The organism is Falsirhodobacter deserti (assembly GCF_004015795.1).
In the GTDB taxonomy this organism is placed as follows: Bacteria; Pseudomonadota; Alphaproteobacteria; order Rhodobacterales; family Rhodobacteraceae; genus Falsirhodobacter; species Falsirhodobacter deserti.
Window position 1 is genome coordinate 711,844 of the sequence record NZ_ML137218.1, and the last position, 112,348, is coordinate 824,191.

The window sequence follows — 112,348 nt, forward strand, 5'->3', positions numbered from 1 at the left end:
TCCTGCCGGTGGCAGAGGTCCACAAGGCATGACCGCCTGAGGCATCAGCCCCGTGGAGATGACACGGGACCGGCTCGGAAAGAGCAGGACGGCCATTGGGCAAACTCGGGTTTCTCATTATGAACCCGGAGACGACACTGACGAGGAAACGTTCATGGAAATCCGCATAGCCGCCGCGGCCATCGTTCGGGAGGATGGAGCCACCCTGCTTGTCCGAAAGCGGAAAACCTTTGCCTTCATGCAGCCCGGTGGGAAGATCGATAGCAACGAAGCTTCCCTGGATGCCCTTCGCCGCGAACTTTCCGAGGAGCTCGCGCTGGATGTGCGGCCGGAGGACACGGAATATCTCGGTCGCTTTTCAGCGCCCGCTGCCAACGAGCCCGGCTGCACCGTCACGGCCGAGATGTTCCGCGTGCAGTTGAATAATGACGTCGAAGCACAAGCGGAGATCGAAGAGGCTCGTTGGGTGCTCCCCGGCGCGGAAAGCCAACTTAATCTCGCTCCTCTGACACGGGACGTGGTTCTACCTGCAATCTGGGGCTGATCTCGAACGTCTGCAAAGGGCTCTTCATGTCGAGGATGGGACAATTCGGATACTTAACGAGTGAACACCGGCATCGGAAATTTCGCTCGACATCATGCCAACCGCTTCGCCCCAGCTACACAGGCGACAATCAATAGCGTCACACCGATCATCGACCAAGCCACGGGTTCGTCCAGCACCACACCAGCCAGCAACAGCCCGAAGAACGGTTGCAGGAGCTGCAACTGGCCGACCCCCGCGATGCCACCGAGGGCAAGCCCTCGATACCAGAACACGAACCCGATCCACATGCTGAAGACGGAGACGTAGACCAAACCCAGCCAGACCGGCATCGTCACGCGGGTCCAGTTGGACGGCCACGTTGCCACTGCGAGAACGGCCATGACAGGTGCAGCCAAGACCAACGCCCACGAGATGACCTGCCAGCCACCGAGGCGACGAGAGAGGACGGCACCCTCTGCATAGCCCAGACCACAGATGAGGATCGCGGCCAGCATCAGCAGATCGCCGGTCAGGGTGCCATCCGCACTCTGCGACCAGGCATAGAGCGCGACAAGCAGGCTCCCCCCGCAGGAGAAGATCCAGAACGCTGGCCGTGGCCGCTCCCCGCCCCGGATCACGCCGCAGACGGCGGTCGCCAGCGGCAGAAGGCCGATGAACACGATGGAGCGGGCCGAGGTGATGTGCTGCAAGGCAAGAGCGGTCAGCAACGGAAAGCCGACAACGACACCGGCCGCCACGATCGCAAGCGGACCAATATCGGGCCTTGAAGGTCGGGCCTGACGCCAGAGCATCAGCGCCGCCACCGCCAGAACTGCCGCGATGACGGCGCGGGCCGAGGTAAGGAACATGGGAGAAAGACCGGATACCGCCACTCGTGTGGCCGGTAAGGATGCACTGAATATGATGACGCCGATGAGGCCACTGCCCCATCCCTTGCTTGCGAGTCCCATGACTGCCCTCGTTGTTTTTCTCTCCCCTTACGAGAAGGTCGCTGGTGGAGACAGGCACGGGAGGCATACAAAAGTGCCGAACTGTATTCCCAACCCGACCCATACGGCTGCCCTATGACGAACCGGACGACACAGGTGATGGACGCGATCCGCCGCATGATCGCGGAACAGACGCTTCTTGCGGGGGAGCGGGTGCCGTCGATCCGCAGCCTTGCAGCTAGGATGAGCGTCTCGCCTTCGACTGTCGTGGAAGCCTATGACCGGCTGGTGGCGGATGGGGTGATCCGGTCGCGGCCCGGCTCCGGCTTCTATGTCGCAGATCGCGCAGCTTTCACGAGTCTGCAGCCCCCCGCCACTGATCTGGACCGGTCGGTCGATCCGCTCTGGGTGTCGCGACAATCTCTGGATGCGGCACCCGGCGTGCTGAAGCCGGGATGCGGATGGATGCCGCCCGACTGGATGCCGCAGGCGGCAATCCGGCGGGCGCTGCGCCAGATCAGCCGCAGCGATGATGCCCTGCTGGCGGATTACGGCAGCTCGCGCGGAGAACAAGATCTCCGGCACCTTCTGGCGCGACAATGCGCGGAGGAAGGTTTGCCGGTCGATCCCGATATGGTGCTGCTGACCGGCTCGGGGTCGCAGACCCTCGACCTGATCTGCCGCCTCCTGCTGCGTCCGGGGGATGCGGTTCTGGTCGACGATCCCTGCTACTTCAACTTCCAGGCGCTGCTGCGCGTCCTCGGGGTCCGGATCGTCTCGGTGCCCTTCACCCGGGACGGCCCCGATCTGGGAGCGTTTGCCGAGGCCCTGGAGGTCCATCGTCCGCGCCTCTACCTCACGAACTCCGCATTGCACAATCCGACCGGGGCCACGCTGTCGGCACAGACCGCGCACCGTTTGCTGTTGCTGGCGGCCGAACGGGATCTGACCATCGTGGAGGACGACACGTTCGCCCCTTTGGAGCCAGACCTGTCGCCTCGCCTGGCGATCCTCGATGGCTTGCAGCGCGTCATCCGGATCGGCAGCTTCTCCAAGACTCTATCGGCTGCGGCACGCTGTGGCTACGTCATCGCACGACCGGAACTTGTCGAGGCGCTGACGGACTTGCAGGTCGCCACCAACTTTGGCGGGCCAAGTCCCGTCGCCGCCGAAATCGTCCGGATCACGCTGGCGGACGGAAGCTACCGCAAGCACATCGCCGCCACCCGAACCCGGCTCGCACGGGCGCGGCGGGAGGCTGGCCAGAGGCTGGAACGGCTCGGGATTGTGCCATGGCTGATGCCCCGCGGCGGCTTCTACCTGTGGTGTCAGTTGCCGGAGGGGAAGGACGCGCAGTCCCTTGCGAGGACTGCACTTGAAAGAGGGACAATCCTTGCCCCAGGAAACGTCTTCAGCGCCGCAGGGACGGCAGGAGACTTCATACGTCTGAATGTCAGCCAGATGGTGCCCGCTGTCTATGAGGACTTGGCAGAGGCACTACGAACGTCTGCATAAAGCTCTTCATGTAGAGGATGGGACAAAACTGCCATACCGCTTGTTGAGGTCAAGACCAGACATTGGCTTTCACGATCGGGACGTAAGCACGCGTAGACCCGCAATGCCGAAGAAGGCTGCAAGTCCTATTTCAATCCATTTGGATGCCTTCCGGTAGCCTCGAACCATCGTAGGCGTCGAGAAAACCAAAGCGTAGCCGCCGAACACAGCAATGCCGAGCAAGGCACACCCCGCGATCACCGCCTGTAGCGTCCAGGTCGGCATACCCGGCCGAAGGCCGAGTGACATGATCGCTACCCAAGCTAGGACCGCTTTGGGGTTGGCGATGTGAAGAAGGAGCCCACGCCGAAACAGAACGCGATAGCTTAATGTGACGGGTGCTGCCACCAGGTCGGCGGGATGAGCTGCAAGTGCTGAGCGTGCCGAGCGATAGGCGAGGTAGAGCAGGTAGAGACCGCCTACAATCTTGATTGCAAACAGGGCGTGCGCCCATGCGGCGAGCACCACCGAAAGGCCGGTTGCCGCCAGCACAGCCCAAGCCATGCTGCCCGCAACGACACCCGCTGCGACCGCCAAAGCGGGTTGGCGACCTTGGCTCATAGCAACGCCCATAATTGCCATATTGCTAGGTCCGGGGCTTGCCGTCGCTATAAGGTAGGCGCCGTAGACGACCAGAAGTTGGTTTAGGACTTCGGACATGAGGCTTACTTTCGGAAATGTGGTAGTAAACGCGCTTGCCGAGACCTTAACCCATGACCTCGGCAAGATGAACCATGATGCTCTCAGTCTCTACTAAAACCACCGCACAGCCGGGCAATCCGAAGCTAACGGAACGGTTGTTGCTTTTCCAACAGCTTTCCGGCTCACGTTGACACAACGCTATAAGGAAAAGAGCCATGCCTGACCTTGCCAGCCTGCTAGCCTTCGCTGCCATCTCTTTGGGCATGGTTCTGACACCCGGCCCGAACATGGTCTATCTGATTTCCCGTTCAATCTGCCAAGGCCGCGCGGCGGGGCTTGTGTCGTTGGGCGGTGTCGCACTTGGCTTCGTGTTCTACATGCTTTGTGCGGCTTTTGGGGTAACCGCCTTTGTTATGGCAGTTCCCCTTGCCTACGATACACTGCGCTTAGCCGGGGCGCTCTACTTGCTCTACCTCGCCTGGCAAGCGGTAAAGCCCGGCGGACGTTCACCCTTTCAAATCCAAGACCTTCCAAAAGATGGGCCGCGCAAGCTGTTCTTGATGGGGCTGCTGACAAACCTGCTGAATCCCAAGATTGCTGTCATGTATCTGTCGCTGCTGCCGCAGTTCATCACCCCTGAGCATGGCAACATCCTCAACCAGTCCGTCATGCTGGGCTTAACTCAGATTGTTGTCAGCGTTAGCGTCAATGCCGCGATCGTAGTTGCTTCAGGCGGCATTGCGCTTTTTCTGGCGCAGCGGCCCTTCTGGGGTGTCTTGCAGCGCTGGCTAATGGGAACGGTGCTGGCAGCACTGGCCGTGCGGATGATGACAGAAGCGCGCCGGTGATTTTAAGCACCCTCGAATGGCTGCAATGGGCTCTGAGTGCGAGGCGGGACGTTTGGTGACTTCATTCCATTTGTAGCGACCCGCCGCGGCGCCATCGTCGTCACGTGGCCAGACTGACAAAGCACCAGCCTGCGATGACCCACAGGATCTGCCTCATGCAACCACACATCCAGCCCCCTCCTGCAGGCCGCGTCGGCGTCATATCCGATACCCACGGTTTGCTCCGCCCCGAGGCGCTGGAGGCCCTCGGAGGCGTCAGACATATCCTGCACGCGGGCGACATCGGCGATCTCGACCATCTTGACGCGCTGGCGCGCATTGCCCCGGTGACGGGGATCCGCGGCAACATCGACCGCGGCCACTGGGCGGAAGTCCTGCCAGACACAGTGAGCCTCACGGTCGGAAGCCTGCGGATTCACATGATCCATGACCGCAAGGCTTTGCAGGCGGATGCGCAAGCGGAGGGGTGGGACGTCGTGATCTCCGGCCACTCCCACAGGCCGAGCATCGAGGAAACCGACAGCATCCTCTGGCTGAACCCCGGCGCAGCCGGCCCCCGCCGCTTCCGCCTGCCCATCACTCTGGCTTTCCTTTGGGAAGAGGCTGGCCGCCCCCGCGCCATGATCCACCCCTTGCCTGTCTGACCTGCTTCCGCCCGGGCATGGCCACCTGAACCGGCCGAGACCTGACGGAGGTCGCCCCTCGTCGAAGGGCTCTCGAGCTTCCGTCCCGGCGCCGCTTGAACCGTTCGGCGGTCTCCGCTGTCGGCCGTTCATGGCACGCCGCAAGACATCCTCTCGCATTCCCGGCCCGAAGATCTGGTGCTCGCTGCGGCCTTGGTCCTCGCCGGGTGGATCTTTGGCCGTGAGGGTCCACAGATGCGCGAGACGTTCTTCGACATGGCGGAGCGGCTTCTCGAAGGGCAGTCGTCCCCGCGCGACACGGTGGTCGGCGGGGCGCGCATCATCGACGGCGACACGCTGAATCTTGATGGCACGCGCATCCGCCTTTACGGCATTGACGCGCCGGAAAGCGCGCAGAGCTGCAAGCACGCTGCGCGGACTTGGGCCTGCGGAGCCGAGGCGACGCGGGCGCTGGCGGAGATGATCGGGGACCGGCCCCTGACCTGCGAGGCGCGCGACACCGACCGCTACGGCCGCACCGTGGCCACCTGTGAGGCGGGGGGTGTCAGCGTCAACACATGGATGGTCCGCAACGGCTGGGCCGTCGCCTATCGCCAATACGGCGGCGAGATCTACGGTGCCAACGAGGACGCCGCGAGGCGCGACGGGCTCGGGCTGTGGAGCAGCACGTTCGAGATGCCGTGGGACTGGCGCAAGGCGCATTGAGCGGCGGAATTACAGGCTCGGGATCCCGTCCGCGTCCACGATCTTCCAGAAGGCGTGCCTGCCGGCGTAGGTGCGTCTCAGCTGGGTGACGAAGCTCTGGTGATCCGGCACGCCCCCATGATCTGCGATCCTGCCGTCGGCGGCCGCGCAAGCCTGCAGCTGCAGGGCGGCTTCGCGATGGCGCGCGGCACGCCCATTCAGGGCGGACAGGATCAGCGCCCTTCTCAGGAGAGTTGCCGCGACAGGGAACCGGGCATCCAGGGCATCCGCCGCGTGGGCCAGATCCGGTTCGTCGCCCTCCAGCTCCGCCGCCCGCGCCAGAACCAGTCGTGCCGCCACGGGAAGATCGGGCCAGTCGATGAAGAAGCGCAGCGCGGCGTGAAGGTCGCGATGCTGCTGCGCGATTCTCCGCGCCGCGTCCTCCGCCTCGATGTCGTCGAAATCGGGAAGAAGCCGGAGGAAGCGGCGCAGCCGATCCGCATCGGGACGGCGGATGAAGCTGTCCCACAGCGCCGCTTTCAGCTCCTCCTTGCGACCCAAGGCCTCGAGGGCGGTGATGCTGAGGTCTTCGAGATCGGCACGCGTCGCGAGGGCCAGCGCTTCCTCGGCCCGTCCCGCCGCCAGCAGCCGGGTCGCGATATCGGCCGCGACGCTTCCCTCTGCCAGTTGGGCCGCGCTGAAGCGGGCGATGTAGGCGTCGAGATCCCCCTGCGCGTCAGCGATGTCGCGCAGGAGGGTCTCGAGCCATTGCGGCTGGACAGCCTGCGCCCGCCGCGCCTGCCGAGAGGCGGGCACATGGGCGGCTTCGGAGGATGTAGCCGTTGCAGCGGTCACATGTCGCTTCAGGTGCTCCAGTCCCACCGGGCCGAGGGCGCCTGCCAACGCCGCCACTCCACCCGCGAAGATGCCTTGGTCGTCATGCGCCAGCGCGTCGAACAGCATGTCGGCCAGTCCCTCGTGCGGAAGCCCTGCGCGAAGGCGCGAGACGGCAGCCATGGCGTCCCGGAACGCCTCCCTCAGGATGTCGCCGTCCCTGGTGCGGTCCAGCACGCCGGCGCCGAGGTGCAGAAGCTCCCACAAGAGCTCGAACGCGAGGACAGGCGCAGCGGGAGCCACACGCGTCTCGATCAGGGCGATCAGGCTGCGGATCTCCTTCGCGAAGGTGCGGTGGGTCTTGCGCGACAGGTAACCCCTGGCCTGCCGGATCGAGGCGTAGCGCTTGCGGATGTCGCGGGTGACGTCTTCGCTGCCCTGATGGGCGCTCAGCTCCAGCCGCAGGCGGCGCTGAAGGTCGGCGCGGCCTTTGGTGACGTCGATCAGCAGCTCCGCCAGCCGGTCGGGACCGAGCGCCAGCAGGTTCTTCGCGTTGAGCGCCTTGGCCGCCATCACCGCAACCGCGCGATGCGCAGGACCGAGGCGAGGCAGCGCCAGATCAGCGCGATCACGATCATCCGGAAAAGGAATCCGAGGATGGTCGTGATCTTCATGCCGAACAGCGTGCACAGCATCAAGATCGCGAGCAGCCCGACCGCGATCTGCTCGACGAGCGAATGACGCTCCGCAAACTCGGAGCCGAAGATCAGGAACCCGGCCGAGGCTCCCACCAGACCTGCGATCATCAAGACCCGCGACATCGTCTTTCCCTCCGTGGCCGCAACGCGGCAGCGTCAGGAGCTATAGGCCCAGCCACAGCGAAAAGCGAGAACGCGCGTGCGGCGCCGGCGATGTGACGAAGCCGAGAGGAGGCGGCCAGGTGCCGCCGTTCTCCGGCTCCTTTGGCGGTGAGATTGGGACGGAGCTGACATTCGCGAGGACTGCAAGAACTCGCCAGAGGACAATGATCCAGCACTCAGCCTGCAAACTGACCCCTACCAGGATCTAGAAGCTGTCTTGACGACCGTCGATGTAGACAAATGCCTTGCGATGATATCGAATGTTCTCTGGTCTCCAAGATGGATTTTGCAAGCCCATGTCTTCCAACCTAATTGTGCTCAAGGACGGCATCAATATCGGCCAGAACGGTGCGGAGCACGACGACGAGTATCTTTTTAGGTGTTTCGTCGATCATCCAGCCTACAGCCAGATGGTCGATTTGAACTCACCGAGCACGTTTCTACTCGGCAGCACCGGCGCAGGGAAGACAGCGATATTACGCATGGTGAACAAGCTCGAAGATCATTGTTCAGACCTCGCTGTTCATGACATGGCGATGAACCATATAGCGAGCAGCGACACAATTCTATTTTTGAAAAGCCTTGATGTTGATCTAACACTTTTCTTTCAGGCTTTATGGCGGCAGGTCTTCCTGATTGAATACATCAAGGTCGCGATCAACGCCGCCGATAAGGAGCAGTTCGACTTCAAGATAGCAAGGATTTTAAACAGCATTGCCAGGGGCCGCCAACGCGATAAGTTAGAAAAGTTTGTTGATGATCATGCTCGCAGTTTCTGGAATACGATTGACGAGAATGTAGTCGAGCTCTCGGAAAGTCTAGCGAGAGAATTCAATGCAAACTTTGGCGGAGAGCTGAAGAAATTCACTGGGAAGGCTGGATACGTTCATAGCTTAGGGTCTCAACAGAAGGTCCAGCTTCAGCAACGCGCCAGGCAATTTATCAGTTCGTCGTCACTTTCTGAGATCCCCTCGGTAGTTTCTGCTTTGTCAGACTACACTAGGGGGAGGCAAGATAAGTTCTTCATTACAGTTGATGGGCTTGACGAACATTGGGTTGACGATGATATAAAATTCCAACTTCTGCAAGCTATGTTTGAGGCACTCAAGGGCCTAAAGAAGCTCCGAAACTTTCAGGTTATTGTTGCTCTCCGGAACGATCTATACATCAAGATGGTTCGCGAGACACCCTCCTCTCAGAGGCAGATCGAAAAGTATGATGATCTCATTATACGCATAAGGTGGTCCAAAGCGCAGCTTCGCGAACTTGCCGAGAAACGCATAAGAGAGATGTTTAAGCGGAAGTATTCGTCGGAGCAAGTCTCATTCGATGACATCTTCAAGCAAAACCCAGACGGAAAAACGACGCCTTGGGACTACATCATTGAAAGGACCCTTCGTCGACCGCGGGATGTAATAAATTTTATCAATCACGCGCTACAAGCTTCCGAAGGTAAGTCAGCAGTAAGCAAGAATAACTTCCTACAAGGCGAGGCAAGTTATTCAAACTTGCGACTTGAAACTCTTGTCCACGAATGGTCTGGAACATTTCCAGCGATTAGCTCTATTTTGGAGTTGTTACGTGACAAAGTGGCATACAGGCAGGCTTCGGAATTCATGCATAGTAGATTTATCGAGGAAATGTATGATCTCCTGGGGAAGGACAGTTCCTGCTATTCAGATAGTATGTGGACAGACCTATCCAAATTTGTTAACGACGATATCCATCTAGAATCCGTCTCTTTAGCACAGCAAGTGCTCTACCGTTTGCATCTGATAGGTGCCGTTGGGCTAAAATTGCGGGAAGACCGCCCTTGGGATTGGATCTACGAAACAGCTAGGCCGGTTGCGGAACAGCAGATAGATTCATCAACTAAATTCCGTGTCCACCCTATGCTGTATGCGTCTTTGAGCATCAGGAAGTAGTCCCTGACATGATGGCCTCGATTTTCTACAGATTTTTACCTGCCTCTGGAGGTAATCTACTCAATATTGATCGAAGTTCTGGTTGTAGAGCAAAGCATGAAGATGGCAACGCAGTTAATCCGGGAGAGACAAGTCGATGACTAATGCATCAACTTGAGTATGCCCGGCCATTCTGAGAAAGCTGTCTGTCTTCGGTGCGGTCACAGCAACACACCGAATTTTTTATTGCCGCCAACACGCTGTGCCGCTCAACTAGGCTTCGATTTGGCATTTCTGGTGAGACTGGATCACGATTTCTGTATTCCGTTTGCACGTAGGATCATCGCCACGACGTCGTCCACTCGGTCGCGAAGATCCAGAACATCGAGATCAGCTTCTTCCGAGCAGATAATCGTAGCGACCCCCACTTTATCCCCGTCCTTATAGGTTACCCTTTTTCCTGGCTTCTTCGGATCTTCCCTAAAAAAGTAGAATGCATGGTCAAAGGGGCCTGTATTTCCTTTAGCGCAATAGAGCTTGGGATGCAGCACTTTAAGTGCATCCTGTATTCTGCTACCTCTGATATAGTTTTCCATTTCGCGACCTGCAGTGATCCAAACGACACCTCCGCCAGAGCGCATCTCGCGTTGCAGTCTCTCTGCATGAGGCTTCAAGCTGGACAATTCGGACTCGCGATCGCTATCAATCACAAAAGCCATGTTTCTGTTAAGGTTGCGCAGCCTTATGAAGCCATCGAGAGCGTGATCCGACGCTGTCAGATGACTTATAAGTGCTCCGCCGTAGAACATTATCGTATAATGGATGCCCTCTGCGAGCCGGTCGTCAACTGCCTTAATCCAGTGGTTGAGATAAATGCGGTCGGACGGACCTTCAACCCAAACGACCGAATTTGACTGTAAGATATCGGATGCTTGAGCACCGATATCATCAAGGATCCTTCGCTGACTCTCGCGGGTAAGGGCCGGTCTAATCCGCGTTTGCTCTCCATCATTCGAAACGTGAAAAACATGAGATGACGCAGTATCGATAAATGATGACGAATGAGTCGCAATGAAATACTGGCTCGAGGTGTTATCCATCAGGTAGTTTATGAGCTTCCGCTGGAGGAGGGGATGCAAATGAATCTCCGGCTCCTCGATGCACATTATGCTTCCATCATGGATAGTGCAAAAAGCTGCTATCAGCACCACTTCGTGAATACCTGTCCCCAGCGATGAGAGCGGTAGGACTTTATTGTCCATGTGAACGAGTAAATGCTCGCGCCCGTTAGGGACCTCGAGAGTAGCCTCAGGCTTCCCAATAACCTGTTGTAGGAATCTGTTTATCCGAAAGAACTTTTCTTTATCTGTTTGCTTATCCCAAGCAGGATTTTGCAGAGACGCCAAGTGATCTATCAGCCCTTTTCCTGAAAGATCGTCAAAAGTCTCCTCCTTCCCCCCTAGGATTCTCTTCGCGGGGATTAAATGGATATCCGGCAGCGAAACCTTCACTTTCGCTGCTAAAATTCGCAAGGTGTCTGGGATCCAGTGTTGCTGCATTCCACCGCCGGACTGATTTGTTACAGCATGCCATATCGTCGACCAATGAGGTGTCCAGTCCGCGGCTTCTGCGATGTCCACCGTTGGGAAAATCCTCGCATCTTGGTTATCTCCAGATGATGCCCACACGTGACCTTCTCTAGCCATACCTTCAAGTATCTTGCGAAGTTCGCTCTCACAGGTTTCACCAGTCCTACGACCGAACCTGTCCTGCAGATACCTATCTTTGAGTGGATATTCATCCAGAAGGTCGTGTAGCAAGGAATCTACGTCACGCCCTACCGCCAGCGCAAATTGACCAGTGGATTTACCCCTATAAGAGTCAGGGCCGTCGAACGCTATGACCGGCTGTCCGCGTTTTGGTTTCTGAAGCCGAGATGCGAGTATGTTGAGTAGTATCGACTTACCTGCATTATTTGCTCCTATGAAGAAATTCATTTTTGAGAATGGAGCAATAAATTGGATTTCGCTGCCTATGCCCCTATAGAATTGGGCAGCTACGCCATTCAAAAAGTAAGTCATAATAATGTCTTCGTATCGAGTTGGTAGAGCGGGAGCACAATTGCACCGTCCAAGCAATTAGTCATAATTTACGGGGTCACGAGGCGCGGCTGCCATAAGTAAGTGTATAATAAGCAAAGCGACGACCTCAGGGTTCGAGCTCGGGCAATCTAGTTTATAGGATAACTGATCGTGGCGCGCTCGTCGATTCTTGTAGTATGAGGGTTGAGCGCGACGGCCAGTGGTTGCGCTCCGGCCAACGTCCGGTTTGGGGCTTTCGCGACGCCTGCTGTTAATTAGTCCGGTCTGAACAACTCGGAACGCATTGATTTCGTGAGAGGAACTGGCGGTTTTATTGGCCTTGTTCCGCAAGGTTTCGTATTCTGCAGGCCAGAACCCCGCAATTTCCGGTCGCCGATGAAGCCCCGTTCCCGTGCCCCCGAACAGGATGACCTGCTGCGTCCCAGGCTGGTGGACATGATCGATCCACGCCATGAGCTGGTGAAGCTCGAGGCCCTGATTGACTGGGAGTTCTTCGAGCGGGAATGGGCCGGGTTCTTCCCCTCGGCGACAGGGCGTCCGGCGACATCGCCGCGCCTGATCGCCGGGCTGATGTATTTGCAGCACGCGTTCAATCTGTCAGACGAGGCGGTGGTCGCGCGGTGGGTCGAGAACCCGTATTACCAGCACTTCACCGGCGAGACCTTCTTTCAGCACCGCCCGCCGATCGATCCATCGTCGCTGGTGCGCTGGCGCAAGCGGATCGGTGAGGAAGGCGTGGAGTGGCTGCTGACCAAGACCATCGAGGCGGGGAGATCCTCGGGGGCGGTCACCGACAAGGCCCTGAAGCAGGTGGCGGTCGATACCACAGTCATGGAAAAGAACATCGCCCATCCGACGGACGCCCGGCTCTATGAGCGCGCCCGCACCCTTCTGGTCGGCCTGGCGAAGAAGGCCGGGATCGATCTGCGCCAGAGCTATGCCCGTTTGGCGCCGCGGCTCGCGATCCAGGTCGGCCGTTACGCCCATGCCCGCCAGTTCAAGCGCATGCGCAAGGCGCTGCGCCAGCTCAAGGGCTATGTCGGCCGGGTGCGCCGCGACCTGCGTCGGCACCTGCAGGAGATCCCGCAAGGTTCCCTGCGCGGACGGGTTCTGGACGCCCTCTGGCGGGTCGGCTCCCTTCTGGAACAGGGGCCGAAGAGCCGCAACAAGATCTATTCCCTGCACGAGCCCGAGGTCGACTGCATCTCAAAGGGCAAGGCGCGGGTGCGATACGAGTTCGGCACCAAGGTCAGCCTCGCCACCACCCTCGAAGGTGGCTTCGTCGTCGGCGCCCGCAGCTTTCCGGGCAACCCCTATGACGGCCACTCCCTGGCGCCGGCGCTGGAGCAGATCGAGATCCTGACCGACACGAGGCCCAGCCTCGCCGTCGTGGACCGTGGCTATCGCGGCCACGGCGTCGAGACGACCCGCGTCCTGATCAGCGGACAACGGCGGGGCATCACCCCGGCACTGGCGAAACTCCTCAAACGGCGAAGCGCCATCGAACCGGAGATCGGGCACATGAAAGCGGATGGGCGCTTGGCCAGATGTCCCCTGAAGGGCAGGACCGGCGATGCGCTCTTTGCCGTCCTCTGCGCCTGCGGCCATAACATCCGCAAGATCCTCGCCCATCTCAGGGCTCTTTACGTCTTCCTCATTCGATTCATCCTGAAAATCATCGCAGTCGATGACCGGCAACTTCGGATGCCAGTCGCAGCATGACGGCGTTGTTCAGACCGGACTAATTATCGTCGATCATCACGCCAATGCAGGCGTCCTTCGATTGCGCCGCAAGGGTGGACTAACGGGCAGAGGGGGAACGAAGAAGGTGTCGGCCAGATATTCGTCCCGATCCTCAGGCTCGCCGCCGTCCGCAACGATCAGGTCGTGACGGCGGGCGAAGGCCTCTGAGACGTAGCGCAGAAACGGAAGGCCAAGCGCGATGTGCTTGTATTCGCCCGCATCCATGGCGCCACGCATCTTGTCGGCCGCGGCGAACAGGATCTTTTCAATGGTCAAAGGTCGTCTCCGGCAACCATCGTCAACCGTGAGGAACGGGGTGAGGGTGGATGTCGTGCGCTAAGGTCCTGACCGCTCCGGAAATGCAAAAATTCTCACGCTAAAAGCTTCGGTCAAGCGGAGGAAAAGGCCGCGGCTGGCTTTTGGCGGAGCCGATACTGACGTGGATGTAGTTCCAAGCAATGGACCAGAGCAAGACGCGGACTGGAGTTCGCGATCATCTCCGTGTTGACCTCCGATTTTCGCATGGCAGCGGGGGGAGCTGTAAGATCAGTTCGCGAGGGGCAGCGTGCCGGCGGAAGACTTGCCGGGCCCGCGCGATCTGACCCCGAATCGGCTGCACGCCGCGGGGTGATTGAGCGCTTGAGACAAAGCGGAAATACATGTCAGCGCCAAGGCTGCACGACCTCGAGCAAGAATTTTGATCGCAGCCTTAACCGGCAGACCCGCATGCTCCTGAGGAGCAATCTGTTCTGCGTTCGCAACGGCCTGGTCAATCCGCGTGTTTGCGAAAAAATGCAGGGGCTTAGCATCGTCCAGAAGAGGCTCAAGAAGGGCTCTTGAGCCCTCGCTCCTGGCGTGGTTAGGGCCGCTCCCACCGCCGTCGCCGACCCCTCGCCGACGCCCAGATCACACCTGTTCGGAGCCACCAGTTGCAGACCGCACCCGCACCATTCGCCGATCAACCGCCCGTCCCATCCGACCGCCCTTCCGTCCCACACTGGACCCATCTTGCCCTGCGCTCGTTGCTGGACGCCACGCTGCACCGGCTCGACTACGGCGGCTATTTGCACCAGCTTGAAGATGCAAAGACTGCCGACGTCGCCGAGGCCATGCGCAAGGCGCACGAGATGTTCGGCACGGGGCCGGTTCCCGCCGGATGGCTCGGGACGGAGGATTTCAGGAGGATACCAGCCGGATCCATCATGTTCCTGTTGCAGCTGTGTCGTGCCATCGGCAATGAGGATCGCCTGAAGGCGATGGCGGGACCGCTGGCGATCTCCACGCTGCAGGGCGCCGAGGACCTCGATGAGTTGCAGTGGGCGCTGAAGGCACTGCTGCCGCTGCATGATGTCGTCAGGAGCCCATCACGTGCCTCGCGGAAGTCCGAGCTCCAGTTCCTCGTCAACGACGTGCTCTCGACCCGGCGCCCCCGCCGCTTCGATGCGGTGGAACGGATGGCAGGCACGGCGGCGGGATTGCCCATCCTCCTGATCTTGCCTGCTGGGGACGCGGCACCGCGCGCCGTCGCGTCCGTGCGCGTTGCGGCGCTGCAGATCGAACCCGTCGATGGGACCGTGGTGCGGTGGTTCTTGTCTGCGTTGCACCCTGAGGCTTCCCCGGACACCTTGGCGGCCCTCGACCTTCCGGACGATGAAGCCTTGGAAGCGATCGACATGGACGACCTGCTGACCGCCCTTCGAAATCCTGCGCCGGAAGCTGCCGCGGCTGGCCTGCGCGCACTGGCGACTCCGGTGGTGAAAGAGGCAGGGCCGCGGCTGGCGGACCTTGCGGGCTATGGCGCCGTGAAGGCGGTCGCGCTGCAGATCGTGTCCGACCTTGCCGCGTGGCAGCGTGGGGAGCTTCCGTGGGGTGATGTCACCCGTGGCCTTTTGCTCAGCGGCCCGCCCGGCACCGGGAAAACGGAGTTGGCGCGGGTGATGGCGCGTGAGGCGGGCATCACCTTCGAGTCCGGCAGCTACGGCCAATGGCAGAAGCACGGCAACATGGGCGACATGCTGCGGGAAATGGATCGCACCTTCGCCCGTGCGAAAGCCGCACCGCCCGCGATCCTCTTCATCGACGAGATCGACGGGTTTGGCAGCCGACGGACCCAGGATCAGAGCTCGAATGCGAGCTACGAAGCAAAGGTCATCACCGCACTCCTCCAGCACCTCGACGGCGTAGACGGGCGTGAAGGAGTCGTGGTCATCGGGGCGTGCAACCATGTCGAGATGCTGGATCCGGCCATCCGTCGGCCGGGCCGGTTCGACCGGGTCCTTCATATCGGACCTCCATGCCTTGAGGATCTGCCGATCATCCTGCGGCAGCACCTGGGTGATGATCTCGCGGACGCCGATCTGACGCGGATCGCGGCCATGGCGCAGGGGCGAACCGGGGCGGAATGTGCCGCCGCTGTTCGCAACGCGCGCGCCGCCGCGCGGCAGGAGAGGCGCGCGATGGCCGAGGTCGATCTTGAGGCGGTCCTGATCGGTTCGTTCGACGGCACTCCGAAGGATGTCCTATACAGAACAGCGGTTCACGAAGCCGGCCATGCCATCGTCGCCGTGGCCCTCGGGGTTGCGACGCCGGTGATCCTAGGTCTGACGTCCGGCGGCGGTCTTGCGACGATGCGCGAGCGTCCGGGTCTCGTCTGCGCCACCGATCTTCACCATCTGCGGATGGTCGACCTGGCCGGTCGTGCCGCCGAGCGGATCGTCTTCGGCCATGTCGCCATCGGATCCGGCGGTGCGGCAGACAGTGACCTCGCGCGGGCGACACGCCGCATTCTCGAAGAGGAGTTGTCCGAGGGCATCGGCGCCCTCGGCCCGATCTGGTGCGGCCCCGCTGTCAGACCCTCGGCGTTCATGGACCTGCCGCAGGACTTTCGCGATCACGTGCGCGGCTGGCTCAAGATCGCCGAAGACGACGCGGTCGAGGAACTGAAGCGGAACGAGAGCCTGCTGGTCGAGGTCGGCATGGCGTTGCTCGAGCGCAGGGTCATCGCCGGGACGGCCCTCGCGGAGTTCATGTCGCGCGTGGAGGACAGCCGAGCAGGCGTGTCCCGGATGCCGGGATGACGCTCGTTTCCACGGCGTCCGTTTGTTCTTCGGCCAAACCCGATTCACGATCCCTGTCCAGACCGTCTGGAGTCCCTGCTTGCAGAGGTCGCGCAGGAGGATCCCAGATGGGGGCAAAAATCTGCCGAGGGCCCATGTCATCGAAACTGAAGACTTGACAATGTTCCGGGCGTCTGAAGTCGTGAAATAATGTTCCTTGTGTGTTCTTGTTTGCGAAATACTTTTTCCGATTTTCGCAGCAAAGTCAGACATTTAGCGGAAGAAATTCCGCAGACTCGTCGTTTTTACTCTTTTGCTTTTCGTCATGAGTCGGAATCAATAGCGGACAGGAACAGCCAGCGAGAGAGACTTCCGGACAGACCACCCTTGAGAAAGAAAAAGCTCGGCACAAGGCCGAGCGAGAGGTGTCGGGCGAGCCCGCTATATGAACCTTGAATGTAAGCTCTCAGCATAGAAGAGCACAAGAGGTTCTCCCGACAATGAATGAAATACCCTGCGTCGCCTTCGGCGCAGGAGTAGCACCTTATTGGCGATTGGATACTTCCCATAATGAAGCCGTTGGGTTCCACCCACTTCCTGCCCGAACCTGCAAAAAGCCGCGCCGGGCGTGCCATTCCCAAGGCCTCGCAGGGCAACTTCGTCGGAGAGTTCGTCTTCGGCGTCGAGAAACCGCAGCGCGTCGGGTTCGAGAGCATGCTCGAGTTCCAGACGGCAATCTGCACGGTCTATCGCCCGGGCTTCGTCGACCTGGAAGAGCAGCTCGCACCGATCGCCTACCGCAAGCCTAACGGAGACATCGGACACCATTCCCTCGACTATCGGAGCACGTTCCGGGACTGTCTGCGCATCGGGATGGCCGTGAAGCCGTCGCATATCGCGGCCAGGCCGAAGTTCCGAGCGGAGATGCTGGCCGTGGCAAAAGCGGCGGTGCCGAGCATCGTCGACAAGCTGGTCGTCGTGACGGAGCGGAACATCCACCCCGTCGAGCTCTTCAATGCCAAGCTGTTCCATGCGGCACGGCGTCCGGTCCCGGATGAGGACGAGGCCATCGCCAATCTGCGCACAAGGCTGAGTGCGCCCGTGACAGTCGCGGATCTCATCCATCAGGGGCGCCATGACGGGGTGACGCTGTTCGGGGTGGCGCGGGCCATCCACGGGGGCGGGTTGAGGCTCATGCGGAAGGAGCGCATCGCGCACTCCTCGTTCATCGCCGCGAACGCGGCGCAGGTGGCAGCATGAGGGACAGCGTCAGCAAGCTGGCCGTCTCCACCCACGTGCCCGTGGAGAAGGGCGCCGTGTTCGAGCTGAACCGGCGCCGCGGCACGGTCGTGGAATTGCGGATCACCTCCTGCCTCGTCCTGTGGGACGAGTTCGTGGACCCAGAAAGCGGGGAGGTGCTCCCCGCGATCTCCGACACGATCTCGAACGAGGATTTCTGCCGCTACGACCTGCACGGGCGGCTGAACATCGTCACACGTCCCTCTGCCGTGGTCGCCGAAGGTCATCGCGACCGCAGCCACCGCAGCAGGGCCGAGATTGCCCGGATGAAGCTTCGCCTCTGCTTCGTATCGGCCGCACAGCAGATGATCATTGATGGGGACATGGAGGAGACCCGGGCGGGCTTTATCCTGCGCGGGAACAACCTCCTCGGCCTCGGGACGGTCTATTACAACCGGCATCTGATGAAGGAAGCCGGCGCCACTGGCAAACGGGGCGGCGCGAAGGTCGACCTCGGGCCGCAATCGGCTCTGCCGGAGTCCCCTGCGAACATCTACAAGTGGTATTGCGATCATCGTCGGGGTGGCCAGAACGCGCTCTTCGACGAATATGCCAGCTCCGGAAATCGGACCAATCGCTACACGGAGGCCGAGAGGGCCCTTGTGCATTCGGTCATCCGTCAACGCCTCGATCAGGAGCGCTGCTCGATCTCGTCCATCGTCTCCAGCGTGCAGGCGGTGTTCGATGTCCATAACGAGGACGCCGCGCGTGCGCATCCGCCCGGGGAGGTTTTCAATCGCCCCGGCTACGACTTCGTCCATGCCGCCATCGACGCGCTAGCACCTCTGGATCATGCCATCCGGACGCGGGGCCTCAAGGTCGCGTATCGTGACATGCACGCGCTCGGGGTCGGAGTGAAGACCAGCCGCGCGCTTGAGCGCGTGGAAATCGACGAATACACGTTCGACCTCATGGTGCTCCTGAACCACGCTGGGATCTGGGACTGGCTTCGTGCGGAAGAGCGCGAAAGGCTCGGCCTCGACGGATCCGCGCGTCGCGTCGTCTTGTCAGCCGCCATCGATGTCCACACGCGCTGCATCGTCGGCATGCAGATCTCCGCCAGCGAGACCACATCGCTTCTGCGCGAGACCGTGGAGATGATCTTCATGGACAAGACGCCGATCGCGGATGCGGTCGGGGCCCATGAGCCCTGGAACATGCATGGCCGCCCGGAGACGATCGTTCTGGATCGCGGTCCGAACTACATCGGCGACGAGGTCTACGATCTTCTGGCGGATCTCGGAATCACGAACCTCGGCGCACCCGCGAAGAAGCCGTGGATCCGACCATTCATCGAACGGGTCTTCAGGACGATCCATGTCGGGTTCGCGCAGCGGTTCTCCGGCCGGACCTTCAGCAATGTCGTCGAAAAGGGAGAGAATGACGCGGCGGCCCGGGCGTCACTGACGATCGACGACTTTCTCCAATGGCTTGTCCGGTGGGTGGTCGATATCTACCACAATGCGCCGCATGCAGGTCTGCTGGGCCGCACGCCTGCCGAGGCCTGGGCTCAAGCGAAGGCAGCATCGCAGCTGCAATCCGTATCGCGCGAGGAGATGCGCCGCGTCTTCGGCATCCGTCGGCATCGCAAGCTCGGACCCGGCGGCATCACGATGATGCACATCCAGTATCAGACTGACGACCTGGCCAAGCTCTACTATGCGCCGCCCACCAAGCCCAAGGTCCTCGAGGTGGCTTGGTGGCCGCACGACATCGGCACGATCTCGGTGAAGGTCGCCCCGGACCGGTGGCTGAACGTCACGGCCGCCGATCCTATGTGGATCGGAAAGTCCTTCGACGACCTAATGATGATCCGGCACAGGATGGCGGGCGAGCGCGACCGGTCGAATGCCGCCAGGGCGCGTGCCCTCGTCGAACTCGATGCGGCGGCACATCGGGGAAAGGTCCTTCGCGGCCTGCTTCCAACCGTCATCACGGACGGCACCTATGAGCGGTATGAGGCCGACTTCATGCGGTTCATGTCCACGGCCGAGCGCGACTTCGACGCGCCGGAGCATACCGATCTCTTCGACGACGTTGTCGACCTGCAGGTTGTCGGCGCCGAACCCGACATGCCTCCGCCCATGACGGCCGTCGCGCGCGCATCCCTCACCTCCGCTGCGGCTTCGGCCCTCGACGACGACCTGATGGAATAACAGTCATGACAAAGCCCGACACCACCAACATCGCCGCCGCACCCGCCGCGCAGGACTTGCAAGGCCGGATCGCCTGGCTGGAGGCACGATACCTCAAGAACGCTCGCGACGACGACTTCCAAGAATACCTGCGGGACATTCTGCAGGTCGGCCCCGACGGGGCGTTGCTGCCCGCAGCCACCCGTGATCCGCTCAACGGGGAGACCCGCGGCATGCAGGTCATCGGCGCGTCCGGCGATGGCAAATCGGTGATGATCCGGCGCAACCTGTCCGCGCTCCCCGGCTTCGTTGAAATGAAGGGAGGCGCTCCCGGCAACTACATTCATATCACCGTATCACCCGAAGCGACGATCAAGAGCCTCGCCTCCGACATCGTCGCTGCCACCGGATACGGACGTCTCGCGGAGCGAACAAAGACCCATGAAGGCTGGGCGGTCGTCCGTCACCGCTTGAAGATGCTTGGCATTGCCATGCTCTGGATCGACGAGGCACACCACCTGCTTCGGGGTGGCTCCGGTCGCGATGTTTCGGGGGCGCTCCAGGCCCTGAAGAACCTGCTTCAGGGGGAGGGGGCCGTCGCCGTCATCCTTTCCGGCGTTCCGCAGCTCGAGGATCGCATCGCCACCGATCCGGAAACCTTCCGGCGCTACCGTCTGCGCCAGCGCCTCGTTTCCGTCGCAGCAGGCGGAGCCGACATGCAGAGGATCGGTCGGTTCATAGACGCCTGCTGCCGCAAGCTCGAACTGGCGCTGCCCGAGGACCCCACCTTCGCAGAGCGGATCGTGTTCGCGCAGAAGGGCGGTCTAGGCCGGTCTATCGCCTTCGCGAAGATGACGGTGCGCCGGGCTTTGGTGAACGGTCGCACGTCGGTGACCTTCGAGGATGCGCGGCGGACCTGGATCCTGAACGGGGGTAACGAAGGCGAGCCAACTCCGTTCGATCCGGGGCATTGGCCGGAGATCCGCGCTTACCTCAAAGATCGGGGATGGTGAAGATGCTCGTGCCGCACATCCCCTACAACAGGGCCGAAACCGTGCAGTCCTACGCCGCGCGTCTCTCCCTCATCCACACCGGGCAGCGCGCGTCGCGCCTGCTGGAGGATTGCGGGGTGAAGCCCGCGCGGTTCGGTATCGGGCACGTGGAGGAGATCGCCCGGTTTGCGGAGGCGGCGGGGGTCGAGATTGGCGTCCTGCTAGGCGGCACGATCCGCGCGCTCTCCCGCCACAACAGCTTCCGGGACGAGGATGTATCCCGGCAGTTCCTGTCGCCGCGTGTTCGGCAGTTCTGCCCGCACTGCCTGCGCGAGGACGGACCTGCCTCGAAATGGCACCACCGCATTGTCTGGTGCTTCTCGTCGATCCCGATCTGCCAGCGCCACGGGGCCACCCTGGTTGAGCTGGACGACGATGCGGGTGACATCGGCGAGGCCGTGGAACACGCCGGAGGGCTCGAGGCGGCCGAAGCACTGACGCAGCGCGCCGAAGGCGGCCGACACCTCGCATGGCTGCACCGCCGCCTCGACATGGTTCCCGATACCGGCTGGCTCGACGGGCAGACTCTCGAGCAGGTGCTGAACGCATCCGAGATGCTGGGGATTGTGCTCGAACATGGTCAGGACATCCGCCCCGTGAAGTTGCCGCGCATGGAGCGGAGCCGTTCGCTGGAGATCGGCTTCCGTATCTATGAGCAGGGATCGGATGCCGTTTATGCAGCTCTTGGCGACATCCGGCGAAAGGCGTCGGCGACGGCCGTCCATGCGGGTCCCCTGGCGATGTATGGGCCGCTTTACGACTGGCTCGATCGCCGGTCGCAGCTGATCGCGCCCGGACCTATCCGCGACATCCTGCGCGAGCACATCCTCGATCATGACGCCTACATGCAGGGTGAGAAACTGCTCGGGGAGGTCGTGACGGAGCGCCGGCTGCACTCCGTGAAGAGCCTTGCCCTGACGTTGAAGGTCGATCGCAGGCGCATGTCGCGATTGCTTCAGAAACTTGGGCTGGTGCCGGAAGGGGCCACGGACGGCGAAAGCGGGCGCCTCGTGTTTCCGGTCGCGGAGGTCGAACAGCTGGTCGGCGACTACGAAACCGCCATCCCGCTTGCCGAGGTGCCGGAATATGTCGGCGGCACGCAGAGCCAGACCTTGGCGCTCTACAGGGCGGGCATCCTGCCTGCTGTCATCCCGGCCGATGCGCCCGGTGCCGTGCGCGGGGTGATTTTTGCGCGCCGTGTTCTGAACGATCTTCTGGCTCGGATCGGGGCCTTGCCGCTTCTGGAGAACGGGCATCAGGGTCGGGCCCTGACCATCGCGGAGGCGTGCCAGCGTCATGGCGGGCGCACCGATGATCTGACGCGCGCGGTGCTCCTGCGAGAAATTCCGGGCTACAGGATTTCCGGGGAGCCGAGGCTTCACGGACTCCGGGTTTTCGTATCGGATATTCTGGCCACGCGGCAGGTGGATGTCGTCGGCGGCGGTGTTCCCTAGCGTTCATCTTGCGGTCACGGTGGAGATCATGGCAAAGGGCTCGCAACTGCGGGCCCTTTTCTTTTTTCGCATGATGGTTTGCCGATATTGGGTCTTTGATCCGAATTGGAAAAAACTATGCCCCTAGGTTATACGGGGCCATTGATTTCATTGGATAAATAAACGGCTTCGGCAGTAACTTTGCCCCGATCTACATGATTTTGTAGCTCGGGGCATAGTTGCTGCCGTTCGGGGCAAAGACTTCCCGGTTCGGGGCATAGATTTTGCAAGCTGTTGATTCTGCTATGACCGCCTTCGGGCGGTCTTTGCTTGTGGAGGGGCCATGCAGTTCCAGCGCACCATCGGCATCGACTAATCCGGGGCGGAGACGGCGGAGTCCAGCCTGACGGCCTGAGGGTCTGCATGACGGAAGCAGGCGAGCCTGCGGTGGAGGTTCCGCCACCTGCGGGTCCAAAGCGTTACTGGACGCGACGCAGGCTGACGGACTGGTTGATCGCACGTCTGGCCGAGGACGTGCCGACCACCGCTGGCATCGACCATTCGTTCTCCTTCCCCAAGGTCTACTTCGCCCGCCACGACCTGCCACGCGACTGGAATACCTTCCTTGACGATTTCCACGCGCACTGGCCGACGGATGAACCCGACCTCTACGTCGACTTCGTGCGGACGGGTGTGGCGGGGCTGGCGGCGCTCCGCAGTGGAGAGCCGCGATGGCGGCGTCGGGTCGAGGAGATCTGCCGTGCGAAATCCGTGTTCCATTTCGACGTGACAGGACAGGTGGCGAAGTACACCCATGCAGGGTTGCCGTTCCTGCGCCAGACACGTCGCACACTGCCCGACTTGCATGTCTGGCCCTATGACGGCTGGCACATGCCGGCCGGTGCCTCGTGCTGGTCGAGATTTACCCGCCGCGATGGCCTGAGCCAGTTCCGACGAGGCTGGATCGGGATAGAGCCGGAGGTCATCGTTCGTGGCCGCGCGGATGGCGTCCAGCACGCGGGGCGACGGGCCGTAGGGATTCTCGTTGGTGTTGAGCTTGACGAACCGCCGGCCCATGGCTGTTCGCCAGGGACGTAGGGCACGAGAGATTGGACGAGCGGGCTCCAGAACTTGTTCACGGTCACTCTCCGATTCATCTCGCGCAATCACGGTCGGCAGGACGCTAGGCACCAGACTCATTCATTTCACAGCCAGAACGGTTGCGGCGAGAGCTATGGCTGAGAGAAAGACGATGGGGCACCTGTCGTAGCGGGTTACGACGCGCCTCCAGTCCTTGAGCCGACCGAACATGATCTCGATACGGTTACGTCGCTTGTAACGGCACTTGTCGTGTCTGACGGGTTTCTTCCGACCTTTTCGATCCGGGATGCAGGCCTTTATCCCCTTGTCCTTCAACGCATCTCTGATGCCAATCGGCATCATGGGCCCGGTCCGCAAGCATCCAGTCCGCCTTTGGCAGGCTGCTCAACAAGGCGACCGCGCCCCTGTAGTCGCTGACTTGGCCGGCTGTCATGAAAAAGCGGATAGGACGTCCCGCGGCAGCGGCATGCAACTTGGTGTTCATGCCGCCCTTGGTCCGGCCGATCGGTCGTCCGCCCCCCCATTTTTCAGCCGCAGGCTGGACGCCGTGCGGTGGGTCTTGAGATAGGTCGCATCGATCATGATCGTCTTCTCGTCTGCGGCCTCCCCCGCCAGACCGGACATGATCCGGGTGAAAACGCCCATCCGGCTCCAGCGTTTCCAACGATTGTAGAGGGTCTCGGACGGGCCATGTTCCCGAGGCGCATCGCACCACCGCAGCCCATTGCGATTGATGAAGATTATGCCACTGAGAACGCGACGGTCATTGACCCGCGGACGTGGCTCTTGGGAAGCGCCGGAGTCGCGCCATCTGCGCCTCCGTCAGCCAGAAAAGATTGCTCATCAGAAGGGTCTCCTGACGCCTTCTGAACCACGTCAACGAACCACAATAAATGGGTCCTGATTCTAGGAGCCGTGCAGCTCCTCCTTGGCCATACAAAGATGGACAGCACGGGCCGATATCTCGCGATAGAGGTCGATGATGCGCTGGCCATCTCGGAGGCCCTCGATTGTTGAAGCGCGGTGGGCGACCATCGGTTGGAAGTCCAGCTCATGGCCGGTGCCGTGCGTTACTGGGGTGGGGCATTCCGGATATTCGAAGATCTCTAACGACTGCACGAGAAAGCAATTGTGTGTTTCGCGAAACTGCGACCTGGCAGGTTCGACCATGCGCACTCATCGGTAGACAAAGGATTGGCATAGTTGGTAGAGATGCCCGCTCAATCCGTCGATTATCTATGATTCATGAAAAATCCCTCCAAAGAGACATTGGCGACCAAAATCGCCCGAAGTCTGGCCGACCGCATCATCACGGGCGTTATCCGCCCCAACACCCCGCTGCGCCAGGATCACATTGCCGAGGAGTTCGGGGCAAGCCACGTGCCCGTGCGCGAAGCCTTGCGGCAACTGGAGGCGCAAGGCCTGGCGGCCAGCGAGCCGCAACGGGGCATGCGGGTCACTTCGTTCGACGTGGAGGATCTGCACGAGGTGGCTGCCATGCGCGCATCGCTTGAGGTTCTGGCCCTGCGCCATGCGTTGCCCAATATGACCTCGTCCGTGCTGGACGCGGCAGAGCAAGCCACCCGTGCCGGTGATGCGTCACGAGAGGTGCGGGATTGGGAGGCTGCCAATCGCCGTTTTCACCGCCTGATCCTGGCGCCCTGCGCAATGCCGCGGCTGCTGTCGGCGATCGACACCCTCCACACCGCCAGCGCCCGCTTCCTGTTTGCCGCCTGGCGAACAGAATGGGAGGCGCCGACGGATCACGAGCATCGTGCCATTCTGGCTGCATTGCGGCGGGGGGAAACGGACAGGGCCTGCTCGATCCTGTCGAAGCATGTTGGGCGAACAAGGCGCCGCGATCTTCAAAAGAATGGTTTGTAGTCGGCAAATTGAGCGAAAGTACGATTATTATCTATAATCCGTATTGATGCTGAAGTTTGTGAGCTTCTAGTCATAGATATTTCCGCAAAGGACCTGTCATGACACCGCATATGCTCCTTCTTCGCCCCAATCACAGGGCTCTGCTCCACTCCATGCCCAAGGTGGTGGCCCTTGCGGCGATCATCACGCTCGGGGCAAAGATCCAGGTGCCGTTCTGGCCAGTGCCGATGACGATACACACGCTTGCGGTGATGGCGATTGCCATTCTCGCCGGACCTCGTATCGCGGCCGGAGCGGTCGCCACATACCTGGCAGCCGGCGCGGCGGGCTTGCCCGTGTTCTCGGGCTCTCCGGCCCGCGGCATCGGGCTGGCCTACATGGTCGGGCCCACAGGCGGCTACCTGCTTGGTTACCTTGTGGCGGCTGCCTTGACCGGCTGGCTTGCCACCGGCGGGGGTATCGTGAGCCGCATCCTCGCCATGCTGGCTGGCATGGGGGTGATCTATGCCTTAGGCGCGGCTTGGCTTTGTAATTTCGTGCCAGCTGCCGATGTCTGGGCTGTCGGTGTCCTCCCCTTCCTCATGGGCGACCTGCTGAAGATCGGGCTTGCCGCAGGGCTGGCGACGCTTTGGATGCGGGCCCGGGGGCTGCGGGCATGATCCGCAACGACTGGACACTGGAGGAGGCGCAGGCCATCCACGCGCTGCCATTTCCCGACCTGATGCACCGGGCGCAATCCGCCCATCGACAGAACTTCGATCCGCATGTCGTGGAACAGGCGAGCCTTCTCAGCATCAAGACGGGCGGCTGCCCGGAAGATTGCGGCTATTGCTCTCAAAGTGCCTTTCACAAGACCGGGGTGAAGGCCACGAAGTTGATGGAGGTGGACGCTGTTATGGCGGCGGCGCGCCGCGCGAAGGCGGCGGGGGCGCAGCGTTTCTGCATGGGGGCTGCATGGCGCAGCCCGAAGGACCGCGATCTCGATGCCATCTGCACCATGATCAAGGGGGTCCGGGACCTGGGCCTGGAAACCTGCATGACGCTGGGCATGCTGTCGCCCGCGCAGGTCGCGCGGCTGAAGGAAGCCGGCCTCGACTTTTACAACCACAACATCGACACCTCGCCCGAGTATTACGCGAAGATAGCCACGACCCGGACCATGGACGACCGGCTCGAAACGCTCGACCACGTTCGGCGGGGCGGCATCAAGGTCTGTTGCGGCGGCATCCTCGGCATGGGCGAGGCAGACGAGGATCGTGTCGCGATGCTGGTCGTTCTTGCGAACCTTGCCTGTCATCCCGAAAGCGTGCCGATCAACCTGTGGCAGCCCATCGGCAACACGCCGGTCGAGAAGATGGCAAAGCCGGTCGATCCCTTCGCCCTGGTGCGGGCCGTCGCGCTGGCGCGCATCCTGATGCCGCGAAGCGTTGTGCGGTTGTCGGCCGGGCGGACGGGGATGAGCGACGAGCTACAAGCCCTGTGCTTTCTCGCAGGCGCCAACTCGATCTTCGCGGGCGATGTGCTTCTGACGACGGGCAATCCCGCATCCTGGCAGGATGCGGATCTGTTCGACCGGCTCGGGATGCGCAACACGGTCGTCGAAAAGAAGCCGGTTTGCTTGGCACAGGGATCGTGAGCGTTTGCGCCCTTGGGTCATGCAGGCACTTCCACTCCGAACGATCTTAATCGGTCTGCCGCGGTGACTGAACTGGGTGCGCCTGGCGTCGGCCAAGGATGGGACGAGGCAGCCATTCAGCAGTGTCTCACACGGCGTTGGCCGCTTCATTGCGCGGGCCTGCAGTTGCTTTGGCGCGCGCACAAGGTCAGCCATAGGCAGGGCAAGCCGTGGCCGCGTCGGCAGGCGTCGCGGCCTCCGGTCAGCCATTGACACCGATCCAGTCGACCGGCAGTGTCGCGGCTCCACCAGGGGTGTTCCGACAAGGAGCTGAGATACTGCTAGGCCGCGAGGCAGCGCAGGGACCCTATGAACCTGATCCAGTTCACACTGGCGTAGGGACGGTGCGGGTGCTCTGGCGGCCGGTTTTCGGTCACGTGTTGGCAGCACTCATTCCCCCTTCCAGTTCGTGCTGGGTCTCCGACGCTTTGCAAAGCCAGGAGCCTGACATGACGTTCCAGCCCACCCCCACAGTGACCACCGGTCCGCTGCCCGCTTCAACCAAGGTGTTCAAGCCGGGCGTTCTTTATCCCGACATGCGGGTGCCAATGCGCGAGATTGCATTGCATCCGAGCGCCGCCGAGCCGCCGGTAACCGTTTACGATTGTTCCGGTCCTTATACGGATCCGGGGGCGGAGATCGCCATCGAGCGTGGCTTGCCGCGCCTTCGGGAAAGCTGGGTTTCGTCGCGCGGGGATACCGAGGTCTATGAGGGACGCCCGGTTCAACCAGCCGATAATGGGTTCGTTTCCCTTGATCGGTTGACGCCCGTGTTCCCGGCGCTGCATCGACCGATGCGTGCGAAAGGGGGCAAGGCGGTCACGCAGATCGCCTACGCGCGGGCGGGTATTGTGACGCCGGAGATGGAGTTCGTCGCGATCCGCGAGAACCTCGGCCGGGAGGCCATCCGGGAGAAGATGGCCCGTGACGGCGAAAGTTTCGGCGCATCGGTGCCCGATTACGTGACCCCGGAGTTCGTGCGTGACGAAGTGGCGCGCGGCCGTGCGGTCATTCCTGCCAACATCAACCACCCTGAACTGGAGCCGATGATCATCGGCCGGAACTTCCTTGTGAAGATCAACGCCAACATCGGCAACTCGGCCGTCACCTCCTCCATGGCGGAAGAGGTCGAGAAGATGGTCTGGGCCATCCGCTGGGGCGCCGATACGGTGATGGACCTCTCGACGGGCCGCAACATCCACAACATCCGTGAATGGATCATCCGCAACGCGCCCGTTCCGATCGGCACCGTGCCAATCTACCAGGCGCTGGAAAAGGTCGGCGGCGTGGCCGAAGATCTGACCTGGGAGATCTTCCGGGACACGCTGATCGAGCAGGCCGAGCAAGGCGTGGACTACTTCACCATCCATGCGGGGGTCCGGCTGCGGCATATCCCGCTGACGGTGGATCGTGTGACGGGCATCGTCAGCCGTGGCGGCTCGATCATGGCCAAATGGTGCCTGCACCACCACCGCGAGAGCTTCCTTTACGAGCACTTCGAGGAGATCTGCGAGATTGCGCGGGCCTATGACGTGACGTTCAGCCTCGGTGACGGGCTGCGGCCGGGCTCCATCGCTGATGCCAACGATGCCGCCCAATTCGCCGAGCTGGAGACGCTGGGGGAACTGACCCAGATCGCTTGGAAGCACGACTGCCAGGTCATGATCGAGGGTCCGGGCCACGTGCCGATGCACAAGATCAAGGAGAACATGGACAAGCAGCTGGACGTCTGCGGCGAAGCGCCCTTCTACACGCTTGGGCCGCTGACGACCGACATTGCGCCGGGTTATGATCACATAACCTCCGGCATCGGGGCCGCCATGATTGGCTGGTTCGGCACCGCGATGCTGTGCTACGTCACCCCGAAGGAACATCTGGGCCTGCCCGACCGCGACGACGTGAAAACCGGGGTCATCACCTACAAGATCGCGGCCCACGCCGCCGACCTTGCCAAAGGGCATCCCGCAGCGAAGATCCGCGACGACGCGCTGTCCCGCGCCCGCTTCGAGTTCCGGTGGGAGGACCAGTTCAACCTTTCGCTGGACCCGGACACCGCACGGTCTTTCCATGACCAGACCCTGCCGAAGGAGGCACACAAGGTCGCGCATTTCTGTTCGATGTGCGGACCCAAGTTCTGCTCCATGAAGATCAGCCACGACATCCGGGAGGAGGCCCGGGCCCAGGCGGGAATGGACCGGATGGCCGAGAAGTATCGCGACGGTGGCGATCTCTACATTCCCGTGGAAGAGGGTGCCGCGGTTCCATAGCCGCGAACAGGTGAGGCGCTGGCTTTCAAGGCAGCGCCCACGGGCCCGTGGCTCAAGCGGTCGGGATATGAAGCAACATGATTGGCCGATCAATGGCAACTTTGCCCTCCGAGGGTCGATACTGCCTCGGCCGCCTAGTGTCAGCCGTGCCGTCGAGGATGGGGCATCCACGACCTTCGCTGCACCACGGCAAAGCGCATCGCTGTTGCAACATCACCTGCGCGAAGGGCGGTTAGTGGGCGGTGCGGCATGACACCTGCTGCGAGCCCCGTGTTGGCGGACTGCTGACCTTTGCCGCCCCACGCACAAACGGCAACAAGGCGCAGGTGGCGGAACTTCACAGAGGGAACTGCCATGGACGTCACGATGCTTTCGATCCTGACCTGGGACTGACCATGCGCTGTGCCGTGGTCTGGGACCAATCAGCATCGAGTGCCGACGCATGCAAGTCGTCGTGTTGCCGAACCCAGCCGCCTACAAGGATCGCTGCCTTTCAGGATGGTACGTCCAGGCAATGAACCGGCTTGCCTTCTGCCCTTGCGCCATTTCGACGATCTTGAACTCGGCGACTCGCGCTCTTGTCAACAGGCGAGAGAGTGGCTTGAGGCTGTCTTTCCTGGATACCAGTGAGGTGAACCACAGACATTGGTCGGCAAAATCCATGCTCTGTTCGATCATTCTGGCGATGAAGCCGATTTCGCCACCCGGGCACCACAGTTCGGCATTCTGGCCGCCGAAATTCAGGTCGCCCGAGTCTCCCTTCCCCAGGTTTCGCCACTTGCGCCGGCTGCCCTTGTCCGCGTGCTCGGGGGATGCATGAAACGGCGGATTGCACAGGGTGACATGGAAGATATCATCGGGACCGATCACGCCCTTGAAGACATCCTCTGGATTGTTCTGGCGTCTGAGCGTGATGTTCAGGCCGTTTCTTTGGCAAATCTGCCGGGCCGACTTGATCGAGACCGGATCGATGTCGACGCCCGTGAAGTCCCAGCCGTATTCATGCCGACCGGTCAGCGGATACACGAGGCTGGCACCGGTCCCGATGTCCAGCGCCTTGATGTCGGGGCCGTGCGGGATCTGGTGGCCATTACACTCGGCAAGCAGATCCGCGAGGTAGTGGATGTAGTCGACGCGACCGGGTATCGGAGGGCATAGGTAAGTGGTGGGAATATCCCAGTAATCAATGTCATAATGCGTTAGCAAGAGCGCCCGGTTGAGCATGCGAACCGCGTCCGCGTCCGAGAAATCGACTGTCATCCGACCGCGCGGGTTTCTCGTTGTGAGGGACGCCAGCTCGGGTGATTTCGCCATCAGACGTTCGAAGTCATACCCGTCCCGGTGCTGGTTGCGGGGATGCAACTTGGGTTTGACAGCCATGGAAAACCTTCGTGCTACTCGGTGCATGAATTGCACCCGACAGGGCGTCGAGCTTAGATCTTCATGGCCGCCTGAGGAATAGCGGAACGGACCTTGCCGGTCATCCCGTGCGAGACAAGGCAGGAGAGCGCGCAGTCAGCCCGAACAGGACAGTCGTGCCACGCTTGATAGACGAGCTCATTCGAACGAAATTCTCCTGCCCGACATGGTGAAGAACGGTCAAGTTGACTTGCCCCCAACATCCCACCTGCAGGTAGAGAATGGGACAAAAGCGACCGCCGGTTGCGCGACTGTGCGGAGGGGATATCTTATCCCAACATATAGCGCATTCGCACAGCTGGAGATCCAATGACCCCTCAGCGCATCACCCTTGTCACCCTCGGCGTCGACAGTCTCGAGCGTGCGAAGTCCTTCTACTGCGCTCTTGGCTGGACACCCGCACCCAGCGAAACGGAAAGCATCGTCTTCTACCAGCTCAACGGTCTTGTTCTCGGTCTTTTCGGACGGAACGCACTTGCAAAAGACCAGGAACGTCCCGCCTCTGAACTTGGCACCGGTGCCATGACGCTGGCTTTGAACATGCCTGACAGGAAGGGGGTCGACGCCGCCTACCAGCGCGCCCTCGATGCGGACGCCGTCCCGATCAAGGCACCCCGAGAAGTTTTTTGGGGCGGCTACTCGGGCTATTATGCCGATCCCGACGGCCATGTCTGGGAGGTTGCCTACAATCCCTTCTGGCCCTTGAACGAGGACGGTTCCCTCACCCTACCGGCCCCTACATGAGGGGCTCTTGTCATCGTTTGCCCAGCATCGACACCATCAGCAGCAGGCCAGCGCCTGCGCCCACGGCTGATGCGACGCGGATCACGGTCTGGAAGTCATAGGCCTGTGCGATGAGGCCGGTTGCGGGGCCCGCGAGGATGCCACTGACCTTCAGAGCATTCCAGTAGAGCGCTGTCGCCTGTGCTGGACGATCAGGGGAGAAGGATTGCACAAACGTAAGGCCGATGCTTGCATAGAGACCGTAATAAAGCCCTTCCAGAGCAGCCCCTGCCAACATCTGCGGGTAGGTCCGCACTTCGGACAGAAGCAGGATCGTCACCGCCGCCAGAAGCGCGACACCGATCAGTGGGCCCTTCAGCCCGAACCGCGCGACGATCACGGGCGTCGTGAAGATTGCGAAGATCTCCACCAGCGTCTTCACGCTGAAGGCTGTGCCTGGCGCGTATCCGGGGAGGCCCACCTCCTGCACATAAAAGAGCGGCAGGGCGCTGAAGGTCAGCGAGTGTGCGGAGGACAGGCAGAAGACGAACGCTGCCGCCATCATAGGACACGGTTCTGACCGGCACTTGCCGAAGCGGGCGGCCCTTTCGGACGGAGCGTCATGTCTCGCGGGATGATCGTCCACCACAGCGCCGCCCAGCATAGGGCGAGAGCAAGCGCGAGCCGGAAAACAGATGCTTCGCCGAATCGTTCGGCGCAGAGGAAAGCAATAGCCGGACCCGCCATCCAGGCGGTCGAGGTCGTCGCGCGCATGAAGGCGTTGGAACGGCCCCGCACCATGTCCCGCCGCTCCGCCACCACGAGGCCCAGGCTGAACATCGTTGATATGGCGCTGCCGCTGAGACCAAAGCCGAGCACGCCGAAGGTGAGCACTGTCCAAAACGTGGGCAGACCGACAAAGCAAGGGTTGCCACGATGAACCCTGCCAACGCTACCCCAATCAGAGGGAACGGGGCGGCGCCCTCGTCAAGCCATCGTCCAAAGGTGCGGTTGCAGACGATGCCAACCGCGATCACCGCGCCAGCATAAACGCTGATGGCCCAAGGAGCGCGTCCCAATCCCTCCACGAGATAGTAAGCCATGAACGGCACGATCATCGAACTGCACAGGGTTCCTACGAACAGCACCAGCAAGAACGCTGGCAGTGACAGCGGGCGGGCTTGTGTCAGTGCCATCATGGAGAATCCCGTCGACGTGGTGCAGCAGGCGAGGTCGATGCTTGAACAGGCTGTAGTTGGAAGTTCGGCGTGACAGATGCGTAACAGGACTGACGCTGGCAGGTCGCGAAGGTCAGGTTTGGACTCATAGCACCGATGCTGCACAGCCGCGCCCGGCGCCGGCCGTTCGGTCGGGGGTGGGACGAAGCGTACATTCCTTTGCTCGTCGACGCAGCGCAACGGACCTCAGCGGCCTAGCGTCATTCGCAACCGGACTAGGTGACCCACGGACGCTATTTCCTAGCTTGCCACCGCCAGAGAGAGGATCCGCCAAAGCGCATCGCGGCGCGCGGCCATGGCCTTTGGGTTGCCATAAGTCAGTTCGACGAACAGGCTCTCCACGATCCCGACATAGGCCTCCGCGAAGCAGTCCCGATCGGCTTTCGCCAACCCCGGCCGGTTGACATCAAGCTGATCGAGATAGTGCTGACGAAGCAGGGCAAGGAAGCCCTCGTAGCCTGCCCCTACTTGCGTTGCGATGCTCTTGGGAAGCAGGTAGGCGGCGCGGAGCAGGAAGCGGAGGTGGGGCGATGCGGGATAGCGCTCCTCGATCGCCAGCACATAGGCCGACCCGGCCCCGTCGGAAACCGGTTGCGCAAAGGCGCCCGCGACGAACGTCTGCTCCACCTCCAGCGCCACCGACAGGGCGGCAAGGAACAACTCGTCCTTCCCGCGAAAGTGGGAGTAGAGCGAGGCCTTGCGGATCCCGACATTCGTCGCGATTTCGTTGAGCGACCCGCCCTCATACCCGACCTCGGCAAAATGCCTGATGGCGGCGTTGCAGAGACGTTCGGCGGTCGGTGACAGGCTGCTCATCCTCGCCCTCCTCGGAATCAGTGGTTCATCGCGACGACCCGGCCGCTCCGCGCGCTTCTATAGGCGCAGGCTGCGGTCAGCACCACCACGACCAGCGAAATGCTCATGAGCAGGGTGAGCCAGACGCCGGCACCGTTCGCCACCATCTGCCCAGCGATCGGCGTCGCCAACCCCGCGACGCCCAACTGGAAGGCGCCCAGGACGGCCACGCTGGCCCCGACCGCCGTGTCACGAGCCGACATGGCGATGGACATGAGCGTGGCTTCGGCGATCCCGAGGCCCAGCATCGCAATGGCCATGCCGGTGACCACCCGTGAGGCCGGCGCCTGCCGATCCCGCGATAAGTGCCACGAAGGACCCCAGGCACATCAGGCTAACACCCGCGACGGCCAGCGTTTGGATCCTGATCCGGGCCACGAGCCGACCCGCAAGCATGGCACCGAGCAGGACCGCGACGCCGGTGCCGCCGAACACGAAGCCGAAGGCTTCAACGCTCAGGCCAAAGTCGCTCTGGTAGGCGTATCCGGCACCACCGACATAGGCGAAGAGGAAGAAGAACGCGCCCGTCAGCGCGATGCCCGGCAGCACGAAGTCGACATCGCGGATGATCTCGCCATAGGTCCGTAGTGCCGACCGCAGGCTAAGCGGGGCACGGGCCGACCGGGGCAGCGTTTCCGAGAAGTTGACCGCCGCGTTCAGCAACACCAGAACTCCAAGAAGGCCTAGGGCCAGAAGCACGCCGCGCCAGCCGAAGCTGCCACCGATCATTCCGCCTGCGACGGGCGCAAGAATGGGGGCCAGCCCCTCGATCGTCATCGGCATCGCGAAGATCTGCGCGGCACGCACGCCTTCGGCGATATCGCGCACGCTGCTCATCGCGACAACCAGCAGAAGTGCGGCCGCGACGCCCTGCGCCACGCGTGCGTCGATCAGCATCTCGAGCGAAGGCGCAGCGGCGGCCCCACCTGCCATGAGCACATAGAGGACAAGGCCGGCCAGCAATGGCCTGCGGCGTCCGACGGCATCGATGAGCGGTCCGAACAGCAGCTGTCCCGCGCCCATGGCCAGGAGGAAGACCGTCAGCGACAGCTGCATCTGCGAATAGCTCGTCTCCAGATCCGCAGCCATCTCGATGATTGACGGCAGATACATGTCGATGGCCAGCGGCCCCAGGGCAGCGATGGCCCCTATGGTGATGACGAACCCCGCGCCTGCGTGCCGGGAGGTAGTCTGCTGTAGCATCTTCGACTCCTGCTTGGCCGCCTGTTCGGCCTCGAAGGTGTGCTTCCGACCAATAGGTTGGTACATGTCAAGCGGTGAGCCTGATCCTGCGGGAAAGGGAGGACTCTTCCACCAGCGCCGCGATGAAGTTGCTCCGGACGCTCGCGACATGCCTGTTGCCATGAACGACTGCTTCGAAGATCTCGGGGGCGTCGTTCCGCACCATGGCGAGGCCCTCCATGATCAGATCGAAGCTGCGCGTGCGGATGACCGGGGTGGTGCCCAATCCATTAATCGCCCGTGCCAGAAGATGGGTCAGCCCCTGCGTCAGGGCCGCCTGACGATCATGCTCCTCGGGTGTCGCGATGATGACGCGCAGGCCCAACCTTTGCCGAAGAAACCGGACGATGCAGCGCCAGTGCCGCCCCCGGACCGGACATGTGACTATCTGGTGGCCGTTGATGCCATCATTCGCGCTTTGCGGACCGAACATCGGATGCGTGGCGAGTATCTCGACGCCTTCCGGAAGAAGGGCCTGCATCATGCGGACAGGCTCCTCCTTGATCGAACATACGTCGAGCACGACCTGATGACTGCGAAGGAACGGAGACAGTTGCCGCAGGCACGACTCCAACGCCGGAACGGGCATGGCGAGGATCACGATTTCCGCCCGCCCGACCTCTTCGATGCCGATCGTCTGCAGGCCCGCGTCCTGCGCGCAGCGTCGTGCGTCCGGCGAGGGATCACAGACAAGGACCTCGGCATGCGAGGAAAGAGATCTGGCGGCCAGACGCCCGAATGCGCCGAAGCCGATGATGACGACAATGGTGGATGACATGGTTCCTGTCCTTGTAGGGAAGCCAGGGTCATCTCCTCGATCCGACCGCTGGCAAAAGCAGCGGTCGGGCACCCGAGGGCCTTACCGCTCCGACGGCGGGGGATAATACGCAGGTTCGATGCGGCTCTTGCGATGTCCGACGGAGAAAGGGTCGAGGTGGCCACCTCGCAGAGAAGCGGTTGAAACAGGTGATCGTTGCGCCGATCGACCAGCGTGATCTGCAGCTCCGCTGCTCTTCAGGGCATGGACGGCTTCAAGTCCGGCAAAACCGGTCCCAATCATGACCACATGGTGCGCCTTCTCTTGCAACGTCATCAACATCATTCCACGGCGACTGCAGGCAACCTATCGATAGGTAGTAAGGTGGTCAAGGTTAAAGCGGCTGCCCAAGAAATGCTGCGCGAAGGTCCGCAACGGGCCCGCAGCAACGTTCACCTCGTTCCAATGCGGCGCTTCAAGCACTTACGGGCGGTGCGGGTTCATGGGCCCGTGCAGATCGGAGCTCGCTCTGTCGGGCGTTGTCCGACTTCAGCCCCGAAGGCGCGGAACCCCAAGTCGTCGATGAACAGGATGCGGTAGCAGGGATTGCCTCCGGTCCACCAGGGATCGGCCACGTTCAGGTTCGTGATGAAGCGGTGCGTGCAGGACTGGCCGGAGCTGTAGGCGATCCCTTCGGGGCTTGTTCCCGCCAGCGGGATGTGGATGTGGCCGAAGACGATGTGGCGTACGCCGCCCGGATGCGCCGCGAGACGGGCCAGCATTGCGCCGTCGTCATGCAGGCTGATGTCGCGGAAATGGCGGATGCCGTCGCGGATAGGGGGGTGGTGCAGGAAGACCGTCACCGGCTTCTCGTCTGCGCCCTTCAAGGCTTCGTCAAGCCATGCCATCCGGTCAGGCCCGTAAATGCCACCGATGACATCCGCCTCGTGGGTGTCGAGGAACAGAAGGCGCCCCCATTCGGTGTCCATCACCGACTGGACGTGACCATTGGTATCCCGCGGATGATCGGGGAAGGCCGCAATGAATTCAGGACGGCGGTCGTGGTTGCCCAGCATCAGCCGCGCCGGGAAGGGCACAGGGGCCAGGATTTCGCGCAAAAGCTCGTAGGCCTCGGGATCGCCGTGGTTGCAAAGGTCGCCCGTTATCACGAGGAGGTCGGCATCGTCGTGGTTGGCCAGAATATCGGCGACGGCGGCGCGCAGCTGCGCCTCGGGATCGACACCGTTCGCCGGGACGCCGGGGGGCATCAGGTGGGTATCGGTCAGCTGGATGATCTTCATGTCTTTCTCCGGAAACGCGGATGCGGGGGACAATGCCCCCGCATCCTTTCAGAACCGCCTGGGCCTCAGTTCATCAGGCCGTTCGTCGCCTCGACGATCTGCGCCAGACCGTCCTCGGGCGAGACCTCGCCGCGCATGACGGTGCCGATGATGTCGCGCTGCGTCCGCCAGATGCGGACCGAGTCGCCGCCCGGGTAGCCTGCCCAGGGAAGCGAGCGGTCCATCTGCTTGGCCGCGGTCGCGACGTTCGGATGCTCGGCGTAATAGGGCGCGAGATAGTCCTCGCCCGTGGCGCGGATGTTGGTCGGCAGGTAGCCGGTGATGCGCACGATAACGTTCTGCGCTTCAGGTCCGGTGATCCACTTGATGTAGTTCCAGGCCGCCTGCTGCTTGGCCGCGTCCTGCGTCAGCATCACGGCCGAGTTGCCGCCCGTCGGCACGCCGCCGCGTTCCTTGTCCTGGAGGGGGAAGGTCGTGGTCATCAGCGGGAAGCGGTCGCCGACAAGGCCCTCGATCGTCTGCACATGGGCCGGGGTCGTGAACATGAAGCCGGTCAGGCCCGCGCCGAACTGCTGGCGCGCCTGATCCCAGTCCATGGTCGGGGCGCCGGCCTCGGCCGTCATCTGGCGGATCAGGCGCAGCGCGTTCAGGCCGATCTCGTTGTCGAAGGCGACCTTGCCCGTTGCCTCGTCCACCAGCGTTCCGCCCTGCTGGGTGATCATAGCCTGCCAAAGCCAGTCGTCGGCCCAGCCGGCGATGTCATAGGCCATGCCTGCGACCTTGGGATCCGCCTCGTGGATCTTCTTCGCCAGCTCGATCAGCTCGGGGAAGGTGGTTGGCATGTTTTCCGGGTCAGCTCCGACCGAACGGACCAGATCGGCGTTGATGAACATGATCGGCGAAGAGGCGTTGACCGGCAGGCCGTATTGCGTGCCGTCGATGTTGCCCAAGGCCACCATGTTCGGCGTGAAGTTCGCGTCCAGGAATGCCTGCCCGCCCTCGCCCTCGATGAAGGGGCCGAGGTCGGTGATCTGGCCGCGCGGGGCCAGCGTGTGCACCAGCTCGCCAGTGAGGTTGTAGCCCGAGAAGTAGACGTCCGGCAGATCACCCGTGACGGCCGAGCGCAGGACCTGCTGCTGGCCCTCGTTGTAGCCGGCGGCGGGGGCGAGGAAGTTGATCTTCACATCCGGGTTGTTCTTCATGAATTCATCCGCCAGCGGCTGGTGGAATTTCGTGAAGCCCGGCAGGTTGTAGAGCACGTTCAGCGTGACATCCTGGGCCAGCGCGAAGCCGGGCAGGGTCAGGCCAAGCGCGAGCGCGCCCAGGGTGAGGCGTCGGGTCAGTTTCATGTTCGTCTCCGCAAGTGGGTCACTTGACCCCGGTCATGGTGATGCCCGCGACGAAGTGGCGCCGTGCCAGAAGGAAGCAGACGACCATCGGGGCGGTGATCATGGCGGCCCCTGCCATCAGCGCGCCATAGTTCGCTCCCGTCTCGACATCCGAGAAGAAGAGCATCCCCAATGGCGGCGGGGCGAGCGCGGTGTCGTTCACCACGATCATGGGCCAGTAGAGGTCGTTCCAGTGCGCCACGACCGAGAAGACCGAGAAGGCCGCGAGGGAGGGGAACGAGCCGCGCAGCACGAGGCCCCAGCAGATCTCCATCTCGGAAAAGCCGTCCATGCGGGCGGCCTCGATGATCTCGTCCGGGTAGGAACGGAACGACTGGTGGAACAGGAAGATGGCGAATACCGACAGGAAGAAGGGCGCCATCTGGGCGAAATAGGTGTTGAGAAGACCGGCCTTGGCAAGGCCCACGAATAGCGGCAGCGCCAGCGCCTGCATCGGCACGCAGAGCGCCGCGATCACGAGGATCATCAGCAGGCGCCGCCCCGGAAAGCGCAGCTTGGCCAGCGCGTAGGCGGCCGGCACTGCCGTCAGCACCTGCACGAGGAGGATGCCCGTGCAGACGATCACGCCGTTCAGCATGAAACGCGCCATGGGCACCGTCGTCGCGGCCTGAGTGTAGTTCTGGACGCCCGTGAACTCCTTCGGGACCGGCCAGAGCGAGATGTCGAAGATCTCGGCCGGGGAGCGGATGGAGGTCAGCGCCATCCAGTAGAACGGCATCAGCATGACGAAAGCGCCGAGCGCCAGCACGAGATGGGGAATGAAGCGCCGCATCAGTAGTGAATCTTTCGTTCCATGCGCAGGGTCTGGCCGATCGACAGGATCAGCACGATGCCGAGGAAGATCAGCGTCAGGGCAGCAGCGTATCCGGTGTTGGAATACTCGAACCCCTCCAGATAAAGGGCGTAGAGCAGCGTCTCGGAGCCCGCGCGGCCCTTGGTCAGCACCGCCACCGTCTCGAACACCTTGAACGCGCTGATGGAGGTGGTGACTACGACAAACATCGTCGTCGGCCCCAGCATCGGCCAGGTAACGGTCAGGAAGCGGTCGATCGGGTGCTTGGCGCCGTCGATCCGGGCGGCCTCGTGCAGATCCTTGGGGATCGCCGTCAGGCCGGCGAGGAACAGCACCATGTTGAAGCCCAGCACCTGCCATATGCCAATCAGCGCCATGGTCGGGATCAGAAGCGCCGGGTTGCCGAGGAACGACACCGGGTCGAAGCCGAGCGCCGTGATCGCGGCATTGACGGGGCCGAGGGAAGGGTGCAGCAGGAACTGCCACACCGTCGCCATCGCCACCAGCGTCGCCGTCACGGGAAGGAAATAAGCCGTTTCCCAGAAGGCGCGGGAGCGTGTGCGCCCATGCACCAGCAGCGCCACGCCCAAGGCAAGGAAGACGCCAGCCGGAATGACGATGACGGCATAAAGCGCGGTGTTGGCCAGCGCCCGCATGAACACGGGATCGGAAAAGGCGTCCGCGAAGTTCTTCAGCCCGACGAAGTCCCAGTTCAGCGCACCGAGCTGGTAGTCGGTGACCGAGAAGCCCGCAAGCACCAGTATGGGCACGATGTAGATCGCGAGCAGCAGCAGGATGGCCGGCGCCGCGAAGCCGAGCCCCTTGAGGGCAGTGCGCCGCAGCGGGCGCCCCCGCGGCATGGTCATGACTGCGGCGGTCATGCCGCAACCTTTTCCGTCAGACGCATCTCGCGGCGCAGGCCATCCGCACCAAAAAGGTGCGCGCGATCCTCGACGAAGCCGAGACACAGCTTGCCGTTTTCATCCGCTCCGGTCGGCTCGGACGCCTTCTGGCGCAGGACGATCGTCTCGCCTTCGTCCAGCTCGCAGGTCAGGAAGCGGTCGGGACCGTGCTTTTCCTCGCGCAGGATCCGCGCGGGCATGCCGCTGGCGGTCACGCGCACATCCTCGGCCCGGATACCCAACGTTGCCGGACCCGGCACCGATGCCAACCCGGTCGCCCTGCCATGCACGTGCACCACGCCGCAGGGGGCCACCTCGGCCGGCAGAAGATTGATCGTGGGCGAGCCGATGAATTTTGCCACCGCCAGCGTGGCGGGGCTGTGGTAAAGTTCGTCGGGCGCGCCGAGCTGCTCGATCCGGCCTTCGATCATCAGGGCGATGCGGTCCGACATGGTCATCGCCTCCACCTGGTCATGCGTGACGTAGACGAACGTCGACCCCAACCGGCGGCGCAGGGCGACCAGTTCGTCGCGCATGTGGGCGCGCAGCTTGGCGTCGAGGTTCGACAACGGCTCGTCCATGAGAAAGGCCGCCGGCTGGCGCACCAGTGCCCGCGCGAGGGCAACTCGTTGGCGCTGGCCGCCCGAAAGCTGCGCCGGTTTGCGGTCCAGAAGATGGGTGATCTGCAGCGTGTCCGCCGCCTGGGCCACAGCGGCGTCTATCTCGGCCAGCGTGCGGCGCGAGGCCGTGATCCGCCCCAGCAGCGGCAGGCGCGCGGCAAGGCCCAGCTTGCGCATCCTGAGCGGCGTCGCGATGTTATGGCGCACGGTCATATGCGGATAAAGCGCGTAAGACTGGAAAACCATCGCAAGGTTCCGGTCCGACGGATCGCTGTCCGTCACGTCCCGCCCGCCAATATGCACAGTGCCATGATCCGGCGCCTCCAGCCCCGCGATGATGCGCAGCAGCGTGGATTTTCCGCAGCCCGACATGCCGACAAGGGACAGGAATTCTCCCTCCCGCACCAAAAGGCTGATGTCCTTGAGGACCTGAGTTTGACCGAACCCCTTGCGGATGCCCGAGAGGTTGAGGGACTGACGCGACATGTATGCTCCTGTTCGAGCCGAGCGTTTGCCGGCAGAAGGAGACAGTTGCGTGTCGGATCCGTGAAGATTTGGCGACGGTCGCGGCCAAGGTTCAGTGGAGCCCTCCCAGCCGCAGAGAGGGCAGGAAGGGAGAGAATGGACCAAGCCGTGTCTTCCGTCTCGACCGTATGGCCCGTCCGATGCTTCGCGTGTCGAAGATGGGAGATCGCGATCAATCGCGGCGAGGGCGCAAATGACGGCTTGCAGGACGTCGAGTTCGTCGCGCGGTAAGGGGCAGCTCAGTCTTCGTCATGCGAAGACGCTTAGCTTACCATGCCACAAGATGGTGAAGCGCAGCTTCACCGTCACGTAATTCTGCTTGAATGACTGCACCCATATCCTTCCGCTAGCCTGACTCGACCGGCAGGAGGGCCGATGGGAGGATCTGATGATTGAAGAGAGCCGCATGGCTCCCGTCTCCAACGTATCGTTGGAGCGCAGGGCGTGGAACATTCGCCGCAAAGCGCTGCTGATGGGCGAGGTTCAGGGGCAGGGGTATATCGGGCAGGCGCTTGGCATCGCCGACGTGCTCGCCGCCTCCTATTTCCACGCAATGGACTACCGCCCCGCCGATCCGGAATGGGAGGGGCGTGACCGCTTCCTTCTGTCGATCGGGCATTACGCCATCGCGCTTTATGCAGTGCTGATGGAGGCGGGCATTCTGCCCGAAGAGGAACTCGAGACTTACGGGATGGATGACAGCCGGATGCCGATGTCCGGAATGGCGTCCTATACCCCGGGAATGGAAATTACCGGCGGATCCCTGGGCCACGGACTTGGCATCGCTGTCGGCATGGCAATGGGGCTGAAGCGCAAGAACAACAATGCCTTCGTTTACAACCTCATGTCGGACGGCGAACTGGGCGAGGGTTCAACTTGGGAAGCCGCGATGTCGGCCAGCCACCACAAGCTGGGCAACCTGATCTGCCTTGTCGACTTCAACGACCAGCAGGCCGACGGCAAGTCGACCGAGATGCTGAGCGCGGAACCCGTCGTTCCGAAGTTCGAAGCGTTCGGCTGGCATGCCCAGCGGGTGAACGGCAACGATCTGGCGGCCGTGGTTGCCGCTTTCGACGCCGCGCGTGCCGTGACGGATGACCGCCCCCGCGTGATCGTGTTCGACACCACCATGTGCAAGGGCGTCCCGTTCCTGGAGCAGCGGGACATCACCCACTTCGTCCGTGTCGAGGCTGACGAGTGGTCAAAGGCGCTGAATGTTCTGGAAGAGGGGAAACCGGCATGACCCACGATTCGCATGCACGCCGCTACGAACAGCGCAAGGTCACGCCGAAGGAGAACCGCGTCGCCACCTCGGCCATGATCGCGTCGCTGGCGGCCGAAGGCTATGACACTGAACCGGCGCCCTTTGGTCATGCGCTGGTGGAACTGGCCAAGACGCGTGAAGACATTGTCGGTCTTTCGGCTGACCTTGCAAAATACACCGACCTGCACATCTTCGCCAATGCCTATCCCGACCGCTTCTACCAGATGGGTATGGCCGAGCAGGTGCTGGTTTCGGCTGCCGCCGGGCTGGCGCGCGAAGGCTTCACGCCCTTCGCCACCACCTACGCCGTCTTCGCCTCGCGCCGCGCCTATGACTTCATCGCCATGGCGATCGCGGAGGAGAACCTGCCGGTCAAGATCGTTTGCGCGCTTCCAGGCTTGACCACGGGTTATGGCCCGAGCCACCAGGCGACCGAGGATCTGGCGATCTTCCGCGGCTTGCCGAACATGACCATCGTTGATCCGTGCGACGCGGTGGATATCCGCCAGATGGTTCCCGTGCTGGCCGACCACAAAGGCCCGGTCTATTCCCGCCTGCTGCGCGGCAAGGTACCCAGCGTGCTGACCCGCTACAAGCCGGACTACCAGTTCCAGCTGGGCCGCGCGCAGTTGATCCGTGAAGGCAAGGACGTCCTGATGGTCACGTCCGGCTTCATGACGATGCGGGCGCTGGATGCGGCCGAAAGGCTTTCGAAGGACGGGGTGGACGTGGCCGTGCTGCACAACCCGACCATCAAGCCGCTGGATCGCGCGACCATTCTGGCCGAGGCGGGCAGGGGCGGACGGCTGGTCGTCACGGCGGAAAACCACACGATCGTCGGCGGGTTGGGGGAGGCTGTGGCCACGACCCTGCTGACCAATGGCGTGACACCGACCTTCCGCATGATCGGCTTGCCGGATGAATTCCTTGAGGCCGGCGCATTGCCGACCTTGCATGACATGTATGGTATTTCGGTCGACGGCATCGTCCGTCAGATCAAGGGATGGATTTGATGGGACTTCTTGACGGTAAATTCGCGGTCATCACAGGTGCGGCCTCGGCACGTGGATTGGGCAAGGCGACGGCGAAGCTGTTTGCCGAACACGGCGCGACTGTGGCAATCCTTGATCTGGATGCCGGGCAGGCGCAGGCCGCCGCCGCCGATCTGGGCGCGCAGCATGTCGGCCTTGCCTGCAACGTCACCGACAAAGCTGCCTGCGATGCCGCCGTGGCAAAGCTTGTGGCCGAATGGGGCCGCGTGGACATCCTGGTAAACAATGCGGGCATTACGCAGCCGCTGAAGATCATGGACATCGGCCCCGCAAACTATGACGCGGTTCTGGACGTGAACCTGCGTGGCACGCTCTACATGAGCCAGGCGGTCATCCCCGCCATGCGTGAGCAGAAGTCGGGCAGCATCGTCAACCTGTCCTCGGTGTCGGCGCAGCGTGGCGGCGGCATTTTCGGCGGACCGCATTATTCGGCGGCGAAGGCGGGCGTTCTTGGTCTGACGAAGGCGATGGCGCGCGAGCTGGCGCCTGCCAACGTCCGCGTCAACGCGATTTGCCCCGGTTTCATCGCCACCGACATCACGGCAGGCAAGCTGACGCCGGAACAGGACAAGATGATCCTTGAAGGCATCCCGATGGGCCGCGCGGGCGAGGCGTCGGATGTCGCGGGCTGTGCGCTGTTCCTTGCTTCGTCCTTATCGGCCTATGTGACCGGTTCGGAAGTGGATGTGAACGGGGGCTCCTTGATACACTGATGAAGTGCAGCCTGCCGCGAGGAGGCGGCTGGCCTTGTTCTTATGGGAGGAAAACATGAAGAAACTTCTTGCGACGACCCTGCTGGTTTCCGTGGCCCTTTCGGGCGCGGCCTCGGCCGAGACGATCATCCTGGCCCACGCGCAGCCCCCCGGCAACCCGCGCGCGCTTGCCGCGAACTTCTTCGCCGAGCATCTGGACCAGTGCACCGAAGGCCGCATCACGGTGAACGTGGCGGACTCGGCCACGATGGGCGACGACGTGGAGGCGCTGACTTCGGTGGCGGCCGGCGTCATCCAGATCACCGCCAACAGTCAGGGCGCGACTGCGCAGATCGTGCCGGAACTGAACGTGATCGGCCTGCCGTTCCTGTTCGCCGATGCGCCAAGTGCGTGGAAGGTCATGGATGGCGAGTACAAGGATGAGATTGACGAAAAGGCGCAGGCAGCCGGCCTGAAGCTGCTGGGCTTCTGGGACAACGGCATCCGGCACGTCACGCACCTGTCGAAAGCCATTGAATCCCCTGCCGATCTGCAGGGCGTGAAAATCCGCACCCCTCCGGACGACATGACGATCGCGATCTTCAAGGCACTGGGCGCAAATCCGGCTCCGCTGACCTTCGCGGAACTGCCGACGGCCCTGCAATCGGGCGTGTTCGAGGCGCAGGAAAATCCGCTGACGAACATCTATTCGTCCAAGCTGCACGAGATCACGAAACATGTTTCGCTTACCGGGCACCAGTATCAAGTCGCGCCCCTGCTGGCGAGCCTGGCATGGTGGTCGCAGCTGGACGAGGCCGATCAGGCCTGCGTGCAAAGCGCGGCCGACGAAAGCACCGCCTATCAACGCGACACGGCGGAGAAGCTGAACACCGAAATGCGCCAGAAGATGGAGGACGAGGGCGCGATCATCACCGAGATCGCCGACCGGGAAGCCTTCATTGATGCGACAAAAGGCGTCTATGACGAATATGCAAAGCGTTATCCCGACCTGGTGGCGCGAATGGTGTCCGAGGCCGGAAAATGACGACCCCCGGCATTCCGGAACCAAGTCAGGGGCGTCCAGCCCCTGCAGTCCTGCGCTGGATCATGGCGGTTCTGGCGATGTCCGGTCGGCTGGTCTGCGTGGTCACGCTGATGGTGCTGTTCGTGGGCCTGCTGGCCAACGTCATCCTCCGCTACATCTATGGGACGGGGCTGGACTGGGCGTATGACATCCACTCCATCCTCCTGCCGTGGATGATCGCGGGCGGCCTCATTCTTGGCACCGTCTACAATCGCAACATCGCGATCACGATCCTTCCGAACCTGATGGTCCCGCGCAATCGGGAGCGGCTGTTTCTGCTCGTGTCGTTGCTGACGCTGGCCGTGTCGGTCTTCGTCGTATGGTCGGCCATTCCCATCATTCGTGCAGCGCAATACCAGCGCATCACGGCTTTGGGCGGGATCAGCCAGCTTTGGGGCTACGCAAGCTTGGTCTACGGCTTCGGAGGCGTCGCGATCATCTGTTTGTGCGACATCATCGCCGGGCTGACCGGGCGGTCGCTGCGCGGCACTGCCGTTGCGTCGAGCCTTAGCTGAGGAGCGCGTATCATGACGCCTGTTCTTATCCTGGTGTTCTTTGCCCTCATGGCGGTTTCCGTGCCTGTCGCCCATGCGATGCTTGGAGGCACGGCCATTGCGCTGCTGATGGATGGCAAGCCGCTGGCCGTTATCGCCCAACGCCTTTATGCGCCCACGCAAAGTTTCCCCATGCTGGCGATCCCTTACTTCATCCTTGCCGGGTCGCTGATGATGCACGGCAAGTTCGGGGAATATCTTGTCAACATCGCGCGGCTTCTGGTGGGACGCTTCAAGGGCGGCCTTGGGCAGGTCAGCGTCATCGGGTCCGTGATGTTCGGCGGAGTGTCAGGTTCTGCGGTCGCCGACGCGTCGGCAATGGGTAACGCACTCATTCCCGTTCAGGTGCGCGAAGGATATCCCGCACCGTTCGCTGCGGCCATCAACTCCGTCTCGTCCACCATCGCGGTGCTGATTCCGCCCTCGGTCCCGCTGATCCTGTATGGCCTTGTTGCCAACGTTTCCATTGTGGACCTTTTCGTGGCGGGGGTGCTGCCGGGGCTCCTGCTGGCGACTGGTATCATGACGGCGGTCTGGTGGGTGGCTCGCAGACGCAACCTTCCACGCTCGCCCTTGTCGGGTGGTTTCCGCGCCTTCCGCAGCCAGATCCTCTTCGCTTTGCCCGCCTTGCTGATGCCGATCTTCATCATCGGAACCTTGCGGTTCGGCGTTGCCACCCCGACCGAGGTCAGCGTGCTGTCCGTAGCCTATGCCCTTCTGATCGGCATCTTCGTTTATCGCGATATAACGCCCCGGCTGATCTGGGATGCCCTTGTGGAAACCGGCATGATGACGGGTGCGGTGATGCTGATCATCATGGCGTCAGGAACCATTCAGTGGATCCTCACGGCAGAGCAGGTGCCCCAGACGCTTGCGACCTTCGTGTCAAGCCACCTGTCCGAGCCCTGGATGGTCGTGCTGGCGCTGAACGTCGTGATGCTGATCGTCGGCGCCTTTCTGGATCTGCCCGCTGCCGTGCTGTTGCTGGCGCCGTTGTTCGTCACCATCGGAAAGACGATCGGGCTGGACCCGGTCCAGTTGGGATTGATGATGGTGGTGAACCTGTCGATCGGCCTTTACACTCCGCCCGTGGGCACGACACTGTTCATCTCGTCCTCTGTCGCGAAGACCGGGATCTTCCAGACCACCCGGGCCCTGGTCCCGTTCTATCTGGTGGCGTTGGCCGTGCTGGCCGCAATCTCCTACATTCCGGCTCTGACAATCTACTGATCTCCGGTGAACTGGGCTTTCCTTTCGAACCGCGACGTCAGCCCAAAGCTGTTGATCAAGGCCCGCGCCTCCTCGGTGTGGGCCTTGGTCTGTTCCGTTACCCATTCCGAGAACAGGCGCACGGCCCGTCGGTTCATGTGGCGCGCCGGACAAACAAGCCAGTAAGCGGGGAATTCGATCGCTTCGAAAGCGTCCGTCAGCGGGACAAGCGCCCCGGACTTCAATTCATCCATGGCCAGCGTCGTGCTGTCCAGGATCACTCCGGCGTTGCCGCAGGCCATACGTATCGCCATTGACGACCGGTCCACCCGGAAGGGATATGTCTGGCGTGCCCCGGATATGCCGTGGCGCGCCAGCCAGTAATCCCAGCGGAAATATGCCTTCACACTGTCGATAAGACGCGCCTGCCGAAGCTGTTCGGCCGGATCCGCCGAAAGGGCTCGCAGCGTTTCGCGATACGCTGGCGAACACATCGGCAGGATAAGATCATGCTGCACGCATTCGGCATAAAGGCCCGGCCACGCGCCTTCGCCATAGCGAAGATCCAGATCGACAGCCTCCGTCTCGAATTCGGTGAAGTTCGGGGTCGCATCGACACGGATGTCCCATTCGGGGTGCTGGATGCTGAAGTTCACGATACGAGACGACAGCCACCGCTCACCGAAAGAGGGGCTGACACGCATTGTCAGGTTGAAGCTTTCTCGCTGGCGGACGATCGCGGACCGAACTTCGCGCAACGATCCGAACGCTTGGTTGGCAGTCTGATACAAACGTTCGCCATCGATGGTGAGTGCCACGCCACGCTTTTCACGGACGAAAAGCTTCACTCCAAGATGTTGTTCCAATGCACGAATCTGCTGGCTGACGGCGGAAGTCGATACCCCCAGTTCTTCAGCCGCCTTTGATACGCCCCCAAGCCGGGCCACCGCCTCGAACTGGGCCATGGCATTCAGGTTCAAATCGCGCATCATCCATCCTTAAGCCCAGCTTCACGAATGTAACGGATAAATTGAATTGTGCGGCTTCGCAACGCCGTGCATCGATGGTCTTCCGGCGGATCGTGATGGAGGCACGCGACACGCAAGGGAGGAGGACCGTATTGATCGACTTGCGTATTATCGACGCACATCATCATCTTTGGGATCTTGATCTGCATTATTATCCTTGGCTGTCCGATGGCGTTCAGCCGGCGGCTTTCGGCGATTACACGCCCTTGCTGCGGAATTACCGGATTGACGACTACCTGAACGACGCAAAGCGCGTGAACGTCGTGAAGTCGGTGCACCTGGACGTGAAATACGATCCCACCGATCCCGTGGGGGAAACCCGGTGGCTTCAGGGCGTCGCTGACCGGCACGGCTTTCCGCATGGAATCGTGGGCTATGCTGACTTGTCGGCGCCGGACGTGGTGGACCTGCTTGACGAGCATCTGGAATACGCGAACTTCCGGGGCATCCGCCAGTCTATGAATTGGCACCCGGACCCTGCGAAGACCTATCTGGACCGCCCCGAAGTAAGCCGCACGGCCGCCTGGCGTCGCGGCTTTGCACAACTCGCTCCGCGCGGGCTCAGCTTCGACCTGCAGCTCTACTATTGGCAGGCGGAGGAGTTCCTGGAGCTTGCCCGCCTTTTTCCCGATACGCAGATCATCCTGAACCATGCCGGGATGCAAGTGGACGGGCCTGAGCATTTCGAGAGGTGGCGCCGCGCGATGCACCGGCTGGCCGAGGCACCGAACATGGCCTGCAAAATCTCGGGTCTTGGGATGGGCGACCACCGCTGGACGGTCGAGTCGATCCGGCCTTACGTCGAGGCGACGATCGAGGCCTTCGGGATCGACCGTTGCATGTTCGCGTCCAATTTCCCGGTCGACAGCCTGTTCTCGACCTATGACGCTATCTTCAACGCATTTGACACTATCACGCGCGGCTTTGACGAGGCAGGGCGGCAAGCCCTGTTTCACGACAATGCCGAACGCTTCTACCGTCTTTGAGGGGGAATGACGTGACTGTTTTCAAGAAGCTACTTGTAGCGAACCGTGGTGAGATTGCGATCCGTGTTTTGCGTGCGGCGAACGAGCTTGGGAAGCGGACGGTTGCTGTTTACGCCGAGGAGGACAAGCTTGGCCTTCACCGTTTTAAGGCGGACGAGGCGTATCGGATCGGCGAGGGGCTGAGCCCTGTTGGCGCGTATCTATCGATCCCCGAGATCATCCGCGTGGCGAAGATGTGCGGGGCGGATGCGATTCATCCCGGTTATGGCCTTTTGTCGGAGAACCCTGACTTCGTGGAGGCGTGCGATGCGGCGGGCATCGCCTTTATCGGGCCGAAGGCGGACACCATGCGTGCCCTGGGCGACAAGGCCAGCGCGCGCCGGGTGGCGATCGAGGCGGGGGTGCCCGTGATTCCGGCCACGGGGGTCCTGGGCGAGGATTGGGACGCGATCCGGGCCGAGGCGGCGCAGATCGGCTATCCGCTGATGCTGAAGGCCAGCTGGGGCGGGGGCGGTCGCGGGATGCGGCCCATCCATTCCGAGGCGGAGCTGGTGGAAAAGGTGCGCGAGGGCCGGCGCGAGGCGGAGGCGGCCTTTGGCAATGGCGAGGGGTATCTGGAAAAGATGATCCAGCGCGCCCGCCACGTGGAGGTGCAGATCCTTGGCGACAGCCATGGCAACATCTATCACCTGTTCGAGCGGGACTGCACGGTGCAGCGGCGCAACCAGAAGGTCGTGGAACGCGCGCCCGCGCCTTATCTGACCGATGCGCAGCGGGCCGAGGTGTGCGATCTGGGCCGCCGCATCTGCGCCCATGTCGGCTATGAATGCGCAGGAACGGTGGAGTTCCTGATGGACATGGACACGGGGCGGTTCTTCTTCATCGAGGTGAACCCCCGCGTTCAGGTTGAACACACCGTCACGGAAGAGGTGACGGGCATCGACATCGTGCAGGCGCAGATCCGCATCGCGGAAGGCGCGACGCTGGCCGAGGCGACGGGCGCCGCCTCGCAGGACGACATCCACCTGTCGGGCCATGCCGTTCAGTGCCGCGTGACCACGGAAGATCCGCAGAACAACTTCATCCCCGATTACGGCCGCATCACCGCCTATCGCAGTGCCACGGGCATGGGCATCCGGCTGGATGGGGGCACGGCCTATTCCGGATCGGTGGTGACGCGGTTTTACGATTCGCTTCTGGGGAAGGTGACGGCATGGGCCCAGACGCCCGAGGCCGCCATTGCCCGCATGGATCGCGCCTTGCGCGAATTCCGCATCCGGGGCGTTTCCACCAATATCGACTTTGTCATCAACCTGCTGAAGCACCAGACCTTCCTGTCGAACGAATACACAACGAAGTTCATCGACACCTCGCCTGAGTTGTTCCGGTTCAGCCGGCGCAAGGACAGTGCGACCAGGATCCTGACCTATATCGCCGACATCACGGTGAACGGGCATCCCGAAACCGCCGGCCGCCCCAAACCGGCCGAGGCGAAGGCGCCGCGCCCGCCGCAGCCCGGGGGGCCGCCCCCGCCCGGCACCCGCACCCTGCTGGAGGCGAAGGGGCCCAAGGCCGTGGCCGACTGGATGCTGGCGCAGGACCGGCTGCTGGTGACCGACACGACCATGCGCGACGGGCACCAGTCGCTGCTGGCCACGCGCATGCGGTCGGTGGACATGATCCGGGCCGCGCCCGCTTATGCTGCGCACATGGGCGGGCTCTTCAGTGTGGAATGCTGGGGCGGGGCGACGTTCGATGTCGCCTATCGCTTCCTGCCGGAAGATCCCTGGCAGCGCCTGCGCGACATCCGCGAACGCTTGCCCAACGTGATGACGCAGATGCTGCTGCGCAGCGCGAACGGGGTGGGTTACACCAATTATCCCGACAACGTGGTGCAGGGCTTCGTGGCGCAGGCGGCGGCCTCGGGCGTGGATGTGTTCCGCGTGTTCGACAGCCTGAACTGGGTGGAGAACATGCGCGTGGCGATGGATGCCGTGGTTCAAAGCGGCAAGATCTGCGAAGGCACGCTCTGCTATACCGGCGATATCCAGAACCCCGACCGGGCAAAGTATGACCTGGGCTATTACGTGGCGCTGGCGCGCGATCTGCGCGATGCGGGTGCGCATGTTCTGGGGGTGAAGGACATGGCGGGCGTTCTGAAGCCGGCCGCCGCCCGCATCCTGATCCGCACCCTGAAAGAGGAGGTGGGCCTGCCGATCCACTTGCACACCCATGACACCGGCGGGCTTGGCGGGGCCACGATCCTTGCCGCGGCCGAGGCGGGGGTGGATGCGGTCGATGCCGCGATGGACGCCTTCTCGGGCGGGACGTCCCAGCCGCCGCTGGGGTCGATCGTGGAGGCCCTGCGCGGCACGCCGCGCGATACCGGCCTGGATATCGCCGCGATCCGTGCGATCTCGAACTATTGGGAACAGGTGCGCGGGCAATATGCGGCCTTTGAAAGCGGGCTTCAGGCCCCCGCCTCCGAGGTGTGGCTGCACGAGATGCCGGGGGGCCAGTTCACCAACCTCAAGGCGCAGGCGCGCAGCATAGGGCTGGAGGATCGCTGGCACGAGGTGGCGCAGGCCTATGCCGATGTGAACGCCATGTTCGGCGATATCGTGAAGGTCACGCCGTCCTCCAAGGTGGTGGGGGACATGGCGCTGATGATGGTGGCCCAGGGGCTGACCCGCGCGCAGGTGGAGGATCCCGCCGTGGAGGTCAGCTTCCCCGACAGCGTGGTGGACATGCTGAAGGGCAATCTTGGCCAGCCGCACGGGGGCTGGCCCGAAGGGATCATGAAGAAGGTGCTGAAGGGGGCGCAGCCCTCCACCGCCCGTCCCGGCGCGCATCTGCCGCCCGTGGACATGAACGCCATGCGCGCCAGGCTTGCCGCCGAGATCGGCACCGAGGAGGAGCCCTTCGTTCCCACGGACGAGGATCTGCAGGGCTATCTGATGTATCCCAAGGTGTTCGCCGATTATGCGCGCCGCCACCGCCAATATGGCCCCGTGCGCGTTCTGCCCACCCGCACCTTCCTTTACGGGATGGCCCCGGGAGAAGAGATCGAGGCCGCGCTGGACGAAGGCAAGACGCTGGAAATCCGCCTGCAAACCGTGGGCGAAACCACCGATGAAGGCGATGTGCGCGTGTTCTTCGAGCTGAACGGCCAGCCGCGCGTGATCCGCGTGCCCAACCGCGCCGCCGCCGCCCGCACCGCCCGCCCCCGTGCCGCGGCCGGCAATCCCGACCATATCGGCGCGCCCATGCCCGGCGTCGTCGCCACCATCGCCGTGCAGCCGGGCCAGAAGGTCAAGGCCGGAGATCTGCTTCTGACGATCGAGGCGATGAAAATGGAAACCGCCCTGCACGCCGAACGCGACGCAACCGTGAAAACCATCCACGTCACGCAAGGCGCACAGATCGACGCAAAAGACCTGCTCGTGGAACTGAAATGAGAGTTACGTTCAGGCCAGAGTTCGCGATGATATCCTTGCCCTGATCCACGTTTTTCCTGATTTGATGATTGCAGGCGACAGTGTTGCCTCAATCCGAAGCTTCATCTGCCGCTCGTCCTGATCCGGCCTTGGATCAAAGAGGTGGATGGCGAGCATTACGTGCCGGCCGGCGCTTCGGGCCATGCCTTCATGGAAATGGACGCGGGAACGAGATCGTCGGCTGCAAGCTGAAGAAGTAGGGGAAAGGCGGGCCGGTCGGCCTGCCTTTCTTATCTGTTGCGGGCCATGAAGTCGGCGGCCCCGCCATCCCCCGCATCAACGAAGGTGATGTCGTCGGGTGCGCGACGGGGGCTGTCGATAGAGAGGAATACCACCGGTTCCTCCAGGATTTTCGGCAGGGCGTGGATCACCTTGCGCTGAAAGAACAGCAGGTGGCCGGGGCCGAACTCGGCCTCGGTTGCGGGGTCTTCCATCCAGAAGGTGCCGCGTCCCGACAAGACATAAAGATACTCGTCGCACCCATCATGCCAATGCGGCTTCACCCCTTTGTAGGCGCGGAAGACGCGGCAGCTCGCCTCCTCGCGGTCCACAAGATATTCATCGGCCAGCATCGACTCGGAGGTTTCGGGCAGAAGCCTTGCAATCTCGGCGGGGATGAAACGTGCAGATTTCTGGTTCATTACATCGCCTGTTCAAATAGAAGCGGCACGCGGCCCTTGGCCGAAAGCACTTCGGCATAGGCGCGGACCGGGGTGGGGAAGGGCAGGTCCTTCACGATGGAAAGCGACCGCAGGATTGGCCAAAGCTTGATGTCGCTGATGCCGATCTCGGTCCGGCCATCAACAAGCGGAGCCAGTGCCTCCATCTTCGGCGCGATCGCGGCAAGAAGGGCAGGAGTGTCGGACATCAGCGCCTCCAGATCACCGAAGGCCTTTTCTTCGCGCCTGCGATAGGCCTCGCGCGCTTCGGGGGTGGCCAGTTCCGCGAAGTTGCCCTTGGTGAAGCGGGGGATGAACAGCGGCAGCCCCGCCTTCCACAAGCCGTCGCCTGCCGCATCCAGGCGGGCATCTGGCGGGCCGTCGAACATGGGCACGCCCAAGCGGTCGACGCGATGCACGATGTCCAGGCTTTCGGCCATGTGCGTGCCGTCGTCCTTCTGCAAGATCGGGACCGCCTTCTTGCCGATCAGCCGCGTGGGCGTTTCGGCGTCGCCCTCCATGATGATCTCGGTGTCGTGCGCAACGCCCTTCAGCCCGAAGGCCAGCCGCGCGCGGGCGCAGAAGGGGCAATGCTCGTAAATGTAAAGCTTCACGCGCGCATCCCCGCGACCGGGGTCAACGCGATGACCTCGGAGGTTTCGATCAGGCCGGGGAGCTGTTCGTTGAACAGTTTCAGGATGTGCGGCGCATTCAGGTGGCGGTCCAGCAATTCGCGGCTTTCCCACTCCTCGGTCCAGACGAAGCGTGCGGCGTCCTCGGGATCGCGGTTCAGCTGGTAGGTGATGCAGCCTTCCTCGGCATGGGTGGGCGCGATGACGGACCGGAACAGCTCCTCCACCTTGGCCTCGTGGCCGGGTTTGGCGCGGAAAATGGCGACGACGGGAACAGTCATGGGGGGCTCCTCTAGGATACTCTGAAGTAACATACCGGAGGGTAACCTGCCGGTTGCGATTGGCAAGAGCATCGGGCAATCTTTGGCCAAAGGATGCCAGAAAATGCCCCAGCCCCTCGTTACACCTTCCCGCTCTGCTGAAACCCGCGCCCGCTTGCGGCGCGCCGCAATCGACGTGTTTGCGACGAAAGGCTACCACCAGACGAAGATCAGCGACATCGTTGCGGCCGCCGGCGTGTCGCAGCCGACCTTCTATATCTACTTTGCCACCAAGGAGGCGGCGTTCGAAACTTTGATCGAGGAGTTTCGCACATCTCTTCACGCGGCCACGGAGCAGTGCCTGATCTCTCCCGATATTCCCCCGGATGGGCTGCTGGATGATGTCCGCAAAAGCTTTGTCCGCTTCCTGACCGTTCTGACAGCAGACCCTGCGCTTACGCGCATCGGGTTCCTTCAATCGCCGGAAGGCGACGTCACAAGAGCGCAGATGATCGAATGGTCGATCAGGAACATGGAGCAGGAGCAGAAGGACGGTATCCTGCGAAGCGACGTGCCGGTTGCCTATCAGGCGCGGCTGGTTCTGGGCCTTCTGGAGCAGGTCGCAACAATGGAAGATGATCTGACGCTCGAGGAGCGTGCGGAAATCTGCGCAAGCCTTTTTTGCAGGGCCTTGTCGGCAAGAGCGGGGTGATCGAGCAGGCCCGGAGCACAGCCGTTTCGTTCGAAGCGGGACGATGCGGCAGCATGCGCGTTGAGCCGTGCAATCCAGCGCGGCCCGTTCCATGAAACCTATCGATGAAAGCGCACCTGTCCCGTCTGGTTGTCGCACCGCGGCCGAACTGGGCAGCTTCCGCGGTGCCGGCGACCGTCTGGGCATCGCGCCGTCGGCCGTCAGTCAGGCGGTGGCGGTGCTGGAGGCAGATCTGGCCGCCCCCTAAACTGATCGAACAAAGGGGGCGCAATGCCGGCAATCGCCGGTTGCGCATGATGAGGGGCGGGGCTAGGCTGCGCCCGCGTCAGAACATCAGGGTGTTCAGCATATTGAAGGTTCCCTGAACCTGTCTTGACTGCGCAAGGGGAGGCTTTCGATTGAACGCACGTCAACGGAACAACGTGAACGTAATCGGAGCGGGATCGAAGACCATCGTTTTCGCCCATGGCTTCGGCTGCGATCAGAACATGTGGCGCTTTGTCTGGCCGGCCTTTGCGGACGGCTATCGGATCGTGCTGTTCGACCATGTCGGATGCGGCAACTCCGATCTTCAGGCCTATGATGACGGCAAGTATGCCACTCTCGACGGGTATGCAGAGGATGTCGTGGAGATATGCCGTGCGCTCGGAGTCTCCGGCGGCGTTTTCGTGGGCCATTCGGTCAGCGCGATGATCGGCGTTCTTGCGGCGCGGCGGGCGGCGGATCTTTTCGACGACATCGTCATGGTCTGCCCGTCCCCGCGCTATATCGACGATGCAGGCTATACCGGCGGGTTCGCCGAGGCGCAGATCCATGAACTGCTGGATTTTCTGGACGCCAACCACATGGGCTGGTCGCAAACGCTGGCCCCCGTCATCATGGGGCGGCCGGATCGTCCGGAGCTGGCAGAGGAGCTGACGAATTCCTTCTGCAGCACCGATCCCGAGATCGCCAAGAAGTTTGCCCGCGTCACATTCCTGTCGGACAACAGGGCGGATCTTTCCGCCGTCACGGCCCGCTGTCTTGTTCTGCAATGTTCGGAGGATGTCATCGCGCCGCAATGCGTGGGTGAATACGTCCACCGTCAGCTTCCCAACAGCGAGTTCGTCCTCCTTCAGGCCACGGGGCACTGCCCGAACCTGAGCGCACCCGAAGAAACCGTGGCAGCGATGAAGGCTTTCCTCGGGGGCGGCAATTCGTGAGCGAGCGCTTCGCGAAAGACCTTGACGAAATTGATGATCTGGAGGACCTGTTCGAGCATGCCCCCTGCGGCTACGTCTCTGCCGGGGTGGACGGCCGCATCATCAAGGTCAACGCCACCTTCGCGGGCTGGCTGCGGCTGGACAAGGCGGATCTGATCGGTCGCCGGTTCCAGGACCTGCTGAACATCGTGGGCAAGATCTACTACGAGACGCACTTCGCGCCACTGCTGCGCATGCAGGGATTCTTCCACGAGGTGGCGCTTGATCTTGTTGGTGCGGACGGAACGAAGCTGCCCGTCCTTGTCAACGCGGTGGAGCGTCGGGACGAGGCGGGAAACATGCGCTTCACCCGCATAACCATCTTCAACGCATCGGACCGCCGCCAGTATGAGCGGGACCTTCTGGAGGCCCGCCGCGCAGCCGAAACGGCGAATGCCAACCTTCTGGAGCTGAACCGGACCTTAGAGGATCGCGTGGCGGAGGCGGTCGAGGCACGTGTGCGAAGCGAGGAAGCCCTTCATCAAGCCCAGAAGATGGAAGCCATCGGGCAGCTTACCGGCGGCATCGCCCATGACTTCAACAACATGCTGGCGATCATCCTGTCCGCCCTCAACCTGCTGGAACGGCGCCTTGCCAAGGGTGAGGATGTGGCCCCGTTGCTTGCCGCGGCAAGGGAAAGCGCCCACCGCGCCGCCAGTCTTGTTCAGCGCCTTCTGGCGTTTTCGCGCCGTCAGCCGCTGGCGCCGGAACCGCTGTGTCCGAACGACATGGTGCGGGACATGTCGGAGCTTCTTCGGCACACCCTGGGCGAGGCCGTCAGCCTTGAGGCGGTTCTTGCCGGGGGCCTTTGGCATGTCCATGCCGACAGGAACCTGCTTGAAAATGCCATCGTGAACCTTGCCGTCAATGCGCGCGATGCCATGCCCGCAGGAGGGCGCCTGACCATCGAAACGGCCAACTGCCACCTTGACGACGCCTATGCCGCCGAACATGCCATCAAGGCGGGCCAGTATGTGATGGTCGCTGTCACGGATACCGGGACGGGCATGACCGAAGAGACGATGCAGAAGGCATTCGATCCCTTCTTCACCACCAAGGAAGTGGGCAAGGGCACCGGTCTGGGCCTGAGCCAGGTGTTCGGCTTCGTGAAGCAGTCAAACGGCCATATCAAGATCTACTCGGAACTGGGGCACGGAACCACGATCAAGCTTTACCTGCCGCGGTTCTATGGGACCGCCAGCGCCCCGGCGCCCAAGGCGTCCAGCGATGTCACGCTTCCCTCGGGGCGCGAGGTCATCCTTCTTGTGGATGATGACGAACGGATGCTCTCGCTGACGGCCAGCATGCTGCGAGATCTGGGCTATGGCGTGGTAGAAACGGCGCGCGGGGCAGAGGCCCTCGACAAGCTTCAGGCCCACCCCGAGATCGAACTGCTGTTCACCGATGTTGTCATGCCGCAAATGAACGGCCCCGAACTTGCCAAAGAAGCACTTCGGCGCCGTCCCGGGCTGCGGGTCCTGTTCACCTCAGGCTACACGCGCAACGCTGCCGTCCACAATGGCATCCTCAATCCTGCAATGAACCTGTTGCAGAAGCCTGCAACCGTTGAACAACTTGCAAGGAAGGTCAGGGCCGCGCTGGACGATGAGCTTGATCCGCATCGCCACCGGTAAGCCGGCCACCCGGTCCGTTGACACTTCATCAGGAGCATTGTGTTAGGTAGGTCTGCTGCGCCGTGTTCATCAGGCCGTCCAGAAGCACCATGCCCAGCGGGCTTGCCGAAACGTCCGGCACCTGGCCAAGCGGTCCACGCTCTCGCAGCACCTTCATCAGCAGGTCGGGATGATACTGGCGCAGCATGGATCCGAAGACCATCGAGAAGGCCATGGCGCTTTGCCGATCCAAGCCGCCCATCGTCGTGACAGTGGGCACCGAAAGGCCTGAAATGCGCGCGACCTCGACCGGGTCCGCATTCTGGTTCGCCTCCATGGCGGCGCCGATCCTCTCGATCTCGTCGGCCGGGCGGGTTGCCACGGCGCCCTCGATCTCCCCCAGGGCGCTGCAATGCGCCTGTGAGAAGGCCATCGGCATACCGGCGGGCGGCAGCGTGGCGAACTGCGCGGTCGCAGGCAGGGCAAGTGCCAGAAACGCGGCTATGGGGAAAAGGATGTGACGCATCGGAAGATCCTGTCGGGCAAGGGCGGCTGCACATCCAGACATATCGTGGTGCCGGGGCGGAGGATATCGGCACGTGATCACATCCGTGTTTGCAGTGCGCTTTTGGACAGGGGCTGTGCCTCAGCCGGTCACCTTCTTCACGAACCGGGATTTCAGCCTCGCTTAACCGATCCCAGGGATCCTGCAGTCGATGTCATGGTCCCCGTCCACAAGGCGGATACCTCGCACCACGGTGACCGTGTCGCCATTACGCAGCACATTGCCGACACTGTTGCGGACATCGGTCGTCGGCTCCTTGCGCGGAGCTTGCGGCACGTGCGGGGGCATCGGAACTGCAGCGAAGCGACATCATCGCCGCCATCAGGGAACAGATCATGGACATGTCCTGAACCGGTGCCACCGTCTATGCGCGCGCTGTGCCGGTCCTTGCGTATACCGAGGCCTTTCGCGCGCGCATCGTTGCCGCCAGTCCTGAGGTGATCTCTTCTTTCAGGCGTCTCGTCAGTGCGTCATGCCGGACCCGCCGACGACTGCGATGTTATAGGGTTTGCCTTCGACCGGAACGCTTTGCGTTTCCTCCAGCGTGTCCGCCGCGATGATGTGCAGCGTGCTTTCGTTCGGGTCGGTCACAAGCACATGATCGCCGGCGACGGAAAGGCGGGGGCGCGGGTCGTTCCAGTGGCCGTCCATGGAATAGGGGCCGGTTGCTCGGTTGCTTGCCTCGATCTCGCCTTTCAGCAGGTTCACCCGGTGAAGGGTGCCATCCTCGGTCAGGACATAGGCGAACTGCATTTTGACAGGATCCATCACGAAATCAACGCGCCGGAAGGGCAGGGCGACGAAGGTGAAGTGCGGCTCCTCTGCCGGATCGATCATGACAAGACCGTCCGCGCCATAGTTGCCAAGGAATGCCTGCATCGACCGCGCACCAAGCAAGGTGCCCGTCTTGCCGTCCGGAAGATCGTCAGGATAGGGGAGCATGGCGTATTCCGGGCCCTCTGCCCCTTCCTTGACCGTCAGAACGCCTTCGTCACATCCCGCGGCAAGATACGCGCCCGAAAAGGCTTCCCCGTGGATGCCGGTGCAAGTCGCCAGGTCTCCCACGGCGTCACCGTTCCTGTTGAAGGCTTGCAGGCCCACGCGGGCGGGCGCTGCATCCCCTTCCACCGGTGCGTCCGACGCGACGGATGACAGGATCACGTCCCCGAATTCAACGGCGAAGCCGTGATGCGCGCGGGCTTGGGGGAAGCGGGTCATTTCGACCTTTCCGTCCCGCAGTGCGCTGTTGGCCAGAAAGGCGGCATAGCCGCCCTTGTCGAAGTTGATGGCGGTAAAGCTTCCATGCGCGACAACGTGGAAGGGGCGGGGGCCGGTCAGGGTCTCCGGGATCGCGGAAGGTTCCTGAACCGAAAGGTCGGAGTGGTCCCCATGCGTGGCAAGGCTTACACCGCTGTTCAACAGGTTCACCTGATCGTCGTCGGATTGCACGGCGATGATCGTGCTGCCGCCGGCGGCAGGATAAAGCTTCGACTGACCCTTGGTGTCGAAGGTCCAGCGCGTGTCCGGTGTGTCCAGATCAAAGGCAGTGATCGTTGGCGCTTCATGGTCGCCAATGAAAACGCGCCACACCGTGCGGGTATCGTCCGCGAAAGCCGGCAGGGCGAAAGCCAAGGCAGATACAAGGGTCAATGGGTGAAAGTGTTTCATCAATCTCTCCGGTGGAACAGGGTGGCGCAGTTGTCAGGTGCTGAACCAGATCAGCGGGGTGCCCCGCTCACGCCCGGCTCTGTGCGATCGGCCGGCACCAAGCCGGGTGGTGACGGGCAGTCCGGCGGATAAGCTGGGTGGGCGCGGCATGTGACCTTGGGGGCTTAGGGGGTGATAGCTGCTGGCAGGACCGACTGGCTGGAATCGTATGTAACGTAATAACGTATCGTATGCCAGAGGAAGTAGTTTTCGACAATGCGCGTGACTGCGTTGGCCTGCCGCCTCGGCAACAGGACAGGCTGCGCTGCTATGCGACGAAGATATGCCACCCGCGCCGGACGAGTAATCCTCTGGAGGAACGCCCCGATTCCCGGTTTGCCTCAGATGCGGAACTTTAGCTTCTTCTGAAGCTTGTTTGCTCACGCGTTGGCAATGTAACCGACGCCTCGCTGGATATTTGAGGAGGATCCGGTATGACGATCAAAAAGATTTGCTGCGGTGCGATCGTATCGCTTGTTCTGTCATCGGCCGCGGGCGCACAGACGACGACGGTCACGACAACCACCGATACCACGGCGCAATCCAGCGCTGTAGGCGGCGGCATGGGCGCGGCAGTGGGTGCAGTGGTCGGGGGCCCTGTAGGTGCCTTGGTCGGGGCTGCGGTCGGTGGTGTCGGGGGGGCTGCTGCCGATCCCGGCCCGCAGGTCACGACCTATGTCAAAACGAACCCTGTGCAACCGGTGCAGCTGACCGGCGATCTGGTGGTGGGTGCCGGGATCCCGCAAAATGTTGTTCTGACGCCGGTGCCCGAAAGCGAGTTTTCCTATGCCTATGTGAACGGCGTGCCGGTCATCGTGGAGCCGCAGCAGCGCACCATCGTTCAGATCGTGCAATAAGCCGCAGGATCGATCATGCAGCGGCCCTTCCGGGGCCGCTGCTTCCACCATCCATGCGCTGCGGCGGCACATCCAGCTGGCCGCCTTGATTGCGGCGCCGCTATGGGTGCGTCATCTCCGGTCCGATCGGAACGATGCCCGTCGGGTTTATCTGGGGGTGGCTTTGGTAATAATGCTGCTTGATGTGGTCGAAGTTCACCGTCTCGTCCACGCCCGGCAGCGAATTGAAGGCACGCAGGAAGCGGGACAGGTTGGGGTAATCGGCGATCCGGCGCAGGTTGCACTTGAAGTGGCCGTGATACACCGGGTCAAAGCGCACCAGCGTGGTGAACAGGCGGATATCGGCCTCGGTCACCTGATCGCCTGCAAGCCAGTCATGTTCTTCCAGCAGATCCTCCAGCCAGTCCAGCGTTTCGAAGACGGAGGTGGCGGCCTCTTCATATGCCTGCTGGCTTGTGGCAAAGCCTGCGCGATAAACGCCGTTGTTAAGCGTCGGATAGATGCGGCCGTTCAGCGCGTCGATCCTGGTCCGCAGGGAAAAGGGGTAGTAGTCGCCCTTAAGCGCGCCCAGCCCGTCGAAGGCCGAATTGAACATCCGGAGGATCTCGGAGGATTCGTTGGACACGATCGTGCCCCGCACCTTGTCCCACAGGACCGGCACGGTGACCTTTCCGGTATAGTGCGGATCGGCGGCGGAATAGATCTGGTGCAGGAACTTCGCCCCCATGATCGGATCGTCCGTCACGCAGGGACCGGGTGCGAAGGTCCAGCCCTGATCGCCCATCAGCCAATGGGTGACGGACAGGCCAATCATCCCCTCCAGCCCCTTCAGGCGCCGCAGGATCGTCGCGCGATGCGCCCACGGGCAAGCAAGGCTGACATAAAGATGATATCGGCCCGCCTCGGCCGGAAAGCCCCCTTCGCCGCTGGGACCGCCGGCACCGTCAGCAGTGATCCAGTTGCGGAAGCTGCTGTCAGCACGCTGGAAACGCCCGCCTTCCCCTTTGGGAATAACAGGCGTACTTTGCCATGTTCCGTCAACAAGCTGTCCCAAGGCGATCTCCTTCGCGATGCGGGTTCGGGTGGGATGTAGAGGCCGCGGAGCCGGCGTCGATCCAAGGCTCATGACAGTTCCGTCACCGGGGTTTGCAGCCCTGTCCACGGCACGCGCAGTCGATCGGGCCTTCAACGGTGGTTGACAGCGCGCAACCATGGGAAGAGTAGTGCCAGTGGCAGCCGCCCCGGCAGGTGATTGTCCGCCTGATCTTCGCGATGGATCCGGCAGGGCAGGGAACGCGACGGATTTATGACATTTGCACTCGAATATTCTCGCTCGCGCTGCTAGGCCCGAAGAGATCAGGAGCATGAACCATGTTGCAAAAGATCTGGACCAATGTGATTGCACTGATCCTGCGTCGCCCATCGCGGTATCAGGTTGCGGCGCTGTGCTGGCGCGAGACGGGCAGCGGGATCGAGGTGCTCCTCATCTCCTCCCGGACGACCAGGCGCTGGGTCTTGCCCAAGGGCTGGCCGAAGAGGGGCCTTGACGGGGCCGGCACCGCGATGGAGGAAGCCTGGGAAGAGGCCGGCATCAGCGTCGATGATCCCAAACCAGTCAGGATCGGCCGCTATGCCTATCGCAAAAGGCTGGAGGGCGATGTGCCCGTGCCTACGATGGTCGATGTCTATGCGATCCATGTCAGCGGTCTTCTGGACACTTTTCCCGAAGCAGGCCAGCGCGACCGCCAATGGTTCCCCCCCGAAGAGGCTGCAAGCCTTGTGCATGAACCTGAACTTGCAACCCTGCTGCGGCAAAGCGCCCGCCTGATCGCCACACCTTCTTCCTGACGCCCCACTTTCTGGACTGACACAATGACTAATCTAAACGACCCGCCGCAGCGCGAGCCGGGTTGGCACGTTCTTGACCGCGACCTCAATCGTATCTCGCGGGTTGAATACGCCACAGCTTATGTATCGCAGCCGCTTGTGGCGGTGGGGATGGCAATGGTGTTCGTGGCCCTTGCCGCGCTTTGGGCCGCGCTGGTCGAAAGCAACCAATCGGGCCAGCTGATCGTCGTCGTCGCCTCGGCCTTCGCCGCCTATCTGGCGCTGAACATCGGCGCGAACGATGTGGCCAACAACATGGGACCTGCAGTCGGTGCGAACGCGCTGACGATGACGGGCGCGCTGATCGTTGCGGCGATTTGCGAAACTGCGGGCGCGCTGATCGCGGGCGGCGATGTCGTGGACACCATCGCCAGCGGCATCGTGGCCCGCGAAAGCCTGGCGGACGGTTCGGTGTTCGTGATCGCGATGATGGCTGCGCTGCTGTCATCGGCGCTTTGGCTGAACCTTGCGACATGGCTGGGCGCGCCGGTTTCGACAACGCACGCGATCGTGGGCGGCGTTGCCGGCGCTGGCATCGCTGCGGCCGGCTTCGGCGCGGTGGACTGGCCGGGCATCGTCCTCATTGCAATCAGCTGGGTCTTCTCGCCTGTTCTTGGGGGGGCGATGGCGGCGGGTGCGCTGTGGGTCGTGCACAGGCTGGTGATCGATCGTCCCGACAAGATCGCAGCGGCCCGCAGGTGGGTGCCGGTCCTGATCGCGGTGATGGCATGGGCCTTTGGCACATACCTTGCGATGAAGGGGCTGAAGCATGTCTTCGCGGTTTCACTGGGGCAGGCGATGCTGCTGGGCCTGGCCTGCGCGGTGCTGGCCTGGGCGGGCGCCAAACCCTACATCCGGCACCAGTCGAAGGGGCTGGAAAATCGCAACAAGTCCCTGAAGGTTCTTTTCCAGGTTCCCCTTGTCCTGTCTGCCGCATTGATGAGCTTTGCACACGGGGCGAATGATGTGTCGAACGCCATCGGTCCGCTTGCGGCCATCGTGTCCTCGCTGGGCCATGACGGTGCAGGTGCCGGTGGTGCGGTTGCGATCCCCCTGTGGGTGATGGTGATCGGGGCGCTTGGCATCTCGGTCGGTTTGATGCTGTTCGGCCCGCGGCTTATTCGCATGGTCGGGGACCAGATCACCAAGCTGAACGCGATGAGGGCCTATTGCGTGGCGCTTTCGGCGGCGGTGACGGTTATTGCGGCAAGCTGGCTTGGCCTGCCCGTAAGCTCCACCCATATCGCGATCGGCGGCGTCTTCGGTGTCGGTTTCTTCCGCGAGGCGGTGGAAGCGCGCCGCATGCGGCAAATGGCCGACACGATCGAACTGCCCGACATGGCGTATGAGGAACGGCAGCGCCGCAAGCTGGTGCGCCGTTCGCACTTCATGACCATCATCGCGGCCTGGATCATCACTGTTCCCGCCACGGCGCTGGTATCGGGCGGCCTGTTCATGATCCTGAACAAGCTTCAGGCGTTTCCGGTCGATTGACCCTTCGCATGGGTGCGGGCGGGCCCGCACCCATGCGCGGGCCCTGTTGCACACCGCGGTCAGCTGGGCGCCGGACCCATGCCGATCCGCACCAGCCAATCTTCCAGCAGGTCGGGCCAACGGGCAACGGGAAGCTCGCCCGCTTGGCGGATCCCGAAGCCATGACCGCCATCGCGGAAGATATGCAGCTCGGCTTTCACGCCCGCATCATGCAGGGCGGAATAGAAACGGATGGCATTTTGCGGCGAAACGGAAGGGTCATCATCCGCGAAAGCGATGAAGGTTTCGGGCGCGCTTCCTGTCACGTGCAGCTCGGGCGAATAGGCTTTCTTGTCGGCTTCTGTCGGTGCCTCCCCCAGCAGGGCAGTGCGGGACCCTTCGTGGACTGGCCCGTCCAGCATCGTGACAACGGGATAGATCAGCGCGCCGAAATCCGGCCGTGCGGGAAGATCGTCCGCGCCGTCCACGGGATCGTAAAGTACCCGATCATGCTGCGCGATCAGGGTTGCACCAAGGTGTCCCGCCGCCGAAAAGCCCAGAAAGCCGACGCGGGCGGGATCCAGCCCCCAGTCCTTCGCGCCCTGACGCACAAGGCGGACCGCCCGCTGACCATCGGCCAGTGGCGCATCGGCCCCGTCCTCGTGCCCCTCTGCGGGCAGGCGATAGGCAAGAAGGAACGAGGTATAGCCCTTTTCGGCCAGCGCCTGCGCAATCTCGATCCCTTCCTTGTCCAGAACCACACGGCGGTATGATCCGCCCGGCGCAACGATGATGGAGGTTCCGTTCGGTTTGTCCGGAAGGAACACCGTCAGGGAGGGGTTGGCGATATCCGTCAGGGCCCGATCGGCGCGGAACAGGCTCTCGCTCCGCTCCACGATGGTCGGCTCCGCATTCGGCAAGGTGCCTGCGCGCTGCGTTGGCCAAAGGTTGATCCGCTGCTCATGTTCCAGCGTGTCTGCCATCGCGACTCCTCCTGCAAGGGCAAGTGCGATCAATGCGGCACCGCCCGATTTCAGAATGCTGTTCAAGATGTCTCCCCCCATCTTATGATGGCCGCCGGACACCCGCCTCCCGCAGGGCCCGGCAGGCCCGCAGCAGCAGCTTCCGACATGTGCCGCGATCCGTCAACGCAAAGGGCGGGCAAGCGTCAGACGCGTCAATCCTGCGAATTTTCCGAACGGTTGCGCACCCGAGACGGGTAGGTAATCACCCCCCAAAGATAGAAGCCGATGATCGCCAGAACGACCGTGGTGGAGATGGGGTTGAGCCATTGCTGAACCCTATCGTACTGCGATTCAAGGATATAGCCGGTCAGCGTCAGTAACGCTGTCCAGATGAACGTTCCAATGGCAGAGAAGATCAGGAACTTCCAGAACGGCATGAATGCCAGACCTGCCGGAATGGAGATGACGGTGCGGATCGTGGGAAGCAGCCGGCCGAACAGGACGGCGGCGCCGCCATGGCGTTCGAACCAGCCATTGGCCTTGTCGATATCGGTCGAGTCCATCATGGAGAACCGGCCCGTCCGATCTGCAAGCCGTTTGAGCCGCGGAAGGCCGAACTTCAGCGCGACCCAGTACCAGATCGACAGCCCCAGCAGCGATCCCACCGTTCCTGCGGCGATGGTGGCCCAAAGGCTGCCGGATCCGTTGGCAACATTGAACCCTGCCAGCGGCATGATCAGTTCCGATGGGATGGGAGGGAACACGTTTTCCATGAACATCATGATCGCGACGCCCCAAATGCCGGTCGCTTGAAGGAAACCCGTTATGAAGTCGAACATGATCCCCGCCAATCACTTGATGCGTGTGCCGCAAGCCGGTCAGGTGATCGTGCCAGCAAGCTGATCGCACAGATGTAGGGCGGTGGCAGGCATGACAAGAAAACCGGCCTAACCGGCAGGCCCGCGTGGCATCAGCTCATAGGGATGTCGCCATCCGGGAAGGCCCGCAATCCGGTCAAGCCATGCCGACGTGGCGGGGCGCTGGTCGCGCATGAAGGTGAACGGTTCGGGATAAAACAGATACCCGCAGCACGAGAAGTCGGCGATGGTCGGGCCGTCGCCGGCAAGCCATTCATGGCGCGAAAGATGGGCTTCAAGCACATCCAGCGACGCAGCCGCCCGGCCCGAAAGCCACGAGATCGTCTCGGCCGAACGCTTCGCTTCGGGAAGGAAATTCATCATGAAGCGCAGCGGCCCGAACTGGCCCGACCCCTTGCTGACATCCCAGAAAAGCCAGCGCATCACCTCGCGGCGGTCTGCATCGGTCCGGCCATGGAACTGTCCCGTCCGCTCTGCGATGTGAAGCTGGATCAGGCAGGACTGGGTCAGGGTCAGATCCCCCTCCACAAAAACCGGCACCTCGCCCATGCCGTTGATCGCGCGAAACGCTTCGGTTTTCGTGCCACCGGTGAAGAAATCCACCCAGACCGGTTCCCACGGATAGGAGGCAAGGGTCATGGTCAGCGCCGCCTTATAGGCGTTTCCGCTTTCGCCAAAGCAGTAAAGTTGTGCGGTCATCGGCTCGGCCTCCTCCAGATCGGTAATCTGCGGCGGTCCTGCGGGCTGCCACGTTCCTGAAGTGTAAGGCGCTTTCCTATCGGTGCCACTGCCGAACTGCCAAGGCCGGATCGGGGGCAAAGTAAAAGGCCCGGCGCGATGCCGGGCCTTTCGGTCTTAGTTGCTTTCGCCCATCTGGCCGACCGACCAGAACAGCGTTTCGCCCGAGCTGTCATCGACGCCGTCATTGTCGGTGACGACCCAGCCTTCACCGGCGGCATTGATGGCAAAGCCTTCGACCTTGTCCACGATGTAACCGTTCAGGGCCCGAAGATCGGGGATCAGGTCGCGAACCTCTTCCTTGGAAACAACGGGAAGGTCCTCTCCCAGTGCGACCGGCTCCAGCTCCGAAACGGGGAAGCGGTAAAGCTTCTTCACCTTCGCGGCTTCACCGATCAGGTTGTCACGCTCGATCACATAGGCCCAGTCGCCGTTGATCGTCAGCTCCGACAGGCCCATCCAGCCTTCGCCCTTTTCTTCCAGCGGATAGGCAACGGCGCCCCATTCCTTGGCATCAAGGTCATAGGAAAGCAGCTTCACCTGTCCTTCGGGATCGTCACCCCATTCGCGCTGAACGGCAAGCCACAGGCGGTTGTCCTGCATCGCGATGCCTTCGAAGCCGAAGCGCTTTTCATGCGCCACCAGTTCGGCGGGAAGGCCGATCTCTTCCTTGATCTCGCCCTTTGCATTCACGTGATAGATTGCGTGCGGGATCAGCCGGTCGGTGCGCCCTTCGGAGGCAAGCCAGAAGCCGCCTTCGCCATCGGTCGTGATGCCTTCAAGGTCCAGTTTCTGGGCCGGGTGGCCATTGCGCGTCACCACCGTCTTATGGGTGATGCGCGCGGGCGTTTGCGTGGTGTCGATCGTGAAGATCGCCGGTTGGTTGCCGTAAACGCTGTCCGAAACGGCGTAAAGCTGGCCTGCCTCGTTCCCCGCGACCAGACCCGAAAGGGCGCCCCAGCCGATCAGTTCATCCGCGCCGGCCGATGTCAGCATCGGATAGGACGGCGCATCCGCACCGCCTTCGAACACCATCACATGCGCGCGTGCAGCGCCATCTTCGCCAAGGTCGGCCTCGTTCGCGGAAACCAGCAGGTTGCGCGACGGGATGGCAACCAGGCCTTCGGGGCTGATGCCCGAGGGCAGCATCTGCGTCAGTTTCGGATTTGCCAGATCCGTCACGTCATAAACGCCGATGACCGACGCCCGCTCCGAGACGACGAAGACATAGGGCGTGCCGTTGAAGGTCGCAGCCTCGATCGACTCCGGCTCCACGCCTTTGGCGTCAGAGCGTTTCTCGGGGTAGTGACCGATCTCGATCACGGCATGTTCGAAGGATGCGCCGGAGTCGTAAACCACCGTGCCGTCGCGGTGGAAGATCGACCAGCCGCGCGAGCCGCCTTGGTAATCGCCCTCGTTCGCGGTGGCGAAATGGTCGTTGTCGATCCACTTCACGCCATCGGGTTCGCGGGGAACGTCTTTCGCCGTGTCGGTGAACGACAGCTCGCCATTGTCCTTGGTGTCGATGTTTTCCAGCGTGACCGTGCCCGCGCTGAAATGCGAAACCACCTCGCCATCGGTGCCGATCACCGCGATGTGGTTGTTTTCCTGCATCGTGACGACGATTTCGCCCGCATCATTGATGGAAACGAATTCCGGTTCGGGATCTTCCCCGCCAATTTCGGCAAGGCCGGTCATGTCGATCTTCTGCATGCCGTCGCAATCAAGCTCGCCATCCGTGACGGGCAGCTTCACCACGAAACCGGCGGGCATCTGGGGCAGGGCGCCGTCGTTCAGATCCTCGTCGCGCTGGTTTTCGATGGCAATGGCAAGGAAAGAGCCGTCCTTGGCCTTGGCGACCGAATCCGGCTGGCCGCCCAGATCGCAGGATTCCAGAACTTCTTTGGTTTCAAGATCCAGCACGCGAAGCTGGCCCGAAGGGTCGGTGAAGCTGGCCGAAGTGTCGACGCCCACGAAGACGCGGTTTCCGATGATGACGGCCGTTGTCGGCTCTCCGTCCATCTCCACGTTGCCCAGCGGCTTGGGGTTCGCGGCATCGGTGATGTCGACAAAGCCCAGAACGCCCAGCGGGCTGTCGGAATAGACGACCGTGTTGCCATCCTCGGAAACCGAGATGATCTCGGCCGAGGTTTCTCGCGAACGGTCCTCGCCCTCGGCCATGTTGGCGGGCGTGGCGAAGGAGGCGATGCGGTTGAACGTCGTTTCGGCCATCAGCGGGCTGGCGGTCGCCAGTGCAAGGGCCGAAGTCAGTAGCGCGAATTTCTGCACGTTTCTGTCCCCAATGCGATTGTCAGCCGCACCAGTGACGCGACAAGGAAACAGAAAGATGACAGCGTGGCGACGGTTTTGTGTGCGTCACGCAGGCGGGTGCAGATGATCGGGAGTGGCGACCCCGGTAGGACTTGAACCCACAACCCAGGACTTAGAAGGTCCTTGCTCTATCCAGTTGAGCTACGGGGCCACATGCGCCCTTTTGCGACAGCCGCGCGGCGCACGCAAGGATTTAGAGCGCGAGCGTCATGAACGCGCTGTTGGGATCTTCGCGGTACGGCGGGAAGGGGGCGCAGTCCTGAAAGCCTGCGCGCGCGTAAAGCGTGCGGGCAGCAAGGAAGCTGGCCTGCGCGCCCGTTTCAAGACTGAGACGCAGGAACCCGGCCATCCTTGCTTCTGCCATCAGGTGGTCCAGCAGGGTGCGGGCAAGGCCACGGCCGCGTTCTTCGGCCAGAACATGCATGGACTTGATCTCGGCATGGCTGGCATCCAGTGCCTTGAACGCGCCCATGCCGATGGCACGGCCATCTTCGCGCATGACGAAGAAGCGGATGCCGGGACCGGCCAAAGCCTCTGCCCCCAGCATGTGGATCGATTCTGGCGGAGAGTCCGCATGCATCGCCTGATGATGGCGCTGCATCAGAAGGGTAAGGTCATCTTGAAGCGGGGATTCGGGCAAAATTGTCAACATTTTGTGATCCTGCATCGACCCTGCGCTTCAGGCAAGCACTAGCGACGTGCGATGATCCAGACAGCGTGCACGATGCCGGGGATATAGCCAAGAAGCGTCAGCAGGATGTTCAGCCAGAATGCCCCGCGCAAACCCACCTGCAGGAAAACGCCCAGCGGAGGAAGAAGGATTGCGATGATGATGCGTAAAATGTCCATCGCTGAAAGGTAGGTCCGCCGGCCGCCCCGTCAATGTCCGATACGGGCCAGAAAGGCGCAGATCGCGTCAGCCATCTCGTGGGGTGCGTCCAATGCCGGCAGGTGGCCCGATCCGCGCATCAGGCGGAAATCGGCACCGGCGATCAGCGCTGCCGTTTCCGCCACCAGATCGGGCGGGGTTATCGCATCGGCCGAACCGGCAAGCACCAGCGTCGGCAGGGTCAGCGTTGCGGTGGTGGTATAGAAGTCCGTCCCTTCAAGCGCCGCGGCCCCTGCGGCGTAGCCAGCCGGATCGCAGGCCGCCAGCATCGCCCGCGCCCGATCCGCCGCGGGTGAACAGCGGGCGGACAGGGCGAAGCTGCGGGCGATGACCGGCTCGACCAGCGGGGCCATTTCGGTGGCCGAGGTTTGCACCGCCCGCCATGCCGAAGTGGCGGGGATCTTCGCCGCGGTGTTGGCCAGAACCAGCCCCCGCACCAGATCCAGCCGCTTCACAGCCAGCCCCTGGGCCACCATGCCGCCAAGCCCCGAACCCACGAACACCGCATCGCGCAGATGCAGCGCATCCATCAGCGCTTCTGCATCGCGCACCAGCGCGCCCATGCCGGCCGCGCCGCCGCCCGACGCGCCATGCCCGCGAAGGTCATAGCGCAGGATGCGGCAATGGCGCGGCAGGCGGGGTGCGACCTGATCCCATATGGCTTGTGAAAACCCCAGCGGATGGGCCAGCACCACGGGCGGCCCGTCCCCTTCCGAGGTGTAGTGGATCAGCCTGTCGGACAGCGGCAGCACCGGCATCAGGATCCCCTTGTCATGGTCGTGGCTTCGGTCATCGCGCCTTGGTGCCATGAAGGCAAGGCGGGGGGAAGGGGCGGTTCACCTCCGCGCGATGCGCCTTGCCGGATGAAGGGGATGGGCCTAAACCGCCCTCGGCAAAGAAGGGAACGGGATATGGCAAGACGCACCGATACGGATCGGGCATCCTCGCGCAAGGTCGGTGCCCTGCGCGCGCTGGTCCCGTTCCTGAAGCCGTATCGCCTGATGGTGACGGGCACGCTGGCGGCCCTGACCGTCACGGCGGGGGCCAGCCTGTCGCTGCCCATCGCCACGCGCCGCGTGGTCGATGGCTTCGGCACCAGCACCGAACAGTTGCTGGACGACTACTTCCTTGCCTTCCTTGGTATCGCGGCACTTCTGGCCGTGGGAACGGGCGCGCGGTATTATCTTGTCACGCGGCTGGGCGAACGGGTGATCGCCGACATCCGCCGCGCCCTGTTCGACCGCGTCACGGGGATGAGCCCTGCGTTCTTCGAGAACATCGTCACGGGTGAGGTGATCTCGCGGCTGACAACCGACACGACGCTGATCCTGTCGGTTATCGGATCGTCGGTATCCATCGCGCTGCGCAACCTGCTGATGATGACGGGCGGGCTGGTGCTGATGCTGTTCACCTCGGCCAAGCTGACGGGGATGGTGCTGCTTCTGGTGCCGCTGGTTGTCGTGCCGATCGTCGTGATGGGCCGCCGCCTGCGCACCCACAGCCGCGAGAACCAGGACCTGATCGCCCGCTCTTCGGGCAACGCCGCGGAGATGCTGGGCGCCACCGCCACCGTGCAGGCCTTCACGCAGGGCGAGGCTGTGCGCGCGCATTTCGCGGGCCTGACAGAACAGGCCTTCGCATCGGCCCGCCGCCGGATCGCCACGCGGGCGGTGATGACGATGATCGTCATCTTCCTTGTGTTCTCGGGCGTCGTTGGCGTGCTTTGGGTGGGCGCGCGCGATGTGCGGGCCGATGGCATGACCACGGGCGAACTGGTGCAGTTCGTGATCTATTCGGTGCTGGTTGCCGGTTCGGTCGGCGCCCTGTCCGAGATATGGGGCGAGTTGCAGCGCGCCGCGGGCGCCACCGAACGGCTGGTGGAACTGCTGAACGCCGAGGACAGCGTTCAGGACCCGCCCGTGCCCATGCCCATGCCGCGCCCCGTGCGCGGAGAGATCGTGTTCGACAACGTCCGCTTCCACTATCCCCAGCGGCCCGGCCAGTCGGCACTGGACGGGATCACCCTGCGGGTGGCGCCGGGGGAAACGGTGGCACTTGTCGGCCCCTCGGGCGCGGGCAAGACGACGGTGCTGCAACTGCTGCTGCGCTTTTACGACCCGCAGGGCGGCGTGGTCAGCATCGACGGCGTGGAACTGCCCACGATGGCGCGCGACGATTTCCGGCGCGAGGTGGCGCTTGTGCCGCAGGATCCGGTGATCTTCGCCGCCAGCGCGCGCGACAACATCCGCTTCGGCCGCCCCGATGCCACGGATGCCGAGGTGGAGGCCGCCGCCCGCGCCGCCGCCGCGCATGATTTCCTGGCCGCGCTGCCCGATGGGTATGACACGCAGGTGGGCGAACGCGGCGTGATGCTTTCGGGCGGGCAGAAGCAGCGCATCGCCATCGCCCGCGCCATCCTGCGCGACGCCAGAATCCTGCTGCTGGACGAGGCGACCTCGGCCCTTGATGCGGAGTCGGAGGCGGCAGTCCAGCAGGCGATGGAGCGGCTGGCGAAGGGGCGCACAGTGATCGTGATCGCGCATCGTCTGGCCACGGTGAAGAAGGCTGACCGGATCGTGGTGCTGGACCACGGGCGCATCGTGGCCGAAGGGACGCATGACAGCCTGATCGCCGATGGAGGGCTTTACGCGCGGCTTGCAAAGCTGCAATTCACCGATCAGTGAGTTTGCAGGGAGGGCCGGATGCCCTTTGCCACCCGCGCCGATCGTGAGGCCATAGAGGCCGAGATGCCGTGGCGCGACCGCGACGTGCCGCCGACGATCCACCGCGCGCTGGGCGCGCGGATTTCCGACGCGCCGGCGCTGTCGTTCCAGCTTCTGTCCGGCCCCCGGTCAAGATCCGTCACGTGGAGCTGGCGTGAGCTGCACCGCCACGCCGTTCAGGCCGCCAACCTGCTGCGGGATCTTGGCGTTGGCCCCACGGACAGGGTGGCCTTGATCCTGCCCAATGCGCCCGAAACCGTGGCCGCGATGCTGGGCGCGATGATCGCGGGGGTGGCCACGCCCATCAACCCGCTGCTGGCGCCGGGCCAGATCGCCAGCCTTCTGCGCGAAACGGGCGCAAAGGTGGTGATCACGCTGAAGGCCTTTCCTTCCACCGACATCGCCGCCCGGGTGGCCGAGGCGCTGGTGCATGCCCCCGATGTGCGCACCGTGCTGGAGGTGGACCTTCAGCACTGGCTGGCGCCGCCGAAATCATGGCTCGTTCCGCTGCTGCGGCCCCGCCACAAGGTGCGCCATCGCGCCCGCATCATGGATTTCGCGCTGGTCCAGCGCCAGCCGGAGGCCCTTGCCTTCGACGATCCGCCCGAAGATCGCGTTGCGGCCTGCTTTCACACGGGTGGCACGACGGGGATGCCGAAGCTGGCGCTGCACCGCGTGCGCGCGATGCTTTACAACGGGTGGGTAGGTCACCGACTTTTGTTCACCGCCGATGACGTGATCCTGTGCCCGCTGCCGCTGTTCCACGTTTTCGCCGCCTATCCGGTCATGATGTCGGCGCTGATGACGGGGGCGCATCTGGTGCTGCCGACGCCTGCCGGGTATCGGGGCGAGGGGATGTTCGACAACCTTTGGCGCCTGATCGAGCGGTATCGCGCGACTTATCTGGTTGCAGTGCCGACGGCGCTTTCGGTTCTGATGCAGCGGCCAGTGAACGCGGACCTGTCCAGCCTGCGGGTGGTCTTCTCCGGCTCGGCTCCGCTGCCGCGCGAGTTGTTCACGCGCTTTCGCAAGGCGGCGGGGGTGGAGGTGATCGAGGGCTATGGCCTGACGGAAGCAACCTGCCTGATCGCGGCGAACCCGCCCGACGGGGTGAAGAAGGTCGGGTCGGTCGGGCTTGCCATGCCCTATGCCGAGGTTCGGATCGAAGGCGGGCAGATCATGGTCCGCAGCCCGGGCACGGATGGCTGGCTTGCAACGGGCGATCTGGGGCGGATCGACGATGAAGGGTATATCTTCATCACCGGCCGCGCGAAGGACCTGATCATCCGGGGCGGCCACAACATCGACCCGGCCGAGATCGAGGAAGCGCTGATGGCCCATCCCGCAGTGGCCATGGTGGGGGCGATCGGCCAGCCCGACGCCCATGCGGGCGAGGTGCCCTGCGCCTATGTGGAACTGGTGGAAGGCGCCGCAGCCTCGGCCGAGGAGTTGCGCGATTTCGCCCGCGCGCGCATCAACGAGCGTGCCGCCGTGCCCCGCCATGTGGAGGTGGTGGCGGAGATGCCCAAAACGGCCATCGGCAAGGTTTTCAAGCCGGAGCTTCGCCGCCGCGCGATCACCCGTGTGCTGAACGAGGCGCTGGCGGGGCGGGGGCGCGTGATCGATGTGGTCGAGGACCGCGACCGCGGCCTTGTCGCCAAGATCGAGGGTGATGTTTCGGCGTTGGGCGCGTTCGCGGTGGAGTGGGAAGCGGCAAGCTCCGCGTCCCCGTGAAGGGGACACTCGCCCGCCGCTGCTGCCGCGAGCCTCAGGTGGCGGAGCCGCCGATGGTCAGCCCGCCGATCATCAGCGTCGGCTGGCCGACGCCCACGGGAACCCATTGGCCCGCCTTGCCGCAATTGCCGATGCCGGGGTCCAGCGCCATGTCGTTGCCGATGGCGCGGATCTGTTGCAGGGCGGTGGCGCCATCGCCGATCAGGGTTGCACCCTTGACCGGTTCCTGCACCTGACCATTCCGGACGCGATAAGCCTCGGTGCAGGAAAAGACGAACTTGCCGTTCGTGATGTCCACCTGCCCGCCACCAAAGCCAACGGCATAGATGCCATCCTTTAGATCGGCGAGGATCGCCTTGGGATCCGCATCCCCGCCCAGCATGTAGGTGTTGGTCATGCGCGGCATCGGGATATGGGCATAGCTTTCGCGCCGCCCGTTGCCGGTGGGCGCAACACCCATCAGGCGGGCGTTCTGGCGGTCCTGCATGTAGCCGGTCAGGATGCCATCCTCGATCAGCACGTTGCGGGCGCTTGGCGTCCCCTCGTCGTCGATGGTCAGCGATCCGCGGCGGTCGGGCAGGGTGCCGTCATCCAGCACCGTCACGCCCGGTGCGGCAACGCGCTGGCCCAGCAGCCCCGCGAAAGCAGAGGTCTTCTTGCGGTTGAAATCACCCTCCAGCCCGTGGCCGACCGCTTCGTGCAGCAGGATGCCGGGCCAGCCTGCACCAAGCACCACGTCCAGAACGCCGGCGGGGGCGGGAACGGCATCAAGGTTCAGCCTGGCGATCCGCACGGCTTCCTGCACCACGGGCTTCCAATGTGCCGGATCCATGAGCTGCGCAAGCCCGTGGCGCCCGCCACCGCCCATGTTGCCGGATTCGCGCTGCCCCCCGCGTTCCACGATGACAGAGATGTTCAGCCGCGCCATCGGGCGCATATCCGTCAGGCGCAGGCCTTCGGGGCGCAGGATCTCCACCTCCTGCACGCTGGCGGACAGGGCCGCGGAAACCTGCACCACCGAAGGATCAAGGCTGCGGGCGAAGGCGTCGATCTCGCGCAGCATGTCGATCTTCACGGCGAAGGCGGCATCGGCGATGGGATCGATCGCGGCGTAAAGATGGCGGTTGGTGCCGGGCGGGGGCGGGGCCATGACACCGCCCCCATCGCCCACCGCCAGCCGCGCCGTTTCCGACGCGCGCCGAAGCGACTTTTCGTTGATGCGGGTGGAATGGGCATAGCCGGCCACCTCTCCGCGCACCGCGCGCAGCCCGAACCCTTCGGCAGCGTCATAGCTTGCATTCCGGATGCGTCCGTCATCCAGCACCAGCGCCTCGGACCGGCGGCGTTCCAGGAACAGTTCGCCATCATCGGCACCCGCAACGGCATCGCGCAGGATGGACAGCGCCTGCGCCTCGTCCAGAAGGGTGTCGAAGGGGCGGAATGGGCTGTCGGTCATGGCGTCCTCTGGTCGTTCGGGCTGGTGTGACGTATATGGTGCCATGCAGGGGCGGCACAACACGGGCCTTGGGCGTTATGTCCCATTGATGGGCCGGCCGATCCACGCCAGAAGCCACCCCGCATCCTCGGAGGAGCATCATGAGCGACAGTCGCAGTTTCGAAGCCACGGGACAGGCCGGGTTCGCGGACTACTTCGCGCTGCTGAAGCCGCGCGTGATGACGCTTGTCGTCTTCACGGCCTTTGTCGGCCTTCTGGTGGCGCCTGCCAGCGTCAACCCGGTGGTCGGCTTCGCCTCCATCCTGTTCATCGCACTGGGCGGCGGCGCTTCGGGCGCGCTGAACATGTGGTGGGATGCCGATATCGACGCGATCATGAAGCGCACGAAGAACCGCCCGATTCCGGGCGGGCGCGTGGCGCCGCAGGATGCGCTTTGGTTCGGGCTGGTGCTTTCGGTCGTGTCCGTCGTGATGCTGGGGCTGACGGCGAACTGGTTTGCCGGGGCGTTTCTGGCCTTCACCATCTTCTTCTATGTCGTCATCTATTCGATGTGGCTGAAGCGGACGACACCGCAGAACATCGTGATCGGCGGCGCGGCGGGGGCCTTCCCGCCCATGATCGGCTGGGCCGTGGCCACGGGCGGCGTGTCGGTGGAAAGCGTGCTGATGTTCGCGCTGGTTTTCATGTGGACCCCGCCGCACTTCTGGGCGCTGGCGCTGTTCATGAAGTCAGATTACCGCGATGCGGGTGTGCCGATGCTGACGGTGACGCATGGGCGCAAGTCCACACGGGCGCATATCCTTGTTTATACGCTGCTGCTGACGCCGGTGGCGCTGGCGGCTGGCTTCACCTCCATCGGCGGGCCGGTCTATCTGACGGTGGCGGTTGTCGCGAACGCGATCTTCATGTGGGGCGCATGGCGCATCTGGCGGCGCGACGAGGATGTGGCCACCGCAGATGACTACCAGGTGGAAAAGAAGGTCTTTGCCTTCTCGCTCCTCTACCTCGCGGTACATTTCGGGGCCTTCCTTGCCCAGGCGGCGCTGAAGCCCTGGGGCCTTGGGGGGTGGTGATGTCGCGCAACGTCGCCCTGGCGCTGGTGCTGGCCGGTTTCGCGGCCCTTGTCTTTGCGATAACGCTGGCAAAGCTTGGCTGATCTTGCCGCAGCCGTTCGCCGCGCATAACGTGACGCGATCGGGCAGGGGGCCGCGTTGATCCGGATGGTTTGGGCACAGGCATTGGCTGGCGCGCTGCTTCTGGCGGCGATGTCGCCTGTGCCGTCGGCCCTGGGTGCGGCCTTGCTGGGCACTGCTGTGTGGCTTTGGTGGCGCGATCAGGTTCCCGCTGATGCGCCGTTCTGGCTGCGCCATGCCGCGGCCTTCGCCCTGCTGGCCGAGATTGCGATCTGCCTTGGTTGGTTCGCCTTCATGCATCAGGAGGGGTGGCTTTTTGCCCCCGCCGACGGATCACGGCATCTGGCCGAAGTCGCGACGCTGGCCGTCATCGCATCGGCGGCGCTGGCGCGCTGGGCGCTGGATGTGCGGCAGGACCGCGATCTTGCGCTTTGGGCCGCGCTGGCGCTGGGCGCACTTGCGGGCGCGGTGGAACTTTATGGCCTGCGCTTCGGTGGGTCTGCCCCGTTGGCGGCGTTGCGGCTGGCGCATCTGGGGCTGGGCCTTGCGGGCCTGCTGGCGGTGCGGGGCGCGGGACGGCTTGCACTGACGCTGGGCGTCATGGCATGGATCGGCGTCGCGGGAGTCTGGAGCATTCTGCAATTGGCGATGTGGCTGGCATGAGGTTGATTGCGATATCCGGCGCCTTGGCGCTGCTGTGCCTGTTCGCGGGTGGCTGGCAGATCTGTGCCCATCACGAGGCCGAAGCCCGCGCCGTCGCGGCGGCAGAGGCGCTGACGGGACAGCCCGATGCACTTCCCGCCGATCCCGCCCCCGCGACGGACCTGTTCCGCCCCGTGCGCATCGCGGGAACGCTGATGGGCGATGCCCTTCTTCTGCCGGTCGATCATCCGCAAATGGGCGCCGGTCTGCGTGTCATTCAGCCGATCGAAACCGGCGGGCGACGCATCCTGCTGGATCGCGGTTTCCTTTATCAGGCATGGGCAAACGATCCGCTGGTGGCCACCCAAGTGGAGGTGAACGGAAACCTGGACTGGCCTGCGGATCTGGACGATCTGGCGCGGCAGGCGCAGACCCTTCCCTTGCTGGTGGTGGCGGCCACGCCCACGGGCGACGGGGTGGTGCCGGTGCCGGTCGATCCGGCCCGAATGAAGGGCAGGCACATGCGCAACGCGCTGGCGTGGTTTGCTGTGGCGGCAGTGCTGGCGGGGATGACTCTGCTGCAACACTGGCGTATCAAGCGGCGTGGCGAAGGAAATGTGACGCAATGAAGTATATCTCGACCCGTGGTGCCGCCCCCGTCCTGACTTTCGGCGAGGCGATGATGACCGGCCTTGCCCGCGATGGCGGCCTTTACCTGCCCGAGACGATCCCGGCCTTCACCGAGGGCGAAATCGCCTCTTTGGCAGGACTTCCGTACGAGGAGGTGGTGTTCCGCGTCATCCGCCCCTTCACGGGCGACACCTTCGCCGATGAAGAACTGCGCGGCCTGATCGCGGCAGCCTATGAAGGCTTCGCCCATGATGCCCGCGCGCCGCTGGTGCAGCTTGCGCCCAACCACTTCCTGCTGGAGCTGTTCCACGGCCCGACGCTGGCCTTCAAGGACTTCGCGATGCAGCTGATCGGCCAGCTGATGCAGGCTGCGCTGGCGAAATCAGGGCAGCGGATCACCATCGTGGGCGCCACCTCGGGCGATACCGGATCGGCCGCGATCGAGGCATTCAAGGGGCTGGAGAATGTGGATGTCGTCATCCTGTTCCCGCATGGCCGCGTGTCCGAAGTTCAGCGCCGCCAGATGACCACCCCGCATGAGGCGAACGTGCACGCGCTGGCACTGGATGGCGATTTCGATGACTGCCAGGCCCGTGTGAAGGACATGTTCAACGACTTTGCCTTCCGCGACGCGGTGGGGCTGGCGGGCGTGAACTCCATCAACTGGGCGCGAGTGCTGGCGCAGGTGGTGTATTACTTCACCGCCGCCACGTCGCTGGGGGCGCCGCACCGTGCAGTCAGCTTCACGGTGCCAACGGGCAATTTCGGCGACATCTTCGCCGGATACATCGCGCGCCGGATGGGGCTGCCGATCGAAAAGCTGGTGGTTGCGACCAATCAGAACGACATCCTGCACCGCGCGCTGACCACGGGCGAATACAAGCCGGACGGGGTCATTCCCTCCATCAGCCCGTCAATGGACATTCAGGTGTCATCGAACTTCGAACGGGCGCTGTTCTATGCCTATGACCGCGATGGTGCGGCCGTGGCCCAGCTGATGGACGAACTGAAGGCCGGCGGCTTTTCGATCAGCCAGGGCGCGCGGCAATCGCTGGCGGATACCTTCGCCTCGGGCCGCGTATCGGAAGATGAAACGACGGCGACCATCCGCGACGTTCTGGCCGAAACGGGGGAGCTTCTTTGCCCCCATTCGGCCGTGGGCGTTGCCGTGGCCAAGCAGCATCTGGGCATCGTTCCGATGATCACGCTGGCCACCGCCCATCCGGCCAAGTTCCCAGACGCCGTGGAAGCTGCGGGCGCCGTGCGTCCCGAGCTGCCGCCGCACATGGCCGATCTGTTCACCCGGGCCGAGCGTGTGACGCAGGTGCCGAACGATCTGGCCGCCTTGCAAACCATCATTCGCGAAAGGACCGGCCGTTGACCGTCCGTCTGACGACACTTCCCAACGGCTTTCGCATCGTGACTGAAGACATGCCGGGGCTGAAATCAGCCTCGGTCGGTGTCTGGGTCACGGCAGGCGGACGCCACGAGCGGGCCGAACAGAACGGCATCGCGCATTTCCTTGAACATATGGCGTTCAAGGGCACAGCACGCCGCACCTCGCTGCAGATCGCCGAAGCGATCGAGGATGTGGGCGGCTATATCAACGCCTATACCAGCCGCGAGATGACGGCCTATTACGCCCGCGTGCTGGAGGATGACGTTCCCCTTGCGCTGGACGTGATCGGGGACATCCTGCTGAACCCCGTTTTCGACCCGCGCGAGATCGAGGTGGAGCGGGGCGTGATCCTGCAGGAAATCGGGCAGGCGCTGGATACGCCCGATGACATCATTTTCGACTGGCTGCACGAGGTGTCCTATCCCGACCAGCCGTTCGGGCGCACCATCCTTGGCCCCGAGGAGCGGGTGGCGAAGTTCACGCGCGACGATCTTTGCGGCTTCGTGGCCGAACATTACGGGCCGGAGAAGATGATCCTTGCCGCCGCCGGCGCGGTGGATCACGACGCCATCGTGGCGCAGGCCACCGAACTATTCGGCGGCAGGGCGCGCGGCCCCGCGCAGACCATCGCGCCCGCGGATTTCATCGGCGGCGAGTGCCGCAGGGCGAAGACGCTGGAACAGGCGCATTTCGCGCTGTCCTTCGCCGCACCCGATTATCGGGCGCCCGATGTCTATACCGCGCAGGTTTATGCGATGGCGATGGGCGGGGGCATGTCCTCGCGCCTGTTCCAGAAGATCCGCGAGGAACGGGGCCTGTGCTATACCATCTTCGCGCAGGCGGGTGCCTACGAGGATACGGGGCAGGTCACCATTTATTCCGGCACCTCGGGGGCGGAACTGGGCGATCTGACGGGCCTGACCATCGACGAGTTGAAGCGTGCGGCCGATGACATGACCACGGCAGAGGTTGATCGCGCCCGGGCGCAGATGAAGGCCGGGATGCTGATGGGGCTGGAAAACCCGTCCTCGCGGTGCGAGCGTATCGCGCGGCTGCTGGCCATCTGGGGGCGCGTGCCCGAACTGGAGGAAGCGGTGGAGAAGATCGACGCCGTGACCGCCGAGGATGTGTGCGCCTATGCCGGGCGGCTGCTGTCGGCACCCACGGCGATGGCGCTTTACGGCCCGGTCGATGCCGCACCGGGGCTGGAGGCGATCCGGCAAAGGCTTGTCGCCTGATGCTGGGGCTGCGGCGTTCCCCACGGATCGAGACGGAGCGGCTTACCCTGCGTCTGCCGCAGCACAGTGATTACACCGGTTGGGCAGGCCTGCGGGCCCGCAGCGCCGATTTCCTGCAACCATGGGACCCGATCTGGGCGCCCGATCACCTGACGCGGCGGGCATTTTCCAATCGCGTCGGCTGGTCGTCGCGTTCGGCGGTCGAGGGGTCTGCCCTGCCATTGGTGCTGATCCGGCGCGAGGATCAGGTGCTGGTGGGCGCGATCACGCTGGACAATATCCGGCGAGGACCTGCGCAGGTGGGCACGCTTGGTTATTGGGTGGGGGAGCCGTTCGCGCGGAAGGGATATATGCGGGAGGCTATTCTGGGCCTGACCCATCACGCCTTCACGGTTCTGGATCTCAGCCGGCTTGAAGCGGCCTGCTTGCCCGAAAACGCCGCCTCGCGCGGGGTGCTGGAAAAATGCGGCTTCAAGTATGAAGGGGTTGCGCAAAGCTATCTGCAGATTGCGGGGCGCTGGCGCAACCACGTGCTTTATTCCAACCTGCGGAATGATCGCCGTGGCCGCACAGGGGCGGGATGATGCTGAACACCGCCGGTCCTGCCTTTCTTCAGGCGCTGGCGGCGCGGCTTCCGCCCGATACCCTGCGCCCCGCCGAACCGCGCCACCTGAGCGAGCCGCGCGGCAAGTTCGCCGGCATCGCCGCTGCTGTCGCGCTTCCCAGGAATGTTGACGAGGTGGCGACCATCCTTTCCGCCTGCCATGCCGCAAGGGTTGGTGTCGTGCCTATCAGCGGGGGCACCGGGTTGGTCAGCGGGCAGGTGATGACCTCTGGCGCGCTGCCGCTTCTGCTGTCGACGGAACGCATGTCGGCCATTCGCGCGGTTCACGCGGCCGAGAATGTCGTCGTGGCCGAAGCGGGTGCGATTCTGGCTGATGTGCAGGCCGCGGCGGTTGAGGCGGGACGGCTTTTTCCGCTGTCCCTGGCTTCGGAAGGCACGGCGCGGATCGGGGGGCTGCTGTCCACCAATGCGGGTGGACTGAACGTCCTGCGCTATGGCACTGCGCGGGATCTTTGCCTTGGGGTGGAGGCCGTGATGGCCGATGGCCGCGTTCTGCGCGGGCTGCGGCGGCTGCGCAAGGACAATACCGGCTATGACCTGCGCAACCTTCTGATCGGGGCCGAGGGAACGCTGGGAATCATCACTGCCGCCTCGTTGAAGCTGTTCACGCCGCCTGCGCATCAGGCGACTGCCTTGCTGACGGTGCGCGATCCCGAAGCGGCGCTTGCGCTTTTGACGCTGGCACAGGGCCATGCGCCCGGGATGGTTGACGCGTTCGAGTTGATCTCGGGGCAAAGCCTGCGGTTTCTGGCGGAGGTCATGCCCGATCTGCGCCTTCCCGTGGCAGAGGCGGAGTGGCTGGTGCTGCTGGAGCTTGGATTGCCGGCGGCGATGGGCGGCGATGCGGCGCTGGAGGCGGTTTTCGCCGAGGGGCTGGAGGCGGGGCTGCTGACGGACGGGCTGATCGCGCAATCGGGCCAGCAGCGCGAAGATTTCTGGGCACTGCGCGAGTCGATCCCTGAAGCAAACCGCCGCATAGGGGCCATCGCGAGCCACGACATCTCGCTTCCGCTGTCGCATGTGGCCGCCTTCATCCTCGAGGCGGGGGAGGCGCTGCGCCCCTTCGGCGCCCGCATCAACTGCTTCGGCCATCTGGGCGACGGCAACCTGCATTTCAACATCTTCCCGCCCAAGGGGCAAACCCGCGACGGGTTCGCCGCAGGCCCGATCACGCGGATCGTCCATGATCTTGTGGCCGCGCATGAAGGCAGTTTCAGTGCCGAACATGGGCTTGGGCGGCTGAAGGTGGAGGAGCTGGAGCGTTACGGCGATCCGGTGAAGCTTGCCTCGATGCGGGCTATCAAGGTGGCGCTGGACCCGCGCGGCATCCTGAATCCGGGGGCGGTTCTGCGGGGCTGACCATCATCCGCCAGCCCGCCCCCTGCATGAAAAAAGCCGCCCCGAAGGGCGGCTTTTCAATAAGTGCCTGAGGCGATCAGATTTCGTCCAGCGCGTCGATGGCCTTCTGGAGGTCGTCTTTCGACACCTCTTTCTCGGTCACGTTGGCACCTGCGACGATCTGGTCCACGACCTTGTCCTCGAAGATCGGGGCGCGCAGTTGCTGTTGCATCTGCGGGTTCTTCTGGACGAATTCGAAGAACGCACGCTCCTGACCCGGGTATTGACGTGCCTGGTTCAGAACCGCTTGCGTCATTTCCTGATCGGTCACCTGCACGTCGGACTTGCGGCCGATCTCGGCCAGCAGCAGGCCCAGACGCACGCGACGTTCGGCCAGCTTCTTGTGCTCGTCCGTCGGTTCGATCTTGTCGTGGTTGTGGTCGGTGTGGTCAGGGTTTTCCTCGTGCCACAGCTGGTGCGCGATCTGGCCGGCTTCGGCTTCAACAAGGCTCGGCGGCAGGTCGAAGGACACCATGCCGTCCAGCTGGTCCAGCAGGGCCCGCTTCAGAACGGCGCGCGATGCGCCCTTGTATTCGGCTTCCAGACGCTCGGAGATCTGGGCCTTCAGGCCAGCCAGATCCTCGGCACCGTATTTCTTGGCCAGCTCGTCATCCAGCTCGGCCTCTTTCGGGGCCTTGACGGCTTTGACCTTGCATTCGAACAGGGCTTCCTTGCCTGCCAGATGCGCCGCGCCGTAGTTTTCGGGGAAGGTGACCTTCACTTCGACTTCGTCATCAACCTTTGCGCCGACCAGCTGTTCTTCGAAGCCGGGGATGAAGGAACCCGAACCCAGAACCAGCGGATAGTCTTCGGCGGTGCCGCCCTCGAACACTTCGCCGTCGACCGAACCCTTGAAGTCGATCACGATCTGGTCGCCGTCCTTGGCTTTGGAGCCCTTGCGACGGTCGTCGAAGGATTGCGCCGTGGATGCGAGGTTCTTCAGCGCTTCTTCAACCGAAGCTTCGTCGGCCTTGACGATCAGACGCTCCAGCGTGACGGAGGAGGCGTCGATTTCCGGAATCTCGGGCAGGGCTTCGTAGGTCATCTCGACCACGACGTCCTGACCTTCGGCCCATTCTTCGCCGCCGACCATTTTCACGTCGGGCTGCATGGCCGGCCGGTCGCCGGTTTTTTCGAAGTGGTCTTTCATGGCGCCATCAACGGCGTCCTGCATCGCGTCGCCAAGAATGCGCGGGCCGAACTGCTTTTTCAGCATGGCCAGCGGCACCTTGCCCTTGCGGAAGCCCTTCATCTCGACCTCGGGCTGCGCCTCGAGCAGCTTTTCCTGCACCTTGGCGTCCAGCTCGGCCGCCGGCACGGTGATGGTATAGCCGCGTTTCAGGCCTTCGTTCAGGGTCTCGGTGACCTGCATATGATCGTCCCTTTCAAACCTTATCTGGTGCGGGTGGAGGGACTTGAACCCCCACGCCTTGCGGCGCCAGAACCTAAATCTGGTGCGTCTACCAATTTCGCCACACCCGCATACCGTCAGGCCGCCTGTCAGGGGCGGCCCGTGTTCCGGGGCCTTCTAGCAAAGCGATCTGCGGGATGCGAGAGGAAAAGCGTCACAGGCCGAGGCTGCGGAACACGCAAGGCAGCATGTCGGGCAGATCTTCGGCGATCAGGCCCGGTCCGAAGCTGCGTGCCGCCTCGATGTGCAGCCATGCGCCGGTGGCGGCGGCTGTGAACGGGGGCAGCCCGCGCGCCATAAGGCCGGTGATGATGCCGGCCAGCACATCGCCCGATCCGGCCGTGGCAAGCCACGGGGCCGCGCGATCATGGCTGGAATGGGCCAGCACCGCGCGGCCTGACGGATCGGCGATGATGGTGTCGTGACCCTTCAGCAGCACCGTGCAACCGGCGCGGGCGGCCGCCTGCCGCGTCACGTCCGGTTTCGGGGCGCCTTGTTTCAGCGACTCGGCAAGATCGGGGAAGATTCGCCCGAACTCTCCCTCATGCGGGGTCAGGACGCATTGGGGGTGAAGCAGGTCCAACTTGCCTTTTGACAGGGCGGTCAGCGCATCGGCATCCAGAAGTGTTTGCCGCCGCGCGTTCAGGGCAACCGGCAGCAGGGCTGCTGCGCGGTCCGTCCCGAGGCCGGGGCCAAGGCAAAGGGCATTGATCCGGTCATCCGCCAGCAGCGCGCCAAAGTCCTGCGCGTCATCGGCGGGACGCAGCATGATCGCGTCCAGCCGGGCGGCGTGTTCAGTGATCGCAGGGGCGGGCGGCACCAGCGTAACCAGCCCCGCGCCGACGCGCAGGGCGCCCCGCGCTGCCATCCGTGCCGCGCCGCCATGACCGGAGGCGCCCGCGAGCACCAGCGCATGGCCGTGGTCGAACTTGTGGCCGCCCGATTTGCCCAGAAGGTGAACGGCAGGGGCGGCAAGGTGAAGATCGGCAGTGACCGGCAGCGGATCGATCACGCGCAGGCGCCCCGTCACCTGCGGACCGTCTGCCAGATAGTGTCCGGGCTGGGCGGCATGGAAAGTGACCGTCAGGTCCACCGGCTGGCCGGTGGATCTTCCGGTTTCGGGATCAAGGCCTGGGGGAAGGCCAACCGCGACCCGCCGCGCCGCCTGCACCTTTGCATTGCCGATGGCCAGTTCCGGCATGTCCGAGATCGGCCAGCCCATCCGCGTGATCAGGCGCAGGACCGCGGGATGTTCGGGGGCCACCGCCGTGGCGGGCGGGGTTCGGCGGAAGTCCGGCCACTCCTGCAGGATCGCGGCGATGACGGCGCTTGCCCGCGCCTCTGCCGTTGCCCCGCCAGAAGCAGATTCTCTTCCGGCAGTGCCGTGCAATTGGGCAGCGGTGGGAAGCGGCGCGCCAAACGGCACGTCTTTGTTATCATGACGCATGTTTTTTGTGCTTTTCGCTGAAAGATGTAGCGGTTGTGCTTGGTTTTGGGCGCTCCGGAACGTGCATTTGCCATGGCCGATTGTCCGCTGATCGCTAAAGTGGTCAGTGACGATGAAACGACAGCGGAGACTCGGCCGATGAAGAAAATTGAGGCGATCATAAAGCCCTTCAAGCTCGACGAGGTGAAGGAAGCTTTGCAGGCAGCCGGTGTTCAGGGCCTCTCCGTTGCGGAAGTGAAGGGGTTCGGGCGCCAGAAGGGCCATACCGAGCTTTACCGCGGTGCCGAGTATGTCGTGGACTTCCTGCCCAAGGTGAAGATCGAGGTCGTCATTCCCGATGATCTGGTCGATGCTGCGGTGGAAGCCATCGTGCAGGCCGCCCGCACCGAGAAGATCGGCGACGGGAAGATCTTCGTCAGCCCGGTTGAGCAGGCCATTCGCATCCGCACCGGCGAGACCGGCGACGACGCGATCTGATAAAAGTTTCTACGGAGGAATTATACGTGATGAACGTTCAGGAAGTTCTGAGCCTGATGAAGGACGAGGAGGTCGAATATGTCGACATCCGCTTCACCGATCCCAAGGGCAAGCTGCAGCACGTCACGCTGGTTGCGGATCTGGTCGATGAGGACTTCTTCGAGGAAGGCTTCATGTTCGACGGATCCTCCATCGCGGGCTGGAAGTCGATCGACCAGTCGGACATGAAGCTGATCCTTGACCCGGCTTCGGTTTACATCGACCCGTTCTATGCCGAAAAGACGCTTTGCGTGCATTGCAACGTGGTGGAGCCGGACACCGGCGAGGCCTATAGCCGCGACCCGCGTTCGACCGCGCTGAAGGCCGAGGCCTACCTGAAATCCTCGGGGATCGGTGACAGCTTCTACTGCGGCCCGGAAGCCGAGTTCTTCATCTTCGACGATGTCCGCTATTCGGTTTCGATGAACAAGGTGTCGTTCCAGGTCGATGCCGTTGATGCAGCGTGGAACACCGACACCGTTTACGAAGGCGGCAACACGGGCCACCGTCCGGGCGTGAAGGGCGGCTATTTCCCGGTCAACCCGATCGACGATGCGCAGGACCTGCGCGGCGAGATGCTGTCCACCATGAAGCGCATGGGCATCAAGGTCGACAAGCACCACCACGAGGTTGCATCCTGCCAGCACGAGCTGGGGATGATCTTCGGCGGGCTGACCGAACAGGCCGACAACATCCAGAAGTACAAATACGTCATCCACAACGTCGCCCATGCCTATGGCAAGACCGTGACGTTCATGCCCAAGCCCATCAAGGGCGACAACGGCACCGGGATGCACGTGAACATGTCGATCTGGAAGGACGGCAAGCCGTTGTTCGCAGGCGATAAATATGCTGACCTGTCGCAGGAGGCGCTGTATTTCATCGGCGGCATCCTGAAGCACGCCAAGGCGCTGAACGCGATCACCAACCCGTCGACCAACAGCTACAAGCGTTTGATCCCGGGCTTCGAGGCACCTGTTCTGCGCGCCTATTCGGCACGCAACCGTTCGGGCTGCGTCCGTATTCCGTGGACGGAATCGCCGAAGGCCAAGCGTGTGGAAGCCCGCTTCCCCGACCCCTCGGCCAACCCGTACCTGGCATTCGCTGCGCTGCTGATGGCCGGCCTTGACGGCATCCGCAACAAGATCGACCCGGGCCCGGCTTCGGACAAGGATCTTTACGATCTGCCGCCGGAAGAACTGGCCGCGATCCCGACCGTTTGCGGCAGCCTGCGCGAAGCGCTGGAAGAGCTGGAAAAGGATCACGAGTTCCTGCTGGCCGGCGACGTGTTCACCAAGGACCAGCTTGACGGCTACATGGCCCTCAAGTGGGAAGAGGTCTACCACTACGAGCACACGCCGCATCCGGTTGAATACCAGATGTATTACAGCTGCTGATCCCTTCGCGATCCGGCACGGATGGCCGCCCTTCGGGGCGGCCTTCTCCGTTTGGGGGCGGCGGGTCTGTTGCGATGGGCTGCGGCACGGGCTATGCCGGAACAAGATCGCAAAGGAGCCTTATCAGATGCGTGCTTTCGTTTTTCCGGGGCAGGGTGCCCAGACCATCGGCATGGGTCGTGCACTGGCCGATGCCTATCCCGAGGCGCGGGCCGTGTTCGAGGAAGTGGACGAGGCGCTGCAGGAAAAGCTGTCCGCCCTGATCTGGGACGGCGACATCGAGACGCTGACCCTGACGCTGAACGCGCAGCCGGCGCTTATGGCAACCTCCATCGCGGCCATGCGCGCGCTTGAGGCGGAGGGGATCGGCATGGCCGATGCCGACTTCGTGGCAGGCCATTCGCTTGGGGAATATTCGGCGCTGTGTGCTGCAGGCTCGTTGTCGTTGACCGACACGGCCCGCCTGCTGCGTGCGCGCGGCGCCGCCATGCAGGAAGCTGTGCCCGTGGGCGTTGGCGCGATGGCTGCCATCCTGGGCCTTGGCTTTGACGACGTGCACGCGGTGGCCGAAGAGGCCGCGCAGGGCGAGGTGTGCCAGGCCGCCAATGACAACGATCCGGGGCAGGTGGTGGTATCGGGCCATCTTGCAGCGGTGGAGCGCGCGGTGGAGATCGCCAAGGCACGCGGTGCCAAGCGCGCGCTGATGCTGCCGGTTTCCGCGCCGTTCCATTGCGCGCTGATGCAGCCCGCCGCTGCCGCCATGTCCGAAGCGCTGGCCGCCGTTCCGATCGATGCGCCGCAGGTGCCGGTGGTGGTGAACGTCCGCGCCGAGGCCGTCACCGAACCCGACCGCATCCGTGCGCTTCTGGTGGCGCAGGTCACCGGATCGGTCCGCTGGCGCGAGTCGGTGCAGTACATGGAAGGTGCGGGTGTTACCCAGTTCTGGGAAATCGGTGCCGGTAAGGCACTTTCGGGCATGATCAAGCGGATCGCCAAGGGGGCGGAAACCCGCGCCATTGGCACCCCCGAGGATGTAGCGGCGGCAAAAGCCGCGCTGAACGACTGAAGCAGGAGCAGAGATGTTTGATCTGACAGGCAAGAACGCGCTGGTAACGGGCGCATCGGGCGGCATTGGCGCGGACATCGCGCGGGCGCTGCACAAGGCGGGGGCGACGGTTGCGCTTTCGGGCACGCGCGAGGCACCGCTGGCCGAACTGGCCGCCGAGCTGGGCGAGCGGGCGCACGTGGTCACTTGCAACCTTTCGGATGCTGCGGCCGTGGAAGCGCTGCCGAAGGCTGCCGCCGATGCGATGGGATCGGTCGATGTTCTGGTCAACAATGCCGGCATCACGCGCGACAACCTTGCCATGCGCATGTCGGACGAGGAATGGCAGTCGGTGATCGACGTCAACCTCACCTCCACCTTCCGGCTGTGCCGCGGCGTTCTGCGCGGCATGATGAAGGCACGCTGGGGGCGGGTCATCAACATTTCCTCCATCGTGGGGACGACGGGCAATCCGGGGCAGGTAAACTATTCCGCTGCCAAGGCCGGCATGGTCGGCCTGTCGAAAAGCCTTGCCTTCGAGGTGGCCAGCCGCGGCATCACGGTGAACTGCGTGGCCCCCGGCTTCATCCAGACTGCGATGACTGACAAGCTGAACGACGAGCAGAAAGGCCGCATTCTGGCGCAGATCCCGTCGGGGCGGATGGGTTCGCCGCAAGAGATTGCTGCCGCCGTGCTGTATCTGGCCAGCGCAGAGGCCGGGTATGTGACCGGTTCGACCCTGCATGTGAACGGCGGAATGGCCATGCTGTGATAGTGCTTGAAAGCGTTTGCCTTGGTGAATAACCCTTGCTATAGCGCGCCTCGAGACCACGGGGGCCGCATAGCCACCGAGGCACCCCGTCGCACTGTCGGGACAACCGCCCATCGGGCAATGACAATTGGGACGGGACCGCTCCCGCAATGTATGAGGAAATGACATGAGCGACATCGCAGATCGCGTGAAAAAGATCGTCGTCGAGCACCTGGGCGTCGAAGAAGAAAAAGTGACCGAGAACGCTTCGTTCATCGACGATCTGGGCGCTGACAGCCTCGACACCGTTGAACTGGTCATGGCCTTCGAAGAAGAGTTCGGCATCGAGATCCCGGACGACGCTGCCGAGACGATCCAGACCTTCGGCGATGCCGTCAAGTTCATCTCCGAAAAAGCCTGATCCGGCTTCAACGGATGAAAGGGGCGCCCCTTGCGGGCGCCCTTTTTGCATTCACTGGGCCGAAAAGGCGGTGGTCAGGGCCGCGATCAGGTTTTCAGCGTCATAGGGCTTCCGGACGACCGGCACGCCGCGCATCGCTTCGGGCAGGGCCGAGCCTTCGTCGTAGCCGGTGGCGAAGACGAACGGGATGCCACGTGCGCGAAGCTCTTCCGCCACCGGGATGGACGTTTCCTGCCCGAGGTTGACGTCCAGCATTGCAAGTTCGATCTCGCTGCTGCTGACAAGTTCCAGCGCCTGTTCGACGTTGCGGGCCAGCGAGATGCGGCGGAAGCCGGAATCTTCCAGCATCGCTTCAACATCCATCGCGATAAGCAGCTGGTCTTCCAGCAGCATCAGATGTGCTTCCTCGGGGATGCTGGTGCCGGTTTCGGCAGTGACGGCGGGGGCAGTGGTCATCTTTGGTTCCTCGAAGCGGACATGGCGGGCGGGAAGGACAAACTCTGCCTCCACGCCGTTGGGATGATAATCGATGCGGCTGCTGCCCCCCAGATCGAAGGGCAATGACCGTTGAAGCAAGAGAGAGCCGAAGCCCGTGCGGGAAGGCGGCACGACCGCAGGGCCGCCGCTTTCACGCCATTGCAGGGCGCAGTCACCGGTTTGCGTGGCGGCCCATGTCACCTGCAGCAGGCCGCCGGGGCGCGACAGGGCCCCGTATTTCGCGGCATTGGTCGCCATTTCATGCAGGATTTGCGCCATGACGGAAAAACCGCGACTGTCGAGAATGACGTCGGGGCCGTGCAGTTGGATCGCGGTTGAACCGTCATAGGGCGAAAGCTCTGCCTGCAGCAGCGCCGAAAGCGCGCCGCCCCCGTCGCCGCGCATGACCTGATCATGGGCATATGACAGCGCCTGAATGCGGCCTTTCAGTGCGGCAACATAGGATTCCAGCGTTTTGCCTTCTTCAAGCGGGTGCCCGATCACCGACTTGATGACCGCGAGGATGTTCTTGACGCGGTGGTTCAGCTCGTCGTTCAGGACGCGCTGGCGCAGGTCGGCGCGGGTGCGTTCTTCGGCGAGCAATTCGTTGTGCAGCAGCACGATTTCCACCAGAGAGGAGCGGAGGGCCTGGGCGGTATCAAGCTCGTCTTCCGTCCAAGGGCGGGAGCGGCGATGCACTTCCTCTTTCCACAGCGCGAAGCTGCGGCGGGGGGTCAGGCGGTCCCCACGGGGGCCGACGCTGTATTTTTTTTCGGGGTTCCCCGCCCAGTCAAGCGTGTGGATCTGTTCCAGCCGGAAGAACAGGATCCAGTCGCGCGGGATCTGCGAAACGGGAACGGCCAGCATTCCGGCGGCCTGTTCATGAAAGTCTTCGGCCTGCGGGAAATGGTCCAGCAGGCTGTCCGTGGCCCAGACCTCGCCGTCGCTATGCTGGGCGATCTGGGGCAGGAGGGCATCTAGCGCGGCATCATCGGGAACGCTGCCACTGCTGACCCGGCCTGCGCTGGATTGCACCACGATACCGTCGCAATCCAGCAGTTGTCGGAAATCCTCCAGCCCATTTGAAAGCAGGTCGGAGACATCCTGCGAAACGTCCAGCCGCGAAAGCTTGCCCAGCTGGTGGCGGGCGCTGGCGGCGGTCTCCAGCTTGCGCTTGCGCAGCAACGTGCCAAGGTGCAGGGACAGGAACTCTCCGAACATCTCGGTCGCGACGCGCTCGGCCATTGTCAGCGTGCGGGGGGAATAGTGGTGGCAGGCGATCAGCCCCCACAGAACCCCGTCAACGATGATGGAGATCGACATGGAGGCGCTGACCCCCATGTTGCGCAGGTATTCGCAATGGATGGGCGAAACGGAACGCAGATGCGCCTGCGACATGTCGAGCGGGACACCCTCGTAAAGCTCTGGCATCAGCGGGACGCGATCGGCGGAGGCGTCGGAGATCAGCCTGATGGTGTTTGCCAGATAAAGCCGGCGCGCCTGTGCGGGAATGTCTGCCGAAGGGAAGTGCTGGCCGAGGAAGCTTTCTAGGTGGTCTTCCTTTTCCTCGGCGATGACGCGTCCGGAGCCGTTGCGGGCGAATTCATAGATCATCACGCGGTCGTACCCGAGGCTGGTGCGAACCAGCCGCGCCACCTCCTCTACCAGCGCATCGGTGGCCGCGATGCCCGAAATGCGGTCCATCATCAGGCGGGCCAGTTGCAGGGGCGGGGCAAGGGCGGTTCCGGTGCTTTCCACCTCCAGCACGGTTGCCGCACCGTTCTGGTGCACCGCCATGTCCACATGGCGGCCCGACGGAAGCTGCACATCGAACAAAAGCGCGGGGCGGGTCTGGCCGCTGGCGACCGTCATCGCGTCGCGCAGCCGGGCATGAACCTGCGGGCCGAACATCCGTGTGGCGCTTTGCCCGTTCTGCACGCCTTCCTGGCCGAGGATCTGTGCGCTGTTGACCGAGTGCTGGCGCAGTTCGTTCATTTCCAGATCGAAGGCCAGCAACGCACCTTGCGGCTGGATGGAGCCGGGAATGTGGATCGGTTCCTGATCGCAGTTGTTGAGGGTAAGCGGCTCGGTCATGTCGGATCTTTCGTGAACGCGGTGCGGGCGGCAGCGAAGGTCACATCCGCGCCATTGGCAGCGGCACCGGCGTCGTAAGGGTGGGCGCTGTCCAGCAGGGACAGGAAGGCGGTCCAGTTCGTCACATCGCCTGCAAGATGTCTGGCGCCGAATATTTCGTCGAACCCCATGGCGCGGGCCTGACGGCGAAGGATCTGGCTGCCGAGGGCGGCCCCTTCCAGCACGTAAAGCCGGCCAAGCATCGCGCTGCCTGCCAGGGGCGGGAGGGGCGGCACCTTGGGGCAGGGCAGGCCCAGATCGGCCATGTCGCGGCAAAGCGCGGGGAGGATGCGACGCGGCCGCCAGCCCTGAAACGAGACGTCGCCCAGCGATGGTTCCACGGCTGCCCGGAAACGGTAATTGGCTTTCACGTAAGCTTCATATTCGGCGCGATCGGCAAAGCCATTCACTGCCGCGTCCAACGCGCGATGTGCCGCGGCCGTTGTATCACGCAATTGCCAGCGCCTGTCCGAAAGTTGTTCCGCCCGTACCATCGGCGGGAAACTAGCTGGAAGTTCATCCGGCGCAAGGGTGACTTGCGCGCTCTGGCGCACGGTCGGATGTGCCTTATGTTGCAGGGGCGCGGCCGCGCGTGTATCAGGCGGCAGGTTTGCGAAAAGGAAAATGGTCATGCGTCGGGTTGTCGTCACAGGTCTGGGTCTGGTCACACCGCTGGCCTCGGGCGTCGAGGAAACGTGGGAGCGTCTGCTGGCCGGTCAATCCGGAGCGGGCACGATCACCCGTTTCGATCCGGCCAACGTGGTGACGAAATATGCCTGCGAGGTTCCGCGCGGGGATGGCACGAACGGTACCTTCAATCCGGATGACTGGATGGAGCCCAAGGACCAGCGCAAGGTGGATGATTTCATCATCTATGGCATGGCCGCTGCCGTTCAGGCCGTGAAGGATGCCGGCTGGGAGCCGACGGACGAGGAAAGCCTGGAGCGGACCGGTGTCATGATCGGGTCGGGGATCGGCGGGTTGAGCACGATTGCCGACACGGCTGTTCTGATCAAGGAAAAGGGGCCCAAGCGCGTTTCCCCGTTCTTTATTCCCGGGTCGTTGATCAACCTTGTTTCGGGTCAGGTCTCTATCCGCTTCGGCTTCAAGGGTCCGAACCACGCTGTTGTAACGGCCTGTTCGACCGGTGCGCATGCCATTGGCGATGCGGCGCGGCTGATTGCGTTCGGGGATGCCGACGTGATGGTTGCCGGAGGGGCGGAAAGCCCGATCTCGGAAATCGGGATCGCGGGCTTTAACGCCTGCAAGGCGTTGTCGAGCAAGCGTGCCGACGATCCCACCGCGGCCAGCCGCCCTTATGACGCCGACCGCGACGGTTTCGTCATGGGCGAGGGCGCGGGGATCGTGGTTCTTGAAGAATACGAGCATGCCAAGGCTCGCGGCGCCAAGATCTATGCCGAGGTGCTGGGTTATGGCATGTCGGGGGATGCCTTTCACATCACGGCCCCGGCCGAGGATGGCGATGGCGGGTTCCGCGCCATGACTGCCGCCCTGAAGCGCGCCGGAATCGAACCGTCGCAAGTGGATTATATCAACGCGCACGGCACCAGCACCATGGCGGACACGATCGAGCTTGGGGCCGTGGAGCGGTTGCTGGGCGAGCATGCCGCAGATGCGACGATGAGCAGCACGAAATCCTCCATCGGGCACCTTCTGGGTGCGGCAGGTTCGGTTGAGGCGATCTTCTGCGCGCTGGCGATCCGTGACCAGATCGCGCCGCCGACGATCAACCTTGATGATCCGGCGGTGGAATCGAAGCTGGATCTGGCGCCGAACAAGGCCGTGAAGCGCAAGATCGACGTGGCGCTTTCCAACTCGTTCGGGTTTGGCGGAACGAATGCCAGCCTGGTTCTGGGGCGGGTGACTGACTGATGTGGAAATCTGTCGCGTCCAATGCACTGACCCTGTTCATCGTGATTCTGGTCCTGGTGGCGGGATTGGTGGCCTGGGGGCGGCAGAGCTTCTTTGAGCCGGGGCCGCTGGCGCAGCCGATCTGCCTGCGGGTGGATCGGGGCGACGGTACCGCAACCGTGGCGGCCCGGCTGGCGGCGCAGGGGGCGATTTCCAACGAAATCGTTTATCGCATCGGGGCGGATTATACCGACAAGGCGGGGAGCGAGAAGTTCGGGAGCTATCTGATCCCGGCGGGTGCCTCCATGCCGCAGATTCTTGATATCGTGACGGCCGGCGGACAATCGACCTGCGGGCGCGAAATCAACTTCCAGATCGGGGTGGCAAGCACGCAGATGGTGCTGCGCGATCTGAACCCCGTGACCGGTCGTTTCGAGGAGATCGCGAAATACGATCCCGCAGCGGGGGACGCGCCCGAAGCCTTTGCCGACATGGAAGGCGATGATCTGCGCCTGCGTGTGACGCTGGCGGAAGGCGTGACGAGCTGGCAGGTGGTTGATGGGCTGAAACGGGCCGATTTCCTGACAGGCGATGTGGATGAGGTGCCTGCGGAGGGCACGCTTGCGCCCGACAGCTATGAAGTGGCCGAGGGCACTGCACGCGCGGACCTTCTGGCCGAAATGGCGGAAAGGCAGACGCGTATTCTGGCGGAGATGTGGGAAGGCCGCGAAGAGGGCTTGCCTTACGAGACGCCGGAGGAGGCGCTGATCATGGCCTCGATCGTGGAGAAGGAAACCGGGATCGCCGAGGAGCGCCCGATGGTTGCCAGTGTTTTCGTGAACCGCCTGCGGCAGGGCATGCGGCTTCAGACGGACCCGACCGTGATCTACGGCGTCACGAACGGCGAGGGTGTTCTGGGGCGTGGTTTGCGGGCCAGTGAGTTGCGGGCGCGCACCCCTTACAACACCTATGTCATCGATGGGCTGCCGCCCGGACCGATTGCGAATCCCGGGCGGTTGAGCATTCAGGCGACGCTGCATCCGGCGGAAAGCGATTACGTGTTCTTTGTGGCCGATGGCTCGGGCGGGCATGTGTTCGCGCGCACGCTGGACGAGCATAATGCCAATGTTGCGAAGTGGCGCGAGATCGAGCGGGCGCGGGGAGAGGTGCCGGAGGGCGGCGTGCAAACGCGGCAGTAAAGGCGTGATTAAGCCTCCGCACCGTTAAGGTATTGTAAAATATTGACTTTCGGGGCGGTGTGGCGTATACCTTTTGCCATGCTGGAAGAATTGAACGAGCGGCCTCGGGGGTGACCCCGCAGGCCGTTTTTTCGTTCGCTCGTGCGGGCAGCATGAGAGGCGGGACAAGCAATGAAGGTGGATCTCTCCGTTGGAGAAGCTTCGCAGGTCGATCTGCTTGCGGAGACAGAGAGGCTGTATCGGGAGGTCGCAGAGGAGCTGGCGCTGGCCACGCGCCGCGTGAGTGACGGCGATCTTGGGGAAGTGGCGAACACGGTGCGCGCGGCGAAGGATCTTCGCGCGGCTTTCCAGATGGTGATGGACGAAAGGACACGGGTTGAGAAACTTCGCAAGCAGGTTGCCGGCGTCGTCAACGACTATGCCTTTGACCTTGATGCCGCACGAGATGAGATCGGGCGCAGGCTGGCTTGCCTCCGCGGCGCAGGATGAGGTGGATGCCTTTCTTGGGGGGCTGGGGGACAATGCGCTGATGGCGCTGCCGTGGCTGTTCGAGTTCTGGGCGCTGCCGCACCAGTTGCCGCCTGACGGGGCGTGGAAAAGCTGGGTTATCATGGGGGGGCGCGGTGCGGGCAAGACTCGTGCCGGCGCCGAATGGGTGCGGGCGGAGGTGGAGGGGGCGCGCCCCCTTGATCCTGGCCGATCACGCCGCGTCGCGCTGGTGGGAGAGACGATCGACCAGGTGCGCGAGGTCATGATCTTCGGCGAAAGCGGATTTCTTGCCTGCTCGCCTTCCGACCGCAAGCCGGTGTGGGAGGCGGGGCGGCGTCGTCTGGTCTGGCCGAACGGTGCGGTTGCGCAGGTGTTTTCGGCACATGAGCCTGAAAGTTTGCGTGGGCCGCAGTTTGATGCAGCATGGGTGGATGAGCTGGCGAAGTGGAAGAAGGCCGAGGAGACGTGGGACATGCTGCAATTCGCATTAAGGCTGGGGGAGCATCCGCGCCAGGTCATCACAACCACTCCGCGCAATGTGGCTGTGCTGAAGGCGATCCTCAAGAATCCCTCTACGGTTGTGACACATGCCCCGACGGAAGCGAACCGCGCCTATTTGGCGGCGAGTTTTCTGGACGAGGTGCGCCAGCGTTACGAGGGTACCCGACTTGGCCGTCAGGAGTTGGACGGGGTTTTGCTTGAGGATGTGGAGGGCGCGCTTTGGACCACGCCCGCACTTGAATCAGGACGGATTGAGGCCGCGCCGAAGCTGGACCGCATCGTCGTGGCGGTGGACCCGCCGGTGACGGGGCATGCAGGATCGGACGAATGCGGGATCGTTGTTGTGGGGGCGGTGACGCAGGGCCCGCCGCAGACATGGCGTGCCGTGGTGCTGGAAGATGCCAGCGTGACGGCGGCGAGCCCTGACACATGGGCACGGGCTGCGCTGGCCGCGATGGAGCGGCATGGAGCGGACCGTCTGGTGGCGGAGGTGAACCAGGGCGGAGATCTGGTGGAGACGGTGATTCGCGGGATCGACCCCATGGTGCCGTTCCGCGCCGTGAGAGCGAGCAAGGGCAAGGCTGCGCGGGCCGAGCCTGTTGCGGCGCTGTATGAACAGGGGCGTGTGCGGCACCTGCGGGGCCTTGCTGCGCTGGAGGACCAGATGTGCCGGATGACGCTTCGCGGCTTTGACGGGAAGGGTTCGCCTGACCGGCTGGACGCGCTGGTCTGGGCCTTGTGGGAACTGATGATCGCGCCGGCTTCGGGGCATCAGCGCCCGCAGGTGCGGGGGCTTTAGGGGCACCGCGCGGAGGCATTAAGCGATGTTAACCCCTTCGGCGTAGATTGGTTTTCAACGGACGAAGGGTCCGGTTCTGAAACAACAAGACGGTGCGGCCGCGCATTTGTGCGGGTGGCGGCGGCTTGCCGGATGGAGGTGCGGATGTTCGATTTCCTGAAACGGGGCACGGCGCAGGTGCCGGAGGTCAAGGCCTCGGCGACCGGGCCCGTGATCTCGTATCAGAGTTCGGGGCGCGTGGCGTGGAGCCCACGCGACACGGTCAGCCTGACGCGAACCGGCTTTCAGGCCAACCCGATCGCGTTTCGCGCTGTGAAGATCATTGCCGAGGCGGCGGCGGCCCTGCCGCTGGTGCTTCAGGATGCCGAGCGGCGTTATGACTTGCATCCGGTGCTTGAGCTGATCCGCCGTCCGAATGCGGCGCAGGGGCGGGCCGAATGGTTCGAAGCGCTTTATGCGCAGCTTCTGCTGTCGGGAAACGCGTATCTTGAGGCGGTGCCGGGCGGCACCTTGCCGCTGGAGCTTCACGTTCTGCGCTCTGACCGGATGAACCTGGTTCCCGGGCCGGATGGCTGGCCCGTGGCCTATGACTATACCGTAGGGGGGCGCAGCCTGCGGTTCGACATGACGGGTGGTTTGCAGCCGATCTGCCATATCAAGACGTTCCATCCGCAGGACGATCATTACGGGCTGTCGCCGATGCAGGCGGCGGCGGTGGCGCTGGACGTTCACAACAGCGCCTCGCGGTGGTCCAAGGCGCTGCTGGACAACGCCGCGCGGCCTTCGGGGGCGATCGTTTACAAGGGCGTGGACGGGCAGGGTTCGCTTTCGCCAGACCAGTACGACCGGTTGGTGACCGAGATCGAAATGAACCACCAGGGTGCGCGCAATGCGGGCCGCCCGATGCTTCTGGAAGGAGGGCTTGACTGGAAGCCGATGGGGTTCAGCCCTGCGGACATGGAGTTTCATGAAACAAAGCTGGCGGCGGCGCGCGAGATTGCGATCGCGTTCGGTATTCCGCCGATGATCCTGGGGATTCCGGGGGATGCGACCTATGCCAACTATCAGGAGGCGAACCGCGCCTTTTATCGCCTGACGGTGCTGCCGCTGGCGACGAAGGTGGCGGCGCAGGTTTCGCATTGGCTTTCGTCGTTCAGCGGCGAGGAAGTGGAACTGCGGCCCGATCTGGACCAGGTTCCCGCGCTTGCCGCCGAGCGTGACCAGCAATGGTCGCGTGTGGGGGATGCGGATTTTCTGACCACCGCTGAGAAGCGCGCCCTTCTGGGGCTGCCGAGGGTGCCGGAGGAATGAGGGAAGCCGGATCGCGCTTTCTTTATGACAGTTTTGATGCCGCCGCCGCGCGGATCGAAGCGAATGAGCGCGTGTCCGAGGAACGCTGGAACGGGCTGGAATACCGGCTGGTCCAGATCGAGGGCACGCTGGACCGGCTGGAACGGCGCGTCTGGCTGGGGGTCTATGGTGTTGCGGCCTTTTTGCTGACGCAGGGGGCCGAGGCGCTGATGAACACGGCGATGAGGTGAGGATGATCGGAGTTATTGGAGCGCCCGAACGCAAGTTCCACGCCACCGGCACGCTGGAGGTGAGGGGCGGGGTGATCGAAGGCTATGCCTCTCGGTTCGGGCTGCGGGATCAGGGGGGCGATGTTGTGTTGCCCGGCGCTTATGGCGCCAGCCTTGCGCGGCTGAAGGGTCGCCGCGTGAAGATGCTGTGGCAGCATGATGCGGGCGAGCCCATCGGCGTTTGGGACGACGTTCGCGAGGACCAGACGGGCCTGTTCGTGAAGGGTCGGATCCTGCCGGACGTGGCGCGGGGCCGCGAGGCGATCGCGCTGCTGGATGCGGGGGCCATCGACGGGCTTTCCATCGGCTATCGCACCGTGCGGGCCGATCGGGACGCCAAGGGCAGGCAGCTGGCGGAGCTGGATTTGTGGGAGGTGTCGCTTGTGACCTTTCCGATGCAGATCGAGGCCCGCGTGCAGGCCAAGAGCGGGGATGTTCACGGCTGGCGCCAGATTGCCGCCGTGCTGAGGAATGCGACGGCGGAAATCGCCGCGCGCTGAGATTTCACAATACCGGAGGGTGGAATGACCGAGACGATGTCGCGGATCGGAGGCGGCATGCCTGATGATCCGGTTGCAGAGATGGCTGCGGCCATGAGTGGGTTCGTGAACGAACTCAAGGGCTTCAAAGCCGACGTTTCCAAATCGCTTCAAAAACAGGAAGAGCGACTGACCATGCTGGACCGCAAGACGATGACCTATGGCCGCCCGGCCCTTTCTTCCGCTGCAGAGGTGGAGGTGCCGCATCGCAAGGCCTTTAACGCGTACCTGCGTTCGGGTGATGATGACGGGCTGCGCGGCCTGTCGATGGAAGGCAAGGCGCTGGGCACGTCGGTTGCGGCCGATGGCGGCTATCTGCTGGACCCGCAAACGGCTGACACGATCCGTTCGATGCTGGTTTCCACCGCATCCATCCGCGCCATCGCCAATGTGGTGAACGTGGAAGCGACATCCTATGATGTGCTGGTGGACCGTTCCGAGGTCGGCTCGGGCTGGGCGAGCGAGACGTCCAACCTGACCGAGACGGCGACGCCGGCGATCGAGCGCATCTCCATCCGGCTTCACGAGCTTTCGGCGATGCCCAAGGCGAGCCAGCGCCTGCTGGATGACAGCGCTTTCGACGTGGAAGGCTGGCTGGCCGGCAAGATCGCGACGCGCTTCATGCGTGCCGAATCCGCAGCCTTTGTTTCGGGCGACGGCATCGACAAGCCGACCGGCTTCCTGACGGCGCCGAAGGTGGCGAATGCCACCTGGTCGTGGGGCAGCCTCGGCTATGTCACCTCGGGGGCGGCGGCGGATTTCGCATCGACCAATCCAGCCGATTGCATCGTCAACCTCGTTTATTCGCTGCAGTCGCAGTACCGCGCGAATGCGACTTTCGTGATGAATTCCAAGACCGCGGGTGCGGTGCGGAAGATGAAGGATGCCGATGGCCGCTTCCTTTGGTCCGATGGACTGGCGGCAGGCCAGTCCGCGCATCTGATGGGCTATCCCGTACTGATCTGCGAGGACATGCCCGACATCGCGGCCGGCGCGTTCGCCATCGCCTTCGGTGACTTCAACACCGGCTATACCATCGCCGAACGGCCCGATCTGCGCCTGCTGCGCGATCCCTTCTCGGCCAAGCCGCATGTGCTGTTTTATGCCACGAAGCGCGTGGGCGGCAATGTCACCGACTTTGCGGCGATCAAGCTGCTGAAATTCGCAACCTCGTAACAGCGTTGCGGATCGGGTGTCGCCCCGCCGCGCCTTCCAGCTGTTCCCTCCGTCCGAGCGGCGCGAGGGGCGGCACCCGCCCAATCAACATCAAGGATTTGCGATGAACCTGATCGAGGAAACCCGGACCGCGGCGGATGTGCTGCCCGTGGCCGCGCTGAAGGCGCATCTGCGGCTGGCCAGCGGGTTCAGTGATGACGGGCAGCAGGATGCGCTGCTGGAAGGCTATTTGCGCGCCGCCATCGCCGCCATCGAGGGGCGGACCGGCAAGGCGCTGATCGCGCGGCCTTTCGTTCTGCAACTGACCCGCTGGCGTGATGTGTCGACCCAGCCGCTGCCGCTTGCCCCCGTGGCGCACGTTGCCTCGGTGCGGGTGGACGGGACCGAGGTGGTTGGATGGCGCCTGGTGCAGGACATGCATCGCCCGCGCATCGTGGCTCCTGTTCTGCCCACCATCCCGGAAGGCGGCGTGGCGGAGATTGTTTTCACGCCCGGTTTCGGGGCGTGGGATGCCGTGCCGGCGGACCTGGCGCAGGCCGTTCTGCTTCTGGCCGCCGAATATCACGAGGTGCGGCATGAGGCGGGTTTGCGGGTTTCTGCCCTTCCGCTTCAGGTTGCCAGCCTGATCGAGCGGTGGCGCACGGTGCGCCTGCTTGGGGGTGCCGTATGCGGATGACCCATGCGCTGGTGCTTGAAGCGCCGGTGAAGGTGGCCGACGGCGCTGGGGGCACCCTGCGCGACTGGCGCAAGCTGGGCACCCTTTGGGGTGCGATGAAATACGGCCCCGTGCGGGAGGATGGTGGCGTGGCGGTGGTGGCCGTCCGCATCACGGTGCGTGCCGCGCCGCAAGGCGCGCCTTCGCGGCCCGTGGCAGGCCAGCGACTGCGCGACGGGGAGCGGATTTTCGACATTCTTGCCGTGACCGAAGCTGGTGACCGGCTGACCTGCCACGCGGAGGAGAAGCCATGAGCTATGCCACTGCGGCAGCCCTTCAGGCCGCGCTTCATGGGCGGCTGATCGGGGCGCTGGATGTGCCGGTTTACGATTCCGCCGCTGATGGCCTTGGCGGCACCTGGGTGCTGATCGGTCCGGAGGATGTTCGCGACCGTTCGGACAAGACCGGCGCCGGTGCCGAGCATCGCGTGGTGCTGAGCGTGGTTTCGGATGCCGAGGGTTTTCAGCGGGCCAAGACGGTTGCCGGCGCGATTTGCGACGCGCTGGCGCTGCCGATGCAGATGACGCGGGGCCGGATCGCGGCCCTGTGTTTCGATCGCGGGGTCGCGCGGCGGCTGGATGCCGGGCGCGTCCGCCGTATCGACCTGACGTTTCGCGCGCGGGTCGAGGATACAGTGAAGGGAGAGGAATAGATGGCTGTTCAGAACGGGAAAGACCTGCTCATCAAGCTTGACATGACGGGCGACGGCCAGTTCGAGACGGTGGCCGGGCTGCGAGCCACGCGCATCAGCTTCAACGCCGAAACGGTGGATGTGACCAGCCTTGAAAGCGCGGGTGGCTGGCGTGAGTTGCTGGGCGGGGCGGGTGTACGCTCTGCCTCCATCTCGGGGTCGGGCGTGTTCCGCGATGCGGCGACGGATGAACGGGCGCGCCAGATCTTCTTTGATGGCGAGGTGCCGCAGTTCCAGGTGATCATCCCGGATTTCGGCGTGGTGCAGGGCGCGTTCATGATTACCGCGATCGAATATGCCGGCAGCCATAACGGCGAGGCGACGTACGAGATGACGATGGCCTCGGCCGGGGCGCTTGGCTTCACGGCCCTGGCATGAACCCCTGGGCCGGAGAAGCGGCGCTGACCATAGACGGCCGGCGCCATGTGGCGAAACTGACATTGGGGGCGCTGGCAGAGCTTGAGGCCGCGCTGGAGGCGGGAAACCTGATCGCCCTGATCCAGCGGTTCGAGGAGGGGCAGTTCACCACCCGCGATGTGCTGGCCGTGATCGTGGCCGGTTTGCGCGGGGGCGGCTGGGATGGGCAGGCGCAGGACCTGATGACCGCCGAGATTGTCCCTGCAGAGGCAGCGAAAGTGGCGGCGCTGCTGCTGGCCCGCGCTTTTGCGCTGCCGTGATCGACTGGGCCGGCCTGATGCGGGCAGGGCTGCACGGGCTGGGGCTGCATCCCGATGCCTTCTGGCGCCTGACGCCCAATGAATTGCGGATGATGCTGGGGGCGGAGCAGGCGGCCCCGCTGTCGCGCGCGCGGCTGGAGGAACTGGCCCGCGCATTTCCCGATGTGAAAGGAGAAGGTGGTGAGCCAGGATCTTGAGGAACAGGTGGATGCACTTGAAGCGACCCTTGGCTCTGTTTCCGGGATGGTGGGAGAGTTCGAGGGAGAACTGTCGCGGATGCGCGCGACAATGACCTTCACGGGCCGCGAGGCCGAGCGGCTTTCGACCAGCATCGGCGGCGGTGTCCGCCGGGCCTTTGACGGGCTGATCTTTGACGGCGACCGCCTTTCCGACGCGATGCGATCCGTGGGCGAGGCAATTACCCGCGCCGTTTACAAGACCGCGACGAAGCCGGTGGAGGGTGCGCTCGGCTCCCTCATCTCTGACGGGATGGGGGCGTTGATGGGCGGGGTGATGCCGTTTGCCAAGGGCGGGGCCTTCGCGCAGGGCCGGGTGATGCCTTTCGCCAAGGGTGGGGTCGTGTCCTCTCCAGTGATGTTTCCGATGCGGGGGGCGACCGGCCTGATGGGCGAGGCGGGGCCGGAGGCGATCATGCCGCTGACGCGCGGCGCCGACGGCCGGCTGGGCGTGCAGGCGCAGGGCGGGCGCACCGTCAACATCACCATGAATGTGACCACGCCCGACGTTGCGGGCTTTCAGCGCAGCCAGGGGCAGATCGCGGCGCAGGTCGGCCGGGCGCTGTCGCGGGGGCAAAGGAACAGATAATGGCATTTCACGAGATACGCTTTCCCGCCAACCTGTCCTTCGGATCGGTGGGCGGGCCGGAGCGGCGCACCGACATCGTCACCCTTGCCAATGGGTTCGAGGAACGGAACACCCCCTGGGCCCATGCGCGGCGGCATTACGATGCGGGCGTGGGGCTGCGGTCGCTGGATGACGTGGCGACGTTGATCGCCTTCTTCGAGGCGCGTCAGGGCCAGCTTCACGGGTTCCGCTGGAAGGATTGGGCGGATCACAAATCGTGCCTGCCTTCGGGCACCGTGGGGCCGGCGGATCAACTGATCGGACGTGGCGACGGGCAGCAGCGGGTGTTCCGGCTGGTGAAAACCTATGCCTCGGGGCGGCAAAGCTATGACCGGATCATCGCAAAGCCGGTCGAGGGGACGGTTCAGGTTTCACTTGGCGGCGACCCGCTGGTGGCGGGGGTGGCGTTCACGGTGAATGCGGCCACGGGCGTGCTGACCTTCGCCGCGCCCCCAGCCAAGGGGGCCGAGATCCGGGCGGGGTTCGAGTTCGATGTTCCCGTGCGCTTTGACACCGACCGCATCGCGACCTCCGTTTCCTCGTTCCAGGCGGGGGAGGTTCCGAACGTTCCCATTGTGGAGATCCGGGTATGACGCTTGCCGAACATCTGGCCGAAGGTGCCACCACGACCTGCCGCGCATGGGCGCTGACCCGCCGCGACGGCGTGACGCTGGGTTTCACCGACCATGACATGGACCTGACGTTCGACGGGATGACCTTTCGCGCCAGCAGCGCGATGACCGCGCGGGCCCTTCAGCAATCCACCGGCCTTTCGGTCGACAATACGGAGGCGCTGGGCGCGCTGACCGATGCGGGCGTGACGGAGGCCGACATTCTTGCCGGCCGTTTCGACGGGGCCGAGCTTCGCTGCTGGCTGGTGAACTGGTCCGATCCGTCGCAGCGCCGGTTGGAGTTTCGCGGTGCGCTGGGCGAGATCGCCCGCGCGGGTGGCGCGTTTCGCGCCGAGCTGCGCGGTTTGGCGGAGGCGCTGAACCAGCCGCAGGGCCGCGTGTTTCAGCGGGGCTGCGGTGCGGTGCTGGGTGATCGCGCTTGCCGGGTGGATCTTTCGCAGGCGGGCTATGCCACCGAGATTGCAGCCGAGGTGATCGAGGATCGGCGCATCTTCACCTTCGCGGATCTGGCCGTCTTTGATGATCGATGGTTCGAGCGGGGCCGCATCCGTGTCATGACCGGTGCGGCGGCGGGCGAGGTCGGCATCATCAAGAACGACCGGCTGACCGATGCGGGCCGCAAGGTGGAGCTTTGGCAGTCGCTTGGCCCCATCGCCTCTGGCGATCTGGTGCGGCTGGAGGCGGGATGCGACCGGCTGGCCGAAACCTGCCGGTTGAAGTTCCGCAACCTGATCAACTTTCAGGGCTTTCCGCATGTTCCGGGCGAGGATTGGCTGACCGCTTATCCCACATCCCGTGGCAGCAATGACGGGGGGAGCCTTTTCCGATGAATGCCATCGTGATCGAAGCGCGGCGCTGGATCGGCACCCCCTATGTGCATCAGGGCGATGTGCGGGGGGCGGGCACCGATTGCCTTGGCTTGATCCGCGGCGTGTGGCGCAGCATTGCCGGGGCCGAGCCGGAGCCGGTGCCGGCCTATACGATGGACTGGTCCGAACCCTCGGGAGACGATGTGCTGATGCGGGCCGCCCATCGCTGGCTGGTCCGCAGGCCCGATGGCCAGCCGGAAGCGGGTGACGTGCTGCTGTTCCGGATGCGGGCCGGCGGCGTGGCCAAGCATCTGGGCATCTTCAGCGGCGAGGGCCGTTTCATTCATGCCTATACGGGCCACGGCGTGACCGAAAGCCCCCTTTCTGCCCCTTGGGCGCGCCGGATCGCGGCGCGCTTTGCGTTTCCCGAAAGGACCTGACATTGGCAACCCTTCTGCTTGCATCGGCCGGCGCGGCCATCGGAGGAGCTTTCGGCGGGGCCGCACTTGGCCTGTCGGGGGCGGTGCTTGGCCGCGCCGTTGGCGCCACGCTGGGGCAGGTGCTCGATCAGCGCCTTCTTGGCGGCTCGGACGCGGTGGAGGTGGGGCGGCTTGACCGCTATCGCCTGATGGGCGCCAGCGAGGGCGCCGCCATTCCGCAGGTTTACGGGCGCAGCCGGGTCGGGGGGCAGGTCATCTGGGCCACGCGCTATCTTGAAACGAAGAGCACGTCCTCGGGCGGGGGGAAAGGCTCCAAGCCCAAGGTGACCCAATATTCCTATTCCGTCAGCCTTGCGGTCGCCCTGTGCGAGGGCGAGATCGCCAGCGTGGGCCGCATCTGGGCCGACGGGGCCGAGGTTTCGCCCGAGGATCTGAACATTCGTGTTTATACCGGCGGTCAGGACCAGCTTCCCGATCCCAAGATCGAGGCGGTGGAAGGGCAGGGCATGGCCCCGGCTTATCGTGGCATCGCCTATGTCGTGTTCGAGGATGTGCCGCTTGGCCCTTATGGCAACCGCATCCCGCAGTTCAGCTTCGAGGTGTTGCGCCCCTCAGAGGGGCTGACGCTTCAGAACGCGGTGCGGGCGGTCGCGATGATCCCCGGCACCGGGGAATATTCGCTGGCCACGACGCAGGTTCACCAGAATTACGGCCTTGGGGTGAACAAGGCGGTCAACGTGAACTCGCCTTCCGGCAAAACCGATCTCGAAACCTCGCTGGACCAGCTGGGGGCGGAACTGCCGCGGGCGGGGTCCGTGTCGTTGGTGGTGTCCTGGTTCGGCACCGATTTGCGTTGCGCCGATTGCACCATTCAGCCCCGGGTGGAACAGACCGAGGTTGACGGGCAAAATATGCCTTGGGAAGTTGCCGGCCTGACGCGCCGCGATGCGGGGCTGGTGCCGCTTCAGGCGGGGCGACCGGTTTATGGGGGCACGCCCTCGGATCGTTCGGTGATGGAGGCGATCCGCGCAACCCGCGCCTCGGGGCGGGAGGTGATGTTCTATCCCTTCATCCTGATGGAGCAGATGGACGGCAACATCCTGCCAGACCCGTGGTCGGGCGGCGAAGGACAGCCGGTGCTGCCGTGGCGTGGGCGGATCACGACCTCGCTGGCCCCGGGCAAGCAGGGCACGCCCGACCGCACGGCCGAAGCCGAGGCGGAGGTCGCGGAATTCTTCGGCGATGATGCGACCGAATGGCGGTATCGCCGTTTCATTCTGCACTATGCCCGCCTTTGCGCGCAGGCGGGGGGCGTCGATGCGTTCTGCATCGGTTCGGAAATGCGCGGGTTGACGCAGATCCGGGGTGCTGGCGACAGCTTCCCCGCCGTCGACGCGCTGCGCCGCCTTGCCAAAGAGGTTCGGGAAATCCTTCCCGATGCCAAGATCAGCTATGCCGCCGATTGGAGCGAGTATTTCGGTTATCACGCCGATGGGGACGTGTATTTTCATCTTGATCCGCTTTGGGCCGATCCGGCGATCGATTTCGTCGGCATCGACAACTACATGCCATTGTCCGACTGGCGCGGCGGCAAGGATCATGCCGATGCGGGCTGGGGGTCCATCTACAACCTTGATTATCTGAAGGCCAACGTCGCGGGCGGCGAGGGGTATGACTGGTACTATGACGGCCCGGAGGGGCTGGCTGCGCAGAACCGCAAGCCCATCACCGATGGCGCACATAACGAGCCGTGGGTGTTCCGCTACAAGGACATCCGCCACTGGTGGTCGCGCCCGCATCACGAAAGGCGGGGCGGTATGCGCCTTGCGCAGCCGACGGCGTGGGTGCCGAAGTCCAAGCCGATCCGGTTCACGGAATACGGCTGCGCGGCCATCGATCGCGGCACGAACGAGCCGAACAAGTTCCTTGACCCGAAATCTTCGGAATCCGTTCTGCCGCGTGGGTCCGATGGCCGGCGCGATGACCTGATCCAGATGCAGTATTTGCGCGCGATGGCAGATTACTGGGGCGATGCGGCGAACAACCCGCTGTCGCCCAGCTATGCAGGCCGGATGGTCGACATGACGCGCGCCCATGTCTGGGCGTGGGATGCGCGGCCGTTTCCCGTTTTTCCGAACCTGACGGAGCTTTGGTCGGACGGCGACAACTATCCCCGCGGCCATTGGCTGAACGGTCGGGCGACGGCGCAGCCGCTGGCGCAGGTGGTGGAGGAGATTTGCGCACGGTCGGGCGTGACGGCGGTGGATGTCTCGCAGCTTCACGGCATCCTGCGCGGATATGTCATCGACCGGACCAGCCATGCCCGTGCTGCGCTGCAGCCCCTGATGCTGGCCTATGGGTTTGAGGCGATGGAGCGGGACGGCATGCTTGTCTTCCGGATGCGGGACGGCGTTCCGCAGCTGGCGCTGGACGCGGACATGCTCGCGGTTTCGGCCGAGCTGAACGGGGTGATTGAAACATCGCGCACGCCCGATGCGGAAACCGACGGCCATATCCGCCTGTCGTTTACGGAGGCGGAAGGCGATTATACGGCCCGCCAGATCGAGGCGATCTTCCCGGATGAGCGTACGACCTCGGTTGCGCAGTCGGAACTGCCGATGGTGCTGACCGCCGCCGAAGGGCGCGGCATTGCCGAACGTTGGCTGGCAGAGGCGCGGGTGGCGCGGGACAGTGCCCGCTTCGCGCTGCCGCCTTCGGTCCAGTTGGGGGTGGGGGATGTCGTCACGCTGAACGGTTTGCACTGGCGGATCGACCGGCTGGATCGGGGCGAGGTGCAACTGGCAGAGGCGGTGCGGGTGGAGGCCTCTGTTTACACGCGTTCCGATGCGGTGGAGGAGCGGGCGGTGCCGCGGCCCTTCGTGGCGCCGGTGCCGACCTTCCCGCTGCTGCTGGATCTGCCGCTGCTGACAGGGCAGGAGGTGGAACACGCGCCGCATCTGGCGGTCACGGCAACGCCGTGGCCCGGCCAACTCGCCTTGTGGAGCGCACCGGAAGACGCGGGCTATACCCTCAATACGTTGGTGGAAAGTGCGGCTGTGATCGGCGTGACGGAAACGCCCTTGCTTCCCGCCAAGTCGGGCCAGTGGGATCGCGGTGCTGCGCTGCGTGTGAAGGTTCACGGCGGTGCGCTTTCCTCGGCCTCTGCGATGCAGGTGCTGAATGGGGCGAATGCGATGGCCATCGGCGACGGTCAGGTGTGGGAGGTGTTCCAGTTCGCGGATGCCACGCTGGTATCCAAAGGCGTCTATGATCTGCGAATGCGCCTGCGTGGCCAGGCCGGAACCGACGCGATCATACCGGCGGAAGGGTGGCCCGCCGGCAGTTATGTCGTGCGGCTGGATGAAAGCGTGCAGCAGATCAGCCTTGCCGCGAATGCCCGCAACCTTGCGCGGCATTACCGGATCGCACCTGCCGCGCGGGGCTATGACGACGCGACAGCGGTGCATCAGGTGCATGCCTTCGCAGGGGTCGGGCTGCGGCCGCTGTCGCCGTGCCATCTGCGTGCGGCCGGCGGGCCGGATGTGGCGCTGACATGGATACGCCGCACGCGGATCGATGGCGACAGCTGGGAGTCCTATGAGGTGCCGCTGGGCGAGGCGCGGGAAAGCTACATGATCCGCGTGGTTGCCGATGATCGCGTCCGCCGCGAAGTGATCGTGGATGCCCCCCGCTGGACCTATACCGCCGCAATGCGGAAGGCGGATGGCGTGGAGGGCGGGTGCACCATTTCGGTGGCCCAGATATCGGACCGGTTCGGGCCCGGTCCGTTCGCAAGCATCACGGTTTGACCGTATCAACAGGCGGCTTGAGGGTGATCTCCTTGGCCGCCTCCAGCTTGCGGATTTCCTCGATCACGGCGGCCATGGCAATCTCGGTGTCCTTGGCCGCGGGGGTGGCGCGGTCGCCCATCTCGTCGCGCAGGGTCTGGGCCATGCGCTGGGGCAGGTTGGCCAGCAGGAAGTCCACCCCTTCGCCGCCCGCATAAAGGGCGGTCAGAAGCGTATCCGGCTGGACGGCGCGAACGATGCGCGGCACGTCGGTGGGGGTGACGCGATCGGGGATATGGGCGAAGGTGAAAATGGCCCTGCGCACCTCGGCCGAGAAGACCTTGTCCTCTTCCTCCAGCCCGGCCAGAACATCCTCGCGCGTCTGGCTTGCCGAAACGTTCAGGATCGCACCGACCCGTTCACCGGGGGCGGCGTTGAAGGCGCGGGGCGGTTCCGCCTCCAGCTGGTGGCAGATGGTCTGGCCGATCCGGCGCACCGTTGCTGGATCGACATTCGTGGTCTGCGATACCGCATAGGCCACGCGCCGCGCCCGTTCCCCCGGCAGCTTGCCCAGAAGTTCGGCCGACCGCGCGACGGGCAGCTTGGAGATGATGACGGCGGCGACTTCCACCGCCTCCTCCTCCAGCACGGGAAGGAGTTTTTCTGAAGGAAGGGCATCAAGCCGTTCCCACGGGCAGGCGGGGCCCGCACCCGCGCGGCGCAAGATGCTGGCCGCCTCCGAGGAGATATGGCCGTCCATCGCCTTCAGCGCGCCTTCCATCCCGCCCGGAAAGGCGAGGCCGACGCTTTCAAGTTCTTCCAGAAATTCTGCCACCACGGTGTTCATGGTGTCGCGATCCACAAGGCGAAGCTGGCCCATCTGTTGGGTCAGATCCGCCTGCATGTCTTCCGGCAGGGCGGTGACGGGAACGGAACTGCCTTCCGAAAGCAGCAGACGGACGATCACGGCGGCTTTCTGCCGCTTCGTCAATGGTCGGGGCAGCACGCGAACCGCACGCTGCGCCGGCTGTATTTGTGCCAAGGCCTGAGCCATGTTGCCCCCTTCAACCGTTTGGGGGCAACATCCCAGTTGCGGGTTAATGGGCGGTTAGCCGAAGACCCGCTTGAAGATCGTGTCGACATGCTTGGTGTGATAGCCAAGGTCGAATTTTTCCTCGATCTGTTCGGGGCTCAGCGCAGCCGTAACCTCGGGATCGGCCAGAAGCTCCGTCTTGAAATCGGCGCCCTGTTCCCAGACCTTCATCGCGTTGCGCTGCACAAGGCGATAGCTGTCCTCGCGCGATACGCCAGCCTGCGTGAGGGCCAGCAGGACGCGCTGGCTCATCACAAGACCGCGGAACTTGTTCATGTTGGCCAGCATCGCTTCGGGATAGACGACCAGCTTTTCGATCACGCCGGCCAGGCGGTGCAGGGCGAAATCCAGCGTGATGGTCGCGTCCGGACCGATGGCGCGTTCCACGGAGGAATGGCTGATGTCGCGTTCATGCCACAGGGCCACGTTTTCCATCGCGGGAATAACGGCCATGCGGACCAGACGCGCCAGGCCCGTCAGGTTTTCCGTCAGCACCGGGTTGCGCTTGTGCGGCATCGCCGAGGATCCCTTCTGGCCGGGGGAGAAGAACTCCTCGGCTTCCAGAACCTCGGTCCGTTGCATGTGCCGGATTTCGATCGCGATGTTTTCCATGCTGGACGCGATGACGCCCAGCGTGGCAAAGAACATGGCGTGACGGTCGCGCGGGATGACCTGGGTGGAGATCGGCTCCGGCTTCAGGCCCAGCTTTTCGCAGACATGTTCTTCCACGCGCGGATCGATATTGGCAAATGTCCCAACCGCGCCAGAGATCGCGCCAGTGCGGATTTCCTCGCGTGCGGCTTCCAGCCGTGCCTTGCCTCGGGCCATTTCGGCATAGAAGCGGGCAAAGGTCAGGCCCATCGTCGTAGGTTCGGCGTGGATGCCGTGGCTGCGGCCGATGCGGACAGTGTCCTTGTGTTCGTGGGCGCGAGCCTTGAGCGCGGCCAGAACGCGGTCCATGCCAGCCAGAAGCAGATCGGAGGCGCGGACCAGCTGGATGTTCAGCGTCGTGTCCAGCACGTCGGAGGAGGTCATGCCCTGATGGACAAAACGCGCATCTTCCGCGCCGACATGTTCGGCAAGATGCGTCAGGAAGGCGATGACGTCATGCTTGGTGACGGCCTCGATCTCGTCGATGCGGGCGACGTCGAACTGCACATCCTTGGCGCGCCAGACGGCATCGGCATTGGCACGCGGGATCACGCCCAGATCGGCCTGCGCGTCGCAGGCATAGGCCTCGATCTCGTACCAGATGCGGAATTTCGTTTCGGGCGACCAGATGGCGACCATGTCGGGGCGGGAATAGCGAGGGATCATCGCGCGGGCCTTTTCCTGTCCGGGGTTGCGGTTCCCTTACTTCGCATGGCCCTGCATGGCAACGGGGATGCGCGGCTCATACCCCCGGTGCGGGGGCATTCGCCGCGCACCGCTGCCGCGGATGGGCTGCCGGCGCTTGCGCGTGCATGGCCGGATCACCCCCGCGGCCAAGGCGCGATCGCCCGGCAGAGGCAATGCTTGCGGTGGGCGCAGGGACGTGTATAAGGGCGCTTCCTTTCCGCTTTTCACGGATAACCGGCGCAGCCTCTCGTGGACGGGTCGCGGAAAAGGAACAGCCCGTCCTATGAAATGCGCCATGAACAGGAGTGCACATGCCGCTTTACGAGCATGTCTTCATCTCGCGTCAGGACCTGTCCAACGCGCAGGCCGAAGGCCTTGTCGAACACTTCTCCACGGTTCTGGCTGACAACGGCGGCAAAGTCGTCGAAAGCGAGTACTGGGGCGTCAAGACGATGGCCTACAAGATCAACAAGAACCGCAAGGGCCACTACGCCCTCCTGCGTTCGGACGCGCCCTCGGCCGCCGTGCAGGAGATGGAGCGTCTGATGCGCCTGCATGACGACGTGATGCGCGTGCTGACGATCAAGGTCGACAAGCACGAAGAAGGCCCGTCCGTGCAGATGCAAAAGCGTGACGAGCGTGAAGGCCGCGGCGATCGTCCCGATCGCGGTGACCGCGGCGGCTTCCGTCGTTGATCTGAAAAGGACCTGACACAATGGCAAACAAACCGTTTTTCCGTCGTCGCAAGGTTGATCCGTTCGGGGGCGACAACGCACCCGCGATCGACTACAAGGACACGCGCACCCTGCAACGCTACATC

General features: G+C 63.5%; 109 protein-coding genes, 2 tRNA genes, 3 pseudogenes and 1 riboswitch (2 of these 115 running past the window's edge). Of the genes and pseudogenes, 71 read left to right on the forward strand and 43 right to left on the reverse strand.

Annotation, left to right across the window (positions count from 1 at the left end; all coding sequences use genetic code 11):
- Both ftrA and JX25_RS03620 read left to right on the forward strand, forming a co-directional pair.
- A protein-coding gene (gene ftrA, locus JX25_RS03615) for a transcriptional regulator FtrA (protein WP_241557841.1) crosses the window boundary here: on the forward strand, positions 1 to 32 show its 3' portion. It extends 1,009 nt beyond the left edge of the window; the window shows 32 of its 1,041 coding nt (coding positions 1,010-1,041); the start codon falls outside the window, past its left edge; it ends in the stop codon at positions 30 to 32.
- Between the two features lie 122 nt (positions 33 to 154).
- Positions 155 to 544, forward strand: coding sequence for an NUDIX hydrolase (locus tag JX25_RS03620; RefSeq protein WP_128253729.1), 390 nt, complete (start codon positions 155 to 157; stop codon positions 542 to 544).
- A gap of 92 nt (positions 545 to 636) precedes the next feature.
- Here the strand turns inward: JX25_RS03620 and JX25_RS03625 are convergent, their stop codons facing one another.
- Positions 637 to 1,497, reverse strand: coding sequence for a DMT family transporter (locus JX25_RS03625; RefSeq protein ID WP_128253730.1), 861 nt, complete (start codon positions 1,495 to 1,497; stop codon positions 637 to 639).
- A gap of 114 nt (positions 1,498 to 1,611) precedes the next feature.
- On the opposite strand from JX25_RS03625, the gene JX25_RS03630 reads away from it, so the two are divergent.
- Positions 1,612 to 2,991, forward strand: a complete 1,380-nt coding sequence (locus JX25_RS03630; RefSeq protein WP_128253731.1) for an aminotransferase-like domain-containing protein — start codon at positions 1,612 to 1,614, stop codon at positions 2,989 to 2,991.
- A 69-nt stretch (positions 2,992 to 3,060) separates the two neighbouring features.
- On the opposite strand, the gene JX25_RS03635 is transcribed toward JX25_RS03630, so the two are convergent.
- On the reverse strand, positions 3,061 to 3,690 hold the full coding sequence (locus JX25_RS03635) for a LysE family translocator (RefSeq protein ID WP_128253732.1): 630 nt from the start codon (positions 3,688 to 3,690) through the stop codon (positions 3,061 to 3,063).
- Positions 3,691 to 3,887: 197 nt separating this feature from the next.
- Between JX25_RS03635 and JX25_RS03640 the strand changes: the two genes are divergently transcribed.
- The 3 genes from JX25_RS03640 to JX25_RS03650 all read left to right on the forward strand — a co-directional run bounded on the left by JX25_RS03640 (position 3,888) and on the right by JX25_RS03650 (position 5,869).
- On the forward strand, positions 3,888 to 4,520 hold the full coding sequence (locus JX25_RS03640) for a LysE family translocator (protein ID WP_128253733.1): 633 nt from the start codon (positions 3,888 to 3,890) through the stop codon (positions 4,518 to 4,520).
- A 155-nt stretch (positions 4,521 to 4,675) separates the two neighbouring features.
- The gene (locus JX25_RS03645) at positions 4,676 to 5,164 is read left to right on the forward strand and encodes a metallophosphoesterase family protein (RefSeq protein ID WP_128253734.1); all 489 of its coding nucleotides are present in this window, start codon (positions 4,676 to 4,678) and stop codon (positions 5,162 to 5,164) included.
- Positions 5,165 to 5,398: 234 nt separating this feature from the next.
- Complete coding sequence (locus JX25_RS03650; protein ID WP_128253735.1) at positions 5,399 to 5,869, forward strand: thermonuclease family protein; 471 nt, start codon at positions 5,399 to 5,401, stop codon at positions 5,867 to 5,869.
- A gap of 9 nt (positions 5,870 to 5,878) precedes the next feature.
- On the opposite strand, the gene JX25_RS03655 is transcribed toward JX25_RS03650, so the two are convergent.
- Entirely contained in the window at positions 5,879 to 7,255 is a 1,377-nt protein-coding gene (locus JX25_RS03655) for a DUF6880 family protein (protein WP_128253736.1), read from the reverse strand.
- Complete coding sequence (locus tag JX25_RS03660; protein ID WP_128253737.1) at positions 7,255 to 7,503, reverse strand: hypothetical protein; 249 nt, start codon at positions 7,501 to 7,503, stop codon at positions 7,255 to 7,257. The genes JX25_RS03655 and JX25_RS03660 overlap by 1 nt, the downstream gene beginning before the upstream one ends.
- 335 nt (positions 7,504 to 7,838) lie before the next feature.
- Here JX25_RS03660 and JX25_RS03665 point away from each other — a divergent pair, with 335 nt between their 5' ends.
- Positions 7,839 to 9,467 carry a P-loop ATPase, Sll1717 family gene (locus JX25_RS03665; RefSeq protein ID WP_128253738.1) on the forward strand — a complete coding sequence of 543 codons (1,629 nt, stop codon included), beginning with the start codon at positions 7,839 to 7,841 and terminating at the stop codon, positions 9,465 to 9,467.
- A 287-nt stretch (positions 9,468 to 9,754) separates the two neighbouring features.
- Here the strand turns inward: JX25_RS03665 and JX25_RS03670 are convergent, their stop codons facing one another.
- On the reverse strand, positions 9,755 to 11,527 hold the full coding sequence (locus JX25_RS03670; RefSeq protein WP_128253739.1) for an AAA family ATPase: 1,773 nt from the start codon (positions 11,525 to 11,527) through the stop codon (positions 9,755 to 9,757).
- 396 nt (positions 11,528 to 11,923) lie between these two features.
- Here JX25_RS03670 and JX25_RS03675 point away from each other — a divergent pair, with 396 nt between their 5' ends.
- Complete coding sequence (locus JX25_RS03675; RefSeq protein WP_128253367.1) at positions 11,924 to 13,270, forward strand: IS5 family transposase; 1,347 nt, start codon at positions 11,924 to 11,926, stop codon at positions 13,268 to 13,270.
- Positions 13,271 to 13,306: 36 nt separating this feature from the next.
- Here the strand turns inward: JX25_RS03675 and JX25_RS03680 are convergent, their stop codons facing one another.
- Entirely contained in the window at positions 13,307 to 13,567 is a 261-nt protein-coding gene (locus JX25_RS03680) for a type I restriction-modification system subunit M N-terminal domain-containing protein (RefSeq protein ID WP_128253740.1), read from the reverse strand.
- 653 nt (positions 13,568 to 14,220) lie between these two features.
- Here JX25_RS03680 and JX25_RS03685 point away from each other — a divergent pair.
- The 6 genes from JX25_RS03685 to JX25_RS14935 all read left to right on the forward strand — a co-directional run bounded on the left by JX25_RS03685 (position 14,221) and on the right by JX25_RS14935 (position 23,364).
- Complete coding sequence (locus JX25_RS03685) at positions 14,221 to 16,368, forward strand: AAA family ATPase (RefSeq protein WP_128253741.1); 2,148 nt, start codon at positions 14,221 to 14,223, stop codon at positions 16,366 to 16,368.
- 549 nt (positions 16,369 to 16,917) lie between these two features.
- The gene (locus tag JX25_RS03690) at positions 16,918 to 17,607 is read left to right on the forward strand and encodes a hypothetical protein (RefSeq protein WP_128253742.1); all 690 of its coding nucleotides are present in this window, start codon (positions 16,918 to 16,920) and stop codon (positions 17,605 to 17,607) included.
- The gene (locus tag JX25_RS03695) at positions 17,604 to 19,802 is read left to right on the forward strand and encodes an integrase catalytic domain-containing protein (protein WP_128253743.1); all 2,199 of its coding nucleotides are present in this window, start codon (positions 17,604 to 17,606) and stop codon (positions 19,800 to 19,802) included. The genes JX25_RS03690 and JX25_RS03695 overlap by 4 nt, the downstream gene beginning before the upstream one ends.
- A gap of 5 nt (positions 19,803 to 19,807) precedes the next feature.
- Positions 19,808 to 20,794, forward strand: coding sequence for a TniB family NTP-binding protein (locus JX25_RS03700; protein WP_128253744.1), 987 nt, complete (start codon positions 19,808 to 19,810; stop codon positions 20,792 to 20,794).
- The gene (locus JX25_RS03705; protein ID WP_128253745.1) at positions 20,788 to 22,287 is read left to right on the forward strand and encodes a TniQ family protein; all 1,500 of its coding nucleotides are present in this window, start codon (positions 20,788 to 20,790) and stop codon (positions 22,285 to 22,287) included. The genes JX25_RS03700 and JX25_RS03705 overlap by 7 nt, the downstream gene beginning before the upstream one ends.
- Before the next feature lie 402 nt (positions 22,288 to 22,689).
- Complete coding sequence (locus tag JX25_RS14935; RefSeq protein ID WP_206611510.1) at positions 22,690 to 23,364, forward strand: hypothetical protein; 675 nt, start codon at positions 22,690 to 22,692, stop codon at positions 23,362 to 23,364.
- A gap of 102 nt (positions 23,365 to 23,466) precedes the next feature.
- Here the strand turns inward: JX25_RS14935 and JX25_RS03715 are convergent.
- Positions 23,467 to 24,211: pseudogene (locus JX25_RS03715) on the reverse strand (IS5 family transposase).
- Positions 24,212 to 24,273: 62 nt separating this feature from the next.
- On the opposite strand from JX25_RS03715, the pseudogene JX25_RS15035 reads away from it, so the two are divergent.
- The 5 genes and pseudogenes from JX25_RS15035 to thiC form a co-directional block, all read left to right on the forward strand.
- Positions 24,274 to 24,384: pseudogene (locus JX25_RS15035) on the forward strand (integrase); the annotation flags it as partial.
- 228 nt (positions 24,385 to 24,612) lie between these two features.
- Complete coding sequence (locus tag JX25_RS03725; protein ID WP_128253747.1) at positions 24,613 to 25,251, forward strand: GntR family transcriptional regulator; 639 nt, start codon at positions 24,613 to 24,615, stop codon at positions 25,249 to 25,251.
- Positions 25,252 to 25,361: 110 nt separating this feature from the next.
- Positions 25,362 to 25,910, forward strand: coding sequence for a biotin transporter BioY (locus JX25_RS03730; RefSeq protein WP_164876128.1), 549 nt, complete (start codon positions 25,362 to 25,364; stop codon positions 25,908 to 25,910).
- Positions 25,907 to 26,887: a biotin synthase BioB gene (bioB, locus tag JX25_RS03735; RefSeq protein ID WP_128253749.1), complete on the forward strand. Its 981-nt coding sequence runs from the start codon at positions 25,907 to 25,909 to the stop codon at positions 26,885 to 26,887. Before JX25_RS03730 ends, bioB begins: the two co-directional genes overlap by 4 nt.
- A 279-nt stretch (positions 26,888 to 27,166) precedes the next feature.
- Positions 27,167 to 27,286: riboswitch (TPP riboswitch) on the forward strand.
- An 89-nt stretch (positions 27,287 to 27,375) separates the two neighbouring features.
- Positions 27,376 to 29,193 (forward strand): phosphomethylpyrimidine synthase ThiC, encoded by a 1,818-nt coding sequence (gene thiC / locus JX25_RS03740; RefSeq protein WP_128253750.1) that lies wholly within the window; start codon positions 27,376 to 27,378, stop codon positions 29,191 to 29,193.
- A gap of 474 nt (positions 29,194 to 29,667) precedes the next feature.
- Here the strand turns inward: thiC and rlmF are convergent, their stop codons facing one another.
- Complete coding sequence (gene rlmF / locus JX25_RS03745; RefSeq protein WP_206611511.1) at positions 29,668 to 30,573, reverse strand: 23S rRNA (adenine(1618)-N(6))-methyltransferase RlmF; 906 nt, start codon at positions 30,571 to 30,573, stop codon at positions 29,668 to 29,670.
- 348 nt (positions 30,574 to 30,921) lie between these two features.
- Here rlmF and JX25_RS03750 point away from each other — a divergent pair, with 348 nt between their 5' ends.
- The gene (locus JX25_RS03750) at positions 30,922 to 31,356 is read left to right on the forward strand and encodes a VOC family protein (protein ID WP_128253752.1); all 435 of its coding nucleotides are present in this window, start codon (positions 30,922 to 30,924) and stop codon (positions 31,354 to 31,356) included.
- Between the two features lie 10 nt (positions 31,357 to 31,366).
- On the opposite strand, the gene JX25_RS15040 is transcribed toward JX25_RS03750, so the two are convergent.
- Both JX25_RS15040 and JX25_RS15045 read right to left on the reverse strand, forming a co-directional pair.
- A complete protein-coding gene (locus tag JX25_RS15040) occupies positions 31,367 to 31,897 on the reverse strand; it encodes an MFS transporter (RefSeq protein WP_241557842.1) in 531 nt (176 codons plus the stop codon).
- Complete coding sequence (locus JX25_RS15045; protein ID WP_241557843.1) at positions 31,897 to 32,229, reverse strand: MFS transporter; 333 nt, start codon at positions 32,227 to 32,229, stop codon at positions 31,897 to 31,899. Before JX25_RS15045 ends, JX25_RS15040 begins: the two co-directional genes overlap by 1 nt.
- 207 nt (positions 32,230 to 32,436) lie before the next feature.
- Between JX25_RS15045 and JX25_RS15050 the strand changes: the two genes are divergently transcribed.
- Complete coding sequence (locus tag JX25_RS15050; protein ID WP_241557844.1) at positions 32,437 to 32,607, forward strand: hypothetical protein; 171 nt, start codon at positions 32,437 to 32,439, stop codon at positions 32,605 to 32,607.
- Between the two features lie 206 nt (positions 32,608 to 32,813).
- Here the strand turns inward: JX25_RS15050 and JX25_RS03760 are convergent, their stop codons facing one another.
- The 9 genes from JX25_RS03760 to JX25_RS03795 all read right to left on the reverse strand — a co-directional run bounded on the left by JX25_RS03760 (position 32,814) and on the right by JX25_RS03795 (position 40,938).
- Positions 32,814 to 33,389 (reverse strand): TetR/AcrR family transcriptional regulator, encoded by a 576-nt coding sequence (locus JX25_RS03760; protein WP_128253753.1) that lies wholly within the window; start codon positions 33,387 to 33,389, stop codon positions 32,814 to 32,816.
- Positions 33,390 to 33,406: 17 nt separating this feature from the next.
- Positions 33,407 to 33,643 (reverse strand): hypothetical protein, encoded by a 237-nt coding sequence (locus JX25_RS14940; RefSeq protein ID WP_206611512.1) that lies wholly within the window; start codon positions 33,641 to 33,643, stop codon positions 33,407 to 33,409.
- The gene (locus JX25_RS03765; RefSeq protein WP_206611513.1) at positions 33,618 to 34,631 is read right to left on the reverse strand and encodes an MFS transporter; all 1,014 of its coding nucleotides are present in this window, start codon (positions 34,629 to 34,631) and stop codon (positions 33,618 to 33,620) included. The genes JX25_RS14940 and JX25_RS03765 overlap by 26 nt, the downstream gene beginning before the upstream one ends.
- A 67-nt stretch (positions 34,632 to 34,698) precedes the next feature.
- On the reverse strand, positions 34,699 to 35,448 hold the full coding sequence (locus JX25_RS03770; RefSeq protein ID WP_128253754.1) for a prephenate dehydrogenase: 750 nt from the start codon (positions 35,446 to 35,448) through the stop codon (positions 34,699 to 34,701).
- A 479-nt stretch (positions 35,449 to 35,927) separates the two neighbouring features.
- Positions 35,928 to 36,728 carry a phosphodiesterase gene (locus JX25_RS03775; protein ID WP_128253755.1) on the reverse strand — a complete coding sequence of 267 codons (801 nt, stop codon included), beginning with the start codon at positions 36,726 to 36,728 and terminating at the stop codon, positions 35,928 to 35,930.
- 65 nt (positions 36,729 to 36,793) lie between these two features.
- Positions 36,794 to 38,077, reverse strand: a complete 1,284-nt coding sequence (locus JX25_RS03780; protein WP_128253756.1) for an ABC transporter substrate-binding protein — start codon at positions 38,075 to 38,077, stop codon at positions 36,794 to 36,796.
- Between the two features lie 19 nt (positions 38,078 to 38,096).
- A complete protein-coding gene (locus tag JX25_RS03785) occupies positions 38,097 to 38,909 on the reverse strand; it encodes a carbohydrate ABC transporter permease (RefSeq protein WP_128253757.1) in 813 nt (270 codons plus the stop codon).
- Complete coding sequence (locus tag JX25_RS03790) at positions 38,909 to 39,811, reverse strand: carbohydrate ABC transporter permease (RefSeq protein ID WP_128253758.1); 903 nt, start codon at positions 39,809 to 39,811, stop codon at positions 38,909 to 38,911. The genes JX25_RS03785 and JX25_RS03790 overlap by 1 nt, the downstream gene beginning before the upstream one ends.
- Complete coding sequence (locus tag JX25_RS03795; RefSeq protein ID WP_128253759.1) at positions 39,808 to 40,938, reverse strand: ABC transporter ATP-binding protein; 1,131 nt, start codon at positions 40,936 to 40,938, stop codon at positions 39,808 to 39,810. The genes JX25_RS03790 and JX25_RS03795 overlap by 4 nt, the downstream gene beginning before the upstream one ends.
- Before the next feature lie 445 nt (positions 40,939 to 41,383).
- Here JX25_RS03795 and JX25_RS03800 point away from each other — a divergent pair, with 445 nt between their 5' ends.
- From JX25_RS03800 to JX25_RS03825, 6 genes are read left to right on the forward strand one after another with little or no spacing between them, the layout of a single operon-like run.
- On the forward strand, positions 41,384 to 42,220 hold the full coding sequence (locus JX25_RS03800; protein ID WP_164876129.1) for a transketolase: 837 nt from the start codon (positions 41,384 to 41,386) through the stop codon (positions 42,218 to 42,220).
- The gene (locus tag JX25_RS03805; protein ID WP_128253761.1) at positions 42,217 to 43,254 is read left to right on the forward strand and encodes a transketolase family protein; all 1,038 of its coding nucleotides are present in this window, start codon (positions 42,217 to 42,219) and stop codon (positions 43,252 to 43,254) included. The genes JX25_RS03800 and JX25_RS03805 overlap by 4 nt, the downstream gene beginning before the upstream one ends.
- On the forward strand, positions 43,254 to 44,006 hold the full coding sequence (locus JX25_RS03810; RefSeq protein WP_128253762.1) for an SDR family NAD(P)-dependent oxidoreductase: 753 nt from the start codon (positions 43,254 to 43,256) through the stop codon (positions 44,004 to 44,006). The genes JX25_RS03805 and JX25_RS03810 overlap by 1 nt, the downstream gene beginning before the upstream one ends.
- A 55-nt stretch (positions 44,007 to 44,061) precedes the next feature.
- A complete protein-coding gene (locus JX25_RS03815) occupies positions 44,062 to 45,030 on the forward strand; it encodes a TRAP transporter substrate-binding protein (RefSeq protein WP_128253763.1) in 969 nt (322 codons plus the stop codon).
- Complete coding sequence (locus tag JX25_RS03820; protein ID WP_128253764.1) at positions 45,027 to 45,584, forward strand: TRAP transporter small permease; 558 nt, start codon at positions 45,027 to 45,029, stop codon at positions 45,582 to 45,584. The genes JX25_RS03815 and JX25_RS03820 overlap by 4 nt, the downstream gene beginning before the upstream one ends.
- Positions 45,585 to 45,596: 12 nt before the next feature.
- Complete coding sequence (locus JX25_RS03825) at positions 45,597 to 46,853, forward strand: TRAP transporter large permease (protein ID WP_128253765.1); 1,257 nt, start codon at positions 45,597 to 45,599, stop codon at positions 46,851 to 46,853.
- On the opposite strand, the gene JX25_RS03830 is transcribed toward JX25_RS03825, so the two are convergent.
- Positions 46,847 to 47,821 (reverse strand): LysR family transcriptional regulator, encoded by a 975-nt coding sequence (locus JX25_RS03830; protein ID WP_128253766.1) that lies wholly within the window; start codon positions 47,819 to 47,821, stop codon positions 46,847 to 46,849. The two genes, JX25_RS03825 and JX25_RS03830, sit on opposite strands and share 7 nt — an antisense overlap.
- A 131-nt stretch (positions 47,822 to 47,952) precedes the next feature.
- Here JX25_RS03830 and JX25_RS03835 point away from each other — a divergent pair, with 131 nt between their 5' ends.
- The gene (locus JX25_RS03835; RefSeq protein WP_128253767.1) at positions 47,953 to 48,846 is read left to right on the forward strand and encodes an amidohydrolase family protein; all 894 of its coding nucleotides are present in this window, start codon (positions 47,953 to 47,955) and stop codon (positions 48,844 to 48,846) included.
- 11 nt (positions 48,847 to 48,857) lie between these two features.
- Entirely contained in the window at positions 48,858 to 52,304 is a 3,447-nt protein-coding gene (locus JX25_RS03840; RefSeq protein ID WP_128253768.1) for a pyruvate carboxylase, read from the forward strand.
- Between the two features lie 269 nt (positions 52,305 to 52,573).
- Here the strand turns inward: JX25_RS03840 and JX25_RS03845 are convergent, their stop codons facing one another.
- From JX25_RS03845 to JX25_RS03855, 3 genes are read right to left on the reverse strand one after another with little or no spacing between them, the layout of a single operon-like run.
- Positions 52,574 to 52,984 carry a cupin domain-containing protein gene (locus tag JX25_RS03845; protein ID WP_128253769.1) on the reverse strand — a complete coding sequence of 137 codons (411 nt, stop codon included), beginning with the start codon at positions 52,982 to 52,984 and terminating at the stop codon, positions 52,574 to 52,576.
- Complete coding sequence (grxB, locus tag JX25_RS03850) at positions 52,984 to 53,616, reverse strand: glutaredoxin 2 (protein ID WP_128253770.1); 633 nt, start codon at positions 53,614 to 53,616, stop codon at positions 52,984 to 52,986. Before grxB ends, JX25_RS03845 begins: the two co-directional genes overlap by 1 nt.
- Positions 53,613 to 53,915, reverse strand: a complete 303-nt coding sequence (locus tag JX25_RS03855) for a putative quinol monooxygenase (RefSeq protein WP_128253771.1) — start codon at positions 53,913 to 53,915, stop codon at positions 53,613 to 53,615. Before JX25_RS03855 ends, grxB begins: the two co-directional genes overlap by 4 nt.
- A gap of 103 nt (positions 53,916 to 54,018) precedes the next feature.
- Here JX25_RS03855 and JX25_RS03860 point away from each other — a divergent pair, with 103 nt between their 5' ends.
- The 4 genes from JX25_RS03860 (at position 54,019) to JX25_RS03875 (ending at position 57,481) form a co-directional block, all read left to right on the forward strand.
- Positions 54,019 to 54,606 (forward strand): TetR/AcrR family transcriptional regulator, encoded by a 588-nt coding sequence (locus JX25_RS03860; RefSeq protein ID WP_128253772.1) that lies wholly within the window; start codon positions 54,019 to 54,021, stop codon positions 54,604 to 54,606.
- A 91-nt stretch (positions 54,607 to 54,697) separates the two neighbouring features.
- Positions 54,698 to 54,853 carry a helix-turn-helix domain-containing protein gene (locus tag JX25_RS03865; protein WP_164876046.1) on the forward strand — a complete coding sequence of 52 codons (156 nt, stop codon included), beginning with the start codon at positions 54,698 to 54,700 and terminating at the stop codon, positions 54,851 to 54,853.
- A 175-nt stretch (positions 54,854 to 55,028) separates the two neighbouring features.
- Entirely contained in the window at positions 55,029 to 55,808 is a 780-nt protein-coding gene (locus tag JX25_RS03870) for an alpha/beta fold hydrolase (protein ID WP_241557845.1), read from the forward strand.
- Positions 55,805 to 57,481, forward strand: coding sequence for a PAS domain-containing hybrid sensor histidine kinase/response regulator (locus JX25_RS03875; protein WP_128253774.1), 1,677 nt, complete (start codon positions 55,805 to 55,807; stop codon positions 57,479 to 57,481). The genes JX25_RS03870 and JX25_RS03875 overlap by 4 nt, the downstream gene beginning before the upstream one ends.
- A 28-nt stretch (positions 57,482 to 57,509) precedes the next feature.
- Here the strand turns inward: JX25_RS03875 and JX25_RS03880 are convergent, their stop codons facing one another.
- From JX25_RS03880 to JX25_RS03890, 3 genes and pseudogenes are all read right to left on the reverse strand, one after another.
- Positions 57,510 to 57,986 carry a hypothetical protein gene (locus JX25_RS03880; RefSeq protein ID WP_128253775.1) on the reverse strand — a complete coding sequence of 159 codons (477 nt, stop codon included), beginning with the start codon at positions 57,984 to 57,986 and terminating at the stop codon, positions 57,510 to 57,512.
- 162 nt (positions 57,987 to 58,148) lie between these two features.
- A pseudogene (locus tag JX25_RS03885) lies at positions 58,149 to 58,268 on the reverse strand (PhnA domain-containing protein); the annotation flags it as partial.
- Between the two features lie 219 nt (positions 58,269 to 58,487).
- A complete protein-coding gene (locus tag JX25_RS03890) occupies positions 58,488 to 59,693 on the reverse strand; it encodes a metallochaperone AztD (protein WP_128253777.1) in 1,206 nt (401 codons plus the stop codon).
- Between the two features lie 473 nt (positions 59,694 to 60,166).
- Here JX25_RS03890 and JX25_RS03895 point away from each other — a divergent pair, with 473 nt between their 5' ends.
- Positions 60,167 to 60,589 (forward strand): DUF1236 domain-containing protein, encoded by a 423-nt coding sequence (locus tag JX25_RS03895; RefSeq protein WP_128253778.1) that lies wholly within the window; start codon positions 60,167 to 60,169, stop codon positions 60,587 to 60,589.
- A gap of 100 nt (positions 60,590 to 60,689) precedes the next feature.
- On the opposite strand, the gene JX25_RS03900 is transcribed toward JX25_RS03895, so the two are convergent.
- A complete protein-coding gene (locus JX25_RS03900) occupies positions 60,690 to 61,643 on the reverse strand; it encodes a glutathione S-transferase family protein (RefSeq protein WP_206611514.1) in 954 nt (317 codons plus the stop codon).
- Positions 61,644 to 61,960: 317 nt separating this feature from the next.
- Here JX25_RS03900 and JX25_RS03905 point away from each other — a divergent pair, with 317 nt between their 5' ends.
- Entirely contained in the window at positions 61,961 to 62,437 is a 477-nt protein-coding gene (locus JX25_RS03905; RefSeq protein WP_128253780.1) for an NUDIX hydrolase, read from the forward strand.
- 24 nt (positions 62,438 to 62,461) lie between these two features.
- Entirely contained in the window at positions 62,462 to 63,970 is a 1,509-nt protein-coding gene (locus tag JX25_RS03910) for an inorganic phosphate transporter (protein WP_128253781.1), read from the forward strand.
- A gap of 59 nt (positions 63,971 to 64,029) precedes the next feature.
- On the opposite strand, the gene JX25_RS03915 is transcribed toward JX25_RS03910, so the two are convergent.
- The 8 genes from JX25_RS03915 to JX25_RS03950 all read right to left on the reverse strand — a co-directional run bounded on the left by JX25_RS03915 (position 64,030) and on the right by JX25_RS03950 (position 70,508).
- Positions 64,030 to 64,998, reverse strand: coding sequence for an alpha/beta hydrolase (locus JX25_RS03915; protein ID WP_206611515.1), 969 nt, complete (start codon positions 64,996 to 64,998; stop codon positions 64,030 to 64,032).
- 128 nt (positions 64,999 to 65,126) lie between these two features.
- Positions 65,127 to 65,753 carry a DedA family protein gene (locus tag JX25_RS03920; protein WP_128253782.1) on the reverse strand — a complete coding sequence of 209 codons (627 nt, stop codon included), beginning with the start codon at positions 65,751 to 65,753 and terminating at the stop codon, positions 65,127 to 65,129.
- A 108-nt stretch (positions 65,754 to 65,861) separates the two neighbouring features.
- On the reverse strand, positions 65,862 to 66,491 hold the full coding sequence (locus tag JX25_RS03925; protein ID WP_128253783.1) for a glutathione S-transferase family protein: 630 nt from the start codon (positions 66,489 to 66,491) through the stop codon (positions 65,862 to 65,864).
- A 156-nt stretch (positions 66,492 to 66,647) separates the two neighbouring features.
- Complete coding sequence (locus JX25_RS03930; RefSeq protein WP_128255167.1) at positions 66,648 to 68,762, reverse strand: esterase-like activity of phytase family protein; 2,115 nt, start codon at positions 68,760 to 68,762, stop codon at positions 66,648 to 66,650.
- Positions 68,763 to 68,935: 173 nt separating this feature from the next.
- A tRNA-Arg gene (locus tag JX25_RS03935) sits at positions 68,936 to 69,012 on the reverse strand.
- A 42-nt stretch (positions 69,013 to 69,054) separates the two neighbouring features.
- Entirely contained in the window at positions 69,055 to 69,513 is a 459-nt protein-coding gene (locus tag JX25_RS03940) for a GNAT family N-acetyltransferase (RefSeq protein WP_128253784.1), read from the reverse strand.
- Positions 69,514 to 69,551: 38 nt separating this feature from the next.
- Positions 69,552 to 69,710, reverse strand: coding sequence for a YqaE/Pmp3 family membrane protein (locus JX25_RS03945; RefSeq protein ID WP_128253785.1), 159 nt, complete (start codon positions 69,708 to 69,710; stop codon positions 69,552 to 69,554).
- Positions 69,711 to 69,740: 30 nt separating this feature from the next.
- Complete coding sequence (locus JX25_RS03950; RefSeq protein WP_128253786.1) at positions 69,741 to 70,508, reverse strand: alpha/beta fold hydrolase; 768 nt, start codon at positions 70,506 to 70,508, stop codon at positions 69,741 to 69,743.
- Between the two features lie 153 nt (positions 70,509 to 70,661).
- Here JX25_RS03950 and JX25_RS03955 point away from each other — a divergent pair, with 153 nt between their 5' ends.
- Both JX25_RS03955 and JX25_RS03960 read left to right on the forward strand, forming a co-directional pair.
- Positions 70,662 to 72,434: an ABC transporter transmembrane domain-containing protein gene (locus JX25_RS03955; RefSeq protein WP_128253787.1), complete on the forward strand. Its 1,773-nt coding sequence runs from the start codon at positions 70,662 to 70,664 to the stop codon at positions 72,432 to 72,434.
- An 18-nt stretch (positions 72,435 to 72,452) separates the two neighbouring features.
- Positions 72,453 to 74,207 (forward strand): AMP-binding protein, encoded by a 1,755-nt coding sequence (locus JX25_RS03960; protein WP_128253788.1) that lies wholly within the window; start codon positions 72,453 to 72,455, stop codon positions 74,205 to 74,207.
- Between the two features lie 34 nt (positions 74,208 to 74,241).
- On the opposite strand, the gene tldD is transcribed toward JX25_RS03960, so the two are convergent.
- Entirely contained in the window at positions 74,242 to 75,663 is a 1,422-nt protein-coding gene (tldD, locus tag JX25_RS03965; protein ID WP_128253789.1) for a metalloprotease TldD, read from the reverse strand.
- Between the two features lie 140 nt (positions 75,664 to 75,803).
- Here tldD and cyoE point away from each other — a divergent pair, with 140 nt between their 5' ends.
- The 7 genes from cyoE to JX25_RS04000 all read left to right on the forward strand — a co-directional run bounded on the left by cyoE (position 75,804) and on the right by JX25_RS04000 (position 82,689).
- Entirely contained in the window at positions 75,804 to 76,736 is a 933-nt protein-coding gene (gene cyoE, locus JX25_RS03970) for a heme o synthase (protein ID WP_128253790.1), read from the forward strand.
- Positions 76,737 to 76,874: 138 nt separating this feature from the next.
- Positions 76,875 to 77,459 (forward strand): hypothetical protein, encoded by a 585-nt coding sequence (locus tag JX25_RS03975; RefSeq protein WP_128253791.1) that lies wholly within the window; start codon positions 76,875 to 76,877, stop codon positions 77,457 to 77,459.
- Entirely contained in the window at positions 77,456 to 78,067 is a 612-nt protein-coding gene (locus JX25_RS03980) for an SURF1 family cytochrome oxidase biogenesis protein (protein ID WP_164876047.1), read from the forward strand. The genes JX25_RS03975 and JX25_RS03980 overlap by 4 nt, the downstream gene beginning before the upstream one ends.
- A complete protein-coding gene (thrC, locus tag JX25_RS03985) occupies positions 78,064 to 79,449 on the forward strand; it encodes a threonine synthase (protein ID WP_128253793.1) in 1,386 nt (461 codons plus the stop codon). The genes JX25_RS03980 and thrC overlap by 4 nt, the downstream gene beginning before the upstream one ends.
- A complete protein-coding gene (locus JX25_RS03990; protein ID WP_128253794.1) occupies positions 79,446 to 80,705 on the forward strand; it encodes a M16 family metallopeptidase in 1,260 nt (419 codons plus the stop codon). Before thrC ends, JX25_RS03990 begins: the two co-directional genes overlap by 4 nt.
- Positions 80,705 to 81,289 carry a GNAT family N-acetyltransferase gene (locus JX25_RS03995; RefSeq protein WP_128253795.1) on the forward strand — a complete coding sequence of 195 codons (585 nt, stop codon included), beginning with the start codon at positions 80,705 to 80,707 and terminating at the stop codon, positions 81,287 to 81,289. The genes JX25_RS03990 and JX25_RS03995 overlap by 1 nt, the downstream gene beginning before the upstream one ends.
- The gene (locus JX25_RS04000; RefSeq protein WP_128253796.1) at positions 81,289 to 82,689 is read left to right on the forward strand and encodes an FAD-binding oxidoreductase; all 1,401 of its coding nucleotides are present in this window, start codon (positions 81,289 to 81,291) and stop codon (positions 82,687 to 82,689) included. Before JX25_RS03995 ends, JX25_RS04000 begins: the two co-directional genes overlap by 1 nt.
- A 76-nt stretch (positions 82,690 to 82,765) precedes the next feature.
- On the opposite strand, the gene tig is transcribed toward JX25_RS04000, so the two are convergent.
- From tig to JX25_RS04015, 3 genes are all read right to left on the reverse strand, one after another.
- Positions 82,766 to 84,100, reverse strand: coding sequence for a trigger factor (gene tig, locus JX25_RS04005; protein ID WP_128253797.1), 1,335 nt, complete (start codon positions 84,098 to 84,100; stop codon positions 82,766 to 82,768).
- Between the two features lie 25 nt (positions 84,101 to 84,125).
- Positions 84,126 to 84,210 (reverse strand) — tRNA-Leu (locus tag JX25_RS04010).
- 83 nt (positions 84,211 to 84,293) lie between these two features.
- Entirely contained in the window at positions 84,294 to 85,586 is a 1,293-nt protein-coding gene (locus tag JX25_RS04015) for an NAD(P)H-hydrate dehydratase (protein ID WP_128253798.1), read from the reverse strand.
- A 138-nt stretch (positions 85,587 to 85,724) separates the two neighbouring features.
- Between JX25_RS04015 and JX25_RS04020 the strand changes: the two genes are divergently transcribed.
- From JX25_RS04020 to JX25_RS04040, 5 genes are all read left to right on the forward strand, one after another.
- On the forward strand, positions 85,725 to 86,063 hold the full coding sequence (locus tag JX25_RS04020) for a P-II family nitrogen regulator (protein WP_128255168.1): 339 nt from the start codon (positions 85,725 to 85,727) through the stop codon (positions 86,061 to 86,063).
- Positions 86,064 to 86,092: 29 nt separating this feature from the next.
- Positions 86,093 to 87,499, forward strand: a complete 1,407-nt coding sequence (gene glnA / locus JX25_RS04025; protein WP_128253799.1) for a type I glutamate--ammonia ligase — start codon at positions 86,093 to 86,095, stop codon at positions 87,497 to 87,499.
- A 127-nt stretch (positions 87,500 to 87,626) separates the two neighbouring features.
- On the forward strand, positions 87,627 to 88,565 hold the full coding sequence (fabD, locus tag JX25_RS04030; RefSeq protein WP_128253800.1) for an ACP S-malonyltransferase: 939 nt from the start codon (positions 87,627 to 87,629) through the stop codon (positions 88,563 to 88,565).
- Between the two features lie 13 nt (positions 88,566 to 88,578).
- Positions 88,579 to 89,316 carry a 3-oxoacyl-ACP reductase FabG gene (gene fabG, locus JX25_RS04035; protein ID WP_128253801.1) on the forward strand — a complete coding sequence of 246 codons (738 nt, stop codon included), beginning with the start codon at positions 88,579 to 88,581 and terminating at the stop codon, positions 89,314 to 89,316.
- 166 nt (positions 89,317 to 89,482) lie between these two features.
- On the forward strand, positions 89,483 to 89,716 hold the full coding sequence (locus JX25_RS04040) for an acyl carrier protein (protein WP_128253802.1): 234 nt from the start codon (positions 89,483 to 89,485) through the stop codon (positions 89,714 to 89,716).
- Between the two features lie 51 nt (positions 89,717 to 89,767).
- On the opposite strand, the gene JX25_RS04045 is transcribed toward JX25_RS04040, so the two are convergent.
- Positions 89,768 to 92,287 (reverse strand): HWE histidine kinase domain-containing protein, encoded by a 2,520-nt coding sequence (locus JX25_RS04045; RefSeq protein ID WP_128253803.1) that lies wholly within the window; start codon positions 92,285 to 92,287, stop codon positions 89,768 to 89,770.
- Positions 92,284 to 92,781, reverse strand: coding sequence for a biliverdin-producing heme oxygenase (locus tag JX25_RS04050; RefSeq protein ID WP_128253804.1), 498 nt, complete (start codon positions 92,779 to 92,781; stop codon positions 92,284 to 92,286). The genes JX25_RS04045 and JX25_RS04050 overlap by 4 nt, the downstream gene beginning before the upstream one ends.
- A 175-nt stretch (positions 92,782 to 92,956) precedes the next feature.
- Here JX25_RS04050 and fabF point away from each other — a divergent pair, with 175 nt between their 5' ends.
- The 19 genes from fabF (at position 92,957) to JX25_RS04145 (ending at position 109,118) form a co-directional block, all read left to right on the forward strand.
- Positions 92,957 to 94,219 carry a beta-ketoacyl-ACP synthase II gene (fabF, locus tag JX25_RS04055; protein ID WP_128253805.1) on the forward strand — a complete coding sequence of 421 codons (1,263 nt, stop codon included), beginning with the start codon at positions 92,957 to 92,959 and terminating at the stop codon, positions 94,217 to 94,219.
- Positions 94,219 to 95,397: an endolytic transglycosylase MltG gene (mltG, locus tag JX25_RS04060; protein ID WP_128253806.1), complete on the forward strand. Its 1,179-nt coding sequence runs from the start codon at positions 94,219 to 94,221 to the stop codon at positions 95,395 to 95,397. Before fabF ends, mltG begins: the two co-directional genes overlap by 1 nt.
- A gap of 171 nt (positions 95,398 to 95,568) precedes the next feature.
- Positions 95,569 to 95,886 carry a hypothetical protein gene (locus JX25_RS04065; protein ID WP_128253807.1) on the forward strand — a complete coding sequence of 106 codons (318 nt, stop codon included), beginning with the start codon at positions 95,569 to 95,571 and terminating at the stop codon, positions 95,884 to 95,886.
- On the forward strand, positions 95,843 to 97,186 hold the full coding sequence (locus tag JX25_RS04070; protein WP_164876048.1) for a DNA-packaging protein: 1,344 nt from the start codon (positions 95,843 to 95,845) through the stop codon (positions 97,184 to 97,186). Before JX25_RS04065 ends, JX25_RS04070 begins: the two co-directional genes overlap by 44 nt.
- Before the next feature lie 144 nt (positions 97,187 to 97,330).
- Positions 97,331 to 98,497, forward strand: a complete 1,167-nt coding sequence (locus JX25_RS04075) for a phage portal protein (protein WP_241557846.1) — start codon at positions 97,331 to 97,333, stop codon at positions 98,495 to 98,497.
- Complete coding sequence (locus JX25_RS04080; protein ID WP_128253809.1) at positions 98,494 to 98,727, forward strand: GTA head formation protein, RCAP_rcc01685 family; 234 nt, start codon at positions 98,494 to 98,496, stop codon at positions 98,725 to 98,727. Before JX25_RS04075 ends, JX25_RS04080 begins: the two co-directional genes overlap by 4 nt.
- 2 nt (positions 98,728 to 98,729) lie before the next feature.
- Positions 98,730 to 99,266 (forward strand): HK97 family phage prohead protease, encoded by a 537-nt coding sequence (locus JX25_RS04085; protein ID WP_128253810.1) that lies wholly within the window; start codon positions 98,730 to 98,732, stop codon positions 99,264 to 99,266.
- Between the two features lie 24 nt (positions 99,267 to 99,290).
- Positions 99,291 to 100,481 carry a phage major capsid protein gene (locus JX25_RS04090; protein WP_128253811.1) on the forward strand — a complete coding sequence of 397 codons (1,191 nt, stop codon included), beginning with the start codon at positions 99,291 to 99,293 and terminating at the stop codon, positions 100,479 to 100,481.
- A gap of 103 nt (positions 100,482 to 100,584) precedes the next feature.
- Positions 100,585 to 101,157 carry a head-tail connector protein gene (locus JX25_RS04095; RefSeq protein WP_128253812.1) on the forward strand — a complete coding sequence of 191 codons (573 nt, stop codon included), beginning with the start codon at positions 100,585 to 100,587 and terminating at the stop codon, positions 101,155 to 101,157.
- Positions 101,148 to 101,450 carry a head-tail adaptor protein gene (locus JX25_RS04100; protein ID WP_128253813.1) on the forward strand — a complete coding sequence of 101 codons (303 nt, stop codon included), beginning with the start codon at positions 101,148 to 101,150 and terminating at the stop codon, positions 101,448 to 101,450. Before JX25_RS04095 ends, JX25_RS04100 begins: the two co-directional genes overlap by 10 nt.
- Positions 101,447 to 101,848, forward strand: coding sequence for a DUF3168 domain-containing protein (locus JX25_RS04105; protein WP_128253814.1), 402 nt, complete (start codon positions 101,447 to 101,449; stop codon positions 101,846 to 101,848). The genes JX25_RS04100 and JX25_RS04105 overlap by 4 nt, the downstream gene beginning before the upstream one ends.
- A complete protein-coding gene (locus JX25_RS04110) occupies positions 101,849 to 102,265 on the forward strand; it encodes a phage major tail protein, TP901-1 family (RefSeq protein ID WP_128253815.1) in 417 nt (138 codons plus the stop codon).
- A complete protein-coding gene (locus JX25_RS04115) occupies positions 102,262 to 102,564 on the forward strand; it encodes a gene transfer agent family protein (protein WP_128253816.1) in 303 nt (100 codons plus the stop codon). Before JX25_RS04110 ends, JX25_RS04115 begins: the two co-directional genes overlap by 4 nt.
- Positions 102,561 to 102,761, forward strand: coding sequence for a rcc01693 family protein (locus tag JX25_RS04120; protein ID WP_277750068.1), 201 nt, complete (start codon positions 102,561 to 102,563; stop codon positions 102,759 to 102,761). Before JX25_RS04115 ends, JX25_RS04120 begins: the two co-directional genes overlap by 4 nt.
- Before the next feature lie 46 nt (positions 102,762 to 102,807).
- Positions 102,808 to 103,389, forward strand: a complete 582-nt coding sequence (locus tag JX25_RS04125) for a phage tail tape measure protein (protein ID WP_241557929.1) — start codon at positions 102,808 to 102,810, stop codon at positions 103,387 to 103,389.
- A complete protein-coding gene (locus tag JX25_RS04130) occupies positions 103,389 to 104,021 on the forward strand; it encodes a DUF2460 domain-containing protein (RefSeq protein WP_128253817.1) in 633 nt (210 codons plus the stop codon). Before JX25_RS04125 ends, JX25_RS04130 begins: the two co-directional genes overlap by 1 nt.
- On the forward strand, positions 104,018 to 104,890 hold the full coding sequence (locus JX25_RS04135) for a DUF2163 domain-containing protein (RefSeq protein ID WP_128253818.1): 873 nt from the start codon (positions 104,018 to 104,020) through the stop codon (positions 104,888 to 104,890). The genes JX25_RS04130 and JX25_RS04135 overlap by 4 nt, the downstream gene beginning before the upstream one ends.
- The gene (locus tag JX25_RS04140) at positions 104,887 to 105,309 is read left to right on the forward strand and encodes an NlpC/P60 family protein (RefSeq protein WP_128253819.1); all 423 of its coding nucleotides are present in this window, start codon (positions 104,887 to 104,889) and stop codon (positions 105,307 to 105,309) included. Before JX25_RS04135 ends, JX25_RS04140 begins: the two co-directional genes overlap by 4 nt.
- Before the next feature lie 2 nt (positions 105,310 to 105,311).
- Positions 105,312 to 109,118 (forward strand): baseplate multidomain protein megatron, encoded by a 3,807-nt coding sequence (locus JX25_RS04145; RefSeq protein ID WP_128253820.1) that lies wholly within the window; start codon positions 105,312 to 105,314, stop codon positions 109,116 to 109,118.
- Here the strand turns inward: JX25_RS04145 and JX25_RS04150 are convergent.
- Positions 109,108 to 110,151: a FliG C-terminal domain-containing protein gene (locus tag JX25_RS04150; protein ID WP_128253821.1), complete on the reverse strand. Its 1,044-nt coding sequence runs from the start codon at positions 110,149 to 110,151 to the stop codon at positions 109,108 to 109,110. The two genes, JX25_RS04145 and JX25_RS04150, sit on opposite strands and share 11 nt — an antisense overlap.
- Before the next feature lie 54 nt (positions 110,152 to 110,205).
- Positions 110,206 to 111,507, reverse strand: coding sequence for an adenylosuccinate lyase (purB, locus tag JX25_RS04155; protein ID WP_128253822.1), 1,302 nt, complete (start codon positions 111,505 to 111,507; stop codon positions 110,206 to 110,208).
- A gap of 332 nt (positions 111,508 to 111,839) precedes the next feature.
- Between purB and rpsF the strand changes: the two genes are divergently transcribed.
- On the forward strand, positions 111,840 to 112,223 hold the full coding sequence (gene rpsF / locus JX25_RS04160; RefSeq protein WP_128253823.1) for a 30S ribosomal protein S6: 384 nt from the start codon (positions 111,840 to 111,842) through the stop codon (positions 112,221 to 112,223).
- Between the two features lie 20 nt (positions 112,224 to 112,243).
- Positions 112,244 to 112,348, forward strand: partial view of a 30S ribosomal protein S18 gene (gene rpsR, locus JX25_RS04165; RefSeq protein ID WP_128253824.1) — the start only. 123 nt of this gene lie beyond the right edge of the window; only the first 105 of its 228 coding nucleotides appear in the window; the start codon lies at positions 112,244 to 112,246; its stop codon lies beyond the right edge, outside the window.

Excerpts from the sequence above, each read along its gene's own strand:
- JX25_RS03795 (WP_128253759.1), bottom strand. The coding sequence starts at position 40,938 with ATGTCGCGTCAGTCCCTCAACCTCTCGGGCATCCGCAAGGGGTTCGGT.
- JX25_RS04130 (WP_128253817.1), top strand. The coding sequence starts at position 103,389 with ATGGCATTTCACGAGATACGCTTTCCCGCCAACCTGTCCTTCGGATCG.
- JX25_RS04070 (WP_164876048.1), top strand. The coding sequence starts at position 95,843 with ATGAGATCGGGCGCAGGCTGGCTTGCCTCCGCGGCGCAGGATGAGGTG.
- fabG (WP_128253801.1), top strand. The coding sequence starts at position 88,579 with ATGTTTGATCTGACAGGCAAGAACGCGCTGGTAACGGGCGCATCGGGC.
- JX25_RS04140 (WP_128253819.1), top strand. The coding sequence starts at position 104,887 with ATGAATGCCATCGTGATCGAAGCGCGGCGCTGGATCGGCACCCCCTAT.
- JX25_RS03625 (WP_128253730.1), bottom strand. The coding sequence starts at position 1,497 with ATGGGACTCGCAAGCAAGGGATGGGGCAGTGGCCTCATCGGCGTCATC.
- JX25_RS04085 (WP_128253810.1), top strand. The coding sequence starts at position 98,730 with ATGATCGGAGTTATTGGAGCGCCCGAACGCAAGTTCCACGCCACCGGC.
- JX25_RS03635 (WP_128253732.1), bottom strand. The coding sequence starts at position 3,690 with ATGTCCGAAGTCCTAAACCAACTTCTGGTCGTCTACGGCGCCTACCTT.
- fabF (WP_128253805.1), top strand. The coding sequence starts at position 92,957 with ATGCGTCGGGTTGTCGTCACAGGTCTGGGTCTGGTCACACCGCTGGCC.
- JX25_RS03730 (WP_164876128.1), top strand. The coding sequence starts at position 25,362 with ATGCTCCTTCTTCGCCCCAATCACAGGGCTCTGCTCCACTCCATGCCC.
- thiC (WP_128253750.1), top strand. The coding sequence starts at position 27,376 with ATGACGTTCCAGCCCACCCCCACAGTGACCACCGGTCCGCTGCCCGCT.
- thrC (WP_128253793.1), top strand. The coding sequence starts at position 78,064 with ATGAAGTATATCTCGACCCGTGGTGCCGCCCCCGTCCTGACTTTCGGC.
- JX25_RS03960 (WP_128253788.1), top strand. The coding sequence starts at position 72,453 with ATGCCCTTTGCCACCCGCGCCGATCGTGAGGCCATAGAGGCCGAGATG.
- JX25_RS03910 (WP_128253781.1), top strand. The coding sequence starts at position 62,462 with ATGACTAATCTAAACGACCCGCCGCAGCGCGAGCCGGGTTGGCACGTT.
- JX25_RS03805 (WP_128253761.1), top strand. The coding sequence starts at position 42,217 with ATGACCCACGATTCGCATGCACGCCGCTACGAACAGCGCAAGGTCACG.
- JX25_RS03830 (WP_128253766.1), bottom strand. The coding sequence starts at position 47,821 with ATGCGCGATTTGAACCTGAATGCCATGGCCCAGTTCGAGGCGGTGGCC.
- JX25_RS04115 (WP_128253816.1), top strand. The coding sequence starts at position 102,262 with ATGAACCCCTGGGCCGGAGAAGCGGCGCTGACCATAGACGGCCGGCGC.
- JX25_RS03750 (WP_128253752.1), top strand. The coding sequence starts at position 30,922 with ATGACCCCTCAGCGCATCACCCTTGTCACCCTCGGCGTCGACAGTCTC.
- JX25_RS03820 (WP_128253764.1), top strand. The coding sequence starts at position 45,027 with ATGACGACCCCCGGCATTCCGGAACCAAGTCAGGGGCGTCCAGCCCCT.
- JX25_RS03890 (WP_128253777.1), bottom strand. The coding sequence starts at position 59,693 with ATGAAACACTTTCACCCATTGACCCTTGTATCTGCCTTGGCTTTCGCC.
- JX25_RS04110 (WP_128253815.1), top strand. The coding sequence starts at position 101,849 with ATGGCTGTTCAGAACGGGAAAGACCTGCTCATCAAGCTTGACATGACG.
- JX25_RS03800 (WP_164876129.1), top strand. The coding sequence starts at position 41,384 with ATGGCTCCCGTCTCCAACGTATCGTTGGAGCGCAGGGCGTGGAACATT.
- JX25_RS04105 (WP_128253814.1), top strand. The coding sequence starts at position 101,447 with ATGAGCTATGCCACTGCGGCAGCCCTTCAGGCCGCGCTTCATGGGCGG.
- JX25_RS03670 (WP_128253739.1), bottom strand. The coding sequence starts at position 11,527 with ATGACTTACTTTTTGAATGGCGTAGCTGCCCAATTCTATAGGGGCATA.
- JX25_RS03725 (WP_128253747.1), top strand. The coding sequence starts at position 24,613 with ATGAAAAATCCCTCCAAAGAGACATTGGCGACCAAAATCGCCCGAAGT.
- JX25_RS03855 (WP_128253771.1), bottom strand. The coding sequence starts at position 53,915 with ATGACTGTTCCCGTCGTCGCCATTTTCCGCGCCAAACCCGGCCACGAG.
- JX25_RS03880 (WP_128253775.1), bottom strand. The coding sequence starts at position 57,986 with ATGCGTCACATCCTTTTCCCCATAGCCGCGTTTCTGGCACTTGCCCTG.
- rlmF (WP_206611511.1), bottom strand. The coding sequence starts at position 30,573 with ATGGCTGTCAAACCCAAGTTGCATCCCCGCAACCAGCACCGGGACGGG.
- JX25_RS03700 (WP_128253744.1), top strand. The coding sequence starts at position 19,808 with ATGACAAAGCCCGACACCACCAACATCGCCGCCGCACCCGCCGCGCAG.
- glnA (WP_128253799.1), top strand. The coding sequence starts at position 86,093 with ATGAACGTTCAGGAAGTTCTGAGCCTGATGAAGGACGAGGAGGTCGAA.
- JX25_RS03775 (WP_128253755.1), bottom strand. The coding sequence starts at position 36,728 with ATGAAGATCATCCAGCTGACCGATACCCACCTGATGCCCCCCGGCGTC.
- JX25_RS03955 (WP_128253787.1), top strand. The coding sequence starts at position 70,662 with ATGGCAAGACGCACCGATACGGATCGGGCATCCTCGCGCAAGGTCGGT.
- JX25_RS03780 (WP_128253756.1), bottom strand. The coding sequence starts at position 38,077 with ATGAAACTGACCCGACGCCTCACCCTGGGCGCGCTCGCGCTTGGCCTG.
- JX25_RS15040 (WP_241557842.1), bottom strand. The coding sequence starts at position 31,897 with ATGGCGGCAGCGTTCGTCTTCTGCCTGTCCTCCGCACACTCGCTGACC.
- fabD (WP_128253800.1), top strand. The coding sequence starts at position 87,627 with ATGCGTGCTTTCGTTTTTCCGGGGCAGGGTGCCCAGACCATCGGCATG.
- JX25_RS03815 (WP_128253763.1), top strand. The coding sequence starts at position 44,062 with ATGAAGAAACTTCTTGCGACGACCCTGCTGGTTTCCGTGGCCCTTTCG.
- JX25_RS03945 (WP_128253785.1), bottom strand. The coding sequence starts at position 69,710 with ATGGACATTTTACGCATCATCATCGCAATCCTTCTTCCTCCGCTGGGC.
- JX25_RS14935 (WP_206611510.1), top strand. The coding sequence starts at position 22,690 with ATGACGGAAGCAGGCGAGCCTGCGGTGGAGGTTCCGCCACCTGCGGGT.
- JX25_RS03770 (WP_128253754.1), bottom strand. The coding sequence starts at position 35,448 with ATGTCATCCACCATTGTCGTCATCATCGGCTTCGGCGCATTCGGGCGT.
- JX25_RS03645 (WP_128253734.1), top strand. The coding sequence starts at position 4,676 with ATGCAACCACACATCCAGCCCCCTCCTGCAGGCCGCGTCGGCGTCATA.
- JX25_RS03845 (WP_128253769.1), bottom strand. The coding sequence starts at position 52,984 with ATGAACCAGAAATCTGCACGTTTCATCCCCGCCGAGATTGCAAGGCTT.
- JX25_RS04100 (WP_128253813.1), top strand. The coding sequence starts at position 101,148 with ATGCGGATGACCCATGCGCTGGTGCTTGAAGCGCCGGTGAAGGTGGCC.
- tig (WP_128253797.1), bottom strand. The coding sequence starts at position 84,100 with ATGCAGGTCACCGAGACCCTGAACGAAGGCCTGAAACGCGGCTATACC.
- JX25_RS04135 (WP_128253818.1), top strand. The coding sequence starts at position 104,018 with ATGACGCTTGCCGAACATCTGGCCGAAGGTGCCACCACGACCTGCCGC.
- JX25_RS03675 (WP_128253367.1), top strand. The coding sequence starts at position 11,924 with ATGAAGCCCCGTTCCCGTGCCCCCGAACAGGATGACCTGCTGCGTCCC.
- JX25_RS03930 (WP_128255167.1), bottom strand. The coding sequence starts at position 68,762 with ATGGCCGAAACGACGTTCAACCGCATCGCCTCCTTCGCCACGCCCGCC.
- JX25_RS03760 (WP_128253753.1), bottom strand. The coding sequence starts at position 33,389 with ATGAGCAGCCTGTCACCGACCGCCGAACGTCTCTGCAACGCCGCCATC.
- JX25_RS04150 (WP_128253821.1), bottom strand. The coding sequence starts at position 110,151 with ATGGCTCAGGCCTTGGCACAAATACAGCCGGCGCAGCGTGCGGTTCGC.
- JX25_RS03695 (WP_128253743.1), top strand. The coding sequence starts at position 17,604 with ATGAGGGACAGCGTCAGCAAGCTGGCCGTCTCCACCCACGTGCCCGTG.
- JX25_RS04075 (WP_241557846.1), top strand. The coding sequence starts at position 97,331 with ATGTTCGATTTCCTGAAACGGGGCACGGCGCAGGTGCCGGAGGTCAAG.
- JX25_RS03980 (WP_164876047.1), top strand. The coding sequence starts at position 77,456 with ATGAGGTTGATTGCGATATCCGGCGCCTTGGCGCTGCTGTGCCTGTTC.
- JX25_RS03660 (WP_128253737.1), bottom strand. The coding sequence starts at position 7,503 with ATGTCGCGGGTCTTGATGATCGCAGGTCTGGTGGGAGCCTCGGCCGGG.
- JX25_RS03810 (WP_128253762.1), top strand. The coding sequence starts at position 43,254 with ATGGGACTTCTTGACGGTAAATTCGCGGTCATCACAGGTGCGGCCTCG.
- JX25_RS03620 (WP_128253729.1), top strand. The coding sequence starts at position 155 with ATGGAAATCCGCATAGCCGCCGCGGCCATCGTTCGGGAGGATGGAGCC.
- JX25_RS04015 (WP_128253798.1), bottom strand. The coding sequence starts at position 85,586 with ATGCGTCATGATAACAAAGACGTGCCGTTTGGCGCGCCGCTTCCCACC.
- bioB (WP_128253749.1), top strand. The coding sequence starts at position 25,907 with ATGATCCGCAACGACTGGACACTGGAGGAGGCGCAGGCCATCCACGCG.
- JX25_RS03995 (WP_128253795.1), top strand. The coding sequence starts at position 80,705 with ATGCTGGGGCTGCGGCGTTCCCCACGGATCGAGACGGAGCGGCTTACC.
- JX25_RS03905 (WP_128253780.1), top strand. The coding sequence starts at position 61,961 with ATGTTGCAAAAGATCTGGACCAATGTGATTGCACTGATCCTGCGTCGC.
- JX25_RS03950 (WP_128253786.1), bottom strand. The coding sequence starts at position 70,508 with ATGCCGGTGCTGCCGCTGTCCGACAGGCTGATCCACTACACCTCGGAA.
- JX25_RS03925 (WP_128253783.1), bottom strand. The coding sequence starts at position 66,491 with ATGACCGCACAACTTTACTGCTTTGGCGAAAGCGGAAACGCCTATAAG.
- JX25_RS03765 (WP_206611513.1), bottom strand. The coding sequence starts at position 34,631 with ATGCTACAGCAGACTACCTCCCGGCACGCAGGCGCGGGGTTCGTCATC.
- JX25_RS04000 (WP_128253796.1), top strand. The coding sequence starts at position 81,289 with ATGCTGAACACCGCCGGTCCTGCCTTTCTTCAGGCGCTGGCGGCGCGG.
- JX25_RS04040 (WP_128253802.1), top strand. The coding sequence starts at position 89,483 with ATGAGCGACATCGCAGATCGCGTGAAAAAGATCGTCGTCGAGCACCTG.
- cyoE (WP_128253790.1), top strand. The coding sequence starts at position 75,804 with ATGAGCGACAGTCGCAGTTTCGAAGCCACGGGACAGGCCGGGTTCGCG.
- JX25_RS04095 (WP_128253812.1), top strand. The coding sequence starts at position 100,585 with ATGAACCTGATCGAGGAAACCCGGACCGCGGCGGATGTGCTGCCCGTG.
- JX25_RS14940 (WP_206611512.1), bottom strand. The coding sequence starts at position 33,643 with ATGTCCATCGCCATGTCGGCTCGTGACACGGCGGTCGGGGCCAGCGTG.
- JX25_RS04080 (WP_128253809.1), top strand. The coding sequence starts at position 98,494 with ATGAGGGAAGCCGGATCGCGCTTTCTTTATGACAGTTTTGATGCCGCC.
- JX25_RS03860 (WP_128253772.1), top strand. The coding sequence starts at position 54,019 with ATGCCCCAGCCCCTCGTTACACCTTCCCGCTCTGCTGAAACCCGCGCC.
- JX25_RS04020 (WP_128255168.1), top strand. The coding sequence starts at position 85,725 with ATGAAGAAAATTGAGGCGATCATAAAGCCCTTCAAGCTCGACGAGGTG.
- JX25_RS03825 (WP_128253765.1), top strand. The coding sequence starts at position 45,597 with ATGACGCCTGTTCTTATCCTGGTGTTCTTTGCCCTCATGGCGGTTTCC.
- JX25_RS03655 (WP_128253736.1), bottom strand. The coding sequence starts at position 7,255 with ATGGCGGCCAAGGCGCTCAACGCGAAGAACCTGCTGGCGCTCGGTCCC.
- JX25_RS04045 (WP_128253803.1), bottom strand. The coding sequence starts at position 92,287 with ATGACCGAGCCGCTTACCCTCAACAACTGCGATCAGGAACCGATCCAC.
- JX25_RS03650 (WP_128253735.1), top strand. The coding sequence starts at position 5,399 with ATGCGCGAGACGTTCTTCGACATGGCGGAGCGGCTTCTCGAAGGGCAG.
- JX25_RS03705 (WP_128253745.1), top strand. The coding sequence starts at position 20,788 with ATGGTGAAGATGCTCGTGCCGCACATCCCCTACAACAGGGCCGAAACC.
- purB (WP_128253822.1), bottom strand. The coding sequence starts at position 111,507 with ATGATCCCTCGCTATTCCCGCCCCGACATGGTCGCCATCTGGTCGCCC.
- JX25_RS03630 (WP_128253731.1), top strand. The coding sequence starts at position 1,612 with ATGACGAACCGGACGACACAGGTGATGGACGCGATCCGCCGCATGATC.
- JX25_RS03865 (WP_164876046.1), top strand. The coding sequence starts at position 54,698 with ATGAAACCTATCGATGAAAGCGCACCTGTCCCGTCTGGTTGTCGCACC.
- JX25_RS04125 (WP_241557929.1), top strand. The coding sequence starts at position 102,808 with ATGGTGGGAGAGTTCGAGGGAGAACTGTCGCGGATGCGCGCGACAATG.
- rpsF (WP_128253823.1), top strand. The coding sequence starts at position 111,840 with ATGCCGCTTTACGAGCATGTCTTCATCTCGCGTCAGGACCTGTCCAAC.
- tldD (WP_128253789.1), bottom strand. The coding sequence starts at position 75,663 with ATGACCGACAGCCCATTCCGCCCCTTCGACACCCTTCTGGACGAGGCG.
- JX25_RS03940 (WP_128253784.1), bottom strand. The coding sequence starts at position 69,513 with ATGTTGACAATTTTGCCCGAATCCCCGCTTCAAGATGACCTTACCCTT.
- JX25_RS03790 (WP_128253758.1), bottom strand. The coding sequence starts at position 39,811 with ATGACCGCCGCAGTCATGACCATGCCGCGGGGGCGCCCGCTGCGGCGC.
- JX25_RS04090 (WP_128253811.1), top strand. The coding sequence starts at position 99,291 with ATGACCGAGACGATGTCGCGGATCGGAGGCGGCATGCCTGATGATCCG.
- JX25_RS03895 (WP_128253778.1), top strand. The coding sequence starts at position 60,167 with ATGACGATCAAAAAGATTTGCTGCGGTGCGATCGTATCGCTTGTTCTG.
- JX25_RS04065 (WP_128253807.1), top strand. The coding sequence starts at position 95,569 with ATGAAGGTGGATCTCTCCGTTGGAGAAGCTTCGCAGGTCGATCTGCTT.
- JX25_RS03665 (WP_128253738.1), top strand. The coding sequence starts at position 7,839 with ATGTCTTCCAACCTAATTGTGCTCAAGGACGGCATCAATATCGGCCAG.
- JX25_RS03640 (WP_128253733.1), top strand. The coding sequence starts at position 3,888 with ATGCCTGACCTTGCCAGCCTGCTAGCCTTCGCTGCCATCTCTTTGGGC.
- JX25_RS03785 (WP_128253757.1), bottom strand. The coding sequence starts at position 38,909 with ATGCGGCGCTTCATTCCCCATCTCGTGCTGGCGCTCGGCGCTTTCGTC.
- mltG (WP_128253806.1), top strand. The coding sequence starts at position 94,219 with ATGTGGAAATCTGTCGCGTCCAATGCACTGACCCTGTTCATCGTGATT.
- JX25_RS15050 (WP_241557844.1), top strand. The coding sequence starts at position 32,437 with ATGAACGGCACGATCATCGAACTGCACAGGGTTCCTACGAACAGCACC.
- JX25_RS03690 (WP_128253742.1), top strand. The coding sequence starts at position 16,918 with ATGAAGCCGTTGGGTTCCACCCACTTCCTGCCCGAACCTGCAAAAAGC.
- JX25_RS03920 (WP_128253782.1), bottom strand. The coding sequence starts at position 65,753 with ATGTTCGACTTCATAACGGGTTTCCTTCAAGCGACCGGCATTTGGGGC.